Source organism: Chryseobacterium rhizoplanae, from assembly GCF_900182655.1.
GTDB classification, from domain to species: domain Bacteria; phylum Bacteroidota; class Bacteroidia; order Flavobacteriales; family Weeksellaceae; genus Chryseobacterium; species Chryseobacterium rhizoplanae.
Map to the genome: position 1 here is coordinate 1 of NZ_FXTC01000009.1, position 115,343 is coordinate 115,343.

General features: G+C 35.4%; 106 protein-coding genes and 1 tRNA gene (1 of these 107 running past the window's edge). 46 read left to right on the forward strand and 61 right to left on the reverse strand.

What is annotated here, in order from left to right; translation table 11 throughout:
* Positions 1–90 precede the first annotated feature (90 nt).
* From FN817_RS17665 to FN817_RS17675, 3 genes are all read right to left on the reverse strand, one after another.
* Complete coding sequence (locus tag FN817_RS17665) at positions 91–804, reverse strand: ATP-binding protein (RefSeq protein WP_142719091.1); 714 nt, start codon at positions 802–804, stop codon at positions 91–93.
* Positions 805–808: 4 nt separating this feature from the next.
* Complete coding sequence (locus FN817_RS17670; protein ID WP_142719092.1) at positions 809–2,038, reverse strand: DUF4297 family anti-phage-associated protein; 1,230 nt, start codon at positions 2,036–2,038, stop codon at positions 809–811.
* A gap of 255 nt (positions 2,039–2,293) precedes the next feature.
* A complete protein-coding gene (locus FN817_RS17675; protein ID WP_080780217.1) occupies positions 2,294–2,575 on the reverse strand; it encodes a helix-turn-helix domain-containing protein in 282 nt (93 codons plus the stop codon).
* 382 nt (positions 2,576–2,957) lie between these two features.
* Between FN817_RS17675 and FN817_RS17680 the strand changes: the two genes are divergently transcribed.
* Both FN817_RS17680 and FN817_RS17685 read left to right on the forward strand, forming a co-directional pair.
* Positions 2,958–3,773, forward strand: a complete 816-nt coding sequence (locus FN817_RS17680) for an RNA polymerase sigma factor (RefSeq protein WP_142719093.1) — start codon at positions 2,958–2,960, stop codon at positions 3,771–3,773.
* A 1-nt stretch (position 3,774) separates the two neighbouring features.
* Complete coding sequence (locus FN817_RS17685) at positions 3,775–4,869, forward strand: transposase (protein WP_142719094.1); 1,095 nt, start codon at positions 3,775–3,777, stop codon at positions 4,867–4,869.
* A gap of 165 nt (positions 4,870–5,034) precedes the next feature.
* On the opposite strand, the gene FN817_RS17690 is transcribed toward FN817_RS17685, so the two are convergent.
* The 10 genes from FN817_RS17690 to FN817_RS17735 all read right to left on the reverse strand — a co-directional run bounded on the left by FN817_RS17690 (position 5,035) and on the right by FN817_RS17735 (position 15,984).
* Positions 5,035–6,168, reverse strand: a complete 1,134-nt coding sequence (locus FN817_RS17690; protein ID WP_142719095.1) for a restriction endonuclease — start codon at positions 6,166–6,168, stop codon at positions 5,035–5,037.
* Between the two features lie 139 nt (positions 6,169–6,307).
* Complete coding sequence (locus tag FN817_RS17695) at positions 6,308–7,312, reverse strand: DUF262 domain-containing protein (RefSeq protein ID WP_142719096.1); 1,005 nt, start codon at positions 7,310–7,312, stop codon at positions 6,308–6,310.
* A 2-nt stretch (positions 7,313–7,314) separates the two neighbouring features.
* On the reverse strand, positions 7,315–7,920 hold the full coding sequence (locus tag FN817_RS17700) for a hypothetical protein (protein WP_089756268.1): 606 nt from the start codon (positions 7,918–7,920) through the stop codon (positions 7,315–7,317).
* A 258-nt stretch (positions 7,921–8,178) separates the two neighbouring features.
* Entirely contained in the window at positions 8,179–9,339 is a 1,161-nt protein-coding gene (locus FN817_RS17705; RefSeq protein WP_142719097.1) for a hypothetical protein, read from the reverse strand.
* A 276-nt stretch (positions 9,340–9,615) separates the two neighbouring features.
* Positions 9,616–10,599, reverse strand: a complete 984-nt coding sequence (locus FN817_RS17710) for a toprim domain-containing protein (RefSeq protein WP_142719098.1) — start codon at positions 10,597–10,599, stop codon at positions 9,616–9,618.
* 267 nt (positions 10,600–10,866) lie between these two features.
* Positions 10,867–12,105: a primase-helicase family protein gene (locus tag FN817_RS17715; RefSeq protein ID WP_142719099.1), complete on the reverse strand. Its 1,239-nt coding sequence runs from the start codon at positions 12,103–12,105 to the stop codon at positions 10,867–10,869.
* Positions 12,106–12,177: 72 nt separating this feature from the next.
* Positions 12,178–12,456 (reverse strand): helix-turn-helix domain-containing protein, encoded by a 279-nt coding sequence (locus tag FN817_RS17720; protein WP_142719100.1) that lies wholly within the window; start codon positions 12,454–12,456, stop codon positions 12,178–12,180.
* Between the two features lie 198 nt (positions 12,457–12,654).
* Positions 12,655–13,908 carry a hypothetical protein gene (locus FN817_RS17725; RefSeq protein WP_142719101.1) on the reverse strand — a complete coding sequence of 418 codons (1,254 nt, stop codon included), beginning with the start codon at positions 13,906–13,908 and terminating at the stop codon, positions 12,655–12,657.
* Positions 13,909–13,992: 84 nt separating this feature from the next.
* Positions 13,993–14,727: a hypothetical protein gene (locus FN817_RS17730; protein ID WP_142719102.1), complete on the reverse strand. Its 735-nt coding sequence runs from the start codon at positions 14,725–14,727 to the stop codon at positions 13,993–13,995.
* Between the two features lie 15 nt (positions 14,728–14,742).
* On the reverse strand, positions 14,743–15,984 hold the full coding sequence (locus tag FN817_RS17735; RefSeq protein WP_142719103.1) for a tyrosine-type recombinase/integrase: 1,242 nt from the start codon (positions 15,982–15,984) through the stop codon (positions 14,743–14,745).
* A 633-nt stretch (positions 15,985–16,617) separates the two neighbouring features.
* Between FN817_RS17735 and FN817_RS17740 the strand changes: the two genes are divergently transcribed.
* Genes FN817_RS17740 through pyk form a run of 5 tightly spaced genes read left to right on the forward strand, consistent with a single transcriptional unit; the run spans position 16,618 to position 20,799 of the window.
* Positions 16,618–16,857 carry an acyl carrier protein gene (locus tag FN817_RS17740; protein ID WP_002976354.1) on the forward strand — a complete coding sequence of 80 codons (240 nt, stop codon included), beginning with the start codon at positions 16,618–16,620 and terminating at the stop codon, positions 16,855–16,857.
* Between the two features lie 34 nt (positions 16,858–16,891).
* On the forward strand, positions 16,892–18,136 hold the full coding sequence (gene fabF, locus FN817_RS17745) for a beta-ketoacyl-ACP synthase II (protein WP_047379275.1): 1,245 nt from the start codon (positions 16,892–16,894) through the stop codon (positions 18,134–18,136).
* A 9-nt stretch (positions 18,137–18,145) separates the two neighbouring features.
* Complete coding sequence (gene rnc, locus FN817_RS17750) at positions 18,146–18,910, forward strand: ribonuclease III (protein WP_047425149.1); 765 nt, start codon at positions 18,146–18,148, stop codon at positions 18,908–18,910.
* Positions 18,888–19,361, forward strand: coding sequence for an IPExxxVDY family protein (locus FN817_RS17755; protein WP_142719104.1), 474 nt, complete (start codon positions 18,888–18,890; stop codon positions 19,359–19,361). Before rnc ends, FN817_RS17755 begins: the two co-directional genes overlap by 23 nt.
* The gene (gene pyk, locus FN817_RS17760; protein WP_142719105.1) at positions 19,354–20,799 is read left to right on the forward strand and encodes a pyruvate kinase; all 1,446 of its coding nucleotides are present in this window, start codon (positions 19,354–19,356) and stop codon (positions 20,797–20,799) included. The genes FN817_RS17755 and pyk overlap by 8 nt, the downstream gene beginning before the upstream one ends.
* Positions 20,800–20,965: 166 nt before the next feature.
* Here pyk and FN817_RS17765 read toward each other — a convergent pair whose 3' ends face one another.
* The 3 genes from FN817_RS17765 to hutI form a co-directional block, all read right to left on the reverse strand.
* On the reverse strand, positions 20,966–22,258 hold the full coding sequence (locus FN817_RS17765; RefSeq protein WP_142719106.1) for an aldehyde dehydrogenase family protein: 1,293 nt from the start codon (positions 22,256–22,258) through the stop codon (positions 20,966–20,968).
* Positions 22,259–22,394: 136 nt separating this feature from the next.
* Positions 22,395–23,315 (reverse strand): formimidoylglutamase, encoded by a 921-nt coding sequence (gene hutG, locus FN817_RS17770; protein WP_142719107.1) that lies wholly within the window; start codon positions 23,313–23,315, stop codon positions 22,395–22,397.
* An 85-nt stretch (positions 23,316–23,400) separates the two neighbouring features.
* Positions 23,401–24,624, reverse strand: a complete 1,224-nt coding sequence (gene hutI / locus FN817_RS17775) for an imidazolonepropionase (protein ID WP_142719108.1) — start codon at positions 24,622–24,624, stop codon at positions 23,401–23,403.
* Between the two features lie 259 nt (positions 24,625–24,883).
* Here hutI and ruvB point away from each other — a divergent pair, with 259 nt between their 5' ends.
* Genes ruvB through coaE form a run of 4 tightly spaced genes read left to right on the forward strand, consistent with a single transcriptional unit; the run spans position 24,884 to position 28,084 of the window.
* Positions 24,884–25,906: a Holliday junction branch migration DNA helicase RuvB gene (gene ruvB / locus FN817_RS17780; protein ID WP_142719109.1), complete on the forward strand. Its 1,023-nt coding sequence runs from the start codon at positions 24,884–24,886 to the stop codon at positions 25,904–25,906.
* A 47-nt stretch (positions 25,907–25,953) separates the two neighbouring features.
* Positions 25,954–26,565, forward strand: a complete 612-nt coding sequence (locus FN817_RS17785) for an FMN-binding negative transcriptional regulator (protein ID WP_142719110.1) — start codon at positions 25,954–25,956, stop codon at positions 26,563–26,565.
* Between the two features lie 13 nt (positions 26,566–26,578).
* On the forward strand, positions 26,579–27,445 hold the full coding sequence (locus FN817_RS17790) for an MBL fold metallo-hydrolase (RefSeq protein WP_142719111.1): 867 nt from the start codon (positions 26,579–26,581) through the stop codon (positions 27,443–27,445).
* A gap of 9 nt (positions 27,446–27,454) precedes the next feature.
* Complete coding sequence (coaE, locus tag FN817_RS17795) at positions 27,455–28,084, forward strand: dephospho-CoA kinase (RefSeq protein WP_142719112.1); 630 nt, start codon at positions 27,455–27,457, stop codon at positions 28,082–28,084.
* Positions 28,085–28,221: 137 nt separating this feature from the next.
* Here the strand turns inward: coaE and FN817_RS17800 are convergent, their stop codons facing one another.
* The 12 genes from FN817_RS17800 to lpxB form a co-directional block, all read right to left on the reverse strand.
* The gene (locus FN817_RS17800) at positions 28,222–32,652 is read right to left on the reverse strand and encodes a GEVED domain-containing protein (RefSeq protein WP_142719113.1); all 4,431 of its coding nucleotides are present in this window, start codon (positions 32,650–32,652) and stop codon (positions 28,222–28,224) included.
* A gap of 167 nt (positions 32,653–32,819) precedes the next feature.
* Complete coding sequence (locus FN817_RS17805) at positions 32,820–35,852, reverse strand: reprolysin-like metallopeptidase (protein ID WP_142719114.1); 3,033 nt, start codon at positions 35,850–35,852, stop codon at positions 32,820–32,822.
* A gap of 180 nt (positions 35,853–36,032) precedes the next feature.
* On the reverse strand, positions 36,033–36,698 hold the full coding sequence (locus FN817_RS17810) for a DUF6048 family protein (protein ID WP_142719115.1): 666 nt from the start codon (positions 36,696–36,698) through the stop codon (positions 36,033–36,035).
* The gene (locus tag FN817_RS17815; RefSeq protein ID WP_142719116.1) at positions 36,664–37,140 is read right to left on the reverse strand and encodes a DUF6452 family protein; all 477 of its coding nucleotides are present in this window, start codon (positions 37,138–37,140) and stop codon (positions 36,664–36,666) included. Before FN817_RS17815 ends, FN817_RS17810 begins: the two co-directional genes overlap by 35 nt.
* 30 nt (positions 37,141–37,170) lie before the next feature.
* Positions 37,171–38,583, reverse strand: a complete 1,413-nt coding sequence (gene rlmD, locus FN817_RS17820) for a 23S rRNA (uracil(1939)-C(5))-methyltransferase RlmD (RefSeq protein ID WP_142719117.1) — start codon at positions 38,581–38,583, stop codon at positions 37,171–37,173.
* Between the two features lie 107 nt (positions 38,584–38,690).
* Positions 38,691–40,223, reverse strand: coding sequence for a TlpA family protein disulfide reductase (locus FN817_RS17825; protein ID WP_142719118.1), 1,533 nt, complete (start codon positions 40,221–40,223; stop codon positions 38,691–38,693).
* Positions 40,224–40,529: 306 nt separating this feature from the next.
* Positions 40,530–41,297 carry a succinate dehydrogenase/fumarate reductase iron-sulfur subunit gene (locus FN817_RS17830; RefSeq protein ID WP_002976316.1) on the reverse strand — a complete coding sequence of 256 codons (768 nt, stop codon included), beginning with the start codon at positions 41,295–41,297 and terminating at the stop codon, positions 40,530–40,532.
* A gap of 23 nt (positions 41,298–41,320) precedes the next feature.
* On the reverse strand, positions 41,321–43,333 hold the full coding sequence (locus FN817_RS17835) for a fumarate reductase/succinate dehydrogenase flavoprotein subunit (RefSeq protein WP_142719119.1): 2,013 nt from the start codon (positions 43,331–43,333) through the stop codon (positions 41,321–41,323).
* Between the two features lie 15 nt (positions 43,334–43,348).
* Positions 43,349–44,011, reverse strand: coding sequence for a succinate dehydrogenase cytochrome b subunit (locus tag FN817_RS17840; protein ID WP_047425117.1), 663 nt, complete (start codon positions 44,009–44,011; stop codon positions 43,349–43,351).
* A 144-nt stretch (positions 44,012–44,155) separates the two neighbouring features.
* The gene (locus FN817_RS17845) at positions 44,156–45,925 is read right to left on the reverse strand and encodes a ComEC/Rec2 family competence protein (RefSeq protein ID WP_228451595.1); all 1,770 of its coding nucleotides are present in this window, start codon (positions 45,923–45,925) and stop codon (positions 44,156–44,158) included.
* Positions 45,926–46,067: 142 nt separating this feature from the next.
* Positions 46,068–47,159, reverse strand: coding sequence for a glycoside hydrolase family 99 protein (locus FN817_RS17850; RefSeq protein WP_142719121.1), 1,092 nt, complete (start codon positions 47,157–47,159; stop codon positions 46,068–46,070).
* 39 nt (positions 47,160–47,198) lie between these two features.
* Positions 47,199–48,302 (reverse strand): lipid-A-disaccharide synthase, encoded by a 1,104-nt coding sequence (gene lpxB, locus FN817_RS17855; protein ID WP_142719122.1) that lies wholly within the window; start codon positions 48,300–48,302, stop codon positions 47,199–47,201.
* A gap of 78 nt (positions 48,303–48,380) precedes the next feature.
* Between lpxB and FN817_RS17860 the strand changes: the two genes are divergently transcribed.
* From FN817_RS17860 to FN817_RS17870, 3 genes are all read left to right on the forward strand, one after another.
* Positions 48,381–48,890 carry a DUF2480 family protein gene (locus tag FN817_RS17860; RefSeq protein WP_142719123.1) on the forward strand — a complete coding sequence of 170 codons (510 nt, stop codon included), beginning with the start codon at positions 48,381–48,383 and terminating at the stop codon, positions 48,888–48,890.
* A gap of 1 nt (position 48,891) precedes the next feature.
* Entirely contained in the window at positions 48,892–50,151 is a 1,260-nt protein-coding gene (locus tag FN817_RS17865) for a protein O-mannosyl-transferase family (protein ID WP_142719124.1), read from the forward strand.
* 80 nt (positions 50,152–50,231) lie between these two features.
* Positions 50,232–50,891, forward strand: coding sequence for a DUF937 domain-containing protein (locus tag FN817_RS17870; protein ID WP_142719125.1), 660 nt, complete (start codon positions 50,232–50,234; stop codon positions 50,889–50,891).
* A gap of 59 nt (positions 50,892–50,950) precedes the next feature.
* Here the strand turns inward: FN817_RS17870 and FN817_RS17875 are convergent, their stop codons facing one another.
* A complete protein-coding gene (locus FN817_RS17875; protein WP_081983639.1) occupies positions 50,951–51,070 on the reverse strand; it encodes a 30S ribosomal protein THX in 120 nt (39 codons plus the stop codon).
* A gap of 240 nt (positions 51,071–51,310) precedes the next feature.
* On the reverse strand, positions 51,311–52,705 hold the full coding sequence (locus tag FN817_RS17880; protein ID WP_142719126.1) for an MATE family efflux transporter: 1,395 nt from the start codon (positions 52,703–52,705) through the stop codon (positions 51,311–51,313).
* A gap of 373 nt (positions 52,706–53,078) precedes the next feature.
* Here FN817_RS17880 and FN817_RS17885 point away from each other — a divergent pair, with 373 nt between their 5' ends.
* The 3 genes from FN817_RS17885 (at position 53,079) to FN817_RS17895 (ending at position 57,063) form a co-directional block, all read left to right on the forward strand.
* The gene (locus FN817_RS17885; RefSeq protein ID WP_142719127.1) at positions 53,079–53,441 is read left to right on the forward strand and encodes an ankyrin repeat domain-containing protein; all 363 of its coding nucleotides are present in this window, start codon (positions 53,079–53,081) and stop codon (positions 53,439–53,441) included.
* Positions 53,442–53,578: 137 nt separating this feature from the next.
* Positions 53,579–55,333, forward strand: coding sequence for an aspartate--tRNA ligase (gene aspS / locus FN817_RS17890; RefSeq protein ID WP_142719128.1), 1,755 nt, complete (start codon positions 53,579–53,581; stop codon positions 55,331–55,333).
* A 398-nt stretch (positions 55,334–55,731) separates the two neighbouring features.
* A complete protein-coding gene (locus FN817_RS17895; protein WP_142719129.1) occupies positions 55,732–57,063 on the forward strand; it encodes a M12 family metallopeptidase in 1,332 nt (443 codons plus the stop codon).
* 69 nt (positions 57,064–57,132) lie between these two features.
* Here the strand turns inward: FN817_RS17895 and FN817_RS17900 are convergent, their stop codons facing one another.
* Complete coding sequence (locus FN817_RS17900) at positions 57,133–58,401, reverse strand: adenylosuccinate synthase (protein ID WP_142719130.1); 1,269 nt, start codon at positions 58,399–58,401, stop codon at positions 57,133–57,135.
* Positions 58,402–58,596: 195 nt separating this feature from the next.
* Positions 58,597–59,166, reverse strand: a complete 570-nt coding sequence (locus FN817_RS17905) for a Crp/Fnr family transcriptional regulator (protein WP_142719131.1) — start codon at positions 59,164–59,166, stop codon at positions 58,597–58,599.
* Between the two features lie 144 nt (positions 59,167–59,310).
* On the opposite strand from FN817_RS17905, the gene ku reads away from it, so the two are divergent.
* The 3 genes from ku to ligD all read left to right on the forward strand — a co-directional run bounded on the left by ku (position 59,311) and on the right by ligD (position 62,644).
* Positions 59,311–60,096 carry a non-homologous end joining protein Ku gene (gene ku, locus FN817_RS17910; protein ID WP_047425099.1) on the forward strand — a complete coding sequence of 262 codons (786 nt, stop codon included), beginning with the start codon at positions 59,311–59,313 and terminating at the stop codon, positions 60,094–60,096.
* On the forward strand, positions 60,096–60,701 hold the full coding sequence (locus tag FN817_RS17915; RefSeq protein WP_142719132.1) for a DNA polymerase ligase N-terminal domain-containing protein: 606 nt from the start codon (positions 60,096–60,098) through the stop codon (positions 60,699–60,701). The genes ku and FN817_RS17915 overlap by 1 nt, the downstream gene beginning before the upstream one ends.
* Positions 60,702–60,772: 71 nt before the next feature.
* Positions 60,773–62,644 carry a DNA ligase D gene (gene ligD, locus FN817_RS17920; RefSeq protein WP_142719133.1) on the forward strand — a complete coding sequence of 624 codons (1,872 nt, stop codon included), beginning with the start codon at positions 60,773–60,775 and terminating at the stop codon, positions 62,642–62,644.
* 55 nt (positions 62,645–62,699) lie between these two features.
* Here the strand turns inward: ligD and FN817_RS17925 are convergent, their stop codons facing one another.
* The 5 genes from FN817_RS17925 to FN817_RS17945 form a co-directional block, all read right to left on the reverse strand.
* Entirely contained in the window at positions 62,700–63,545 is an 846-nt protein-coding gene (locus FN817_RS17925) for a mechanosensitive ion channel family protein (RefSeq protein ID WP_142719134.1), read from the reverse strand.
* A gap of 323 nt (positions 63,546–63,868) precedes the next feature.
* Positions 63,869–64,603: an SDR family NAD(P)-dependent oxidoreductase gene (locus tag FN817_RS17930; RefSeq protein WP_142719135.1), complete on the reverse strand. Its 735-nt coding sequence runs from the start codon at positions 64,601–64,603 to the stop codon at positions 63,869–63,871.
* A gap of 142 nt (positions 64,604–64,745) precedes the next feature.
* Positions 64,746–65,108: a preprotein translocase subunit YajC gene (gene yajC, locus FN817_RS17935; RefSeq protein ID WP_142719136.1), complete on the reverse strand. Its 363-nt coding sequence runs from the start codon at positions 65,106–65,108 to the stop codon at positions 64,746–64,748.
* A 10-nt stretch (positions 65,109–65,118) separates the two neighbouring features.
* Positions 65,119–65,625: a DUF1573 domain-containing protein gene (locus FN817_RS17940; RefSeq protein ID WP_142719137.1), complete on the reverse strand. Its 507-nt coding sequence runs from the start codon at positions 65,623–65,625 to the stop codon at positions 65,119–65,121.
* Position 65,626: 1 nt separating this feature from the next.
* Positions 65,627–66,532, reverse strand: a complete 906-nt coding sequence (locus FN817_RS17945; RefSeq protein ID WP_142719138.1) for a transcription antitermination protein NusB — start codon at positions 66,530–66,532, stop codon at positions 65,627–65,629.
* A gap of 91 nt (positions 66,533–66,623) precedes the next feature.
* Between FN817_RS17945 and FN817_RS17950 the strand changes: the two genes are divergently transcribed.
* The gene (locus FN817_RS17950) at positions 66,624–68,285 is read left to right on the forward strand and encodes an ABC transporter ATP-binding protein (RefSeq protein ID WP_142719139.1); all 1,662 of its coding nucleotides are present in this window, start codon (positions 66,624–66,626) and stop codon (positions 68,283–68,285) included.
* A 99-nt stretch (positions 68,286–68,384) separates the two neighbouring features.
* On the forward strand, positions 68,385–68,720 hold the full coding sequence (locus tag FN817_RS17955) for a DUF3276 family protein (RefSeq protein ID WP_034701927.1): 336 nt from the start codon (positions 68,385–68,387) through the stop codon (positions 68,718–68,720).
* A 151-nt stretch (positions 68,721–68,871) separates the two neighbouring features.
* On the opposite strand, the gene FN817_RS17960 is transcribed toward FN817_RS17955, so the two are convergent.
* The 13 genes from FN817_RS17960 to FN817_RS18020 form a co-directional block, all read right to left on the reverse strand.
* Positions 68,872–71,169: a hypothetical protein gene (locus FN817_RS17960; RefSeq protein ID WP_142719140.1), complete on the reverse strand. Its 2,298-nt coding sequence runs from the start codon at positions 71,167–71,169 to the stop codon at positions 68,872–68,874.
* 42 nt (positions 71,170–71,211) lie between these two features.
* Positions 71,212–73,524, reverse strand: a complete 2,313-nt coding sequence (locus FN817_RS17965; RefSeq protein ID WP_142719141.1) for a hypothetical protein — start codon at positions 73,522–73,524, stop codon at positions 71,212–71,214.
* Positions 73,525–73,780: 256 nt separating this feature from the next.
* A tRNA-His gene (locus tag FN817_RS17970) sits at positions 73,781–73,856 on the reverse strand.
* Between the two features lie 35 nt (positions 73,857–73,891).
* On the reverse strand, positions 73,892–74,611 hold the full coding sequence (gene bshB1, locus FN817_RS17975; protein WP_142719142.1) for a bacillithiol biosynthesis deacetylase BshB1: 720 nt from the start codon (positions 74,609–74,611) through the stop codon (positions 73,892–73,894).
* Between the two features lie 83 nt (positions 74,612–74,694).
* Positions 74,695–76,347 (reverse strand): tetratricopeptide repeat protein, encoded by a 1,653-nt coding sequence (locus FN817_RS17980; protein ID WP_047425072.1) that lies wholly within the window; start codon positions 76,345–76,347, stop codon positions 74,695–74,697.
* A 91-nt stretch (positions 76,348–76,438) separates the two neighbouring features.
* Positions 76,439–77,311: a PstS family phosphate ABC transporter substrate-binding protein gene (locus FN817_RS17985; RefSeq protein ID WP_142719143.1), complete on the reverse strand. Its 873-nt coding sequence runs from the start codon at positions 77,309–77,311 to the stop codon at positions 76,439–76,441.
* Positions 77,301–77,498, reverse strand: coding sequence for a DUF308 domain-containing protein (locus FN817_RS17990; protein WP_172617109.1), 198 nt, complete (start codon positions 77,496–77,498; stop codon positions 77,301–77,303). The genes FN817_RS17985 and FN817_RS17990 overlap by 11 nt, the downstream gene beginning before the upstream one ends.
* 75 nt (positions 77,499–77,573) lie before the next feature.
* Positions 77,574–78,413 carry an energy transducer TonB gene (locus FN817_RS17995; protein WP_047425068.1) on the reverse strand — a complete coding sequence of 280 codons (840 nt, stop codon included), beginning with the start codon at positions 78,411–78,413 and terminating at the stop codon, positions 77,574–77,576.
* Positions 78,414–78,442: 29 nt separating this feature from the next.
* Positions 78,443–79,012 carry an ExbD/TolR family protein gene (locus FN817_RS18000; protein ID WP_142719144.1) on the reverse strand — a complete coding sequence of 190 codons (570 nt, stop codon included), beginning with the start codon at positions 79,010–79,012 and terminating at the stop codon, positions 78,443–78,445.
* Between the two features lie 11 nt (positions 79,013–79,023).
* The gene (locus FN817_RS18005; RefSeq protein WP_047425065.1) at positions 79,024–79,632 is read right to left on the reverse strand and encodes an ExbD/TolR family protein; all 609 of its coding nucleotides are present in this window, start codon (positions 79,630–79,632) and stop codon (positions 79,024–79,026) included.
* Positions 79,633–79,693: 61 nt separating this feature from the next.
* Positions 79,694–80,557: a MotA/TolQ/ExbB proton channel family protein gene (locus tag FN817_RS18010; RefSeq protein WP_047373530.1), complete on the reverse strand. Its 864-nt coding sequence runs from the start codon at positions 80,555–80,557 to the stop codon at positions 79,694–79,696.
* A 240-nt stretch (positions 80,558–80,797) separates the two neighbouring features.
* Positions 80,798–83,806, reverse strand: a complete 3,009-nt coding sequence (locus FN817_RS18015) for a leucine--tRNA ligase (RefSeq protein ID WP_142719145.1) — start codon at positions 83,804–83,806, stop codon at positions 80,798–80,800.
* A gap of 183 nt (positions 83,807–83,989) precedes the next feature.
* Entirely contained in the window at positions 83,990–84,463 is a 474-nt protein-coding gene (locus FN817_RS18020) for a lipocalin-like domain-containing protein (protein ID WP_047425062.1), read from the reverse strand.
* A gap of 198 nt (positions 84,464–84,661) precedes the next feature.
* On the opposite strand from FN817_RS18020, the gene FN817_RS18025 reads away from it, so the two are divergent.
* The 3 genes from FN817_RS18025 to FN817_RS18035 are packed head-to-tail and all read left to right on the forward strand — an operon-like array spanning position 84,662 to position 87,044.
* Positions 84,662–85,639: an acyltransferase family protein gene (locus FN817_RS18025; protein WP_142719146.1), complete on the forward strand. Its 978-nt coding sequence runs from the start codon at positions 84,662–84,664 to the stop codon at positions 85,637–85,639.
* Positions 85,640–85,662: 23 nt separating this feature from the next.
* Complete coding sequence (locus FN817_RS18030) at positions 85,663–86,418, forward strand: glycosyltransferase family 2 protein (RefSeq protein WP_047425060.1); 756 nt, start codon at positions 85,663–85,665, stop codon at positions 86,416–86,418.
* Positions 86,418–87,044 carry a deoxyuridine 5'-triphosphate nucleotidohydrolase gene (locus FN817_RS18035; RefSeq protein ID WP_142719147.1) on the forward strand — a complete coding sequence of 209 codons (627 nt, stop codon included), beginning with the start codon at positions 86,418–86,420 and terminating at the stop codon, positions 87,042–87,044. The genes FN817_RS18030 and FN817_RS18035 overlap by 1 nt, the downstream gene beginning before the upstream one ends.
* Here FN817_RS18035 and FN817_RS18040 read toward each other — a convergent pair.
* The 6 genes from FN817_RS18040 to FN817_RS23645 form a co-directional block, all read right to left on the reverse strand.
* Positions 87,036–88,274, reverse strand: coding sequence for a 3-deoxy-D-manno-octulosonic acid transferase (locus FN817_RS18040; RefSeq protein WP_142719148.1), 1,239 nt, complete (start codon positions 88,272–88,274; stop codon positions 87,036–87,038). The two genes, FN817_RS18035 and FN817_RS18040, sit on opposite strands and share 9 nt — an antisense overlap.
* 5 nt (positions 88,275–88,279) lie before the next feature.
* The gene (locus FN817_RS18045; protein ID WP_142719149.1) at positions 88,280–88,624 is read right to left on the reverse strand and encodes a cupin domain-containing protein; all 345 of its coding nucleotides are present in this window, start codon (positions 88,622–88,624) and stop codon (positions 88,280–88,282) included.
* Positions 88,621–89,088, reverse strand: coding sequence for a DUF1648 domain-containing protein (locus tag FN817_RS18050; RefSeq protein WP_142719150.1), 468 nt, complete (start codon positions 89,086–89,088; stop codon positions 88,621–88,623). Before FN817_RS18050 ends, FN817_RS18045 begins: the two co-directional genes overlap by 4 nt.
* A gap of 22 nt (positions 89,089–89,110) precedes the next feature.
* Positions 89,111–89,827, reverse strand: coding sequence for a C40 family peptidase (locus FN817_RS18055; protein WP_047425050.1), 717 nt, complete (start codon positions 89,825–89,827; stop codon positions 89,111–89,113).
* An 85-nt stretch (positions 89,828–89,912) separates the two neighbouring features.
* Positions 89,913–90,560: an O-methyltransferase gene (locus FN817_RS18060; RefSeq protein WP_142719151.1), complete on the reverse strand. Its 648-nt coding sequence runs from the start codon at positions 90,558–90,560 to the stop codon at positions 89,913–89,915.
* A gap of 130 nt (positions 90,561–90,690) precedes the next feature.
* Positions 90,691–90,846: a CCPGW family putative bacteriocin gene (locus tag FN817_RS23645; RefSeq protein ID WP_410493605.1), complete on the reverse strand. Its 156-nt coding sequence runs from the start codon at positions 90,844–90,846 to the stop codon at positions 90,691–90,693.
* Positions 90,847–91,640: 794 nt separating this feature from the next.
* Here FN817_RS23645 and FN817_RS18065 point away from each other — a divergent pair.
* The 3 genes from FN817_RS18065 to FN817_RS18075 are packed head-to-tail and all read left to right on the forward strand — an operon-like array spanning position 91,641 to position 93,825.
* Positions 91,641–92,234, forward strand: coding sequence for a hypothetical protein (locus tag FN817_RS18065; protein WP_142719152.1), 594 nt, complete (start codon positions 91,641–91,643; stop codon positions 92,232–92,234).
* Positions 92,235–92,285: 51 nt separating this feature from the next.
* Positions 92,286–92,858: a hypothetical protein gene (locus tag FN817_RS18070; RefSeq protein WP_142719153.1), complete on the forward strand. Its 573-nt coding sequence runs from the start codon at positions 92,286–92,288 to the stop codon at positions 92,856–92,858.
* Complete coding sequence (locus tag FN817_RS18075; RefSeq protein WP_228451596.1) at positions 92,842–93,825, forward strand: HTTM domain-containing protein; 984 nt, start codon at positions 92,842–92,844, stop codon at positions 93,823–93,825. The genes FN817_RS18070 and FN817_RS18075 overlap by 17 nt, the downstream gene beginning before the upstream one ends.
* 52 nt (positions 93,826–93,877) lie before the next feature.
* Here FN817_RS18075 and FN817_RS18080 read toward each other — a convergent pair whose 3' ends face one another.
* Positions 93,878–94,711, reverse strand: coding sequence for an OmpA family protein (locus FN817_RS18080; RefSeq protein WP_047425041.1), 834 nt, complete (start codon positions 94,709–94,711; stop codon positions 93,878–93,880).
* 87 nt (positions 94,712–94,798) lie between these two features.
* Here FN817_RS18080 and tilS point away from each other — a divergent pair, with 87 nt between their 5' ends.
* The 7 genes from tilS (at position 94,799) to FN817_RS18115 (ending at position 102,649) form a co-directional block, all read left to right on the forward strand.
* Entirely contained in the window at positions 94,799–96,151 is a 1,353-nt protein-coding gene (tilS, locus tag FN817_RS18085) for a tRNA lysidine(34) synthetase TilS (RefSeq protein WP_142719155.1), read from the forward strand.
* A complete protein-coding gene (locus tag FN817_RS18090; protein WP_142719156.1) occupies positions 96,124–96,684 on the forward strand; it encodes an RNA polymerase sigma factor in 561 nt (186 codons plus the stop codon). Before tilS ends, FN817_RS18090 begins: the two co-directional genes overlap by 28 nt.
* Positions 96,685–96,782: 98 nt before the next feature.
* Entirely contained in the window at positions 96,783–97,724 is a 942-nt protein-coding gene (locus tag FN817_RS18095) for a redoxin domain-containing protein (protein WP_167498895.1), read from the forward strand.
* Between the two features lie 298 nt (positions 97,725–98,022).
* On the forward strand, positions 98,023–100,092 hold the full coding sequence (locus tag FN817_RS18100) for a protein-disulfide reductase DsbD family protein (RefSeq protein WP_142719158.1): 2,070 nt from the start codon (positions 98,023–98,025) through the stop codon (positions 100,090–100,092).
* 258 nt (positions 100,093–100,350) lie between these two features.
* A complete protein-coding gene (locus tag FN817_RS18105; protein WP_142719159.1) occupies positions 100,351–100,875 on the forward strand; it encodes a biopolymer transporter ExbD in 525 nt (174 codons plus the stop codon).
* 112 nt (positions 100,876–100,987) lie between these two features.
* On the forward strand, positions 100,988–101,770 hold the full coding sequence (locus FN817_RS18110) for an alpha/beta fold hydrolase (protein WP_142719160.1): 783 nt from the start codon (positions 100,988–100,990) through the stop codon (positions 101,768–101,770).
* Positions 101,771–101,842: 72 nt separating this feature from the next.
* Entirely contained in the window at positions 101,843–102,649 is an 807-nt protein-coding gene (locus tag FN817_RS18115; RefSeq protein WP_047425032.1) for a patatin-like phospholipase family protein, read from the forward strand.
* A 37-nt stretch (positions 102,650–102,686) separates the two neighbouring features.
* Here FN817_RS18115 and FN817_RS18120 read toward each other — a convergent pair whose 3' ends face one another.
* Positions 102,687–103,691, reverse strand: coding sequence for a DHH family phosphoesterase (locus FN817_RS18120; RefSeq protein WP_142719161.1), 1,005 nt, complete (start codon positions 103,689–103,691; stop codon positions 102,687–102,689).
* A 235-nt stretch (positions 103,692–103,926) separates the two neighbouring features.
* Here FN817_RS18120 and rpmH point away from each other — a divergent pair, with 235 nt between their 5' ends.
* On the forward strand, positions 103,927–104,085 hold the full coding sequence (rpmH, locus tag FN817_RS18125) for a 50S ribosomal protein L34 (RefSeq protein WP_039365072.1): 159 nt from the start codon (positions 103,927–103,929) through the stop codon (positions 104,083–104,085).
* A 153-nt stretch (positions 104,086–104,238) separates the two neighbouring features.
* Positions 104,239–104,949: a cell division ATP-binding protein FtsE gene (locus FN817_RS18130; RefSeq protein WP_047373550.1), complete on the forward strand. Its 711-nt coding sequence runs from the start codon at positions 104,239–104,241 to the stop codon at positions 104,947–104,949.
* Between the two features lie 53 nt (positions 104,950–105,002).
* Here the strand turns inward: FN817_RS18130 and FN817_RS18135 are convergent, their stop codons facing one another.
* The 3 genes from FN817_RS18135 to FN817_RS18145 are packed head-to-tail and all read right to left on the reverse strand — an operon-like array spanning position 105,003 to position 107,735.
* Positions 105,003–105,695: a tRNA1(Val) (adenine(37)-N6)-methyltransferase gene (locus tag FN817_RS18135; RefSeq protein ID WP_142719162.1), complete on the reverse strand. Its 693-nt coding sequence runs from the start codon at positions 105,693–105,695 to the stop codon at positions 105,003–105,005.
* A complete protein-coding gene (locus tag FN817_RS18140) occupies positions 105,695–107,149 on the reverse strand; it encodes a sensor histidine kinase (protein WP_142719163.1) in 1,455 nt (484 codons plus the stop codon). The genes FN817_RS18135 and FN817_RS18140 overlap by 1 nt, the downstream gene beginning before the upstream one ends.
* Before the next feature lies 1 nt (position 107,150).
* Positions 107,151–107,735, reverse strand: a complete 585-nt coding sequence (locus tag FN817_RS18145) for a riboflavin synthase (protein WP_047425023.1) — start codon at positions 107,733–107,735, stop codon at positions 107,151–107,153.
* Between the two features lie 48 nt (positions 107,736–107,783).
* Here FN817_RS18145 and pdxA point away from each other — a divergent pair, with 48 nt between their 5' ends.
* The 9 genes from pdxA to FN817_RS18190 form a co-directional block, all read left to right on the forward strand.
* Positions 107,784–108,875: a 4-hydroxythreonine-4-phosphate dehydrogenase PdxA gene (gene pdxA, locus FN817_RS18150; RefSeq protein ID WP_142719164.1), complete on the forward strand. Its 1,092-nt coding sequence runs from the start codon at positions 107,784–107,786 to the stop codon at positions 108,873–108,875.
* Between the two features lie 84 nt (positions 108,876–108,959).
* Positions 108,960–109,490, forward strand: a complete 531-nt coding sequence (locus FN817_RS18155; RefSeq protein WP_142719165.1) for a YceD family protein — start codon at positions 108,960–108,962, stop codon at positions 109,488–109,490.
* 67 nt (positions 109,491–109,557) lie between these two features.
* Positions 109,558–109,761 carry a 50S ribosomal protein L32 gene (gene rpmF, locus FN817_RS18160; RefSeq protein WP_002976251.1) on the forward strand — a complete coding sequence of 68 codons (204 nt, stop codon included), beginning with the start codon at positions 109,558–109,560 and terminating at the stop codon, positions 109,759–109,761.
* 127 nt (positions 109,762–109,888) lie between these two features.
* On the forward strand, positions 109,889–110,371 hold the full coding sequence (gene accB, locus FN817_RS18165; protein WP_047385964.1) for an acetyl-CoA carboxylase biotin carboxyl carrier protein: 483 nt from the start codon (positions 109,889–109,891) through the stop codon (positions 110,369–110,371).
* Positions 110,372–110,469: 98 nt separating this feature from the next.
* Entirely contained in the window at positions 110,470–111,825 is a 1,356-nt protein-coding gene (gene accC / locus FN817_RS18170) for an acetyl-CoA carboxylase biotin carboxylase subunit (protein WP_047425017.1), read from the forward strand.
* 126 nt (positions 111,826–111,951) lie between these two features.
* Positions 111,952–112,524 carry a Crp/Fnr family transcriptional regulator gene (locus FN817_RS18175; protein ID WP_142719166.1) on the forward strand — a complete coding sequence of 191 codons (573 nt, stop codon included), beginning with the start codon at positions 111,952–111,954 and terminating at the stop codon, positions 112,522–112,524.
* Between the two features lie 78 nt (positions 112,525–112,602).
* A complete protein-coding gene (locus FN817_RS18180) occupies positions 112,603–113,736 on the forward strand; it encodes an FAD-dependent monooxygenase (RefSeq protein ID WP_142719167.1) in 1,134 nt (377 codons plus the stop codon).
* Between the two features lie 300 nt (positions 113,737–114,036).
* Positions 114,037–115,284: an ornithine--oxo-acid transaminase gene (rocD, locus tag FN817_RS18185; protein ID WP_142719168.1), complete on the forward strand. Its 1,248-nt coding sequence runs from the start codon at positions 114,037–114,039 to the stop codon at positions 115,282–115,284.
* A protein-coding gene (locus tag FN817_RS18190; protein ID WP_142719169.1) for a glycosyltransferase family 2 protein crosses the window boundary here: on the forward strand, positions 115,285–115,343 show its beginning. The gene runs 730 nt beyond the window's last position; only the first 59 of its 789 coding nucleotides appear in the window; the start codon lies at positions 115,285–115,287; its stop codon lies off the right edge, out of view.

Genomic DNA, 115,343 nt, shown 5'->3' on the forward strand with positions numbered 1-115,343 from the left:
ACAATTGTATTTTCAACAGAAATTAATAAATTTATAAACCTAAATACTCCTTAAGGACTTATTACAAAATGTCCAATTTAGTTTGAAGACTTACACATTGCTTTCAATAAACATCTCTTCCAATTCTTCCGAATTCATTAGCCAATACGGAAGTACCAAACTGTTTACGTCAAGTTTCTTCGATTTTGGAAATGCTGTTTTATACTCACCATGCAAATCAAAAAGCAAAATGTGAGTATTGTTTAAAACACCTCGTTCTGTTTGGTCGGCTGTTGGATTTATTCCTTCTTGTAAAATTCTTGCAACTGTTCCTGATTTTCCAGAACCAGTTGAACCAACTACTGCAATATGTTTGCTGAAAAATTTATCTCCATCAACTGCAATTTCAACACTTGGTTTCTGAGCCAAGTTTGCAAAGCAGAATTTTTTATCCTCATCAACTGACTCATAAATTCCTTTTAGTATGGTATCGTCTGCAATTGAAACATTGTTTGGAGGAATTGCGATTTGCTGACCTCCTCTTTTAAACTTGCCATCATCGTCCAAAAAGCCAATTGGCTGTGCATCCAAAATAAAAGATGGATTTGTGCTATCTGCTGTTCCACCTGAAGAAGTTTCCTTTATTTTAAAACTCTGTACTAAAGCAATGATTGAAGTATTTGAATCATCTGAGATTTTCAAATAACTACCAATTGTAAAATCATTGGCATCTTGTTTAAATTGGTCAGCATCCATAACTTCGATCTGAATAAGATTTGGTGCAACTGTAAGGATTCTAAATATTTCTGTAGAGTTCGCTGGCATATAATTATGGTGCTAATAGTTTATAAATATCTTTTAAGTTTTCACAGTATTTAAAATCAAAATATTGTCCGTTTAATAATGAGCTTGGTAAGTCTTCTTTAGAGAAGTTGAGTAAAACACTCCACTGTTGAATTGTCGAAACGTTTGAAATCAAACAGGCTCTGGAAATCAACTTCACAGAGTATGACGATTTTAAAATTTTCGCTGCGTTCGCAGTTGTATTTATTATTGGTTCTTTATTAAAAAAATGACTGGAGAAATGAATTCCTTCGTAACCATCATTGAAAGAAAGTTCGTTACTTATTAAAACTCTCTTTATATTGGTCAATAATGCTAAATCGCAATCAAGCACTATAGTAATAGGTTTTGCATCTCGCAAAGCCGAATTTAATTTATAATATCTAAAAACTAAATTCTCAATGAATGATTCAATTGGTAGTTCCGAATTGTCTGCCATGAGGATTTCTTTACCAATTACAATTGCTTTGGTTCTGATTGGGTCAAGTGCTCTTGTGGATTTAAGTGCTTGTGCGGCTAATTTTAGATATTCTTTTTTTGAACGAAGTTTTATAAACCACTCATTGAATAATTTCTTGCTACAATCAATTCCTTTGATAAACTCTACTTTACTGATCAGTCGTTGGCTTGCCGTTCTCTTAATAGCTTTGTCAATTACAATTCTTAGTGCATTGTTATAATATAAAGTGTCAGCTTCAAACTCGGAGCAATTAAATTTAGTTATTAACTTTTGAATTACTTCTTGTTGTTGTATTTCGAATTTCTTTCCAAAAACAAATTTGAATTGAGCGATAAAAGAACTAAGTTTGGCATCTGTGATTCCGTTGTCAATATGATGCTGCTTCTCAACCTTGCTTTCAGTATATGTTAAAATCGCTTTAAGTTTTGCAATATCTATTACTGGTTCATTACCTGGAGTTTCGTTTTCAAAGTGAGCATATAAAACATAATTATAATTGTCCGGAGTAGACGGATTCACAAAGTGATCTAACATAAGAGTTATTGGTTCTCTTACTGCTGAATTAATAAATCGTGGTTTTGAAAGGTACTTGCATTGAATTGTAGTAGCATCCGTTGCTGTAGTAATGTCAATATCTTCAATCCCTTCAATTGTGATAGTGTCTGTATCTGTCCCCAATTCCAGAAGTTTCAAGATAGAAGTGTCAAATTGATAGTAGTAACCTTTAATGGTTGCATCTGCAGCTCTTGTTGCCATAGTATATGTCTTTGAAAATTGCCTGTAACTTATTATGTAATCTACATCATTGAAAATAAATTATTTAAACTTACGAAAGTATATTATTTACAATTTACTAATACACAATTTATTATCAAATTTATTAAATACTATATTTATACATTTACGGAAATCCGTAAATGCATAAATTTAAAAATAACTTCAAAATGAGAACTCAGTATTTTCACTTAATTTTCAAAGAATTATCTTTAAAAAAGAAAATCCCAACTATCGTCAGGATTTTTTACTTTTAATTGCTTTAATATCGTATTTATTATCTCGGATCGGTTCATCAGGAAGAAAATCCTTAATGGAACATCCTAAAGCTATTGCAATTAAATTTAGGTGGATTAAATTATATTTTGCTTTTTTAGATGGAGCTTCTATTTGTGAAATAAATCCAATATTCTTCCCAATAGAAAGAGAAAGCTCCTCTTGGGTAATACTCTTTGATTCTCGTATTTCTTTAACACGTTTTATAACATATCTTTCTATTTCGTCTAATGATTCATTCATAAATCAAAGTGAATGAAAAACAGCAAAAAATATTATGTACTATAGTACATAATTTGAAAAATATTTTTATATTTGTAAAATAAGTTATTGAAATGTAACTTTGCGATACTTCAAAGAAATATAGAAGCTATTGCTTAGAATCTCGAACTGAAAACTGGTAATTTTTAATATGCGAGAGGATAAGTAAAGTAGCTCACGACCTAGGCGTGAGCTCACTTATCTGCATATAAGGTATACCAGTGCCCCAGTTCGGATATGTTGAGTTTCACGCCATTTATTTGCAGGCAAGAGGTAGTGACATAGTGCATAAAGTGGTACAGATAGTTCATTTGGTTATCTAAGCAGTTTCTTTTAGCAATCATTAAGCTGAAAAATACCGCTTATGAAAAGTACAAACTCACGGCACCGAAAGCTAACTGATTTTCAATTATATGAACTACTGAAAAAAGGTGATCCAACTTCATTAGAACATATTTATTTACGTTACAAAAGACTCCTTTTCTGGCTTGGAAAACAAATGCTCGATGATGATTTTGTGGTGGAAACCCTTGTGCAGGATACATTTCTTAAGCTCTGGCAACACCGTGACTCCATTGAAACTCCAAATCATATTTTTGGCTTTTTGCGGTTTGTATTGAAAAGAGACTGTATATCATATTTTACTGCTCCAAAAAATAAATTCGCACGCTTAACGGCTTCACTTGAAAGTTTCGAGAACTATCAGGATTATCTTATAGGTTTTGATCCCCAGAACGATAAAGAGAATCTCCTCAATCAGGAATCTGAACAAAAGAAATTTGATGAAGTCAATAAGGTTTTAAGGGTAATAAATCCCAAAAGAAAGCATCTGATTGAGCTATGCCTTCAATATGGCTTCCGATACAAACCTATTGCAGAAGCAATGGGAAGTAGTGTTAAGGACATTAGCAATGAGGTGAGCAAAGCTATAAATGATCTTCGGAAAATCCTTAATAGAAATTCTTTAGAACAGCCACAGGAAAAGAATTTCGGCAACAAAGAGCAAACTGAAAAACTCAGTGGTCAGCAACTCGACATTATAAAAAGAAGATTTGAACAGAAATCTTCTTTTGCAGTCATTGCACGAGAACTCAAACTTTCAGAAAAGGAAGTCCATCAAGAGTTTCTTTATGCTTATCAGTATTTGCAGAATCGAAATAACTCTGAAATAGTTACTTGATATGGAAAAATCTACGATGTCACTGACCCGAAAAATTCAGTTGCTGATTGATGTTCCATCAGATCAAAAAAATGAAATGTGGGAAAAACTTTATCGGTATCAGAACCGCTGTTTCCGAGCGGCAAACTTAATAGCTTCCCATCTGTATGTTCAGGAAATGATCAAGGATTTCTTTTACCTTACAGAAGAAATCCAATATAAGTTGGCTGATGAAAAAAAAGATCAGATGGGAATGTTTAATCGCTCGAAAACTGGCACTACGGCACGAATGGTATTTGACCGATTCAAAGGGGAAATCCCGACAGATATTCTGGGAAGCCTTAACAATACAATTCAATCAACTTTTTCTAAAAACAAAGCCGATTATTGGCAGGGAACAAAATCACTGAGAAATTTTAAAAGAGACATACCGATACCGCTGCCGGTTAAATGCATCAGCAAAATGAGATATGACGAAGAAACGAAAGCGTTTTGTTTCAATATGTTTGCGATACCTGTCAAAACATATTTAGGAAAAGACTATACTGATAAGCGACTGATTATGGAACGCCTGCTAAAAGATGAGATAAAACTTTGCACCTCTAAGATCCAACTGAAAGACAGAAAAATCTTCTGGCTTGCAGTTTTTGAATTTGAAAAGGAAGAGCATATTTTAAAACCTGAAATCATTGCTGAAGCTTCCCTGTCTTTGGAACATCCAATAGTTGTAAAAGTCAATAATGTCCGAATTAATATAGGATCAAAGGAGGAGTTTTTATATCGTCGATTGGCAATTCAGGCAAGTCAAAAAAGGATTCAAGACGGTATAGTCTATGCCCGTTCGGGAAATGGGGCTAAACGGAAACAGAAGGCATTGTATAAAACAGAGAATCTGGAAAGCAGATATGTAAGTCATCGGCTTCATCTATACAGCCGGAAACTTATCGATTTCTGTATCAGACAAAAGGCTGGTACACTTGTTCTCAAAAATCAAGAGGACAAAATTGGAATTGCAAAGGAACAAGAATTCGTGCTTCGTAATTGGAGTTATTATGAGTTGCAGACCAAAATAAAATACAAAGCTGAAAAAGCTGGAATTGAGTTGATCATTGGATAAAAAAAAACGAGGGTGCTTGTACACCCGTAGGGTGAGGTATTGAACGCTCACTAAATACTTAATTGTATATACAACGGCGTGGGTTCTTTTTTCAGAAAAAATATGAACTTAAATCTTCTTGAAATCAGCCGCTACCGCTAAACCCCGCATTTTGCAAAACCTATGTTATGTGCAGTTTTTATATAAATTTAATTTTTTACTAAAATCAGCTTCAATGACTTTGTTTTGAGTGTTATTGAATGGCTCAAGAATGCTAACCGTTCTATTTTCGAACGGCGAATCATTTATGTAATCAACAATTAAATGAGGAGTAGTACTATTATATCGATCTCCAATTTCGTCTACTTGTAATATTCTGTCAAAATGAATTGATTTTAATTCTATATAAAAGCCTTTGTTTTTATCTTCCAATTTGTTCCAAATTTCCCAAGCTTTATTATGATTTAATTGATTTTCATCTTTCTCATAATTAAAATCAAAAATTTCTGGATAGCGTAAAAATGCACTGTCATAAATATCAATATAATCCCATTCCTCAGTTTCCCAATTTATATAAGCGTAATGTTTTACAGCAATTACAGAGATACAATTAAATGGCATATATTCATATGCTTCGTAATATCTCCATAATGGTTTTTCTCCATTCAATTTTGGGTAGTTTAAAACATTAGCAGGGCGAATAAAAATTATTTTATGTTTAATACTTGATAAATCTGAAATATGTTTTATCAGTTTCCTTTTAGTGGCTAATTGGGAAGATAAATTTGACTTGATAGAACTTCTTTTTTTCTGTAAAGAAATACCAAAATACGCGAATAATAAATGGTCATATTTTGGTAGAAAAAGTAAGTCTTCTATTTCTGATTTCCCAAATATGTAAAACTCTTTTATTCCAAGTTCATTTAGTTTGTACTTAAAAGTATCACGTGCTTTTTTTGAAAAATTAGTTGAGGCTGCTAAGATATAACCATACGGAGGTAATGCTTGCTTTATTATATCATTTTCAATTATACCTTCAACTTTTTTTGGGGAAATAGCTTTCTCACGCTTACATTGAATTATCCAGACTCTTTCCTTAAGTATAAATTTATCATCATAATTATCATCATCATAATTATCTGCTTCCTCAAAATTATTTTCTATTGCTAATATATCGATACCATCATCGGAACCAAGTTTACCAGTTGCTTCGATTGATTTCCAATCTTTAAAATCATACATTAGTTGCCGAATTAGATCCTCAAATCGATGTGGTTCTAAATCTTCAAAATGTATTGGATTAATTGTTCTTGTAACCATATTGGAATAAAATTGCAAATAACGTTTCGGGGCTTTGCGATGGTGGGGCAAAAGCACAAATCTTCAATTTTGCACAAAAGCTGAATCGAACAAATATCGTTGAAATTTCTAGTTTCGTCCCACTATTTCAAAACCGTTGTTAGCTGCTGGCAATATTTGTGTTTGCTTTTAATATTTCACTCCGTGTTACTCTTGCGTTTCTACTATTCGTACCTGCATACATATTAGCATAATAGATTGCAAATTCATTTGTACTTCTATCAGATGATTTATTCTCTAAAACATTTATCTCGAATGCATTTAAGTCTTCAATCAAGTCCTCTATTTGTTTGCCACTCCAAAGTAATTCACAAACCAACGTAAAGTAATTTGATTTTCTATACCATATCGAGTCAGGAGCTAGGTCGCTTTGATTTATTGATAATATAGTTCTTATTAAGTTATCTCTCATTTCGATGAATCTTGGATATTCATCATTGAATTGTGCTATATACTTTTCAACCTCATTGTCAGCTGGGAAATATCCACCTTCTTCAATTGTAGCCATAATAAGAAGTAAAAAGTGAAGATCAGCCATTCTTGTCAGTTCGCTTTCACTGAATATTGGCACTTTAAACTCAACATTTTTGAAATGCTCTAATACATCTTTCGCACATTTAATGAATTGACCATCATAGATAGCATTATTAATCTCAATTGCATTTAATGTAAATTTGGTTGAGTTAATCCTTTGAAATATCTCAATCATTATTTCTGGACTTACGTCTTTCAAATCTCGAACTGTAACATCATAATTTAAAAAATCCGTCTTATCCTGGCCGGATAGATCAGCGAACTTTGGAATTCGTCTTTCAAAGTTATGTGTACCTTCAATATATCTTTTAATTGTAGTTAACCTTTGCTGACCATCTACAACAACATTTTGTGTAGAAAGTGTTTCTAAGTCAATTCCTTTTTGCGATATATATATTTCAGGAAACGGATAACCTTCTAAGATTGTCTTAATAAAATTCTCCATATGTTCTGGTGTCCAAACAAATCCTCTTTGAAACTCCGGTTGCAGAATTAATTCATTTCTTTGAATTTTTCCAATTAGGTCGGAAATTGTCTTTTTATCTGGTTGTGCTTGTATTTGCCTTGCCATATTTATTGTTTTATTTCTTTTTGCAATTGAGCTATACTGCTCTGATAGTATTTTTCTGCGTATGCTTGATTTTTAAATAAACCAGCTTTTACCTTATAGTTTCCAACTTCTGATTTTCCGTACGAAATTGTTTTAAAAAAATTATCCCATCGTTCTCTTATTTCAATGAATTCAACAGTGTTTGAAGGTAATAAATCAGGTCTCATCCAACCGGTGCTAAAGTATTTTAAGAACTTAATGTATTGATTGTACTGATCCTTCCTTAAAAATATTTCACGGTATCTTAACTTATATGTATAATCAGAAATTAGCTCAAAGTACTGCTCAAATAGTGTCTCATTACATATCGTAACATCAATATCAGATTCAAATGAAAACTCTGTAAATCTATATGGACTAAATCCGAATCTAGATGACCCAACTATATTTATATCTGTATATCTAATATTAAATTGGTCGGCTATTCTTTTAGAGAAATTGTAATAGTCACCATCTCTTTCACGAAACACAAAAGGTGTACCGTTGAAAAAATTCCTTTGAACAAAAGTTGTCCTTTCAATTTCAGTAGAAATTGCATTAAGTTCTGCTTTAAATTCTTCTAAGGTCATTTTATCGTTATTGTGTTATTTTGCTTGCAGCTAACTATTGGATTTACAAATTGCGTAAATCTGATTTATATGACCTGCGTGAAGCCATATTTACTGCTAATATAAAATTAATTTTGAAGACTTTATTATCAATTATTTATAAATATTTTAATTTGGCGAATGTTTTATTTCGAAAATTTATCGCAGATAAATAACACTTTTGTCGATGAAAAATAAAAATTTAATACTGTCAAACCTCATTACTTATTAATACCGCATTTACATCCTCCTTCCATTTCTTGTTTTCTGAATTGGAATGTCTTCATTATTATAATTCAGATTTTCATTTCCAAATCGCAATAGGGATAAAAATCTAACACTATTTTCTGGATCTTTTAAAATTTCATTAAAAGCTGAAAAAGGAATATTATTTTCTTCACTTACTTTTTCCGCGATCTCACCCATTTCAGAAATTAAAGTTTGTCTATCAGATCTATAAACTCTAGGAAATTTATACCGGCTAAATTTGATTTCCTTTTCAAGAATATTTGTAACAGAATCTAAATATTTTTTCTTTTCTGAAGCAAAAACATTTGGCTCAGTTAATAGCGTAGAATATTTATTTTTGAATGATTGAACTTCTTTATTTAAGCTATTAACTTTTGTACTGAGTTCTGTAATCTGCTTGGATTTAGATTCTAATTCTGCTTTATTTTTTAAAATTGTACTTCTGTATATTCGAAATACTTTTTCATAATTCGCAACTGTTTTTTCAGTATTGAGCCTCTTAAAACCCAGAAAATCATTTTCCTTCACAACCAGCTCCTCCGATTTCTTCGAGATCATTCCAGATTTCATCACATCATACCTTTCTTCCAAAACTTTGAGATCTTCTTCTTTCTGCTGAATCTTAAACTCAATTGCTTCCAATCTTCCTCTAGATCCAGAAATCCCTCGGTCCATATTCAGGCATTCAGCTGTCAGATCTTGCATTTTTGAATAATGGAAGGATTGGTGTTTAAGCGTTTTACCAGTATCCAAATCTTGCCAGTCAGCTACTAAATGAGCGTGGTAATTTGGTTTCCATTCTTTCGTGTCTTTATCAGTATGACCTTCGTCTTTATGAATGGCGATCTGAAAAACTCGAATTTTCAATTCTTCTTCTAGTCTCGTTGCCAAGTTTTGAAGTTCCAACATCGTTGTACTTTCTTTGATAACAACAACTGCTTCCCGAACTGGCATTGCATTCTTCTGCAATTTCCTTCGGGACTTTTCTTTGCAATACGCTTCGATCTTCTGGATTCGGTCAGATATTTTCTGTTCCATCCAATATTCATTCTTTGGCGTCAGATCTTTACGGATGTAGTCAAAAGTTTTCTTCCTGAAATTATGAGTTTCGGAATCCGATTTGACTGCTTTGAAATTAATTGAAGTCTTCATTAGTTTTCATCTTTTAAATTCGCTCTATGTATTTCTGATCAAAATTGTTATAGAAAAATTGTACAGCATTCCATTTTACCTGTACATATTTTACGCACCTTCGATAATAGACCTGAGTATTTTTTACACAGGTTGGTACCGGTCAACCCTATCCTATTTTACTCAGGTTAAAGCCTCGCAGAGCGTATTTGAAACTTTGTTGGGAGAAACGACCTTCAAAGTTGCGAATGCGCTCCTAACTTCTGCGAGTAGTGGTAAAAAATACAGCACGCCTTATCAGCGTTTTCTCTTAAAACCATTTGAATTTTTGATTATCGGGTCTTGATCTCTTTCTTGTTGTTTTTCCTGTTCTGGAGATTTTTCAGATTGTTTTCCTGCTTTATTTGATACATTATTTTTCATTCTGTGTATCAAATATTCGTTGAGATCTTTATGGTTGGAATAAATTCCGGAATGATCTTTTGCTTCCGGAAATGATTTTATGATCTGAGATTTACATTTTATTCCCGCAGTATCATTGTCGAGAAACAGATTGATATCAGAGTAGTTTTTCAAATGTTCTATCGACTTATTTAAAAGAGCAATGGAATTCATTACGAGAATATCTCCTGCGAAAGATCTCTGCATTTCGACAAAAGACAAGGAATCCATAAAGCCTTCAAAAACTGCTACACTTTTGATATTTTTAACTTCAACACTTGATATGTCCTGTAAACCACAATTGAGATTAATTATTGAAATATCCTTTTTCAACAATGACCCTTTATAAAAAGAATTACGAAGCTCAAAGCCTCCGGATAAATTTTCAAAGCCAATTGCATAGAGTTTCTTTTCTCCAACTGTAAATCGCACCTCCTTTATGTAATCATAGATTTTAGGACTTAATCCACGTTCCTGCAAATAATTTTTCAGGTTGGGATTCTGGATATCCATTATTTCATCAATTCTATAATTAGGTTTCGATTTTTTAATATGTTCTTGCTTATGAAAAGAAGAAAAATTTTGTTTTTGCGCCCAGTACAGAACTTCATTGACCGATGTTTTCAAATACCTTTTCATAAAATCGGTATTGTTCCCGCCGACACCTTCTGAATGAAGATACCAGGCATTAATTCTTTTATCTAATTTCAAAGATGCTTGGGATTCGGCGGCAAAGGGATTGAGATACCAAGCTTCTTTTTCATTTTGTTTCGTTGGAATGTGTCCGAGAGAAAGGAGGACTTCTTCCAGCGATATGCTGTTGAATTGTTTGCAGTTCATTTTTGTAATTTTTGAGTGTTTTTAGTAATAAATAGTTTGTGTGTTCTCGGCGAAAGTGGCTGAGTTTAGTTTTGACTAATTTTTGATGAATTGATGAGAAAGCCTTATAAAAAACTTATTGACAATACCTTACACTCTCATCAAAGTCTCATCATCTCATCAAAATGGAAATATTAATCTCATCATCCTCTCATCAAAAATGAAGGCTGAAAAGTTTGATGAGGCTTTTGATGAGATGTAACTAATTGATTTTACTTTCATTATCAATCAATTCATCATTTCATCAAATCTTTGAAGAATAAAATTCCTTTCTATTGTAAAATACCGTCCTGTTTTGTTCTGTTGAAAAAAGCTTAAACCATAATCTAGGTCGTATTTGATATAGGACAAAGAATTACTTTGAGGTTCAAGTTTCCAGTTTTCTTTCAGTATTTTCCTGACATCATTAACTGTCCAATATTGCTTGTTGAACATCTTACCAAGCATGTTGAAAATATCCTGAGGAATGCAATGGAGCTTGCTGTACTCTGTACTTTCAAAAAACTCATATAAAAGCTCGATGATTTTCGATTCAAGTTTGTTATTATTTTTCCAAACCAGTTTCTGAAGAGCTTTTGTTCTTATCTGTGATTCTGTGAACCACATCCTTGTCTCCTTACGACTGTGGAAGGGTCTTTGAATTAAGTATCGAAGAAAATATGGGATCTCTTTGTTGAGATTTTTTAAAAATTCGGTGTTTTCGCTTTTGATTGATTTTACTTTGATAATCCAAAATCTGATCTCATTCTCATCGATCTGAATAAAGTTATCTTCATTATTGGAACAGAGAATGAATTTGCCAAAGAATTCGACTTCTTCACGGTCTTTTCCCTTTGCCTCCTTTTTGTCTTTGTCCGTCGTCGAAAGATACTTTAAGCGTTCCGTGATCTCTTTTTTATCAAAGAATACTTCGTCGATAGCCACTATCAACATCGAAGTCCAATCTGAATTAAATTGACTGCTGAATGAATCTCCCTTGATGTATGTCATATTTAATCCGAAAATGGATTTAAGCCATTTGATAAAAGTAGATTTTCCGGTCGATCTTTCTTTACTTACCAAACAGAGAATAGGAAGAATCTGCGTTGGATATTCAAGCAATATCTTTATGTAATCTAAACCTAACTCCAATTGTTCTCTGAAAATATGTTCCATAAATTTTAGTGAGAATGGAATTTTGTTTTCTAAAGTTTCAGGACTTATACTTTCATTAATTGGTTGATAAGGAATTTCATTGTACATATTGTAAAATCCGTCTATGATCTGCTTATAGTCCAAATGAGAAGGAATACAGCAGAAGCCATCATACTTTGAAACTTTTGAAACGTAGATTTTTCCGTGGTCACTAATAATTGTTTCACGGTTCCATCGTACCAAAATTGATATCTTGTCTCCGGAGATCAATGGTTTCTCGATAGTTTTATAATAGGTTGTGCCTACCCTAAGGTATGGAATTTTTTCGCTCATATTTTAAAGGTTTGGTTTCGTACAGGAAATACGGAAGGGTTAATTAGAATATTTGATAAATAAAATATCTATCTATCTTTTATACTTAAGCGATTTGACCTCGTTTAAAGCATCCATCAGATCAAAATGATTGACTCTGTAGAATCTTCCTATTTGTTCTGCTTTGATGTTGCCTTTTAAAATGTGTGAGCGTACGGTCTGGTAATCGAGTTTAAGAATTTCTGAACACTCTTTGATAGAGTATAGTTTCTTTTTCAACTCGATTTCAGGTTCTTTTTTGAGAGAATAGAGTAAGTCTTTTACTTCCCCTAATTCGTCGAGGATGGTTTGGAATGGATTTGTTGTCTGCATAATCTGTGATATTTATTTGCAGACAAAATTGTAAGATTGGAATAACTAATGATGCAATTCTAATCAATTGCGTGAAGTTTAATAATTGATATATTGTTAATTACGTAAATTATTGGAGTAAACATATCATTCATCAGTAATTTAAAGATCAAAAAGATTGTTCCAATTTTTTAGAATTAATATAAGCCGATGTGTTATTTATTGAGTATGATAAAGTTGAATAGCTAATCTAATCTCTCTATTTTTATCACCATTTATATGAAATCTATAATTAAACCAATTTTCATCACTTTTTGAAACAAATCCTATATAATTAGGATGTTTAGGAGTAATAGTCTCTATTTTTGTCAAAATAGTTGTAAAATCTTTTTGCTTAACAAAGATAATTACTGAACCTTTTGTATCTCTCCAAGTTAAGTAATTGATTAATTGTGTTATTGTATTAAGATAACCTTTTTCACCTGTCCAAAATTTACATTCTGCAATAAAGATTACAGAACTGTCATATCTAAGTTGAATATCAGTTTTTCCCGTTTTATTAAATGTTTCACCAGAAGCAGAACCAAATTCAAAGTTTGGATCTAATGTCATAAGTATATGATCTCTTAAATCCTCTTCACCTTTGCCTTTATAAACACTTGGCATTCTTTCAAAGTTTTTTCCTACATCATTGATGAGTTTTAAAATTTGATTATAAATATCTAAATCTATAGTCGGTTCTGGTTTAAAAGGTTGGGTACTTGCTTCAGGCTTACTCACTTTTATTTTAGTTCGTAATGTGGGTCTTGGAACAGAAAATGTTTCAGGTGTATTTTTACTTTTTTTCATTGGAACACCTAAAGAATTCATAAATTCATTTTGTGATAAAAACTTATTTTTTCTTTTTCTTATTTCTCCAATAATCCAGCTTTTGAGAGAATTATTAAATTCATCAATATTCTGATGTAATTCACTTAATTTGCGTTGTGTAATTACAACATTTTCATCGTATTTTGATCTAATAATTTTTGCATCATTGTAAAAATCAATTATCTCAAGTTTCAATTTATCGAATTCAACTTCGAAATCAGAGCTTCCTCCACCTATTGTTATCCTGTTAATTCCAGGCGTATATTTTAATAATTCAGAATTTCCTGTGATTGGTACAAAGAATTGAATTACTTGTCTTGGATAAGACTCTCGATCCCCTATGTGGAATGACATTGGAAAATATTCTGCAGGAATGTCCTTTTCAAAATTATCAGCATAAACATCTTCAAATTGAATAATCGGTTTTTCAATTTGGTACTTTTCTAATAAATAGTCTGTAAATTGTTCTTCACTTACATTCAGAATGTAAGATTCACTAGTGGAGTTAATTTCAGTTTCTAAACTATTTGTATGAGTTTTAAAATATTCTACAATTGAACCTTTTCCTCCAAATATTCTACTTGACGAATTTCTGTACATCATGTTGGTATAATATTTCTGCTAACGTCCAAATATACGCAATTATTGGTAGTGAAAATTGATTCAGTTCTACCAATCACATAAAAGTCAATACTTTATATCAAGCAACTTAGATAATTCTTGGTAGATATTTTCTTCAAAGTCATTAGGTTTGACTGTGATTGCTCTAGAAAATGTTCCTTTATCAAAATTTGTATTATATTCATTTTCCATAGCCTCAATTATTGTGGTATCTTGAAAATCTGGGTTGATAATATGATTATCTTTTAGAAAACGGTGAATTCTTATAAATGAAGATTTCTGATCCACAAGCAAATTCTGATTTTCATCAATGAATTTTTTTTCTTTTAAAAATGCGATGAAAATTTTAGAACTATCATCACCAATCATAATATCTGATAAGCGAATTTCTCTACTTGTTTTGCCTTCTAATGCGAAATATAGAAAAAGTGTAGTTTCGGCACCATTTAAAAAATTGCCCTGCAACTTCATCAGATTACTTGAACTTAACAGGCTGTTTGATTCTTTTTTATATTGATCCAAACAGTATTGGATTTTTTCTTCAAAGTTGTGATTTCTTGATTCAGCAATATCTTTGAAATGAAAACTGAAGAAGTTGTCTAACTTTTCATATCTAATCAAAAATTCATTTCTCAACTTTTCGTCGAGAATGATTTTAGAGGATTTTTGTTGCGCTTTTTCAATTCTACTTCGCAAACGTTCGTGAATTTTTTGCCTTCCAATCCAGAAATAAATCATCATTGGATAGCCTACAAATTCTTCCCAAAAGTTCCAACGTCCGTAAAGTCTTTTTTTCTCCATAATGTAAAGTAATGATTATTTGAAAACTTCATTCATATAGTTGATCTTATCATCTTCACTTGGTCTGTAATAAGCATTAAAGACCTCCAAGCTAGTATGACCAGTATAACTCATAATTACTTTATCCGGAACTCGTTTGTTCTTCATTATAGTTATGAAACTTCTTCTAGCAGTATGAGAGGAAATTCTTGTCCAAAACTCAGCTTTTTGGTCTACCAACTCATCCCCATACTTCATAGTCTTCTTTATTTCATCAGTAAATTCTAACTTTTTAAAAACCTCCTTAATATATTCATTCATTTTCTGATTTGTAATACTAGGAAGATTATAATCATACTTTTCCAGAATTGATTTAGAAATACTATTTAAAGGAATTGCCAAGTTTTTAGATTTACTTTTTAAATCGATAACCCGGATAAAATTACCGTCAACATCACTTCTTGAAATTGTGCTGTAATTGCCAAACCTCATCCCTGTAGTGCATCCAAAAACAAAAAGGTCACGTACCCTTTCTAACCTTTTATTATCACTAAGGTCATAATTATAGATAAGCTCAACTTGTTCATAATTTAAAGCTATTTCATCAGTTGTGAATTTTGCAGGTTTTTTGAAAGTAATAAAATTGTTATTGTAAGTATATTTTTTGTTAAGAGCCCACAGGAGAAAAGTCTTTAGCAGACCGACATTTCTGTGTAATGTATTTGCAGAATGCTTTTTTTCTTCAATACAATACTTTAAAAACTTATTATAAAGTTTATCATCAAATTTTCCAAGAGTGATCTTAACTTTACAATTTCTTTCAAAATCTTCCAGTAGATTCTTATTGCATTTGTAACGCTTTAGCGTTGAGTTTGAAATTGAATTACCAGTATAGTCATTTTCCTTTTCATCTAAAAACTCCTGATAAATTCGAAAGAAATCACTTTTAACAGTAATTTTTTTGAACTTTTCATCAAATCTTTGTTTAAGAATATCGACGGTAAGTTCTTCATTTATGTTCTTATACCTATTAACGATCTCTGTAAAGAAACTGCTGTATCGATCTAATTGCATTTTGACGCTTCGATGAATTTCTGCCTTTTTAGTCCTTCCGTTTAGGTCATTTGGTTGTCTGCCTTCAAAATCCCATTCGCTTGGTTTTATTTTCTCACCCGTAGAATAGATGAAATTCTTATTTTCATTGTTGAAAAAAGAACGGAAATAAATCAAAGATTCCTTTGTACCATTGGGTTGCTTAAGTTTAAAAGTGTAGTTCATCAGGTGCCAGTTTAGGTGCTACTTCTTCTATATTTAGACATAAAAACTAAGTATATTAGCTTATACAAATATAGTTAAAATACTGATAAATAGATATATTACATATTTTGGGTTATGTTAAAATATAATAGGTTCAAAAACCTCCAACTCCACTAAAAACCGTTTAGTTCATCTGAGCGGTTTTTTATTTTCAAACGCCTTTATATCATTATCACCTCTTCTTCTTTCTAATTTCAGAATACTCATAATTGATATCAACCTATACAATAATAATATAGTATTCTTGAAAAGAAGATTCTGAATTATTCAAGAACTTAGATTTCAAAATCTCTTTCTTTTACCCCTAATTAAAGAAAGAGAAAAGACAAATTGATTTTTACAAGATTTAATTTCACAAAACAGAAATACATTAAGAAAAGATCCAGGAATCATATCTATTAAGTTTTTTTTAGCTTTTCAGGATTACTTTCATATTTACGCTCAGACCCTAAATATAACCTCCTGAAAACTAAAAGACTAAAGCAACACAATTTAAAATGAAAGCTTCTGGTCCACAAAAAAGGCTAAAAAAATGTTTTATCGTAAAGAATTTTATATATTTGCACCATCTAACAATTAAAAAAATAATTTACTATGTCAGACATTGCATCAAGAGTAAAAGCTATCATCGCTGATAAGCTTGACGTTGAAGAAACAGAAGTAACTCCTGAAGCTAGCTTCACTAACGATTTAGGAGCTGATTCACTAGATACAGTCGAGTTAATCATGGAATTTGAAAAAGAATTTAACATTCAGATCCCTGATGACCAAGCTGAAAAAATTACTACTGTAGGACACGCTATCGCTTACATCGAAGAAGTAGTAAATAAATAATATTCTTCAACAAAAAAGAAATTAAACAAAGTTTATGGAATTAAAAAGAGTAGTTGTAACCGGATTTGGAGCAATAACGCCAATAGGAAATAATGCAAAAGAATACTGGGAAAATCTTGTAAAAGGTGAGAGCGGTGCCGCTCCGATTACTCTTTTTGATGCCACAAACTTTAAAACAAAGTTCGCTTGCGAAGTGAAAAATTTCGATCCGTTACAGCATTTCGACAAGAAAGAAGCTAAAAAAATGGACCGAAACACTCAATTGGGGCTTGTTGCTGCCAGAGAAGCAGTAGCACATTCTGGAATTATTGAAGACAATGTAGATAAAAACAGAGTTGGAGTAATCTGGGGTTCCGGTATCGGAGGATTAGAGACTTTTGAAACGGAAGTGTTAGGATGGGCCAATACGGAAATTCCGAGATTCAACCCGTTCTTTATCCCAAAAATGATTGCGGATATCACTCCAGGACATATTTCTATTGAGTACGGTTTCCATGGACCTAACTACACAACTGTATCTGCATGTGCATCTTCAGCAAATGCTATAATTGATTCCAAAATGCTGATCCAGTTAGGAAAAGCAGACGTGATTGTGTGCGGAGGCTCTGAAGCAGCCGTTACAGCAAGTGGTGTCGGTGGATTTAATGCAATGATGGCCCTTTCTACAAGAAATGATGATCCTAAAACAGCTTCAAGACCTTTCGACAAAGACAGAGATGGATTTGTATTAGGTGAAGGAGCAGGATGTATTATTCTTGAAGAATACGAGCACGCTGTAAAACGCGGTGCTACAATTTATGCAGAATTATTAGGAGGAGGTTTAAGTGCTGATGCACATCATATGACCGCTCCACACCCTGAAGGCCTTGGTGCTTATCTGGTAATGAAGAGTTGCCTGGAAGATGCAGGTTTAACTGCTGATGAAGTAGATCATATCAACATGCATGGTACTTCTACTCCATTAGGAGACATCGCAGAATCCAATGCTATCTCAAGATTATTAGGCGAGCATGCTTATGACATTCAGATTAATTCTACAAAATCAATGACAGGCCACCTTCTTGGTGCTGCAGGTGTTATTGAAGCTATCGCTGCATTGGGAACTATTATTCATGGTACTGTTCCTCCTACCATCAACCATTTTACTGATGATGAAAATATTGACAGCAGACTAAACTTTACGTTTAATACAGCTGTAAAGAAAGATGTAAAAGTAGCCATGAGCAATACTTTTGGTTTTGGCGGGCATAACGCTTGCGTTCTATTTAAGAAAATCTAAATTCAATGAATGGAGTTACAGAAATACTTTTCTAAATTCCTTCTCAAAAAAAGAAAAAGACAATTAACGGAGAGAGAATATTTTCTCAGTACCGAGCTTAAAAAAGTTTTAGGTACAGAGGTACAGAATATAGCTCTTTACCGCGAGGCTTTTTCTTTAAAAAATTCTTCTAAAAATCAAGACAGCAACTACGAAAGGCTTGAATTTTTGGGAGATTCTGTTTTGGGTACAATTATTTCTTGTCATTTGTTCCAGACCTATCCTCAAGCTAATGAGGGCTATCTGACACAGATGAAATCTAAGATTGTTAATAGGAAAAACCTCAATAAATTAGGCGAAGACCTCAAGCTTACCAACCTTTTGCAAAAGCAAAACAGTTCTTCTGCTTTGGGCGAGAATATCTCCGGAAATTTATTCGAAGCTCTAATTGGTGCCGTTTATTTAGACTTCCATTATGATACCTGTAAAAGGATTATTCTGGAAAAATTGCTGACCCCTTCTGAAATCAACAAACTTGAAAATAAGATTGTAAGCTATAAAGGCCTCCTGCTCGAATGGAGCCAAAAGAAGAAGGTCAATATAAAGTACGAAACCTGTGAAGAAATACAGGCTAATAAATCTGTGGTATTCCGATGTCATGTATGGCTGGGTGATGGAAAAATTGCCAATGCAACGGAGACATCTAAGAAAAAAGCAGAGGAAAAAGCAGCACAAAGGGCGTTTTATATTTTAAATAAAAAAGAAAATATACTTGGAAATTCAAAAACTTTATGATCTTGATGATATAGAATTTGAAGATATTGCCATAGGATTGGTAAGATTAGCAAAAGATGTACCTGCTCATGAGTTTTTTTACAAAATAAATCAAGCCAACAACCTCAGTTTTTCAAGAAAAAAAGATCTTGTCTTTCATGGAGGGTATTATGATTATTTTTTTCCAAGATTTGAGGCCTACCACAAGTTTTCCAGGACCTGTTTTACCTTTATTTCCAATAAATCTTCTGAAAGTAAGCAAAAAAAAGTTCAGACAGAACTCTTTACAGAAGAAGAAAACATTAAATTTTTATTAAATAATCAGGTAGATGTAGAATATATTTTGCATAGTTCGGAACAGTTTCCTGATTTTTCCGTAATTTTGCTCCCTGAAAATCTTGTGTTTCCAATTCAAGATTATACACTGAGTTCTGATGAAGAACTTTATCAAATTATCCAGTATTATGAATAAGTATTTAAAGAAGACAAAAATTATCGCAACACTAGGGCCAGCTTCATCATCGAAGGAGGTAATGTTAGATTTAATGAAAGCGGGTGTTGATATTTTCAGAATAAATTTTTCCCATGCAGATTACGACTTAGTTCGAAAGAATATTGAAATAATTAGAGAGCTCAACAGCGAGTATGGTTATTCAGTGGGAATCCTGGGAGACCTTCAGGGTCCTAAACTGAGAGTAGGGGTAGTAAAGGAAGGTTCTTACCTGAATCCTGGTGATATTCTTACCTTCACCAATGAAAAAATAGAGGGAGATTCCACTAAGGTATACATGACTTACCAACAGTTTCCACAAGACGTAAAGGTAGGGGAAAGAATCCTTATTGATGATGGAAAACTAATGTTGGAAGTTATTGAAACCAATGAAAAGGATACTGTAAAAGCAAAAACCATTCAAGGAGGTCCGTTAAGCTCTAAAAAAGGAGTTAATCTGCCTAATACAAATGTTTCTCTTCCAGCTTTGACAGAAAAGGATATTCAGGATGCTAATTTCATGCTTGACATGGAAGTTGACTGGATTGCTTTATCATTTGTTCGTCATGCTCAGGATATTATTGACTTGAAAGAGCTTATCAAAGCACATCCGAATGGTAAATTCAAGACTCCTATTATTGCGAAGATTGAAAAGCCTGAAGGGGTAAAAAATATTGAAGAAATCCTTGTTGAATGTGACGGATTAATGGTTGCCCGTGGAGACCTTGGAGTGGAAGTTCCAATGGAAGAAGTTCCTGCGATCCAGAAAAATCTGGTAGAAAAAGCAAGATTCTATTCTAAACCAGTAATCATTGCTACCCAAATGATGGAAACGATGATCAACAGCTTAACGCCAACAAGAGCGGAAGTAAATGACGTAGCCAACTCAGTACTGGATGGAGCTGATGCCGTAATGCTTTCAGGAGAAACTTCTGTAGGTAGATATCCGGTACAGGTTGTAGAAAACATGGCAAAAATTGTAAAGAATATCGAAACCACTCATTTCTATCAACACAAGAATGAGCCTATCGAAAAAGATTACAACTGTATAGACGAAAGATTCATTACAAACAGGGTTTGTCTTGCCGCGGTAAGAATCGCTAAAACAACAAACGTTTCTGCTATTGTAACGCTTACCCACTCTGGTTATACTGCTTTCCAGCTTGCAGCACACAGACCAAATTCTCATATCATTGTATACAGTGGTAACAGAAGAGTAATAACAATGCTGAACCTTCTTTGGGGTGTTCACGCCTATTACTATGATATGAAGAAATCTACTGATGAAACAATCATCCAGGTAAATATGTTAACGCATAACTATGGGTATATTGAATCAGGAGACTTTGTTATCAATATCAATGCTACTCCATCATATGAAGGTGGAAAAACAAATACACTGAGATTGACGACAGTATAAGCAATAAGCAAAATTACTTTTTGCAAAAGCATATAAAAAATTCCCGGAAATTAATTTCCGGGAATTTTTATTTTTATAAGTGGTAATGTTGTCATTCTGAGCGAAACGGAGTGAAGTGAAGAATCTCTGAGATTCCTCGATTCCTCGGAATGATATCAATACATATTTAATTGCCTACAATTGTCTTTGCCGTTACGAACTCTTTTAAAGCTAATAGAGACAACTCTGTTCCATATCCTGAAGCTTTTGATCCTCCGAACGGAAAACGCGGATCAGAACTCGTCATTCTGTTGATATTGACAGTTCCGGATTCAAGGTTTTCAATGAAGAATAGCTGACGGTCTTTATCTTGAGTCCATACGGAATTGGAAAGCCCGAAAGGAATATCATTCGCCATCTGTAAAGCTTCTTCATCATTTTTCGCAATCATCACCATACCCAGGGGTCCGAAAAGTTCTTCTTTTAAAATAGGATTTCCTTCCTGAACTCTGATTAAACCTGGTTTAAATTCATTATCTGAAATTCTTTCCAAAGGAATAATAATTTCTGCACCATTTTCCAATGCCCTGTTGAATTGAGCTTCCAGCTCATCAGCCAGGTCAGGTCTTGCCATTCCTGCCAGTTTGGTTTCTTTATCTAAAGGATCTCCAATTTCATATTTTTTATATTCTTCAATGAATACAGGGAGAAATTCATTTTCAATTTTTTCGTCAATGATAAATCTTTTGGCCGCAGTACAGGTTTGTCCACAGTTTTGAAGTCTGGATTTTACTCCAGCTTTTGCTGCTGCTACAAGATCCGCATCATCAAAAATGATAAAGGCATCACTTCCCCCTAATTCAAGCAAAGATTTTTTGATATTTAAACCAGCTATTGATGCTACTTCTCCTCCAGCTTTTCCGCTTCCCGTAAGGCTTACCCCTCTTACGGCATCATGTTCAAGAATTTCCTTTACTGCTTTATGTCCCACTTCAAGATTCTGGAAAACACCTTCCGGAAAACCTGCTTCCAAAAGAACTTCTTCAATGGCATTTCCGCTACCAAAGCAAATTGAAGCATGCTTTAAAACTATTGTATTTCCGGCTAAAATTGCAGGAGTAGCAAATCTCAATACCTGCCAGAAAGGAAAATTCCACGGCATTACTCCCAAAATAACTCCTTTCGGGGCATAATGAACTTCGGAATAAGCAAATTCAGATTCTACTTTTTCAGGCTTTAAAATATTATCAGCAGCGGCATAATAATTCATCATTAAGGCACACTTTTCCACTTCAGCTATTGATTCTGAAATGGGCTTATTCATTTCTGTAGTAATTATTTTACCAAATCTCTCTGAATTATTCTTTAAAATTTCTGCTGCTTTTGCAATTAACTTCTGCCTTTCCTCAAACGGCACTTTTCTCCACACTGAAAACGCTTTATTTGCTTTAATAAGCTTGCTTTCAATTAATTGTTCCATAATATAAATCTGTTTTAAATTCAGCTAATGAATTTATGAGCGCTTTTGTTTTAAAAGCACGGTGAAATTAGCAAATTCCATTCCTTAAGGGTCAATAAAATAATGATTTTCTCTATCGGAAGAATATAACTTTATCTTAAATCATTAGCCATTCATTTACAAGACATGCTGCCAGTCTTGCTGTTCGGTCCTGGATATCAAAAGAAGGATTAACTTCCGCCACATCCATTGCAACCAATTTTTTATTTTTTAAGATATGCCTGTAAAAATGCATAAACGTATGATCCGCAAAGATTCCATTGTACGCTGCAGCCGAAACTCCGGGAGCGACTGATGCATTAAAGACGTCCATACAAATCGTAAGATAGGCATAATCTACAGTGTCCAATAATTCATCAATACGCTGATAGATGGATGGAAGATTTTCAAAAAACAATTCATCTGCCAGAATATACTTCATTCCGTGCTGATGAGCGGTATCAAAAAGCTTCAACGTATTGGAATTTCTTTGAATCCCAATATGCAAAGAGTTGATAGGACCTTCCTGGGCAATCTGCCAGAATCCGGTACCAGAGCTCGCCCCTACTCCTTTTTCCGGCTGTCTGTTATCAAAATGGGCATCAAGATTAATAATCCCTATTTTCTGCTCCGGAAAAGCGGTTTTAATTCCTAAATAATGGGCATATGTAACTTCATGGCCTCCACCCAGCACAAGGGATTTCCCACCTTTTAAAAGTACTTTTGAAACATTTTTGGCAAGACTGTTCTGTGTATTTTCCAGATTACCATCATCACAGGTGATATTCCCAAAATCCAGCATTGAAAAGTCAGGAAGAATCACCGGAAAATTGGACATGTTTTTTCTGATCACATCAGGGGCATCCTTAGCTCCCTGACGGCCTTTGTTTCGCCTTACCCCTTCATCTACAGCAAAACCATGCAGTACAAAGTCATCTGTTGCTATATTATCGTAATTGCGTTCTTCCTTTACTCTTTGAAATATTCTGTGATGGAGAAGTTCTTCTCCGTCCAATCTGCCTTGCCAAATATTACTCATTATTCAGTCATTTGCCTATTGTATGTATTCAATTAGCTGATATTAAATCTACTCGTTGAATGACAAAGTATGGTTAATTTATAATTTAATTCTTATTCCCATCAATATAAACAAGTTCAGCCTTTAAGCTTCCCTGATTATAGAGCACATTCTGGAAGTTATTGGTTTTGAAAGTAACAAAATCTGCTTTTTTCCCTGTTTCCAGTTGTCCTCTATCTTCCAGATTAAGCGCGTAAGCTGCACGGAAAGTCATTCCTGCCAGCACTTCAGCAGTTGTTAGTTTCTGGAATGTTGCTAAGATAGAAGCCTGGGTAATTAAATTTCCCATTGGTGCTGATCCAGGATTCCAATCACTTGCAATGGCAACAATAGCTCCTGCATCTAATAGTTTTCTTGCGGGTGTAAATTTTTCTCCTAACCCTAAGCTTGCTCCGGGAAGTGCTGTTGCTACGGTATCAGACTTAGCTAAAAACTCGATATCCTCATCAATAGTTGCTTCTAAATGGTCTGCAGATGCTGCACCCACCTCTACTGCAATTCTTGAGCTCCCTGGGGTAAACTGATCTGCATGAACGGTAATTTCAAAACCTAATGCTTTTGCTTTAAGTAAGAAATCTTTACTCTCTTCAGGCTGGAATGCAGATTTTTCTATGAAAATATCTACTCTATTTGCCAATTCCTCTTCTTTTACTTTTGGTAAAATTTCGGTAATGATATAGTTAAGATATTCAGGATTGCTTCCTTCAAAGTCTCTGGGCTTTAAATGAGCCGAAAGACAGGTAGGAACCAAAGTAGCTTTTGTTTCACTCTGTGCTTTTTTAATGATTCTAAGCATCTTCAGCTCGTTTACTACATCCAGTCCGTATCCGCTCTTGACTTCAATAGTAGTAATTCCTAAATCAACCAAAAAGTTGATTCTTTCTACTAAAGTTTTCAGCAATTCTTCTTCAGATGCATTTCTTGTATGTTGTACAGAACTCCAGATTCCACCGCCGCTTTCTGCGATTTCCAGATAGGTTTTCCCTGCATTACGCATGGCAAAATCATTAGCCCTGTTTCCACCGAAACAGATATGGGTGTGTGAATCTACAAAAGCAGGAAGAACAATCTGTTCTCCCTCGATCTGTTCAATTTGTATGGTAGGATTTTCTGTTTTTAATGTTTCAAAATTTCCAACTTTCTGAATGGTATTCTGATCTACTACAATTCCCCCGTCTACAATAATTTCAAGTTGTTCATCGGAAATTTTTCCTCTTATTGGTAAGTCAGCAAGCGTTACCACCTGCTTAAATGGTCCTATTAATTTCATTAGTTTAAAGTTAATGCTAATGTTCAGATTGAGGCCGATTCATTTATCATCGATATTTGCCTTCTAAACAATCAAAATTTCAATAATTTTTATCAATAATTTCTCCTCTCAAAAATACTTAAAATATCCCAATTATTTAAATCTTAGCTGTTCTCATTTTTCACCTTAGCCTAAACCAGGTGTCAATCTTAACCTTTTCTCAATCTGCCCTTCAACCTTAGTCTAAATTTGCTATCTTTGAGGTAAATGAAATGAATTAATGCCAGATTTTTTACATCCAGATAAGGAAAACTACTCACGCGAGGAGCTGATGCAGGAAGAACAGATCCGTCCCCAGAGCTTTAAAGATTTTGCGGGGCAGAGAAAAACGCTGGAGAACCTTGAAGTTTTTGTTACCGCTGCAAAAAGACGTGGCGGAGCATTAGATCATGTTTTATTGCATGGTCCGCCAGGACTTGGTAAAACTACTTTAGCCAATATTATTGCCAATGAACTTGGAGTAAACTGTAAGATTACTTCAGGGCCTGTATTGGATAAACCTGGAAGTTTAGCCGGTTTATTGACCAATCTGGAAGAAAATGATGTTCTTTTCATTGATGAAATTCACCGTCTTTCTCCTGTTGTAGAGGAATATCTGTATTCTGCAATGGAAGATTATAAGATTGACATCATGCTGGAAACAGGTCCTAATGCCAGAAGTGTGCAGATCGGGCTGAATCCTTTTACTTTAGTAGGAGCCACAACACGAAGTGGAATGCTTACCAAACCTATGCTTGCCCGATTCGGGATTCAAAGCAGGCTGGAATATTATTCTATTGAACTTTTGTCAATGATTATTCAGAGAAGTGCAAGAGTTTTGGGAGTTGTTATTTACGAAGATGCAGCGATAGAAATTGCAAGAAGAAGCCGTGGAACACCAAGGATTGCCAATGCATTATTGAGAAGGGTACGTGATTTCGCGGAGATCAAAGGGAATGGTGAAATTGAGATCAATATTACAAAATATGCGCTGAACTCTTTGAATGTAGATGAATTTGGATTGGATGAAATGGATAATAAGATCATGCGCGTTATGATTGAAAATTTTAAAGGAAAACCTGTTGGTATTTCTGCTTTGGCCACATCTATTGCTGAAAATCCTGAAACACTGGAAGAAGTTTATGAACCGTTTTTGATCCAGGAAGGATTTATTATCAGAACCCCGAGAGGAAGAGAAGTTACTGACAAAGCTTACAAACATTTAAATATTACAAGACCTAAAAATCCGGGAGAGTTATTTTAAGTTCAAAGTTTTGAGTTTAAAGTTTAAGGTTAATGAGAGTTTAGTTTATGTTTATACCAAAATTATACAGGAGTGAAGATTACCATTTGATGAGGGAGATCATCAAAGAAAATTCTTTTGCTTTACTGATTTCTTCTGTTGACAAAATCCGGGCAACCCATGCTATGATGATGTTAAATGAAGATGATCCTGAAAATGCTTATATTGAAACTCATATTTCGAGAGCTAATCCACAAGCGAAAACCTTGAAAAACGGAGATGAAGTTCTTTGTGATTTTTTAGGAGCTCACACTTATATTTCCAGCAGCTGGTATGATCATATTAATGTTTCTACCTGGAATTATGAAGCAGTGCAGATTTACGGAAAAATTGAACTGATGAATGATGACGAGCTTTACGCTCATTTGGACAAATTAACGTCCAAATATGAAAAATTTCAGCAATGTCCGATGATGGTGAAGGATATGGGAAAAGAGTTTGTGGAAAAGGAAATGAAAGGTGCTTTTGGCATTAAAATAATTCCTGACGAAATATTTATCAAGCAAAAACTTTCCCAGAACAGAAAAGAAGCTGATTATGATAATATTATCACTCATCTTGAGGGTTCTGATGATAACGCAAGAAAGATTGCGGAGAAAATGAAAGCAATAAAAAAATAATCAAAATATACATATGAAGTTATATCCAATACAATGTGGAAAATTTAAACTGGACGGCGGTGCTATGTTCGGAGTCGTCCCGAAGAGTCTGTGGGAAAAGACAAACCCGGCAGACGAAAAAAACTTAATCGAACTGGGAACACGTTCCCTGCTTATTGAAGACGGAAAAAAACTAATCCTGGTAGACTGCGGTCTCGGTAACAAACAGGATGATAAATTTTTCGGGCACTATTCTCTTTGGGGAGATGATACTCTTGATAAAAATCTAAAGAAATACGGTTTTATAAAGGAAGATATTACAGATGTATTCCTTACCCACCTTCACTTCGACCACTGTGGTGGTGCAATAGAGTGGAATGATGACAGAACCGGATACAGACCGGCTTTCAAAAATGCCAACTTCTGGACTAATGAAAATCACTGGCAATGGGCAACAGAACCTAATGCAAGAGAAAAAGCAAGCTTCCTGAAGGAAAATATTATGCCGATACAGGAAAGCGGCCAGCTTAATTTTTTACCGCTTCCTACTACCGGAAATTACGGTTTTGCTCCGGATCTGAAGATGGATGTCATCTTTGTAGACGGACATACGGAAAAGCAGATGCTTCCTGTAATTCAGTATCAGGAAAAAACAGTTGTTTTTGCGGCAGATCTTATTCCAACAGCAGGACATATCAACCAGGTATATGTAATGGGCTATGATACCAGACCTCTTTTAACATTGGAAGAGAAAGGTAAATTCCTAAAGCAGTGTGTAGATAACGAATATCTATTATTCTTTGAACATGATGCTCATAATGAGCTGGCAAGTCTTAAAATGACCGACAAGGGAGTAAGACTTGATGAGACTTTCACCTTTAATGATGTTTTTGGATATTAATTTTAAATCATGGAAGAACTACATTCAGAAACACAACAGGCGGAACCGGAACCAGCACCTAAGATCATAGGTTTAACAGGCGGAATCGGTTCTGGAAAAACTACAGTAGCACACTTTATAGAGGAATTCGGCTTTCCGGTTTATTATTCCGATGACAGGGCAAAAGCAATTGTCAATGAGAGTGAAGATCTGAAAATAAAGATCAAGGAACTTCTTGGTGAAGACTCTTATGATGAGCAAGGATTATATGACAGAAAATTTGTTGCCAGTAAAGTTTTTAATAATAATGATCTGCTTCAGCAATTGAATGAAATTATACACCCGGCTGTACGAATTGATTTTGAAAACTGGGTAAAGAAGCAAAGTAAATATTTGGTCTTCAAAGAAACTGCATTATTGTTTGAACTAAAACTGAACAGGCAATGTTATAAATCTCTTTTGGTAACGGCTGAGGATAATATCAGAGCTAAAAGAGTAATGGACAGAGATAACAAAACATACCGTGAGGTAGAGGCTGTCATGGAAAAGCAGATGCCTGAAAGGGATAAAATTAAAATGGCAGATTGTATTATCTACAACAATACCAATCTGGAAGAATTAAAAGAACAGACTGAAAAAGTAATTTTCAGTATTGAATAAATAAGAACTCGTTAGGAACTTTTCTAACGAGTTTTTTTATGCAAACAAAATTTCTTAGGAATTATTTCCATTAAGATGTTTTTATAAAAAATAAGCCCCCATTTCTGGAGGCTTATTCTATTTGAAATTTAGCTTATTTATTCTTTGATAAATTTCTTCTGAACAGTTTTACCGTTATCATCGATATCAATTACATAAACACCGTTAATCAATCTGCTTACGTTGATTTGGTTGTTTAGTAAGATACCATCTCCGATTACCTGTCCGGCAGCATTGTAGATCTTATATTTAGCTCTCTTGCTGATATTTTTCACAAACAATATTGAGCTTACCGGGTTAGGATAAATCATAATACTTGTCTGATCAATTGGATTAGCAACAATCGGTTTAGAGATTCTTACTGTGTAATCCTCTACTTCTCCGTCTTTGAAGCTTGCACAGTTTACAGGAATACCATCTCTTGACATTGCTACTCTCATTACAACATATTTGTAATCTGTCATACTTACAAACGCATCTGCCGGTACATTGAATTTACCTGAGATAGGACTGTCTGTATTTGGTGGAGAGCTTAACACTCTTTCATTGATGTCAAATTCACCATTTCTGTTGAAGTCGATCCAAACCGCGATTCCTTCGTTATAAGTATTTCCAGTCCATTTTTTCTCAATGATGATCTCATTGTCTGTTGACCCCTGGATCATTTCGATGAATGTTTTAGGAACTCCTGTATAATCTGTATACGTTGATGCTCCTGATTCATTCTCCATTGTTTTCTTACCGGTAGGCTTCACAGTAACTTTAGAAATATGCTCACCTACAGAACTTCCTGAATGCATCTGACAGTAAATTACTGTAGGAGTTGTGAAGTAATATGGAGGAGTATAATTTCCTGGTGTACCGTTACAGATATTGACAACCTGCATTTCATATTTTGTTAATTCTGTAAGACCTGTTAATACAAGGTTGTTAACTAATGATGGCACTTCTGTCCAGCTTGGAATACCTACTTTTCTATATCTAAGAACATATGTTGCTCCCGGGAAAGGATCCCACTGGATTGCTGCCGATGTAGGAAGCAATTGAGTGATTGTTAATCCCGGAGGCGGAATTTCACAGATTCTTTCTGTTGTAAATACTTTAGGGTTAGAATATGGATTCAGAGTTGTTTCACCGTTACACATATTAGCAATCTGTACTTCGTAAGTAGTGAATGGCTCTAATGGAGTTACACTTCCTAAAACATAAGTATTTGCAGGAGCAGCCGGTAAACTGATAATATTCCATGTAGTAGTACCTACTTTTCTCCATCTCATTGTATACGTAGAGCTTGCTGCAAGTGGAGCCCAAGTAATCAATGCTGTTGTTGGAGTAATGTTAGTTACCGTCACATTCGGAGGAGTAGGATCACATCTTGTTGTGAACGTCTTGATTGGAGTAGCTGTACCAACAACATCTCCACAAATTGCTGCAACTTCAACTTCGTAAGTAGTAGCAGGAGTTAACCCACTAATTAACAATGGAAGGTTTCCTAATTGTGTGGAAGCATATACTGATGTCCATGCTGTTGTTCCCTGAGCTCTGTATCTTACTACATAACTTACTCCTGCTCCTGTAATTGTAACAGTAGCTGTTGTATGAGTAGTAGTAAATGTAGGTGAGTTTGGAGTTGCATTGCTACAAGGTCTGATTCTTACTCTGTAGTCTTCCACTTCTCCATCTACAGCATTCTGACACATTACAGGAGCACTTGTACGTTTTAGTACAACTCTCATTGTAGTCGTCAGTGGACCTGTATAAGATGTTGAAGGAACGGTAAACGTAGCAGTAACAGGAGTAGTTGTATTAGCCGGAGAAATTAAAATTCTCTCAGCATCTGTAAACAGTCCGTCTCTGTCAAAATCAATCCATGCTGTTACAGCATCGTTTCCTGTTGCTCCAGTCCAACCTTTAGCTACAGAGATTTTATTATTTTGAGAGTTAACATCTAAAGTAATAAGAGTCTCAGGTGTTGTGTAGCTTGTATAATTAGTCTGTACTGAAGTATTGTTCATTGGAGGAACTCCAAGGTTCGAAGAGGTAACTGTTACATTCGAAATATGGTCATTCGTTCCGGTACCTGTCATCTGGCAGTAAGACAACGGTGGAGTTGTAAACGTAACTGATGATGAGTAAGCTCCTGTAGAACCTCCACATGTTGTAGAAACCTGAACTTCATAATTCGTCTGCTCACTAAGACCAGTAATTCCATAGAAGTTTTGACCCGCTGGCACAGTAGCCGTCTGCCAAACACCTCCAGGAGTAGTTCTCCATCTGATATTATAAGTAGCTCCTACAGTTGCAACCCATGATACTGTTGCAGTAGTTGCACCAATATTGTTTACTGTAATATTCGTTGGAGGAGCTGTTGAACATGGTTGAGAATCTACAAATTTCACTGCATAATCTTCTACTTCTCCCTGACTAAATGTTCCACAAGGGGTAGCATTATCAAAATATCTCATTACAACACGCATACGGGTAGGAAGATTTCCTGTATATACATTTCCACTCGCTACTGTAGGTACAGCAAAAGTTGCCGTTACCGGAGTAGTAGTATTATAAGTTGTATTGAGAATTCTCTCACTTGTTTCAAATGTTCCGTTTCTGTTAAAGTCAACCCAAGCTGAAACTCCATAAGATGTAGGAGAACCCGGCCAGTATTTATTCACAGAAATTTTATTATTTGCAGAACCTCTTTCAAAAATAATAACTCTTGTAGGGTCTGGTGTATAATCTTTATAGTTATCTGATCCTGAATTACTCACCATAATAGGAGTATTCGTAGGAGTAACAGTTACATTGTTAATATATCCACTAGTAGCAGTGTTACTTGTAGGACCTGCTGTACAATAAGTAAGTGCTGGAGTAGTAAAGTTTACACTCGGAGAGAATGCACCTGTAGTACCTCCACAGATAGTAGCTACCTGAACTTCATATGCTGTTTGTTCTAACAGGCCTGTAAGCATTTGGTTACTCACCAAAGGTGTATTTACAGGAATCTGCTGCCATGCACCGGAAGGAGAAACTCTGTATCTTACGATATAAGTAGCACCTGTAGTTGATGTCCAAGTAACGTTAGCTGAAGAAGGTGTTACATTGTTTACCTGAATATCAGAAGGTGGAGCTGTAGTACATGCTGATAAATCGATAAGTTTAACGGCATAATCTTCAGTCTCACCATAAGAATATGTTCCACAAGCATTAATAGGACTATACTCATTCATTACAACACGCATTCTGGTAGTAAGGTTTCCGGTATATGCACCCCCTGCTGCATTTGGTATATTGAATGTGGCTGTAACCGGCGTTGTTGTATTACTTGGAGAAGTCAATACTCTTTCAGATGCTTCAAAAACACCATTACGGTTAAAGTCAATCCAAACTCCTGTTAAGAAGCTATATTGATAACCCGGCCATGTTTTTGCTACAGAAACAGTAGCAGTACCACCTCTTACCAAAGTAACTAATCTTGTAGGATCTGTACTGTAATCTGTATAACCACTTTGATTAGAATTACTTGTCATTGAAGGAGCTCCTTGCGCATTAACTGAAACCTGGCTTATATATCCATCAATAAAAGTACTTGTAGCAGCTGAATTACAATAACTAAGTGCCGGAGTTGTAAAGTTTACGCTGGAAGAAAATGCTCCCTGAGTCCCCCCACATATAGTAGCTACCTGAACTTCATACTGGGTTTGTTCTGTTAATCCGGTAATGATCTGATTTCCTACCATAGGTGTTGTTACGTTAATTGTCACCCAAGGTCCTCCTGCTACAGGTCTGTATCGTACAACGTACGTAGCTCCTGCGGAAAGGTACCAGCCTACATTAGCTGTAGCTGTTGTCAGGTTTGAAACTGTAATATTGGTAGGAGGAGCTGTTGAACAAGCTGGCAGCGGATGGCTTTCCAACTGTATTCTAGGGATATCTGCAAGCCTGTCTTTTGCAGCAGGAGGTGCTGCAGGATCTGGGTTTGTAGAATCTTCATAATAGATCATCCCTCTGTTTGCTCCTGCATTATAAGATCCCCAAGCTGTACCTGGCGAAGACGAATAACCTGGAGTTTTTTCATTTACAGCAATCACAAGATTGTCTGTTCCGTTCCACAAAAACGGAGTAGCCAATTGAAGAGTTACCCAGTTCCCATTTGTTAGGTTAGGTAAAGTTCCGGCGAAAACCTGGGTTAAAGAATTTAATGGAACCCAGCTTGTAGTGGTTGCAAAGTTATTCTGGGTTGTGTTTCCCATATATACCACCCAGTCCTTATATACATCCTGAGATGTTGAAACTGTGGTGGAATAAAACTTTACAGCCGTGATATAGTTCGACGTACCTATGGCAGTCGTAAGCTCCGCAGCAGTATAAATCTGCTGGGAATAACTATACCCATAATAGGAACGTATGGGGAGATACACTGAGGTACCCGTTCCTGTCCCGATCTGTCCTGCCTGAGCCGAGACTTTGGATACAAAGCCTGTACAAATCAAACAGAGAAACAGAATTAAAGAGGTAAAGAATTTCTTCATAATGTTTTCATTATAATATTAATCATACAAATCTAATCATTTTTTGTTATTAATTTATAGGTGCATTTAGGTTTTTTTTGTAAAAACATAATAATATATCCACTTATGCTTTAAATAAAGAAATCCCCGGGACAGCCCGGGGATTTACTAATATTTAAAGGTTATCTTTATTTTTTGATGAATTTAGATTTGAATTGCTCAATTCCTTTATCATCTATTGTAATTATATAACCACCTTTAACTAAAGCTGAAACATTCACTTTTCCATTATTGATATTTCCTCTATCTACTAATTGTCCAGCAGCACTATAGATTTTATAAGTAGCTTTATCTGAAACTTTAGTAACATTTAGAACATCACTTACCGGGTTTGGATAAATCTGAATACCATTATTTTTAACAGCAGTTTCAGAAGTAGCAAGGGTTCCAGTAATAACTACGTTGTAATCTTCAACTTCACCATCAAAAAGTTCTCCACAAACATAATCTGAAGGTAATGATAAACCAATGTTACCTCCTCCAGTTCCAGCACCTACATAGAATGCTACAACTCTCATTCTTAATGGCTGTCCTTCTACTGCATTCGCTGGAATTGTAACGTTTCCGCTTACTACAGTTGATGGCTGCGTTAATGTTACAGGATAATTCAATACTCTTTCTGAATCACTGAAAACTCCATCCTTATTAAAGTCTATAAATGCAGCTACCGTATCATAATCAGCACTACCGGAGTTCCCTACGGTAACAGACATAGGGTAAACATTCCCTTTTGTTAGGTTAATCTGAAGTGCTGTATTTGTTGTATAGTTTGTATATGTACTATTTACAGAAGTGTTATTTACATTCGCAAGTGTCACATTGGCAATATACTCATAGTCTGAACTTGTTGAAGCAGCAGCACAGTAAGCAAGTGCAGGTGTACTGAAGTTTACGGATGCAGAATATGTTCCTACTGTAGTACCACAAACTAAAGCTACCTGAACTTCATACGTTGTACCATCAATTAAGTTACTTAAGTTGATTGAAGGAACTGCTGTATCAGCTTCAGTCCATACAGTTGTACCTACTTTTCTGTAACGTACTTTATAAGTTGCACCAGTATAAGACATCCAGGATACACTCCCTGAAGACACTGTAATGTTGCTTACAACAACATTAGTTGGAGCAGCACTGCTACAAGCAGATAGAGGTGCAATACTTACAGGTCCTACCGCATAGAAAACATTTCCTATTGAAGAAACTCTTACTTTAATTGTCTGACCGTTCAATGAAGAAGGGAAAGTGAAGTTTTCAGATCCGTCATTAGGTGTTGATGCTGATAATACCGTCCAGGTTGTTCCGTTATCTGTAGTGTAATCAATTTTTACATTAGCAACATTATAGGGAGCTGCATTGGTATTGGCAACAATCCATTGAACTGGAGTTGGAGTATTCACATCGGCATATTGGTTAGCTAATCTGAAAGGGCCATTATCTCCTACAACAATAGTCTGAACTTTAAAAGCAGATTGCTGTTGAGCTACATTGGAATTATTATCTCTTACCGTTAATGCAAAATTTGTAGTTCTTGCCGTAGTAGATACTGCCTCCCAAGTATTGTTTGCATTATTTAATACTCCGTTCATTACAGACGTAAATTTCGGGAAATATCTTGTTGGGCTTGCGTTTGGAGCAGCAGATCTGAATGAAGCTCCTGATGTTGTGTTTCCTAAGTTATATTTATCAATAGAAACTAAGGCATCATCTACCTCTTCCCAAGAATAAGTCATTGGGTCATTTTCAGGATCTGTAGCACTACCCGTCAAGGCAAAAGCAGTCCCTTTTGGTATAGTATATGTTGGCAGATCAGCAATTACCGGTGGGTTATTGGTAATTGTAGTTTCTACGTCACAAGTTTTTGCAATTAAGTTCGCTTGTACCTGACCGATACTTGCTTTATGGAAATAAGGATCAGAATTAGCCTGAACATCTGTATCAGGACCAGTAATACCGGCATATCCCATAATAGTAGTTCCAGAACCAGGTTCCATATTTACTCCACTTCCTTCAAGATTATGAGAGAAAGTATGATTAGCTCCTAACTGGTGACCCATCTCATGGGCTACATAGTCGATATCAAAACTATCTCCTGATGGAATTCCATTCGCTGGAGAAGTAAATCCTGAACCTTTTCCTTTAGGAACTGTAGTGGTAGGATTGATACATACACATCCGATACATCCTGCATTTCCTCCACCTCCTGATTTACCGAACAAGTGTCCGATATCATAGTTGGCATTTCCTACATTAGCTGTCAAAGCTGTTTGTAACTGTGTGTTCCAAGCTCCACCTGCTCCCGTTGCAGCAGCAGAATATGGATCTGTAGCCGGATCAATATAAATTACAGCTGGAAAATTCTGCAAATTCAAATGCAATGCAAAATCTTTCTCAAAAACTCCGTTTACTCTTGTTAAAGTATTATTGATTGCAACAAGTGCCGGAGCTCTTTTCTGATCATCCGTAGCTGTAGCAGGTACACCAGCAAGTCCCATAAAGTATTGCGTATACTCACCGGTAACAGACATAGCCAATCTCATTGTTCTGTATTTCTTATCAGAACTCTTGTTGAAAGTTGTAGTCTGATTTGAGAATGATTGCCCGTTTTTTAATAATTCATCTATTTCCTTTTTAGCAACAGGAGATTCTTCTGTAGAACATAAGAATCCATTTTTATCCTTTTTAGTTTTAGGATGAACGGCATACACTGTTTTATCTGCAGAAGCCGGGTCAATAAATTCATATTTATCTCCATGGATGATCATCGACTGAAAATCATTAGGAGCAATACTGAATCTTAAATACTTGGTAGGGTCTTCTACACTTGTTCCAACATAAGATCCTAATTCATACTTGTCCGCCAGTTCCTTTACAACTACTGGAAAACTGTATACATTAAATCTTTCAATCTTCCCGCTCATAGTGGGAAGAGAAATTACTACAGGAGTGGCATTTGTACCCATTTCCTGTGCATTCTTCAGCTGAGATCTCAGTAAGTTCAGGTCTAATTTATAGTACCCGTTACCTCTTACATTGGATTGATCTACTCTAAATCCTGTACTTCTTTTGTTATCGTCTCCTTTTTTAAAGGAAGTTGGCGTCCATTGACCGAACACGGCTCCTCCTATAAAAGTAAACATTAAAGCAGTAAATACTCTTTTCATAAATTAAAACACAATTATAATTTCCGCCAAATATAGCTATTTTATAAATCTTATGGATAAAATAAGTTAATATTTTTCAACATAATACATTCATCATCCATATCTATTAAAAAAAATACAAACTTTAGACTCAACTAAAGTTTGTATTTTATATATTTTAAATGCTAAGAAATACTATTTCTAAAACTTATAGGCAATATTCCATGCAAATCCCATATTAAATTTTGAAGAACTTCTTCCGAAGCCCGGAACAATCATTGGAGAAATATCATCCTGCTTGGAAGTATACACCATATATCTTGGCTGAAGATTCACATCGATATAGAAATTGGAATTAAATAATTGCACCCTGCCCCCTAGTGTTCCTTCCAGCCAAAAAGATGACTGTGATGAAGAAGGAAAGGCTTCAGAAGAATTGCTTCCTCCAAATCCACGAACAGGAATTGCCATATATTCCTGATTATAAAATGATCCGGCAGCTTTTCCCCCGGCATAAAATCCGTTGAATTCATTCTCTGCATCTTTTGCCAGCATATAGAATGCGCCCAACTTCACGAAAGGACCGCTTGCTTTTGCATCATAACCATTCTTCTGGTACACATTCTTTTCAAAACCTGCTTCAGCAATAGCATGGAGATTTCCTTTTATCTTTGACGAAATAAATCCCTGATACAGTTTTCTGTCAGAAAAGAATCCGGCTCCGGTATTCAATACATCAAGGCCAACCATAAAATTGGGTTCATATTTCTCCTGAACCTTCTTTTCTTCTTCCTTTTTTTTGTCCTGTGCCCAGCTTATTACTCCAAATAAACTAAAAAGAAAGGTAAAGATTAGTCTTGTCTTCATTCTCTATTTGATTTTGCCCGATTTCCACCTTTTGAACAGGATTCGGTGTTACTAATTCTGAACTTAAATTCTCGTAAGATTTTTTGATTCCGCATCCGGGAGAAACATACGTTGATCTTGTACTGTAATTAATCCTTACTTTAGATTCCGCCCCCTTAGATGTAAGTTTAAAATAAACGTCAGTATAAGGTGAGTTGTCTACCCGTAGAGGAATTAATCTGGAATCAATTTTTGCAACTTTCCCCAGATCTACTTTTCCGGCTCCGTAATCTACCGCTACATAGAGTGTATCAAGTGTCGTCTCTTTTCCGGTAGAAAGTGATCTGAAAGCTACCTTCATTCTGGGAGTTCCTTCTCCGCTTTCACAAATATCATCATCTCCCCCGCAGGAAAAAAGCATCCCTAAAAAGCAGATCGCTATGAGAAATTTAAAGTATTTCATATTAAGATTTGAAATTCAAATTTAAATAAATTATTTTTTAATCAACAGCGCGATGTTCTCAACATGGTGTGTTTGCGGGAACATATCTACCGGTAAAATCTTCACTAAAGTATAATGCTCTTTCATCAAAGCAAGGTCTCTTGCCTGTGTTGCTGAGTTACAACTTACATAAACTACTTTTTCAGGTGAAAGTTTTAAGATCTGTTCTACAACCTTCTGGTGCATTCCGTCTCTTGGTGGGTCTGTAATCAAAACATCTGCTTTTGGATGATTTTCTAAAAACTCGTCATTAAAGACATTTTTCATATCTCCACAATAGAAAGTTGTATTCGTTAAACCATTCAATTCAGCATGTTCTATAGCTGCGTCTATGGCTTCCTGCACAGATTCTATTCCGATTACCTGCTTTGCATTTCTCGCTACATACTGTGCAATTGTTCCTGTTCCTGTATAAAGGTCATACACTACTTCATCCCCTTTCAGATCAGCAAATTCTAATGTTTTTCTGTATAACTCTAATGCTTGTTTGTAGTTGGTCTGGAAGAATGATTTTGGTCCGATTTTAAATTTCAATCCATCCATTTCTTCCATCAGATAACCTTCTCCAAAATATACGTTGATATTTAAATCATAGATAGAATCATTCTGCTTAGGATTAATAGCATATACCAATGTTTTAATCTGAGGGAATTTTTCTAATAAGAATTCAAAAAGTTTCTCTCTGTTTTCTTTTTCTTCTCTGTAAAGCTGGAAAAGAACCATCCATTCTCCTCTGGAGTTTTGTCTCATCATTAAGGTTCTTAAAAAACCTTCCTGGTTTCTTACATCAAAGAAATCCAACCCGGTATTTACTCCATATTCTTTTACAGCGAGTCTGATTGCATTGGAAGGATCTTCCTGAAGGAAACATTCTTTCAAATCAAGAATTTTGCTCCACATTCCAGGAATATGAAATCCTAAAGCATCCTTACTTCCGAAGTTCTCTTCTGAGCTGATTTCATATTGAGTAAGCCATCTCGCATTGGAGAAAGAAAACTCCATTTTATTTCTATAAAAATACTGTTCTTCAGCACCCAGAATTGGCATTGTCTCAAAGTCATCAATTCCGCCGATTCTTTTAATATTATTATATACTTCTTCCTGTTTAAAATCAAGCTGTTTTTCATAGCTCATGTTCTGCCACTTGCAACCTCCACAAGTCCCGAAATGAATACATTTAGGATCAACTCTGTAAGGTGATTTTTCAAGTACTTCAACTGCTTCCCCTTCATAATATTTTGACTTTGCCTTTTTCACTCTTACATTGACAATATCACCGGGAATGGCGCCTGTTACCATCACAGCCTTTCCTTCTTCTGTCTTTCCTATTGCAACGCCTTTTGCTCCGGCAGTCAATAGCTTTATATTTTCAAGAATCAGATCTCTTTTTTTCTTCCTACTCATTCTAAAATTTTCTATTTTCCTAATTGAAACTATACGTTTCAGTTTGCAAAAATACAATAAAAAAAACCTTATCCGAAGATAAGGTTTCTATACTGTGTTAAAGTTTATTATTTTGTTGGAGCCGGCTGTGGATTTGCTGGCTGTTGAGCTGCAGAAGGATCAAGCTGTAATTGTGGCTGCATCTGCATATTTGGTTCTGCCTTTGGAGCTGAAAGACCAGTCTGCTTATCCAGAATAGTTACCAATTCCTGCTCACCAAGATTTACAAATGATCTGCTGGCAATTTTACCATCTTTATCAATGATCACAAAGCAAGGTAATTTGAATCCGTATACTCCATATTTCTTGGCAATATCAGAGTTCAGACCTCCTTCTCCATACACATTTACTCCCTGAACTCCTTTTAAAAGAGAATTACTGGTTTTAATAAACTGATCGTTTGTATCATCTACGTTTACGAATACAAAATTCATTTTAGATTTATAGAAGTTTACCACTTCTTTTAATACAGGTACCGTAGCTTCACTGATATAAGGGTTCCATGAAGCATAGAAAAATAACATATAAGGTTTTCCTTTGTTTTCAGAAAGTTTATAAGCTTTTCCATCTTGTTTTGCTAAAGCTGCGTCCGGAGCGGCATCTCCTATTTTAAGTCCTGTAATAGCTACCTGCATTTTTAACAGGTCACTTTTAATGGTAGCATCTTTAATATCTGAATCAATGATCTTTTTGATTTTGTCAATGTTTGCAGCCGGAGTTGTAGGATGAATATCCGCCTGAGCCATTACAAATGCCAAAAGGTAGTCTTTTGCAGTCTGAGATAAATCTTTCTTCGTTTTTAGGTACTGAGCAAACATCTCAGAAGTTGTAATTCCTGTTTTTCCTTTGCTGTTTGCTTCTGCATACTTCTGGAAATCAGGCGTCATTTTTACAAGAAGATATTGTCTGTAAAGAGGGATTGTTTTCACCATCACATCTTTATCTGTTTCCAGCTGAGTTTCGTAATCCTTTAATGCTTTAGAAGCTTTGTAAGATGGATTTCCGGACATTGGCCCGTGAGACATTTCGTAGTTGGCAAGCAAATTAAGAATGGTAACTTTTACGTCATTTTTCTTCCAATCCAAAAGTGCTTTACTAGGATTGTTTTTCTTAGCAAGATCATCTACATTTTTATTAATATCCGCTTCAATTTTATGCATCCCTTTCAAGAATGCAGCTTCATCTCCACCCATCAAAGCACCTATATTAACTTTAGTACCGTACTCAGCTAAGAACTTTTGACTTGCTGTAAGAAAATCATTATTCTTCTTGGCATCTCCGGTAACCACAAATTCATTTGGGAAAGTAGCTCCGTTTCCTGAAATATTCACTTTTTGTCCTCCTTCAAGATAGATTAGGCTTTGTCTGCCCGCATAGTTGATGACGTACATACCGTCCTTAGGAGCATCAAAACTTCCTGAAAAGTTTCCGTCTTTATCTAAACCAATATTAATCAAAGGCAGGGTTCCTACTCCTGAAGCTTCCACAAATTCGATTCTTTCTAGCGGTGAGCTTCCAGTAATTTTTCCTTTTACTTCTACTTTTTTTGAACAAGACATCACAAAAGCTGTGATGATAAACAATAAAAGATATTTTTTCATTTCAATTTTTAATATTACACAAAAATACGCTTTTTAGGGCTTGCTAATTCACACTAATTATTTTTTTTGAAAATTTTATTCCTGCTGTTCAAAAGGGACATTTCTGGTTATTTTATCCATCTCTTTTGGAATAGCAAACTGTATTTGAAAGTTAAAAAAAAGATTCAAATACCCTCCAAATATATACTTATTAAATAAAGAATGACTAAAATCCATCAATAAGTTAACAAACTTTAACAGGGTAATGCTATTCATAAAAAAATCGCCTCCAAAAATGAAGGCGATTTTTATGTATTTGAATCAATTCTATCCTTGATCTACAAGAGCAGCCATGTATTCTCTGTTCATTCTTGCGATGTTTTCAAGAGAAATACCTTTAGGACATTCTACTTCACATGCGCCGGTGTTTGAACAGTTACCGAATCCTTCTTCGTCCATAGCTTTCACCATGTTCAGAACTCTTCTCTTAGCTTCTACTCTACCTTGAGGAAGTAATGCATACTGAGAAACTTTCGCTCCTACAAACAGCATAGCAGATCCGTTTTTACATGTCGCCACACAAGCTCCACATCCAATACAAGCAGCGGCATCCATTGCTCTGTCTGCATCTTCTTTCGGAACCGGAATTGCGTTAGCATCCAATGTATTTCCAGAAGTATTCACAGAAATGAAACCTCCTGCTGCCATTACTCTGTCAAATGCGCTTCTGTCTACCATCAAGTCTTTGATAACAGGGAAAGCGGCACTTCTCCAAGGTTCAATAACGATAGTCTCTCCATCTTTGAACATTCTCATGTGAAGCTGGCAGGTAGTGATACCTGTATCCGGCCCGTGAGCTCTACCATTGATGTAAAGGGAACACATTCCGCAGATTCCTTCACGACAGTCGTGGTCAAAAGCGATAGGTTCTTTTCCTTCGTTAATTAAATTTTCGTTCAGGATATCCAGCATCTCCAAAAATGAAGAATCTGTAGATACATCTGATATTTTGTAGGTCTCAAACTGACCTTTAGTTTTACTATTTTTTTGTCTCCAAATTTTCAGCGTAAGATGTAAGCCTTTTTTTGCACTCATAATGTTATATTTTAGGTTGGAGATTATTTATAACTTCTAGTTTTAACCTCGATGTTGTCATATATCAGCTCTTCTTTATGCAACACTTCAGCGTTGATATCGTTACCCTGATATTCCCAAGCTCCGACGTATTTGTAGTTTACGTCATCTCTTTCCGCTTCTCCGTCCGGAGTTGAATGGTCTTCACGGAAATGTCCACCACAAGATTCGTTTCTGTGCAGTGCATCGATAGCCATTAATTGTCCAAGTTCAAGGAAGTCTGCTACTCTGAATGCTTTTTCAAGCTCAGTGTTCATCCCTTCTCCTTCTCCCGGTACTTTTACATTTTTCCAGAAATCGTTTCTTACTTCTTCAATTTCCTTAATTGCTTCTCTCAGTCCTTCTGGAGTTCTTCCCATTCCTACTTTATTCCACATGATGTTTCCTAATTGCTTATGGAAGTGGTCTACAGAATGAGTTCCTTTATTGTTTAAGAAGAAATCAATTTTTTCTTTAATTCCTTTTTCAGCCTCGTCAAACGCTCCTGTATTGGTAGGAATAGTTCCTGTTCTGATGTCTGCAGAAAGGTAATCTGCAATCGTGTAAGGAAGCACGAAATATCCGTCAGCTAACCCCTGCATCAATGCAGAAGCACCAAGTCTGTTGGCACCGTGATCTGAGAAGTTAGCCTCACCAATTACGAAACATCCAGGGATTGTAGACTGAAGGTTATAATCAACCCATACACCACCCATTGTGTAGTGAACTGCAGGATAGATTTTCATTGGAGTTTTATAAGGATCATCAGCTGTAATTTTTTCGTACATGACGAATAAGTTACCATATTTCTCCTCTACCCAGCTCTTACCTAAATCATAGATCTGCTGATCTGTTGGATTATGAATATGTTTTTCGATAGCGGATTCTTTACCTTTTTTCATGATCTCTGTAGAGAAATCCAGGTAAACCCCTTCCTGAGTATCATTATTTTCGATTCCGAATCCAGCGTCACATCTTTCCTTAGCTGCTCTTGAAGCAACGTCTCTAGGTACAAGGTTACCGAACGCAGGGTATCTTCTTTCTAAATAGTAATCTCTATCTTCTTCTTTAATATTTTCAGGTCTTAATTTCCCTTCTCTGATTGCTACTGAATCTTCAATCTTTTTAGGAACCCAGATTCTTCCGGAATTTCTTAATGATTCAGACATCAAAGTCAGTTTAGACTGCTGTGTCCCGTGAACAGGAATACAAGTAGGGTGAATCTGTACGTAGCAAGGGTTTGCAAAGTAAGCTCCTTTCTTGTGAATTTTCCACGCTGCAGAAACGTTTGATCCCATTGCATTGGTAGAAAGGAAATATACGTTTCCGTATCCTCCTGATGCAATTACTACCGCGTGAGCAGAATGTCTCTCGATCTCACCTGTTACGAGGTTTCTTGCGATAATTCCTCTTGCTTTCCCGTCAACAATTACAAGATCAAGCATTTCATGACGGTTGTACATTTTGATTCTTCCTTTACCGATCTGACGGCTCATTGCAGAATATGCTCCTAATAATAACTGCTGTCCTGTTTGCCCTTTTGCGTAGAAAGTTCTTTTTACCTGAACCCCACCAAATGAACGGTTATCTAACTGACCGCCGTAATCTCTCCCGAAAGGCACCCCCTGGGAAACACACTGGTCAATAATATTTGCAGAAACTTCAGCTAATCTGTAAACGTTGGCCTCTCTTGCTCTATAGTCACCACCTTTAATGGTATCATAGAATAATCTGTAAGTAGAGTCACCGTCTCCCTGGTAATTCTTAGCTGCATTAATTCCCCCCTGAGCGGCAATAGAGTGCGCTCTTCTTGGAGAATCCTGATAGCAGAATGCTTTTACATTGTATCCCTGCTCAGCTAATGTAGCTGCAGCAGAACCTCCTGCCAAACCTGTACCTACAACAATAATATCAATCTTATCTCTGTTGTTTGGTGCAACAAGGTTCATATGGTCTTTATGATTTTTCCACTTGTCTTTAAGAGGACCCGCTGGAATTCTTGAATCTAATTTACTCATACTAGTATATTGATATTATTGAGTTATAAAATGAAAAACTGCAACGATGATAAATCCTGCAGGAATAAGGATTGAATACCATTTCCCGAAAGCTTTGATCACCGGTGTATATTTTGGATGTCTTGCTCCGATAGACTGGAATGAAGACTGGAATCCGTGAGCCAGGTGTAATCCTAATAAAACAAAAGAGATTACATACAAAGCCACTCTCCAAAGATCAGCAAACTTCTCATGAAGTTCCGGCCAGAAACGTTCTGCATCCGGGGTTAATCCTTCTACATACTTGTAATTGATTTCATGCAACCAGAAATCATATAAGTGAAGCGCTAAGAAAGCTAAAATAACAGCTCCTGAAATAATCATATTTCTGGACATCCATGAGGAATTCACTGCTGCATTGTTTGCTGCATACTTTACCGGACGCGCTTTATTATTCTTGATCTCAAGCACAAATCCCATAATGAAATGGAAAATTACTGCAAAACCAAGAATAGGCTGCATTAAGAACTGCACAAAAGGATTATAGCCCATGAAGTCTGATGCAGTATTGAATGCATCCTTGTTCAGAACTGATAACAAATTGGTCGTCAAATGCAGTATAAGAAAAATCAGCAAAAATAGAGCTGATAATGCCATAGCATATTTTCTACCTATCGTAGAACTCGTTAAACCTGCCATATAAGTTTAAATTTGAATTTCTACAAAATTAAGAAAGTTTAACAATATCGAAAAGTGAGAAATCTCACAAATAGACAGTTTGTAATCTTTCTAAATAAGAATTCTATACATTATAAATACAGGAAAACACATAAATTACAACCGTTATTTCAAATCATAAATCCTATTCCTGAAAGCTACTTTTTGAACTGAACTTGAAAAGGTTTTAAGCTCAAAATCATGTATTCTCCGTGAAGAGCAGTAAGGCTTTACAACAAATTGTAAAACCTTATCTTTATTTTCCATATTTGAAATCCAGAAACAGGCCTTATCTCCGCTTTTTATTGAAATAAAATTGTTTTTGCCGAATGTATGAATCAGCACCTCTTCTTTTTGATTTTCAACGATATTACTCCCCGTTCTTATGATCAGAAATGCAATGACAGCCATCAACAATACTGAAGAGTTTCTAGCATTGAAATTTAAGACAGCTGACCTTAATAAATAAACAATTACAAACAATGAAAGCACCTCTAATCCGTTCATTGGAATATTTTCAAAAAACAACACCTCAACCTCAGCAAACCAATGGATCATTTTCAACAAAACCTGAATAATAAAATCATATATCACATTCATCAATTCAAAGTCAATCCCAAAAGAAATTAGGGCAGTCATCAAAAATGAAAAAACGATGATCATTTCTGAAAAAGGAACTATGACAATATTTGCAATGATTGAAATGAGTGAAAACTGATGAAAATAATACAATACCAAAGGAAGTGTGGCTAATTGAGCTGATAAAGATATCGTAATGGTATTGAACAGGAGTTTTTTAAGATAATTATCCTGTTTTGGAAAATACATCAGGAGAGGCTGATTCAGCCAAAAAATCCCCAAAACAGCAAGAAAACTAAGCTGAAATCCTACATCAAAAAACTGCTGTGTATCTCCAATCAAAATAAAAAAAGCAGATAAAGACAATGAGTGAAGCAGGTCAGGTTTCCGCTGAAGCAATACAAAAATAAAATAAACACTCAGCATGATACAGGACCGCAGCACAGAATTTCCAAATCCAATAAAAACAGCAAACAGCCAAATAAAAAACAAGCTTAGAATGACTGCATATTTTCTGAATTTCAAAGGAATAAAACGAATCAGCAAAAAGTAAAACATCCCGAAAATAACAACAATATGAGTTCCGGAAATAGCGAGAAAGTGAACCATTCCGGATTTATTAAAGTCCTGCACAGTGCCTGCATCAATCTCTGTACGATCCGCCAGAATAATTCCTTTTAAAAATTCTTTGGTCTTCCCTGACATTCTGGTTTTATCGATATTTTTGAGAACCCTAAATCTATATTGGTGTAACTTATCTGTTGGCGTTAAGTCATCCCGTTCTGTAGATTGAATTTCTTTTGAAACATAAGCCTGATATTCAATATGTTTTCGCTTCAGATACTTTTTATATTCAAACTGAAAATCATACTGAGGCGCTTTAGGTTGTGTTATATAAGCATCAGCCCTGTAGTAGTGAACAAAATCCAGCTCTTTACTATCCTTGGGAACATAAAAAACTGAATTAAAGTTTATATTTCCAACCTGTCCTGTTCCTTCATATTTCTTATATTTCTCAGTGGTATTTAATTTTTGAGAGATTGTAAAAATAACCGTTTCTTTTTTATTTACAAATAAAGAAGCATCTGAAAAAGTATTGTGAAAATGAAGAATAATTCCTGCTCCAAAAAACAGAAACCCCAGCAAAAAAGTTTTGATTTTATGTAAGAAATAAGAATGCAAACATATTGCAGCCAGTATAATCAGACATATTACAATAACCAGATAAAATGTAGTACCTGCTAATGCCATTTTCTCCTGAAAAAGAATTCCAAGAATAAAACAGATCACCAGAATAAGTAGAGGCTGGTTGTGCAATTTCAATTAATTATCCCTGTAAAATAGATAATTAATCAATGAAGTATTATCTCATGAATAACTAAATAAGTGCTTTGCGACCTATCAAAGGTATCAACAGAACACTTGATTTTTTACTATGAAATTAAAGTTTGAAAGTATGTTATCTCTTTTTCAGAAATTTATCCGTTAAACGCTTCGTTTCTTTGATATAAAATAATGGATCTTTCCCATAATCTTCATATTTGAAATCTCCCCCTTTTTTAGGAATAGCAGGTTCTATCTGTGTTCCTTCATGCCATTCATTGAATGATGTGATTCCGATGAAGTCCGGATTTACTTTCATGGCAGCATCAAACATATTTTCATAATACTTTCCATGGTTTCTGCTTTTGAAGTTAGCTTCATTCCATGGACGTATTTTGGTATCTGAATAACCGGGCCCCACACAAGGAATAAAAATCATATGGTGATCTTTAGCATAGCTGGCCATAAAATCCCAGTTAGCAGTTGTACTTCCATATACAAATCCTTCGCTGGCAAAATAGGTGTAGAAACCATCAAAGCCGGATGAATCAAAAAATTTCGCATCATCTTTCTCTACCCATAATCCAATGTAAAATGCATCCAGTTCTGTATTTCTAACCGTTTTCCCTCCGTCTTTGGCTAACATTTTAGCCCACTCTTCTTTAGGAATTTTATAACTGTCGTAAACATAAAACAATGGCTTTCCTTCTTTTTTATAGAAAGCATGATGACCAGAATATGTTTTTACGAGATAAGAAAGCTGTTCTTTTAATTCTGAAGTATTTTTATAAAACGGCTCAATGTGAAATGCAATTTTTAAATCAAAATGATCGGCAATATCAAGGTATTTGATAAGACTTTTATCCGTGAATGAATCTTTCCCCAGCCAACTCACAACTACCACTCCCACTCCGGATTCTTTGATCATTTTCATATGTTTTTCAATGATCTTTGGGTCGTTGGAACTATAGTTTCCAAGCGCAGGATAAAAATTTGCTCCAATATCATCTCCACCTTTGTGATGTCCCAGATTGTTCCACTTCGGATTGCTCCAGTGAGGAAGGATTTCATGGTTCCAATGCTGATAACTTCCGTCCGTTTCAGGATTTCCATACCATCCATAATAGAATATCTGAACTTTATCTCTTGAGTCGCTCTGCTGAGCAGCACCTTTCGAGAAAAACAATGTAAACACTAATAATAATAGAAAACGGTTACAATAATTCATAGTTAAAAAGTAGATTAAAGTCTCAATACCCTTGATAAATTATACTTTCAATATTACCTCAGCAGCATGATCACTGGCACCTTTTCCACCAAGCTTTTCTCTCAAAAGTTCGTAATCATTCAGAACCTGTGTTCTTTTTTCACCGGATATAATTTTATTGAGTTCTTCTACCAGATTTTTGGTATTCAAATCATTTTGAATAAGTTCTTTCACCACCTCTCTGTCCATGATAAGATTAACCAGAGAAATATAATTGATGTTTTTCACTAATCTTTTCGCAATGGCATAAGAAATTTTACTTCCACGATAACAAACCACTTCAGGAATATTCAACAGTGCTGTTTCCAGGGTAGCTGTTCCGGAAGTCACAAGAGCGGCTTTGGAACACCTCAGCAGATCATAGGTTTTATTGGATACAAAATGGACGTTCTCATCCACATATTTCTGATAAAATTCTTTAGGAAGGCTCGGTGCTCCGGCAATTACAAACTGATAGTTTTTAAAATGCGGTCTTACGGAAAGCATTATTTCAAGCATCTTTTCCACTTCCTGCTCTCTGGAACCCGGCAAAAGCGCAATGATTTCTTTTTCGTTCAGCCCATTATCTGATTTGAATTTTTCAATATTGATTTCCTGCAGATCCGAAATAGCATCCAGCAAAGGATGTCCTACAAAATGGGAATGAACTCCATGTTTTCTGTAAAAATCTTCTTCAAAAGGAAGAATCACCATCATTTCATCCACATACTTTTTGATAATTTCTACACGCCCTTCCTTCCATGCCCAAAGCTGCGGCGAAATATAATAAACGACTTTGATTCCAAGCTCTTTGGCAAATCTGGCAATTCTCAGATTGAAACCAGGATAATCTACTAAAATCAAAACATCAGGCCTGTTCTTTTGGATATCCTCTTTACAGAATTTAATATTATTCAGAATGGTTCTGAGATTCATCACCACTTCCAGAAACCCCATAAAAGCAAGATCACGGTAATGTTTCACCATCGTCCCGCCCTGAGCTTTCATCAGATCACCACCCCAAAACCTGAACTCCGCATTCGGATCCTTTTGTTTTAAGGCTTTCATCAAATTGCTCCCGTGTAAATCACCGGAAGCTTCTCCTGCAATAATATAATACTTCATTTCTATAGTAAGGATAGAGAACAAATTAAAATAGATATAATCTTAATTCGTAAATTTGTTCAAAGATAATGATAAAAAATGTCAGAAGAATTTGAAATCCGTAATAAAGTTGCTGAAAGCGGCCTTATCAATTTTGACCTTGCCACTTTACTTCCAAAAGGAGAAAGAAAAGGTATTGACCTTAAAGATTTCCTTTTTCAGGAAATGATCCTGAAAGAAAAAGATTTTCGTGAAAAGGTAGAGGCTATAGATACAGAACTCTATAAAGACTCATATATATATATTTACAATTCCGTAGATACAATTATCCCACTTTGGGCTTATTTTGTATTGACCGCAAAACTTACGGATGCTGCAAAAAAAATAGTCTTCGGAAGCCGTGAGGATCTTGATGTTATTTTAATGCACAATGCTATCCAGACTCATGATTTTGAGGAAATGAGAGGCAAAAGAGTTCTGGTAAAAGGCTGTTCGGATAAAGATATTCCTGAAAATGCATATATAGAACTGGTAGAACAGTTAAAACCCATTGTAAAATCTCTGATGTTCGGAGAAGCATGTTCTAATGTGCCGATCATAAAGAACTAATATGAACAAATATTTATCAGCCTTATTTTTGTTTATTATTTTTCTTGGTATCTACTATTTCGGAAGTTTTTCAAAAATTCCTTTTGCAGACTGTGTAGGATTTGTGCTTGATGCAGAAAAAGGAATATGGGCAACAAATGCTACAGCAACGAGTCACTTTTTATATATTAATACCGTTATTTTTATTAAAAACCTGACAGGGATGAATGCCATTGAGGCAAGCCGGTTTTTGGTTGTTTCGTCAGGTGCTGCAACAGTTTCTATTATTTATCTCACGGTAAAAAACATTTCAAAGACGGAATGGGCCTCCCTTACGGCTGCTTTTGTTTTTGGCTTCAGTTTTTCGTTTTGGAGAAATGCAGAAATAGTAGAAGTATATACTTATAACTCACTGTGGGTAAGTCTTTTTTTCTTTTCGGTTATAAAAAGTTTTGTTGAAAATAAAAGAATTTATATCCTGTTAAGCAGCCTGTTTTTAGGGATCAGCTTATGGGTTCATATTCAAAACATACTGCTAATACCTTCTTTATTAGTCTTCTTATTTTATTTCAGAAATGAAAAGAAATATGCAGCGACTTCATTATTGATTTTTGCAGCATTCTTTAGCTTTTTATTTATTCTGAATATTTCCCAGGGGCTCCCCTTCAAATCACCTTATAGCTCTGATCAGGGAACGTGGGTGGAAGATTCTTTGAAAAAAAGTACAATTCAGTATGTGAAAGATTTTTTCCAATCTTTGGTATATCTTATTTATAATTTCAATGTATTTACGTTCTTCGGAGTCGCAGGCATTCTGCTTTTGTATAAAACTAACCAAAAAATGTTTTTTGTCTTTACTGTTGGTGCAGTATGTGTATATGGATTTTCTACGTTTTATGCGGTATCCGATAATTATGTCTTCTTTTTACCCTTCAATATTATTTTTGCTTTATCAATAGGCTACGGTCTTTCTTCTGCGAAGTATGCCTATTTAAGAAATTTCTCATGGACGTGCCTGCTGATTCCTGTAGGCTATCTTGTCTTCTATAAAGTTGCACTATTAACAGAGAAAGGAAAAGAATTTCATGCATTTAAGGAGTACAAAGGCGGTCTGGATTATTATGCTCTTCCATGGATGAATAATAACATTGGTATTTTGGAGTTCACCATTGATAAAAAGCAGGCACCAGAACCTATCGACTGGATGACCATAAGCGCTGTAGAATATATCAAGGTGCTAAAAAGCAAAGGTTATACAGAAGAACAGATCAGAAAACTTTAACAATAATTATGAAGGGCGGTCATTTTATGAGGCATATTTTTTGATAACTTTGGTTTACTTAATACTAACAAACACAAAAAATGAGTTTAATTGACCTACTTACAGGGAACACAAGCAACCAGGTTGCTGAACAGGCTGAAAACAAATTCGGAATCGGCAAAAACCAGGTAATCGCCCTATTAGCAGTAGCGACACCTCTTATTATTTCTTATCTTAGAAATAAATCTCAGGATGCTAAAGAAGCAGAGGCTTTAAATAATGCTTTAGATAAAGACCACAATGGAAGTATCTTAAATGACGCTTCTCAGATTGAAGCAAGACAGGCCGAAGGTGGATCTATTCTTGATCATATCTTTGGAGGACAAAAAAGTACTGTTGAAAACCAGCTGTCACAAAACACAGGAATTTCAATTGACAAAATAGGCCCTATCCTGGCGATGCTGGCACCTGTTGTAATGGGATATATTGGCCAGCAGAAACAGCAGAGTAATGTAGGCGCAGGAGGTCTTGGAGATCTTTTGGGAGGAATCCTTGGGAATGCTTCCAGCCAGGCTCAAGCTCAACAGTCTAATCCTTTGAATGACATTCTTGGAAGTGTTTTAGGAGGCGGAACACAATCTCAATCATCTGGAAATCCATTGAACGATATACTTGGAAGTGTATTGGGTGGCGGTGGAAACCAACAACAAGGAGGTGGTGGCCTAGGCAGCATCCTTGGTAATATTCTTGGAGGTAAATAATTAATTTAATTTTCATAAAAAAAGACCGGAGACATGATCTTCGGTCTTTTTTATTTTAATTATTTTTTTGATTTTTCTTCTGAAGCTGTAAAAGATTTCGAGGCTTTCTTAGGTCTTCTTTTACCATAACTTCCGGAATTGATTTTCCCTCTTCTTGATTTTTTGTCTCCTTTTCCCATAGTAATTATGTATTTGTTAATTACGAATTTAGAAAATACAACTCTAAAATCCAATTAATGAAGCTGTTAAAATTTTATAAAATAAAAAGGGAAGCTGGAAGAGGAAGGCTGGATGTTATTATTGATTACTATTTTCAATTCTCAGCCGCACATCAGTTCTCTCGATATTACTTATAAAAACTATTTTAGATAATTCACCCTTCATTACTTCTCTCTTCCAGCTCCCATCACCTATCCTCTCTAAACTTTTATTGTTTTCCACTTTCCTTTTTTGAATAAGATAAAAGCAACTATGGTAATCAGCGTTTCTGCGGCAGGAATTGAAATAAACACTCCTTTTGGACCCATTTCAAAATATTTTGACAGAAAATATGCCAGAGGAATCTGAAACAGCCAGAATCCAAAAAGATTAACCCAGGTAGGTGTCCAGGTATCTCCGGCTCCATTAAATGCATTAATCATAACCATCCCGATTCCGTAGAAAATAAATCCTGTGCTCATGATCTGAAGAGCATTTTTAGCAAAATCTTTAATAGCCGTTTCCTGGGTGAAGAAACCAACTAAAAAATTCCCCATAAAAATAAAAATCAGGCTTACAATCAGCATAAAGATGACATTATATTTCACGGTTTTCATTACGGACTGTTCTGCTCTCAGCATTTCATTGGCACCCATATTTTGTCCTACCAGTGTAGATGCCGCATTACTCAGTCCCCAGGCAGGAAGCATAAAGAACATCATCAGTCTTAAAGCTGTCTGATAGCCGGCGGATGCATTTTCGCCCCCTGTAGTTGCTACCAATTCTGCGAGGAAAATCCAGCTGCATGAAGCGATGACAAACTGAAAAATTCCGGGAGTTGCAATCTTTATAATAGATTTGATTAATTCATAATTTGGTTTAAAATAAGGAATCTTTATACGTATTTGGGTATCTGCTACTAAAAGATGATACAACTGGTAGATCACTCCGATACTTCGCCCTATTGTTGTTGCCAAAGCTGCGCCAGTTAATCCCAAAGCAGGAACAGGTCCTAATCCTTTTATCAATATTGGACACAGAATAATATTGGCAATATTCGCTATCCACAAACTTTTCATAGCAATCATTGCATTTCCAGCTCCCCTGAAAATCCCATTAATCAAAAATAACAGCATAATAATTGTGCTGCTGCTCATCATAATTCTGGTAAAATTCTTTCCATAGGCCGCAGCTTCAGGCTTTGAGCCCATCAGAATCAGAATTTCTTCAGCATAAATTACTCCCAGTAAACTTAAAACAAAAGTAATCACAAATGAGACCAATACTACCTGTGCAGCACTTCTGGAAGCCTGCTCCGGATTTTTCTCCCCTATTCGTCTTGCCACCAAAGCTGTTGCCGCCATACTCATACCGATCGCAATAGAATACATCACAGAAAGTACAGATTCAGTAAGTCCCACAGTCTGGATAGCAAAACCACTTTCTTTGAGGTGTCCGACAAAATAGAGATCAACCAGCGCGAATACAGATTCCATAGCCATTTCCAGCATCATGGGAATCGCTAAAAGCAACACAGCACTTCTGATATTCACTTTCGTAAAATCTGTTTCTTCGCCACTGAATGCTTTTTTCAAAAATTCAACATATTTTGTCATGATTTCTTTTAGTTTACTTAGCAAAAGTATTCATTCAAAAGCAATTAAAAATTGGCATATGGAAAGTTTTTAATAAGATTGCTCTTGTAAGAAAATCAAAATTATAATAAAAGTTTAGCGTGATATGGTAAGCTTTGAAAGAGTATCAGTCATCTATCAGTAGTACAACTGAGGACTATGCCCGGAAATATGAGAAACCTGAAGTTATTAGCTCCTGGAGTAATTCTAAATTTATGACAGTCAAAACAGCAGTTTTACAATTCTATAATTAATACGAGAATAATCTGATTAATAGAACGATAATTATTATCAAAACTTAGCAATTGGTAATAAAATTTAATTTAGATTTGTATATTCTTAAAAAAGTATCCTTATGAAAAAAATAATCTCTACTACCTTTCTATTTGGAATATTATTATCTGGTGGCATGCTTTCTGCCCAGAAGATGACTCAGGAAAAGATGAAAGCCATCTATTCTGATGATGTGGCAACATTTAAAAAACAGTTTGCCCCGGGAGATTACAACAAATGCTTCCTCGTTGGAAACATAGCTTATTCACCTCTTGGTTTTAGTGTAATGTCTGATAGAAAGAATATTATAAATTTCCTGTTGGACAATAAGGCTAATGTTAATAAAAAATGCCAGAACAAGACACCTCTTGAAGTAGCTGATGATACAAAAGGTACTGAAGAAATAAAGAAAATTCTGACCGAAAAAGGGGGTAATAGAAATTAAAAAACCTGAAAACAACATACGAAACTTCCGAAAGGAAGTTTTTTTTATTTATAAAACCTGCAAAAATCTTATCTTTGCCAACGAAAAATTCAAGGTTCGGAATTGAACCTTAAACATTGAACTTTAAACAAATAATTATGTTTCGATCACACACCAACGGAGAGCTATCTCTGAAAAATCTGAATGAAGAAGTTACACTATCAGGATGGGTACAAACTATCCGTGATAAAGGATTTATGATTTGGGTAGATCTTCGAGATCGTTACGGAATTACCCAGCTGGTTTTTGATCAGGACCGCTCTTCTGCGCAACTGATGGAAGAAGCTAAAAAACTGGGCCGTGAATTTGTGATTCAGGCTACCGGAAGAGTTATTGAAAGAGTAAGTAAAAACCCTAATATCCCAACAGGGGAAATTGAAATTCTGGTAGAAAAACTGACTATTCTGAACGATTCTCAGCTTCCTCCTTTCACTATTGAAGATGAAACAGACGGAGGTGAAGAATTAAGAATGAAATACCGTTACCTGGATATCAGAAGAAATCCGGTAAAAGATAAACTGATCTTCCGTCACAAGATGGCACAGAAAGTAAGAAATTATTTATCTGAGGAAGGTTTCATTGAAGTGGAAACACCTGTTCTGATCAAATCCACTCCGGAAGGGGCAAGAGATTTTGTTGTACCAAGCAGAATGAATCCGGGACAGTTTTACGCATTGCCACAGTCTCCTCAAACTTTCAAACAGCTATTGATGGTAGGTGGAATGGATAAGTATTTCCAGATTGTAAAATGTTTCCGTGATGAGGATTTAAGAGCGGACAGACAGCCGGAATTTACACAAATCGACTGTGAAATGGCGTTTGTAGAGCAGGAAGATGTCATGAACGTCTTTGAAGGAATGACTAAAACTCTTATAAAAGATATTACAGGTCAGGAATTCGGAGATTTCCCAAGAATGACTTTCGCAGATGCGATGAGAAAATACGGAAATGACAAACCGGATATCCGTTTCGGAATGGAGTTCGTAGAACTGAACGAGCTGGTAAAAGGAAAAGACTTTAAAATATTTGATGATGCAGAATTAGTAGTCGGAATCAATGTAGAAGGATGCGCAGAATATACAAGAAAACAGATTGACGAGCTGGTTGATTGGGTAAAACGCCCTCAGGTTGGAGCTTCTGGGATGGTTTGGGCTAAATTCCAGAATGATGGAGTAAAAACCTCATCAGTAAACAAATTCTACAACGAAGAAGATCTGGCGAAAATCATCGAAAAATTCGGAGCTAAAGAAGGAGACTTAATGTTGATTCTTTCCGGAAATGAAAACAAAGTAAGAGCCCAGCTTTCTGCTTTAAGAATGGAACTTGGGAACCGTTTGGGATTAAGAAAAGGAAACGTATTTGCACCGCTTTGGGTTGTTGACTTCCCGCTATTGGAATGGGATGAAGATACTGAAAGATTCCATGCAATGCACCACCCGTTTACTTCTCCAAAACCTGAAGATATCCACTTATTGGAAACAGATCCTGGAAAAGCAAGAGCCAACGCGTATGATATGGTTCTGAACGGAAATGAAATCGGAGGAGGATCTATCAGAATTTTTGACAGAGAACTGCAGTCCAGAATGTTTGATTTATTAGGATTTACAAGAGAAGAGGCAGAAGCTCAGTTTGGATTCCTGATGAATGCATTCAAATACGGAGCACCACCACATGGAGGTCTGGCATTCGGGTTTGACCGTTTGGTAGCAATCCTTGACGGAAACGAAGTCATCAGAGATTATATCGCATTCCCTAAGAACAATTCAGGACGAGATGTAATGATTGACGCACCGGCATCGATTGCTGATGCACAGCTCGATGAATTAGAATTACAATTGAATTTAAAAGCATAAATGTAAAGCGGGGTATTGGCCCCGCTTTTTTTATATACTAAATTTCAGCACTTCATTAATTTGTTAATAGAATAAACTTTATGCTAGTATAAGTAAAGTTTTGGCTACCATATCAATTATTGGTGAAATAACTTAATTTGAAATCTGATAGTAAAAATTAATACAAAAACAGGAAATTGTCGAAATTAATACACATTTAAAATAAAAACACAACAAAACAAACATTATATTATGTTATATACAAACATAATATTTTATTAATATATTTACGACATACAGCTGAATTATAATGAAGACTTAATCAAAACTCAGGGTTTGATTAATTTTATAATCTTTTGCGTAGGGTAATAATATAGCTGTTCATATTTAGCCTGATTACCAAACCAATATTAAATAATATGAAAAGTAAATTATTATTCTTATCAGTATGCCTTGTTCTGGCACTGAATTCATGTAGGTCGGATATTGAAAATGCACAAACAGATTCAATAGATCTTACAACCACGAAACTGGACAATGCAAAGATTCACAAATTATTAATTAACGGGAAATACACGTATGTGAATGAAGTAAATGGTGAATATTTTTATGCAGATGATATTACTATTAGTGCTGAGCAGTTTGATAAATTAAAGATGCAGGCCAATTCTGAAATGTCAACAGCTGAGAAAAGCACCATTGTAAGTTCTTTTATTAAGACTTGGCCGAATGCAACAGTTTATTATACATTACCCAGCCAGGGAAGTCTGAGCATTCAGAATTACAATACATTCCTTACCAATATCAACAAAGCGTTTGATATGATTTCTTCCCAAACCAGCATGCAGTTTGTTGAACGTACCAATCAAACAGAATATATCACCTTTACTTATACAACAAGCAACAGCTCACCACTTGGATGGCAGAAAAACAGAGTGAACGGGATTAAAATTTATAATATTACTTATCCAGCGATTATCGCCCACGAAATAATGCACTCAATGGGAATCATGCATGAACAGTGCCGTCCGGACAGAGATCAGTATATTATTGTAGATGTTAACAAAGCCGTGGAAAGCAGCCGTCATAACTTCAACCTTTATAATGATTACGCAGGACATGGTGCATTTGATTTCGGATCAGTGATGATGTATCAATCCACAGACTTTGCCATAGACTCAAGCCAGCCTGTAATGACTAAACTGGACGGATCTACCTTTACCAAGCAAAGAACAGGATTATCTGCCGGTGATTATGCCGGAATAAATCATTTGTATGGACCTGTGAATGCCACCTCTGCAATCAACGGAACTTATACAATGAGAACAGCTTTAGCGAATGACAAAAATGTAGATATTTCCGGAAGTTCCACTACAGACGGGACGAGTATCATTCTGTATTCAGCTTCTACAGGCAATAACCAGAGATTTACTTTCAGCAAATCAGATCATGGATATTATATTATCAAATCTACATTAGATCCTGCAAAGGTATTAACCGTAAAAGGTAACGGAACAACGAATGGAACAGCTGTTGAATTAAGAACCAATTCCAATACAGATTCTCAGAAATGGTTATTATTCAACCTGGGAAACAATGGTTTTGGATTTGCTCCCAAAAATGCTCCGGCATTGAGATTAGAGGTAAAGGATGGTTTAACAACCAATCTTACTCCTATTGTAATCGGCACTACGGATCAAACGGTTCAGCCTTTCATAAAACAACGCTTTATCCTTACAAAAGTTAACTAAACTTTTTTACATAAATAAAGAGGTTAGGAAATGTATTTCCTAACCTCTTTTGTTTTTATATAATTCCTGTTAAATCATTTTCAACATCTGCTCCCTTCCCGGCCCTGTCGAAAGATATGCCACCGGAATGCCTAATTCTGTTTCCAGAAATGATAGAAACTCAATGACTTCTTTTGGCAATTCTGAAGAACTTTTCATAGTAGAAAAATCAGCATTCCATCCATTCATCCATTTCAGTACAGGTTTTCCATTTTCAGGAAGTAAACCTGTTACATCTACCGTTTTTCCATCTTCCAGTTCATAATGAGTGCACACTGCTACTGATGGTAATCCGCTTAACACATCTGCTTTAGTCAGAACCAACTGAGTAACTCCATTGATCATTACAGCATATTTTAAAGCAGGTAAATCTAACCAGCCTGTTCTTCTCGGACGCCCTGTATTGGAACCAAATTCATTTCCCTTTGTTCTGATCACTTCACCCAACTCATCAAATAGTTCTGTTGGAAATACTCCGTTTCCCACCCTTGTACAATATGCTTTAGCGATTCCAAATACCTCACCGACCTTTTTCGGTGAAACACCTAACCCACTGCTCGCACCTGAAGCGGTAGTTGAAGAAGAGGTCACATAAGGATAGGTTCCGTGGTCAATATCCAGCATTGCAGCCTGAGATCCTTCAGCTAAAATTTTCTTTCCTTCTGCCAGCGCATTGTTTAAATATATTTCTGTTTCAGTACATCTGAATCTTTTCAGAAAATCTACAGCTTCAAAAAACTCGTTACTTATTTCCTCCAGAGAAGGAAGTTCCATACCTCCTGCGGTCAGTGTTTTATAATCTCTTTCTAAAATATGCTCTACTCTGCTTTTAAAGTCAGGAACAAACATATCTCCCACTCTCACATTCTGTCGTAAAATTTTATTTGAATACGCCTGTGCAATCCCGTTTTTCGTTGTCCCTATGGTTGTATAATCCATACTTTCCTCCATAAAAACATCGAGAAGCTTATGAGTAGGCAGTACAAAGTGAGCTTTCGATGAAATGATCACATTATTTTCCGGCTGAACAGTAGTATCAAATGTCTGAAGATTTGCAATTTCTTTTTTAAAGCTTACAGGATCCAGAACAGTTCCCGTTCCAATCACATTCTGCACTCCGTTCATAAAGATTCCCGAAGGAATCATTTTAAGCGTTATTCTGCGTCCGTTTCTTTCAATGCTGTGTCCAGCATTAGATCCGCCATTAAAACGAGCTGTAATGTCGTAATTTTCACTGATCAGATCAATAAACTTTCCTTTACCTTCATCTCCCCATTGTAACCCCAATACAATATCCATATTCGTACTTTAAATTTTATGGGACAAAGCTATGACAGTCAATGAGAAAGACCATTGTCATTTGGCAAAAAGAGATTTGAAAAGAAATGAAAAGTCAGATATTAAGATTAGAGATCATTCACAAACTCTAAAACATTCTTACTCTAAAACTCACAGTATTCATCATTAATCAATTACCATCTATCATTAATAATTCTAGACTATATTTCTTCTGATCCTGCTCAATGAAGAAGGCGTCACACCAAGATAAGATGCCAGCATAGATTGCGGAACCCTGTTGGCAAGACCGGGATAATGATTTAAAAAATGAATATAACGTGATTTTGCATCCTGGTTCAGCATGATGCTCGCTACCTTCAGTTTATTTTCCACAACAAAAGCATGGATTCTTGCAAATAAAACCGGCCACACTGTTATTTTCTCTTCCAGTATTTTAAAATGTTTAAGATCAATCGCCAGCAATACAGCATCGGTAATAGCTTCAATATCTTCGTGAGCAGGCAGCTGATCGGTAAACCCCTGAAAATCTCCGATAAATCTTCCTTCATAGATGAAATACCTGGTAAAATCATCACCCTGTTTATTATAATACAAAGACCGGAAGACCCCTTCTTTCACAAAAGCAATTCTTTGGCTCACCTTTCCTGCTTCTATAAAAGGTTCTCCTTTCTTCACAGTAATTTCCTGAATTCCTTCAGCAATTAAAAGTTCATCCTGAGGATTAAGTGTCCCGAATTTTTTGATATAATTAAAAAGTTCTTCCATATTTTTTGTAACCACAGATTACGGAAATATAAAGGTATAAAAGTCCGGGCTAAAAACAATTGTCATTTGACAAAAAGCCTGTTAAAGGTACCACACGAGTCTCCAACGGCATGTTAATTGCTTGATTTTTAAAAACGTAAGACAATGAAAGCAATTTGGAACGGCGCCATTGGCTTTGGATTAGTCAACATTCCTGTTAAAATTTATTCGGCAACGGAAACTACAAAACTGGATCTCGATATGCTCGACAAATCTGATTTTTCCAATATCCGGTTCAAAAGAGTAAATGAAAATACGGGAAAAGAAGTAAAATGGGAAAATATCGTCAAAGGTTATCTCATGGACGACAAATATATCGTTCTTGATGAGGAAGATTACGAAGCGGCAAGCCCCGAAAAGACAAAAATACTCTCTATTGACCAGTTTGTAAAAGAGGTGGAAGTAGACAGTATGTATTTTGAAAACCCTTACTATCTGGAACCTCAGAAAAATGGGGAAAATGCATACAGACTTTTACTGAAAGCTCTTGAAAAAACGGGTATGGTAGGAATAGGGACGTTTGTGCTCCGTGAAACAGAAGCTATTGGAATGATCCGTCCGTATAAAGATGACATCCTCGTGCTCAACCGTTTGAGGTTTGATCAGGAAATAAGGGATTATAAAGATCTAAAAATTCCCGCTCAAAAAGCTCCGAAGCCGGCAGAACTTAAAATGGCGGTTAATCTTATTGAACAGCTTTCCCAGGAATTTGATCCTGCGATGTACAAAGACACCTATTCTGATGAACTGATGAAAATCATTAAGCAGAAAGCAAAAGGTAAAAATATAAAAGCTAAAAAAGCACAGCCTGCAAAAGAAGGTAAAGTGATTGACCTCATGGCCCAGCTAAAAGCCAGTCTGAATACTTCTAAATCCAAATCCGCATCATAATGGCTCTCAAAGATTATAATAATAAAAGAAAGTTCGATGAAACCAGCGAACCAAAAGGAAAAACGAAGAAAAGCAAAGACAAACTTATTTTTGTTATTCAAAGGCATGCTGCAAGCAGACTTCATTATGATTTCCGGCTTGAAATGGAAGGTGTACTGAAAAGCTGGGCTGTTCCGAAAGGACCTTCTTTAGATCCAAAAGATAAGCGCCTCGCCATGATGGTAGAAGATCACCCTTATGATTATAAAGATTTTGAAGGAAATATTCCTGAAGGAAATTATGGTGCCGGACAGGTGGAAGTATGGGACAGCGGAACTTATGAGCCTTTGGAAGAAAACACTAAACTTTCTGATGAAAAAGAGCTGCTGAAAGAATTACATGCAGGATCTTTAAAATTCATTTTACACGGTAAGAAACTGAAAGGTGAGTTTGCTTTGGTTAAAATGAAAAATACGGATGACAACTCATGGCTGCTGATCAAACATAAAGATGATTTTGCAGAAAGCCCATATGATGCTGAAGAAAACACCTCGTCAAAATCATTGGTCACAAAATTTTTAGAGGAAAAAAAAAGTCTAAAAATAAAGGAAAAAAAGAAGTCATAACTTCCGAAAAAACTTTCAGAAATTTCAACTCTTTAACGAACGAAAAAAAATTAAAGTCTTACATCAAACCCATGCTGGCCAAGCTTTCCGAAGAAGCCTTCAATGATAAAGACTGGATTTTTGAAATAAAATGGGACGGCTACAGAGCCATTGCCGACTTAAGTCATGACGTCCCTCTCTTCTATTCCCGGAACGGAATTTCATTTTTATCCAAATTTGAAAAAATAGCGCTGGAGTTCGAAAAACAGAAACATCATATGATTCTGGATGGTGAAGTAGTAGCGTATGACGAACAGGGAAAGCCTAATTTTCAGTTTTTGCAGCAAATGGGGGATAATCCCGACGCCGCTCTTGTTTATCATGTTTTCGACCTTCTATGGCTGAATGGTCATTCTACCGAAGAGCTTCCCCTTATCCAACGAAAGGAACTTTTAAAAGAGGCTCTGACAGAAACTGATCGTATTAAATACTGTGATCATATTCAGGAAAAAGGTATTGAGTTTTTTGCACAGATGAGAAAAATGCAATTGGAAGGGATGATTGCAAAAAGGGCAGAAAGTGTATATATTGAAAATCACAGAACCAATGACTGGCTTAAAATCAAATTTTCCAACACCGAAGAGGTTATTATTTGTGGCTTCACAGAACCGAGAGGTTCAAGAAAGAGTTTCGGGGCTTTAATTTTAGGAAAATATCTGAATGGAAAGCTTACTTACTGCGGACACACAGGGACAGGTTTTAATAACGCTTCTTTAAAAGAGCTTTACCAGAAACTTCAGAAACTGGTTGTGAAAGCATCTCCATTCGAGACTATTCCAAAAACCAATATGCCGGTAACATGGACAAAGCCTGAACTGGTCTGTGAAATCAAATATTCTGAAATTACACGAGACGGAATCTTCAGACATCCTGTTTTTATAGGAATAAGAGAAGACAAAGACCTTAAAGAGATCAAAGATTCATCCTTCACCGAAAAACCTAAAGAAATGAAAACAAAAACATCGTCAAAAAAAACAGAAGTTTCCGAGAAAGAAAAAGAGATCACATTGGACAAACATTTGATAAAACTTACAAATCAGGATAAGATCTATTTCCCAAAAGATGGCATTACTAAGGGAAACGTTATAGATTACTATCAATCGGTAGCGACTTACATCCTGCCTCATTTAAAAAACCGGCCGCTTTCTCTGAACCGCTTTCCGAATGGAATTGAAGAACAGGGTTTTTATCAGAAAGATGCCGGAGATCATATTCCGGACTGGATAAAAACCACACAGGTATATTCTGAATCCAATGATAAATACATCGACTATATTTATTGTAATGACAAAGCAACTTTAGCTTACCTGAATAATTTAGGATGTATAGACCTAAACCCTTGGAACAGTTCTTTACCTGATCTTGAGCATCCTGATTACCTGGTATTAGATCTGGATCCATCTTCCAAAAATACATTTGATGAGGTGATTGAAACAGCACTTCAGGTGAATGAAGTTTTAGAAGCCATTAAAGTAAAAGGATATTGCAAAACTTCGGGAAGTACCGGAATTCACATTTATATTCCTATGGGTGGTAAATATGATTTTGACCAGGCAAAAGATTTTGCTCATATTCTTATGAAACAGGTCAATGAAAAACTTCCGAAACTCACAACTTTAGAACGAAGCCTTCAAAAAAGAGATAACAAAAAAATCTATCTCGATTATCTTCAAAACAGGACGGGACAAACTTTAGCAAGTGCCTACAGCCTGAGACCTAAACAGGGTGCATCAGTTTCAATGCCATTGGATTGGGATGAACTAAAGCCCGGAATGAGACCTACGGATTTTAATATTAATAATGCTCTGGACAGAATCAAAGAGAAAGGAGATTTGTTTAAGCCGGTTCTGGGTAAGGGAATTGATATGATGAAAGCTTTGGAATTGCTACAAAATATTGATTAAAAAAAACTCCTACATCATTGTAAATGCAGGAGTTTCTTAAAAAAATTAAATCTAATTATTGATTATAAACATGAATATCCCGCTGTGGAAATGGAATTCCGATTCCGGCTTTATCGAGAGCTTCTTTACAGCCTATAATAAGTTCTTCGTTCATCGCCCAGAAGTTCTCTGTAGAAGTGCTTACCCTTATGGATAAATTAACAGCGCTTTCTCCAAGTTCAGTCACTACAACTTGCGGTGCTGGTGTTTCAAGAGCGTATTGATTATTTTTAATAACATTCATTAAAATATCTTTGGTCTGCTTTAGATCTGCATCATAAGCAACTCCAATATCCAATGATGTTCTTCTTGTTCCCAGGTGGGTAAAATTGGTAATACTGTTATTTGAAACCACACCGTTAGGAATAACGATCAATTGGTTTTGTGGGGTAACCAGTTTCGTATGGAAAATATCTATTGCCTGCACGGTTCCTGAAACTCCGGAATTCGTAGAAATAAAGTCGCCAATTTTAAAAGGCTTTAATAATAAAATTAAAATTCCCCCTGCAAAATTCGTCAGAGAGCCTTGTAAAGCTAAACCTACCGCCAAACCTGCTGCACCAATCATGGCAACAAATGCCGAGGTCTGCACTCCCAGCTGAGTTACAACAACAATAAACAACAGAATATTAAGTCCCCAGTTGATAATATTCAGCAGAAAATGCTGCAGAGAAGCTTCCATATTACGTTTTTTGAAACCTTTCTCAACCAGTTTTTTAATCATTCTTATCATCCATGATCCAATCAGATAAATCAATAATGCAGAAATAACTGCGGTAAAAATTCTCGGTGCCCATGAAATTGCTGAAGAAATTAACGTGTCCCAGTGTTGTTGAATTTTGTTCAATTCTAAATCGTCCATTTTATACTATGTGTTTACTAATTATATCAATGAGATATTACGTTCTGCAGGATTTAAAAATGAATTGAATAGCATCTGTCTAAAAAGAAATTTTCCTTCCACTTTAAAAGTGAAAGTAAATGATATGATAGATTAAAATAGATTGGCAGCTGAACAGATTGTTTCAGCCTTACTCAATAATCATTCAGAAATTGAATCTTGCAGGAAGAAATAATTTTCGGGTCATAGAATTACAAAAACGATACCGAAGTACTGTAATTATCAAAATTAACTTCCTGTAAAATTAAAATTATAAATAAAACAGCGCCTGCTGATGAATATTTTTATGGTAGTTTTGCAGCCAGACTTTCCGGTAAAAGTCTAAGAATATGGTAAATAATTTGCCATTTGAAATTCGGAACAATGGTAAAGGAATTTCCGGCATTGACAATATATTTTGCCACATAATCAGGTTCCATAATCAAGGATTCATTCAATTCTAATCCTTCATTGATTTTCGTTCTGATATAGCCAATAACTAAAGCATTCACAATAATTTTCCGGGAAGCTAATTCCTGTCTCAACCCGGCCAGAAACTGAGTAAATGCAGCTTTTGTACTTCCGTAAACAAAATTACTTTTCCTTCCTCTCACTCCGGACAGTGAAGAAAGACCAATTATTCTTTCAAGGTTTTTGTTGCCTTTATCCATTGCAATGATACTCAGGATAGATACTCCACCCATATAATTCACTTCCATCATTTGCTTGGCACCTTTAAAATCAGTTAATGCTTTTTGATTATTAACTAAAAAACCTGCAGCATATACTACAATATGAGGTTTCATGGGAAGATCAGAATAAAATTTCTGATGCGAATCAAAATTTGCGGCATCAAAATATAAAACAGAAACTTTTGAAGAGCCCAGATTATTTGAATGAATAAAGTCATCCAAAGATGTTGTGTTTCTGGAAGCAGCAATCACTGCAAATCCTTTTTCAACATATTGCTTTATACATTGTTTTGCTACATCTGAATTCGCTCCCAGAATAAGAACCGTTTTATTTGTGTTTTGATTCATAGGACAAAGATAATTTTATTAAACACTAATGAACAAAAAAAATGACTTAATCATTTTCATATTTTCTGGTTGATAAGTGTATAAAAAGACTGCGGCGGGTGAACTTCGTTCACCCGCCGCAGCTAAATATTTTCAGACTGAATTATTTTTTTTCTTCAGTTGCTGTTTCTTTTTTGTCATCCGCCTTATCTACAGATTTTGCTTTATCTCCAAAACGAGATTCCGTCATTTCTCTGGAAACGGCTGCTTTTTCGAATTTCAGTTTTCCTGATAAAGTTTCAATAACAAAACCGTCATCCTGCACCTGAGCAATTCTTCCGTGAAGACCTGAGGTAAGAACTACTCTTGTTCCTACTTTAAGATTTTCCTGAAAGTTTTTCTCTTGCTTCTGCTTTCTCATCTGAGGTCTGATCATCAGGAAATAAAATCCTACAAACATCACTCCCATCATGATCAGCATCATAGGTGAAGATCCACCTGCTGCCTGTAAAAATAGTGTCAACATATTTTAAATATTATGGTTGAATGTTTGCTGTGAATGTTAATCTGATTGGCGCTTTTTCTACGTTTGCAAAAACATCTGCATATTTCTGAACGTTTCCGTCAAAACTTGAAGAATCAAAGTGCAATGTAACTTTTCCTTTTTTACCTGGCATAATCGGTTCTTTTGTAAAATCAGGAGCTGTACATCCGCATCCTGGTTTAACTTCAGAAATAATTAAAGGGTTTTTGCCTGTATTCGTAATTTCATATACGTGCTCTACTTTATCTCCTTTTTTGATTTTCCCAAAATCGAAGCTGTTTTCAGATAAAGCAACAGAAGTCGATGGTTCGTTAGAAACCGGAGCAGCTGCTTCACCAGTTACAGATGCTGCCGCAGAATCTGTGGTTACCGGAGCCGCAACAGCTGCAGAATCAGTAGTTGCAGTTTCAGTACTTTGAGTTTCTTTGTTTTCTTTTTTACATGAAACTAACCCAAAGCCTATAATAGACAAGGCGATAATTGATAACGTCTTTTTCATTTTATATTCTATTTTGATCTTTACAATATTTATCTAAAATACCATTGATGAAGATATTGGAACGGTCTGTAGCAAATACTTTTGCAATTTCAATATATTCATTAATAATAACTCTTGAAGGCGTGAAAGCAAAATTATCCAATTCTGCAATTGCTGTAGACAAAATTACTTTATCCATTAAAGAAACTCTTTCCAGATCCCAGTTCTCCAATCTTTCTCCCAGTTTCTTTTCATTGTTTTCCCAGTTGTTCAGAGTATCTCTCAACAATTTTGCAGCGAAAGTCTTATCCTCTTCATCTTTAATCATTTTAATTAAAGTTCTGCTTTCTTCATCTTCTCTCAGGAAACCAATTGTTTTTTGTACCATGGAATTGGCAATGTGAATATCATCATACCATGAAAGTTCCTTATCTCCCAGATAATCATGAAAATCTTCATTTTCAGCAATATATCTTAAAAATAATTTTCCGATAAACTTCTGATCTTCTTCAAAAGAGTATCCATCTTCTTTCATGAAATCCTGATAACGCTTTCCAGCAGTAATTCTTTGGAAAGTTTTTACCAATAGATCATCATGCATATCCCATTTCAACTGCTTGTGCTGACCTGTAAAAAACAATCTTTCAGGGTTTTCTTCCAGTTTAAGCAATACCTGGTTGTTGATGAATTTTTGGTTAGGATTAATGTCAGAATCAGTTTTAAGATATTTGTTCTTCCCAATTTCGATCTGGTGTTCTGCCAATTCTTTAAGAGCCACCAAAAAATTGAGCTGGTAAATGTATAGATAATAGATTTTCTCTATACCAGCAAACATGTTTTTCTCTAAAACATCAAACTTTACAGGATTTTGGTAGTATGAATACACTGTCTGTACTACTTTTTCACGGATTTGTCGTCTTCCTAACATTCAAAGAGCTTTTTTATGGGTGCAAAGATACAAAATTTAAAATTGATGAAATTCGTAGTGTGATGACATTTTTGTAATTTTGTACAACTATATGAAAGCGCTTAAAACCTTAAACCCCTATTTTTGGAAACACAAAATACTGCTGTTTTGGGGAGTACTATTTATTATTGCCAGTAATTTCTTCAATATATATAAGGTACAGTTTGTAGGAAAATCTGTGGATGAGCTTACAAAAAACGGAAACCTTGGCTTTAACAACCAGGTTTTGATCTATGTTGGAATTATTGTAGGCTGTTCACTTCTGACCGGATTCTTCACTTTCATGATGAGACAAACCATTATTGTAGCTTCCAGAAGAATAGAATATGAACTTAAAAATAAAATCTACAGACATTATCAGGATTTATCATTAACCGATTATAAACAGACAACCATTGGAGACTTAATGAACAGATTGAGTGAGGACGTTGTTGCTGTGAGAATGTATCTTGGCCCTGGCGTGATGTATGTTGCCAACCTGATCGTTCTGGTAGTGATCACGGCAATTTACATGGTAAAAACGGATGCATCCATGACGATGTGGACTTTGCTTCCACTTCCGATCTTGTCTTTTGCTATTTATAAGGTAAGCTCAATTATTAATAAAAAGTCGAAGATTATGCAGAAAAGCCAGTCTGCTATCTCAACTTTTGTTCAGGACAGTTTTTCAGGAATCCGCGTTGTAAAATTCTTCGCAAGAGAAAAGTATATTGAAAAAAACTACGGAATCAAGGTAACAGATTATCAGAATAAGGCATTGGATCTGGCAAAAACAGAAGCTTATTTTTTTACTATTATCCTCTTTGTAATAGGGTTGCTGAATGTGGCTATCATATGGATTGGAGGCACAAAATATATTGCCGGAGAATTAAGTATTGGTAAAATTGCGGATTTTTTCATGTATATCAATACCCTTATCTTCCCTTTCTCTATGGTTGGTTGGGTAACATCTGTGAATCAGAGAGCTGAAGCATCCATGCAAAGAATCAATGAATTCATGGATAAGAAATCTGAAATTATTAATACTAATTTTGAAAACTACCCTATCAAAGGAGATATTGAATTCAGGAATGTTTCTTATGTATATCCTAATACAGGAATTAAAGCATTAGATAACCTAAGCTTTAAAGTGAAAGCCGGAGAATCTTTGGCCATTATGGGTAAAACCGGAAGCGGAAAATCAACGATCGCTCTTCTTTTATGCCGATTGATAGATCCGAGTGAGGGAGAGATTCTGATTGATGGTAAAAACCTGAAAGATCATAATCTGAGCAACTACAGAAACTTCATTGGATATATTCCTCAGGAAAGCTATTTATTCTCTGATTCTATAGAAAATAATATAGGCTTTGCCATTGATCATCCTTCTCATGAGAAAGTCGTAGAATATTCAAATATTGCAGATGTTCACAAAAATATTGTAGAGTTTAAAGAGCAATATAAAACACTTGTAGGTGAACGTGGAGTCATGCTTTCGGGAGGGCAAAAGCAGCGAATTTGTATTGCAAGAGCCTTAATTAAAGACCCGAATATCATCATTTTTGATGATTCATTGTCTGCTTTAGATACCGAAACGGAACAGAACATTCTGGAAAATATCGATAAAAAAATAAGTAACGCTACTTCCATAATCATCACACACAGAGAGTCTAGCGCTCAAAAAGCCGATCAGATTATCAACCTTACGGAAATTGCCAATTCTGTAACTGCTTAGCCATTTCGTTCTCAATTGTTAAATAAATCATAAAAAAAATTTTGTGATTAAAAGAATTCTTTTATATTTGTTCTTAACAAGATTAAAAAATATCTAACAATGAGTGAATACAAGGAACGCCATGAAAATGAGATTTTCACGAAGGTGTTAAAAGCAGGGAGAAGAACTTATTTCTTTGATGTGCGTGAGACGAAAGCAGGAGATTATTATCTTACAATCACTGAGAGTAAGAAAAATTTCGGAGAGAATGGGGAAGCTACATTCGAGAAGCATAAAATTTACCTTTATAAGGAAGATTTTAAGAGTTTTCAGGAGATGTTTAATGAGTCCACAGATTTCATCATTAATGAAAAGGGTGAGGATGTAATTTCAGAAAAACATGATAAAGACTTCAAAAGCAAATCATTCACAATTGATTCTGACGACGAAGTTTAAAAAAGAATATCTAAAAACACAAGCATCTGAAAAAGATGCTTTTTTTGTACTATACAATCAAAATTCAACAAACACTTATTGCTATATAAAAAAACGGGCTAAAGCCCGTTTAATATTATATTGAATATTTAATCTATTGTAAGTGATCTTGCTATCTTACAGATACCATTTCTTTTGATTCCTCATTATTATAAGATGCTGATTTCAGAAAACTGAATAACACGTCTGGCACTTCATTCTGACATGGATCTGATTGTTTATTGAACTGAAGAGGGTTTTTAACAATTTGTGCTGCTGAAAACATAACTATGCCTCCATCTTTTCTAAGAGTAATCAATTCATCATTTTGTGAGCTTGAATCAAAATTCCCAAAACACATAATATTGTCTTCAGTTTGTAAGACAGGAAAACTTTCTGCGCCGAAAGTGCCTAAAATATTCCCATTTAATTTAAAAACTTTATAATCTCCATCGAAATTTCTGTGAGCAAGAATCTCATCCGCTCCATTACCATCAAGATTTCCAACAGCTAATCCTCTCCATTCTGAACCCGAACCCCAACCTGTAGACTGTGCTATTTTTGTCATAATCCCATTATCATCTATATTATAAACATATATACCATTTTGCATATTATCTTCAGCATCTACAAGCAGAACAATCTCATCTTTACCAACACCATCAAGGTTACCTGAAGCAACTGCCGTAATTTTCGAATTCACCGGTAGATTAAGAGCGTTAGTATGAACTAACTGAGGAGTCGCCCCATTAAAATTAAAAACAAGAACTTCTTTATTTAAATTTTTGACAGCAATAAAATCATCCTTTCCTCCTGTAATAAAGTTTCCTGCTGCAGCTCCCACCCAATCAGATTGCGCATCCCAACCTATAGATTTTGTATGTTCAACAATATTATTGTTTTCAATTTTTAAAATATAAGCCCCATTATTATTTGGATCGGAATGATTACTTAAAGCGATAATCTCACTTTTGCTATCTCCAAAAAAGTCACCGGCAGCTACACCTCTCCAATCGTACTGTCCACTATAATATTTATCATTGGTAACGGAATGAAATTTCTTCCCATAAGGTTCCATTGTACCTATCATTCCATCATAATTTCTGATGATAACAAATTCATTTGCATTATCTCCATCAAAATTACCACTTGCAGCACCTCTCCAATCGGAACCAGATCCCCATCCATGCTCCGTATTGACAGGCACAATTAAGTTTTCATAATAGGCCAAATAAGCCACTACCAAAGGAAAGTTTTCAGGTGTTAAAGGTGTATAATAATTTTCTGCAGTTTGCATTTCAGCAAGTAACTGATATATTTTTTTATCATATTCAGATAAAGAAGTCCATTGGAAGCAGGTATAGGTACTTACGTCTTCGCCAACAGGATGTGGATACTTAAGATTCCAGGGTGAATTAGGATAACTCACTCCATTATTTATATATAAGGGGGATTTATAGATATCTTTCGTTAGGGTATTAACATAGGCTTGCATATCAGAATCCGTATAAATAAGCGTTCCACCTCTGGAAATATTATATTTACGGCATTCATGAGGAAAAGATATGGTTAAACCACCGTGAGAAATATCTTCCCGCAAAGTACTTGTTTTCCAATACGTCCAGCTATTGGACCCCAGATTAGTATTAAAAGAGGTATTTGCCTTTAAAAAATTGGCAATTTGGTTAAGTTGTGTAAGATAATCCGGGTTATCTGTTGCCAGATACATCTGTACCAATACTCTTCCCATCGAACTTTGCATATTAAATGGTAAAATTTCACCAGCGTTATCTATTGGCGGATTATCATTTCGATCTTTATAATAACCTATAATATTATTTGCATTAGAATTAGGTTCAGTATACCATTGACCTGCATGATAATCAATAGTTTCTTTTACTTTTTGTTTAAGATCGTCAGAAATAGCTTTAAAAGTCATATCATTATAACGCCCCCCCAAAGTATATTTTAAATGATGAAGAGTAGGGTCTTTCTGAACTATTGCGGCAAACTTAGCCATAGGATAAGTTATGTTTGCACTGTGCACTACATGAGCATAAGCTTTTCCATCACCTGGGGTTGTATTATAATTATCTGTTGACCATGCAGGACCAATACTATCCCTATAATCAGAAATATTGCTTAAACCTAAACTTGGTGTCTGCTCTCTAAGATCATCTCTTCTGTCAATCACATTTCCGATAGTTCCTATTAAAACATTAGCGTATTTTACATCATGTGTTTTTTCATACATCAATGCTAATGCTTCCATATGAGCAGATACAATCCATGAAAATTCTAATTGGTTTGAACTGGTTGAATTAAGAGGTACTACAGCATATCCCTTACTATCAAATAGGTCTGTGTAGTAGGATTGAGCATAAGACTTTATTACAAATAACAGGGCAAGGATTGTAAAGAACTTTTTCATATTTTATTTTTGTGATTATTTAAAGTGTATTTTAAGACAACTTTAGTTATTAGAATAAGCCGGATTCAAAAAGCTGAACAACACTTCCGGCAATTCATTTTTACATGGATCTGATTGTTTATTAGCAGAAGGTGGACTTTTGACAACTTTTGCCGCAGAAAACATTACAATCCCTCCATCTTTTCTAAGGGTAATCAGTTCATCATTCTGTGAGCCTGAATCAAAGTTTCCAAAACACATTACATTATCTTTGGTTTGCAATACAGGAAAACTTTCAACACCAATGTTATCTAAAAATTTAACGCCATTTGATTCCTTCAGCTTAAAAACTTTATAGTCTCCATCAAAGTTTCTATGAGCAATAATTTCATCAGCTCCATCACCATCAAGGTTTCCAACAGCCAATCCTTTCCAATCCGAAGCTGAACCAAAGCCTATAGACCTATCAATCAGTGTCATCACCCCATTATCATCGATATCATAAGCATATACACCATTTTGCATATAATCTTCGGCATCGATCAACAATACAATTTCATCTTTTGGGTCATCATCAAGATTACCAACAGCAACCGCTTTAATTTTAGAATTTACAGGCAGATTGAGCTGATTAAAATATATCAATTCAGGGTCAGTACTATTAAATTTATATAGTCTTACTTCTTTGTTATAATTTCGGACAGCAATCAAATCGTCTTTGCCTCCACTGATAAAATTTCCAGTAGCTAATCCTACCCAATCTGACTCTGCTCCAAAACCTGTAAATTTTGAATGCTCAACGATCTGATTATTTTCAATTTTAAAGATATAAAAGCCATTTTTATTAAAATCAGCATGATTACTCAATGCAATAATTTCGCTTTTATTATCTCCAAAAAAATCACCTGCAGTTAATCCTTTCCAATTATAAGAGCCACCATAGGCTATACTGTTTGTAACAGGACGAAAACTCTTACCATAAGGCTCCAGAGTACCCATGAACCCATCATAGTTTCTAATTTTCACAAATTCATCATCATCATCGCCATCAAAATTACCCTTTGCTACCCCCCTCCAATCAGAATCCTCTCCCCATAAATGGTAGGTATTCACAGGGACAATAAAATTTTCATAGTATGCTAAAAGTGCCAATGTCAAAGATGAACCTTCTACATTGATACGATCATAATAATTTTTTGCAGCTTGTAAGTCCGCAATTATCTGATATATTTTTTTATCATATTCCGAGGACAGATATAACCACATGTAGGAAACATATGCATCATAATTGGTATTATTACCTGGAGGAAGATTATTTATAGTATGATATTTAATATTCCATTTCAACCCGTTGTAATTCACCGCATCATGTATAGATAGAGGCCCCTGATAAATATCTTTTGTAAAACTTTTAACATATCTCTCCATATCTAAAGATGTATAAAGAGAATCGTTGGCGTTGTTCTTTATATTATATTTAAAGCATTCATAGGGGAAACTCACCGTTAAGGCTGCGTGGGATATATCATCGCGTAAAACAAAATAATTCCAGTATTCCCAGGTATATGACCCTAGATTACTGTTAACAGAGGTATTTAATTTTAAGAAATTAGCAATTTTATTAAGCTGTTTAAGATAATTCTGGTCATTTGTTGCTCTATACATTTGTACCAAAACTCTTCCCATAGAGCTTTGCATATTAAAAGGAGCAATTACACCTTTATACTTTATTGGAGGGTTACTATTAACATTAACAGAGTCTCTTTCTTTATAATAACCTATGTTACCATTCGGATTAGGACTTGATTCCTCCTTCCATTGATCTTCATGATAGACAAGTGTTTCTTTTACCTTTTGTTTAAGATCATCAGCAATATTTTTAAAAGTCATATTATTATAACGACCACCTAATTGATACAATTTATTTTGAATAGTACTATCATTTTTAACGATAGCCGCGAACTTAGCCATTGGATAGGTTATATTAGCGCTATGGACAAAATGACTATAAGGATCTCCAGAATTTGCGTTCACATTATAATGATTAGTGGACCATGCAGCACCTGAAACATGACGATAATCAAAAATCTGACTTAGGCCCGGCACCTGACCTCTAAGGTCATCTCTCCTATCAATGGTATTTCCAATACACCTTATTAAGGCATCAGCATATTTTTTTTCTTTTGTTTTTTCATACATTAGTACTAATGCCTCCAAATGTGCAGGTACTCCCCAAGAAAACTCAGCCTGATCAGGACTGTCTGAATTACCTAATGATGTATCATAATGCTTCTCATCAAACAGATTTTTATAATAGGATTGTGCATAGGATTTTATCACAAATAGCAGGGTAAAGATTGTAAAGATTTTTTTCATGTTAAGAGTTTTGATTTGAAATAATTTAAAGAGAATTATTTCCCTTGATTTTGGCTAAACAAATATAAAAGTTTCAATCACCAAACCATGAATTTATTTTTAAGAACTTAAACAGAACCATTTTTGTCCATTAACATACAAATTATAAGCGTATGATGGAAAAAGCTTTTAGAAAGAATGTGAAAAAAGTAGTGTCCATTATTATTGAAACAGACATAAAATAAAAAAGTACACTTGTAAAAAGTGTACTTTCTTTGGGTGAATGAGGGGTCTCGAACCCCCGACCTTCGGAACCACAATCCGACGCTCTAACCAACTGAGCTACAATCACCGTTTTGTGAGTGCAAATATAGAACATTTTCCTCAACTACCAAACAATTCCATCAAAATTTTTCAAAGAAATTAACTTCTCAGACGTAAATCCCTCAGCATAAGCAACTCCCGATAAACGCCCTAAATCCTGTGCACGGTAAGTTAAGCTCTCATAAAAGTCTTTTGTTGTAATCGGAGTTTCTGGTTCTTTAGAAGCCGGATCATAAAACTGAGTTTTATAGGCCATGCAGGATGCAATCTTTGTCTCCAGAAATTCTGAAATATCAATAACAAATTCCGGTTTTATATCTTTCCATTGAATATAATGAAAAACATGCTTAGGTCTCCACACCTCCTGATTCTCGCCTTCTTCTACGGTCTCTATTTTTCTCAGTCCGGACAAAAAGCACGCATCTGATACTAATTTCGCTCCTTTTGCATGATCTGGATGTCTATCATCAATTGCATTGGCTAACACGATTTCCGGGCGGTATTTGCGAATCATTTTTACGATCCTCATTTGGTACTCTTCAGAGTTGACCAGAAAGCCATCTTTCATTCCAAGGTTCTCTCTTGCTGAAAGCCCCAAAATTTTAGCAGCATGCGCCGCTTCTGCCTTTCGTGTTTCATCTGTACCTCTAGTTCCGAGCTCACCTCTCGTAAGGTCTACCACTACACATTTTTTACCCTCTGAAACCATTTTAGCAATAGTTCCGCCACAACCCAGCTCTACATCGTCAGGATGTGCTCCAAAAGCAAGTATATCAGTTTTCATATAATTCAAAGATAAGGTTAAAAATAAAAACTTCCCAAACATTACGAATGGGAAGTTTTAATATCTATAATTTACATTTTAAATTACTTATTGATCTCTGCATTTAATTTTACAGCATCCTGGTAAGTAGGATCTAACTGTAAAGATTTAGCTACATAATCTTTAGCTTTTGCAAGATCAGTATCTTTATTCATATAAGCTACAGCAAAGTATGCATAAGCAAGAGTCTGCTTGTTTGCTTCCTGATCAGCAGGTTTTACTGTACTGATGAATTTTTCGTAAGCCATTTTTGCCGCATCATTGTTTCCTGCCTGTTGGTAAGAATACCCCTGGCTATAATAAGCAGGAGCCCAATCAGGAAGCAGAGCTGACATTTTTTGCCATGTAAGGATTGCTCCGTTCCAGTTTTTAATATCCTGGTAAGCTGTTGCTAACTTGAATAATGCATCAGAATCCTGATTATTCGCAGCAACCTGCTTTTTCAATGCTTCAATAGTTGGGTTAGTAGGTCCTTTGTCAACTTCTGACTGAGAAACACCTCCACCACCAGCGATGTTAGCTAATTCAAGATCCCACTTCATTGTTTCGTCTTTAGCAGCTTTTGCAATAGCAACTTTCTGCTGAGCCTCCGTCATTAAAGCCGTTTTTTTAGCAGCATCTTTTTCATCTTTTGCTAAACCTGCAGCAATAAGTCCTTGTAGACCTTGGTCAGCAGGCTGTACTCTTGTTTTCTCAGCTTGAGAAACGAAAGTATCCATGTTTTGCTTAGCATCCGCATAGTTTTTATCTGCGTATGCATTGTAAGCTCTTAATTTGAACTTGATAGGATCCTCAATTTTATCAAAAATCTTATCTAATACCATTTTAGAGTTTGCATAATCTTCGTTTGTGAAATATAGTTTTGCAATTTCTAATTGAGTATATGGATCTTCATCAGCATATTTTGTATAGTTGATAAGGTCTTGTGTAGCCTTTGCATTCTGTTGGTATCTGATATCATAACCAGCCAATGCTTTATATGCAGGAGCATAAGTAGCATCTACACCGATAGCTTTATCGATATTCTGCTTAGCTTGCTGCCATTGCTGTGCTGCCATCCATAAAGTTGCCATTCTTGTATAAACGGAAGCCTTATTTTTAGCAGTAGGTAATGCTTTATCATAAGCAGACATAGCCTCTCCCGGCATTCTTTTTAATCTGTAAGCATCTCCTAATGTATAATAATAATGTGCAGGAACACCTTTTTTCTCTGCTTTTTCAATAGCTTTAGTCAAAAACTGGATCGCAAGATCCGGTGAACTGTTCTTTTCAAATAAAGTTAAAGCTTCTGCAGCTCTGAACAGAACTTCAGCATCTTTTTCTCTTGAATCAGTTACTACTTTCTGAATTTCAGCAACAGCGTTTTTGTCACCTTTACCTAATTTAACAGCAGCTAAACCGATTTTGTTAAGATAGCTTTTTGAATCAGCAGCTAATCCTTTATTGAAGCTTTCAATTGCTTTAGCATAGTCTGGCTCTCCCTGTCTTAAGAAAGTATTTCCCAAATAGAAGTAGTTTTCAGCTGTAGGCTCTTTAGCGATCATTTCAGTGAAATTCGTTTTTGCCTGAGCAAATTTATCACTGTCTATACTGTTAATACCATCCTGCAGTGTCTGTGCAGAGGCAAAACCGGTAAAAAATACCACAGCTGCTCCAAAAGCAATCTTCTTTACATTCATATTCATTATATCTTTCATTTTATATTTTCTAATAATTGAGTTATATTCTACACAATTTTCAGACCAAATCAATATTTTTAACAAGGCTAAATTGTGAATTTAATATTTTTTAACGCATCTGAACTTCTCTCTTATAAATATTATAAGGCTGTAGACCTTCTTTCTGAACAATTTTCTGACCTAAATGGGTACATGAGAATCTAATAAATCCATTGGCAATATTAAAATTACCTTCGTTGATCAAGAAATAAAGAACTCTTGTAAACGGATATTCCATTGTGCTAAGCCCCTTAAAATCTGCATTGTAAAGTTTACCCTTTTCTACAACAGGAAGAACTTTCACCATTTCTCTCAGTTTCTCAGAAGTTTTATCATAAGGACGGCTAAAAGTGTTAAGCCCCACAACCCCTATTTTATTGGGATATTTCCCTAATTCTTCTATGATCTTCTGATTTCCCGGAATAATGGAAAATTGAAGGTCTTTCGGCTGTTTTTTAAATTTTTCAGCGACAAAATTCAGATTACTTGAGTTGGTTCCATCGAAAATGAATTCTTTTTTATCAGACATCAATCCGCTGTTGATTTCCTCCATTGAAATACTTTCTTTTGGAGAATCTTTAGGAACTACAAAGACTACTGCATCAGCAGCAAATTTAGCAGGAAGAAACTTTAAATCTGTTCTTTCTTCGTATGTTTTTATTTCTTCAGGGGTAAGATTTCTGGACATTACCACCACTTTAGCACTTCCTTTAAGAAGATCCAGAAGTCCTAAATCTTCTTTTTTAGTTTCTACTTTGATGTGGGTTTCAGGGTAATTGATCATATACCCCTCAGCTAATGCTTCTGTGACACTTTGAAAGGACTCGTCAGTAAAAATTGTAAGATCACCTTTGTGATAGGAAGGAGCATTTTTCTCCTTTTTGCAGCCTGCAAGCATCATGCTTAAAACAAAAATTACTGCAAGCTTAAAACTATTCTTCATTTCTCGATTTTTTAATTCTTGAGATTGCCCTGTAAATTCTGAAAATACCATAGATAACCAGTACTACACCTAATGCATAGGCAACAGCAGGTTCTAAAATAGTAAAGAAGAATTTGTAGACAATCACTACAATTCCTAAAACGATATAAAACAATCCCGTAACCAGGGATAACCAATTGAACATCATGTAACAAAAATACCAAAAAAAATAAAAAGAGAAGCATATGCTTCTCTTTTTATTTATATTTTGAATAAATAAGTCTTATTCAAAGTTCATAGTAAATGGTACACTATAGTAAGATCTAACACTCTCCCCGTTTCTTTTCGCAGGAGTCCATTTTTTAAGTTTCTTAACTACACGTACAGCTTCACTGTTGAAGTCGCTATTCGGAGATTTCTCTTCAATAGTAACTGCAGAAACAGTTCCGTCTTTTTCTACAACGAACTTAAGCTTAGCTTTAAGCGTTCCTTCACCTCCTTCCATTAAAGAAGTATCGAAATTATCTCCCAAGAACTTTCTTAATGCTCCCATACCTCCAGGATATTCTGCAGATTGGTCAACATCTTTATAGATCTCGTTAGGATTATTTGCTTTTACTTCTACAGTACTAGCTTTAGTACCTGTAGATGGTGGTGGTGGCGGTGGCGTATAAGCCGGAGCCTTTACCCCCTCCTGATTCTGTAAACCAGTTGTTGTTTCCAACTGTTTAGAGATTGGCGGCGGTGGCGTTTCAATTTTCGGAGCTTTTACAGGCTCAGGAACTACGTTCTGAATCACCTCAATTTTCTCTTCTTCTTTTGGAGGAGGAGGTGGCGGTGGTTCTTCTTCTTTAGGCTGCTCGATAATTGGTTCTTCTTCGATAATATCTACTAGATCTGCCTTTACTTCTTGCTTAGGCGGAGCTGTAAGATTTTTAATCGTAAGATAGATGAACGGAGACAAAGCTGCCAAAAGGAATAATGCTGTTCCGATAATAAAAGACTTGGTTAAAAGTCTCGGATACTGATGTCTAAGATCATAGGCACCATATTCCTTGTTTCTATTTTCAAATACGATCTCGTCTAAAGTAAGATTCTGACCGTATACATTTTCATCTGCCATAGATTAGATATAACAATTTTATGGTTAAATTACTTTGTAGCAGCAGCTGGTGCAGCAGCACCTCCTACTTTTTTCTCGTAAACAGCTTTTTCCCAAGGCTTCACATCGGTAACACCGTACTGCTCACTTTTGGTAATTGCCATTTCATCAAGAATATCAACAAAGTTCTTATATACAGCATCGTCAGTTGGCTTAATGATCACGGTAAATTTCGTTTGATCTGCAGCTCTAGATTTTGCCTGCTGAATTACTTTTCTAATTCCTTCTCTATCAAGAGTAGTTTCCATAAGAGTTTGGTCATTCAAGGATGTAGCATCCTGCTGGTGCCAGAAAACTCTATTATTTTTTCCTAATAAAATAGAAATTGAGTTAGAAAGTTTAATTTCTGTTGGAGGTGGTTTTTTTGTTTCATCTTTCGGTTTAGCCGGAAGACCCAAATCCATCACGTTCGGTTTACTGAACGTAGTTGTGAACATAAAGAAGGTAATCAATAGAAAACCCAAGTCCACCATCGGAGTCATATCGACTCTGGTACTTTGCTTCTTGGAACGGACCTTGCCGCCCTTGCCGCCTTTCTCTTGTACTTGTACTTCTGCCATTTCTATCGATATTATTCGTTAGGTTTACCTTCTTGTGATGTAATCAACCAAAATTTAAGAAAATCAATATCTCTTAAACCCTCAAATAGACTTTTAACTTTAGGATACTGAGTTGTAACGTCACCTTTAATCGCTAACTTGTAGTCGGGGTTAACGCTCAAACTTTCTTTTACCCAATCAATTAATTGCTTATTTGTACTGTCCATAGGAATACCTGTAGGACTCTTATAATTTTTCTGCTCATCTGCAGGCATATCCAAGTACCCTTTAAGTTGGTTCATTGGAACTCCAATTGCCTGAACTTTCTGGAAAGCTGCTTTCTGGTTGTTGTCAAAAGTAATACCATACTTTTGTCCCATTTTATCCAAAAGAGCAATTCTTTCTGATGCGTTTTCTACTGGCTGGAAATAGAATTTTCCGTCCGGAGTAGCGTTGATAGTCATTAAACTAGCATCAGGAAGCAATTTTTCCGAAATTGAAGATGGCGGTTTGATCTGCTCCACGTCAGGTTTTTTAAACTGAGTGGTCAATATAAAGAACGTAAGGAGTAGGAACGCAACGTCACACATTGCAGTCATGTCCGTAATTACTCCATGTCTTTTTGGTTTGACTCTCGCCATTATTATAAAATATTTTTAATTAAACTTCTTTTAATTGCTAATGCAAATATCTTGCTAATTCTTAGTTGAATTCAGCGAAAGATTGTTGGATACTCATAGAGATCTCATCGATCTTGTAAGTTAATCCGTCAATTTTAGAAGTAAAGAAGTTATAAAGGATAATAGCGATTGCTGAAGTACCAATACCTAATGCCGTGTTGATCAAGGCTTCAGAGATACCTGTAGATAGAGCAGCAGCATCCGGAGTACCACCTCCTGAACCTAATGCGAAGAACGCCTTGATCATCCCGATTACCGTTCCAAGTAGTGCTACTAACGTTGCAACAGTACCTAAAGTAGAAAGGATCATCATGTTTTTCTCAAGCATTGGCATCTCAAGAGTAGTAGCTTCTTCGATAGCTTTGTTAAGCGCTACCATTTTCTGCTCCTTATTTAATGTAGTATCGTGAGATAGTGCTTTGTAAGTAGTAAGACCTTCTTTTACTACGTTACCTACAGAACCTTGTTGTCTGTCACACTCTTCGATAGCTTCGTCAATTTTGTTTTGGTTTAGTAAGCTTCTTACTTGTACAACGAAGTTGTCTAAGTTTCCTTTTCCAGCAGCTTTACCAAGAACGAAATATCTTTCAAAAGAGAAAACGATTACAGTAATCATGAAAGTAATCAAGATTGGTACGATAACCCCTCCTTTGTAGATAATACCTAAAAACGATTCTGGGTGAATGTCTTTTCCTTCAACACTTGAAAAGGCTACAGATCCACTTCCTAGTTTATCTGCATCTTTAAAGTTTCCTGGGCTACCAAGAACGAATAAATAAATACATACTCCTATAATAAATAGAATAGGAATAATAACAGCTGGATTTAAACCTCCTGCCTTTCTAGCAACTACTTGCTCATCATTTTTTGAAACATTCATTTCCATATTTAACTAAATTATATTGTTTTAAAATTTTACAGGGTGTAAATTAAAGGCAAAATTAATTAAAATGCAAGAGTCTTAATTAAACATTTTGCTTTTTTTTGATAAAGAAATTTTAATACGATTTCGATATAATAATTATTTTTAATTATTTTATTTATTTTTTCCAAATTTAACATTTGAGTTAAAAAATCAAAAAAATAAGACACCCATTTTTTTTAATTTCCCAATGTTAAATTTTATTTAAATTACGATATTCACAATACGGTGAGGGACTACAATGATTTTTTTAGGGGTTTTACCCTCCAAAATCTGTTGCATTTTCTCACTCGAAATCACCAAATCTTCCACTTCTTTGGCAGATAATTGAGCTGAAAGTGAAATTTTGAACTTCATTTTACCGTTTACACTTACCGGATACTGAATTTCGTCTTCTACAAGATAATCTTCATTTAATACCGGGAAGTGTTCAAATTCAATAGACGTATCATGTCCTAACAAACTCCATAGTTCTTCACAGATGTGAGGAGCATATGGAGAAATGATAACGGCCAGCGGTTCTAAAATATTGCGCTTGTTGCATTTTATTTTCTGAAGCTCGTTTACTGCAATCATAAATGATGATACGGATGTATTGAAAGAGAAGTTTTCAATATCATATACCACCTTCTTTATTAAGGTATGTAAAACTTTGTATTCCGCTTTTGTAGGTTCTTCTTCTGAAACTTCAAATGAGTCTTCGTTGAAATACAGATTCCAGAATTTTTTAAGGAAGCCATATACTCCACTTAATCCCTGAGTATTCCAGGGCTTGGATTGTTCTAATGGCCCCAGGAACATTTCATACAGTCTTAAACCGTCAGCTCCGTACTCTTCACAGATGTCATCAGGGTTTACCACATTGTATTTTGACTTGGACATTTTCTCTACTTCACGGTCTGTGATGTATTTTCCGTCTTCCAGAATAAATTCTGCATTAGCATAATCCGGTCTCCAGGCTTTGAAAGCTTCGGTATCCAATTCATCAGAAGTTCCTTTTAATAAGGATACGTCGACGTGAATCTGTGAAAATATATTCTTACTTGGATCATAAACCTTTAGAATAACATCATCAATTTTGTAATCCCTATTAATTACATCATTTATCCTATCTAAAATTGTTTGTTTATTATCCGAAATAATATCATTCAGAATTGAGACTGTAGAATCATATGAAACATTCTTAGAAACATAGTAATTATTTAAAAATGATGGAGAGCTTCCCCACGCTAAAGACTCATTAGTTTTTGCATCGAAAACTTCTATACCAAAATGTAACCTCTTTACAAATGCGCTCATCCCTAAGATCATCCCCTGGTTGATCAATTTCTGGAATGGCTCATCATGATTGATATACCCTCTGTCTTTTAAGAACATATTCCAGAAACGGGAATATAATAAGTGGCCTGTTGCGTGTTCGCTGCCACCAATATATAAATCTACCTGTCCCCAATAATCTGAAAGGTCTTTTGCACAGAACTCTCCGTCATTCTTAGGATCCATATATCTAAGGAAATACCATGAGCTTCCTGCCCAGCCTGGCATAGTAGATAATTCTAATGGGAAAATAGTTTTATCATCAACAAGATCTGTAGCAACTACTTTCTGGTTAGCTTCATCCCATGCAAATTCTTTCGCATTTCCTAATGGCGGATCTCCGTCTTCTGTTGGCAAATATTTTTCAACTTCAGGAAGTTCCAATGGTAAAGCAGAGGTCGGCAATGTGTAAGGCATCCCATCCTTATAATATATAGGAACAGGTTCTCCCCAATAACGCTGTCTTGAGAAAATTGCATCACGCTGTCTGTAGTTTGTTGTTCCATGACCGATACCTTTAGTTTCGATTTCAGCAATGATTTTTGATTTCGCGTCATTATAACTCAATCCGTTTAAGAAATCAGAGTTTACGCAAACGGAGTCTTTGGAATCAAAAGATTTCTCCTGAACGTCTTCTTCAGTTTCTACAACTTTTTTAATTTCAAGGTTAAATTTCTTTGCAAATCTGTGGTCACGCTCATCATGTGCCGGAACAGCCATAACCGCTCCTGTTCCATATCCCATCAATACATAGTCTGAAATATAGATCGGCATTTTCTCATTGCTGAACGGATTGATTGCATAACTTCCTGTGAAAGCTCCACTCACGTTTTTCACATCAGACATTCTGTCTCTTTCTGTTTTTTTGGAAGTTTCTTCAATATAAGTATCTACTTCTACTTTCTGAGCATCGGTAGTAATAGTTTCTACTAATGGATTTTCCGGAGCCAATACCATAAAGGTTGCTCCAAAAATGGTATCAGGTCTAGTTGTAAATACCTCAACAATTTCATCGTGGCCTTCAACCTTAAACTGAACCTGTGCACCCTGAGATTTTCCAATCCAGTATTCCTGGGAATCTTTCAATGGCTGTGGCCAGTCCAAAGTATTTAATCCTTGTAATAATCTTTCAGAGTAAGCAGAAATTCTCATACTCCACTGCATCATTTTCTTTTGGAAAACAGGGAACCCTCCTCTTTCAGATTTACCGTCTTTCACTTCATCATTTGCCAATACAGTTCCTAATGCAGGACACCAGTTCACCGTAGTTTCAGCTCTGTAAGCAAGACGATAATTTAACAGGATATCTTCTTTATCAAGATCGGAAGCCAGCTTCCATTCCTCTGCTGTGAAATTTAATTCATCGTTTTGATTGGCATTTAATCCTTCGGTTCCTTTTTCTTCAAAATGTTGGATTAATGAATCAATAGATTCTGCCTTATCAGTATTTTTATTGTACCAAGAGTGGTACAGCTGGATAAAGATCCACTGTGTCCATTTATAGTAAGAGGCATCTGAAGTTCTTACTTCTCTGCTCCAGTCGAATGAAAATCCGATTTTTCTTAACTGCTCTTCGTATCTGTTGATGTTTTGTTCTGTAGTAATAGCCGGATGCTGTCCTGTCTGAATAGCATACTGCTCAGCAGGAAGTCCAAAGCTGTCATATCCTACCGGGTGAAGAACATTAAACCCCTGATGTCTTTTGTATCTTGCATAGATATCCGATGCTATATATCCCAGCGGATGACCTACGTGAAGACCTGCTCCGGATGGATACGGAAACATATCGAGTACATAAAATTTGGGTTTATCTGTATTATTAGAGGTTTTATAGGTTTGATTTTCCTCCCAGTATTTCTGCCACTTTTTTTCTATCTGCTGATGATCGTAAAACACTTTATATATATGTTATATGTTAGACTTTAAAATATTGAATTATTTTTTCTTTTTAACAAGATTCACAAAAATAATGATTTTAAAGTAAATGGAAATTTAATTTATGATGAATTGCAATTCTGTCTTCAACAAAAAAATCCCATCCGGAGATGAGATCTGTTTTATATCCTGAAGTATATACTATTATTGAATAACTCTTTTGAAGGTATATGTTCTTGTCTGGAATATTTTCGGATCCTGAGTTTCCTCTCTTACAGCAAGATTGAGCGTTGTATCATCCAAAGTAATAACCTTTGCATTCTGAGGCTCTACAATCCCCTGAATTTTCATTTGAACGTCTTTTCCTTCCTTATTATAGGTATAATTGAATTTTACATCAGAAAGAATAGCACACTGACCAGGCGTAGCCGTATCTCCCCAGTTTGTTTTTCCTCCTTTGGAGTCAGCGCTGAACCACCATCTTGTTTGTTTCTGACAATCTGTATAAGTAATCGTGTTAGAAACCGGGTCTTCACCCACCTCAACAGTAGTAACTACTTCTTTTAATGGTTGCCAAGTCCCAACTAGAGGAGCTTCCAGAACAGTATCATTATTATCACTACATCCTGTAGCTGCAAACAAAGACAAACCTGCAAATAGTAATGCTAATTTCTTCATAGATCAATTTTTTCAAGCGCTAAAATTATAATTTTTTTGATTTATATTACTATTTTTTATGAAAAATTATTTCATCGACCTTTATTTATATATATTTTAAAACCCTCAGACCTCATTTTCCCTTTATTTAACAAATAATGAATAGAGGCACCCATTCATTTTATTAAAAAAGTTATTTTTGCAAGAAAGAAAATACAAATGCAGGATATTACGAAAAACAATTTTGATTTCATACGTGTTCTCCTAGCCTTTATTGTCTTTCTTGGACATCTTGGCACCCTCAGCGCTTCTCCCGATCTTAAAATTTTTGAGCACAGCCCTATAGAAATTGCTGTTTTCGGTTTCTTTGCAGTGAGCGGATTTCTTATTGCAAGGAGCTATGACAGGTCTTCAAGCCTGAAAAGTTATTTAAAAAAGAGAATCAGAAGAATTGTTCCCGCTTATTTATTGGTTATTTTCTTATGTGCAATTTTATTAAGTTTGGTAAGTACGTATTCTCTCACCGAATATTTCAGCAATACACAAGTTTATAAATACCTTTTTTGGAATTCATTATTTTTAAATTTTAAAGCACCCTGGCTTCCCGGAGTTTTTGGAAATCAAGCAGTGAATGGTGCCTTATGGACACTGAAAATAGAAATGTGCTATTATTTCTCTGTACCGTTATTGTTTTTGCTTTTCGGAAAGAATAATAAATACAGGAATATAAGCTTAATTATTTTATACTTTTTATCACTTATTTATCTTAATTATTTTGAATCTTTACATAAAATTTCAGTTGCCAAGCAGCTTCCAGGAACACTATCCTATTTTATCCCCGGAATGCTGATTTACTTTAATTTTGATAAATTCATCAAGTATAAAAATATACTCTTCATCATTGCTCTTGCCACGGTGTGGATCGATTTATACTTAAACATTCAGCTTTTTTCCCCAATGATGATCGGTGTTATTGTAATGTACATTGCCTATTCATTCAAATTCTTAAACAATTTCGGAAAATATGGTGATTTCACATACGGAATTTACATCTTTCACTTCCCTATTATCAGAACTTTTCAGACTTTAGGGTTGTTTGAAGATTACAATCCATTTGTAATGGCTTTGGTATGTATGTTGGTGGTTATTGCGGTAGGGGTAAGCTCCTGGCATTTTTATGAAAAAAGATTTTTATAATTTTACAGTCTTAAAAAGCATAAATGAAAGATCTTGTCTCCATTATCACTCCCTGTTATAATTCTGCAGAATTTATCGAGGAAACCATACAGTCTGTTCTTAACCAAACCTATGAAAACTGGGAATGGCTGATTACTGATGACCTTTCCAAAGATAACACTGTTGAGATCATCAGAAAATACAATGATCCCAGAATAAAACTGCAGGTACTGGAGAAAAACGGAGGAGCAGGAAACGCCAGAAACAACAGCCTGGAAAGAGCCCAGGGCCGATATATTGCTTTTCTGGATTCTGATGATTACTGGTATCCTGAATATCTGGAAACAATGACGGATTACATGCAGGAACATAATGCAGAACTGGTCTATTGCAATTATTCCAGATGTGATGAGCAGCTTCAGCCTATTCTGAAAGATTTCATGGCTGATAAAGTCGTTACGTTTTCCAATCTGCTGAAGACATGCCGTCTTGCACCGGTTTCCACGATGTACGATACCAAAAGGGTTGGAAAGTTTTTGTTCCCTGTAAAAAGCAAGCGTGAAGATCATGTGATGTGGCTTAATCTTTTAAAAGTAATTCCTGAAGGAATCCCTGTAAAAAAGACACTCGCAAAATACAGAATGCGTGAAAACAGTGTTTCCAGAAAGAAAAAAAACATTATCAAAGATCAATATCTTGTTTATAAAGATTTCATGGGCTTTTCAACATTAAAATCATTGTACTATACGGCGAACTGGGCACTGAACGGATTCATGAAGTATTCGAAAATTTTCAATTAATGGAGTATTCAAAAGAGTTCAAAGCCGCTCTGAGCGCTTTTTCCGGTCCCGAAAAAGACAAACTTATTTTCAGACTTCTGAGAAAGGATAAATTATTGTCTAAAAAGTTGTATTTCGAGCTTATTGATCCTGAAACCACAGATGATAAGAGAAATACAATGGAGGAAATTGTAACGGAAAAGGTTCTTTTAGCCTCAAAATATACCGGAAATGTGCCCTATTTTCTGACCATTATCCGAAAGATAAGTGCAGAAATCACTGAACACATCAAAATTACCACTGATAAATTCGGGGAAGTTTCACTGAATCTTCTTCTCGTCAATAAAATCCTGGAAAACAACAGCGACCTCAGCAGACAAAGGTTTGACAATGTTTATAAGCTTTATATTTACATCATCAACAAAGTATTCAAATCCTTGACTCTTATTAAAAAACTGGATGAGGATTACTGGATGGAAATTGATGAATATCTGCGGGACACTCAAGAGAAAATATTGGCGAACCATTATCTTCAAAAACTATGCATTAACAACGGCCTTGATTTCAATTGGTTTGAATGCGAAAAAATACCTGACAATATTGATCAAATTATGAAGGAAATAAAAAGTCAGGGATTTTTAAGATAAAATTTTCTGCAGAATCATTTGAGTCGAATCTGGTTTTCCGTCTACGAATTTCCCTGCATTCTGAGACATTTCTGTAAGCTCTTCCTGATTATCTTCATTCATAAGAAATAAAACAAATTCTGCGGCTGTATATTCGTCTGGAAATGATTTTCCGCCATTCGCAGCAATCAGGTCATCGGCTTCCGGATTCTTTTTATAATGATTTCCAAAAACTACAGGAACGCCAAAAGTTGCCGCTTCCAGAATATTATGAAGTCCGGCATCATGAAATCCTCCTCCTACAACAGCTGCATCTGCATAAGAATATAATTTTGATAATAAACCGATGCTGTCTATAATCAGAAGTTGAACGTTGTTAGTTGATATTTGAGCGTCTTGTATTTGACTATATGATAAAGCATCCGGAAATATACTTTTCAAATGCTCTACTCTTTTCAGATCATGGGGTGCCATAATGAGTTTCACTGTATTATTTTTACGGGAAACTATTTCTGCTATTTTTTCTTCAGCCTGCCATGAACTCCCAAAGACCACAGCTTTATTTTCTCCTATAAAATCCGCAATAAAATCAACATGGTTGTTCCGTTCACGAAGTTGCTTTACTCTGTCAAACCTTGTATCTCCCGTTACAGAAGACTTCATCAAACCTACACTTTTAGCCAGGGCTAATGAAAATTGAGTCTGATGAAAAAACCAATCTACATCTTTCTGAAGCTGCTTCACAAACCATTTACCATAAGAGGTAAAGAAAGATTGTCTTTCATAAAACAGGGCGGAAATAACGTAGATTTTTGTGCCTTTATTTTTAAGTTCAGCAAGCAGATTATACCAATAATCATATTTAACCGTAAAAAATAGTTCTGTATTAAACTGTGATACAAATTCCTTCACAGTGTTTTTTTTATCAAATGGCAAGTAACAAATAACGTCTGCGATATGTTTCTTCTTAACGACATTTTCATATCCTGAAGGAGAAAAAAAAGTCACCAGAACTTTATGTTGGGGAAAATTCTCTTTAAGCTTTTCCAGGACAGGCAGTCCCTGCTCATATTCTCCCAGACTTGCAGCATGCATCCAGATTACTTTATCCGTTTTTGCAAATGCTGATTTTACTTTATCTAACGACTGCTTTCTCCCTTCAACGCCTTTTTTAGTTTTACCATTAATCAATGCGAAAACCTTCATTCCGAAGATAAGGAGACTGATAAATATATTGTATAGAAAAGCCATGTTTATTATTCTTTTATTTCAATTCTATCATGATCCGCAGGTGGATTGGATATGACTAAAAATTCGATTTCTTCCGTGGATTCATTAGAGATAAAATGTTTTGATTCCGGTGCTATAGAAATAGATTCTCCCTGTTTAACCGGATATTTCTCTTCATTGATATAGAATACAGCTTCTCCTTTCAGAATATAAAAAAACTGTTCTGCCACTTGATGATAATGCAGTTTTTCTGAAGTTCCTGCAGGCATCTTTTCCTGCTTTACAGATAAGCTTGGTGTATTTTTAAGGATCCAGCTGTCACAATGGTTTCCCCAGGTATAGTGTTCTGAATTATCTTTAGAATGTATCATTTGAATAGATGGGCAATAAAAAGTAATGCAGGAGTAAATAATACAACAGATAGAAATATAGTGGCAAATGAAATTCTAGGTTTTGCTTTCTCATCTGTAGCATATCTGAACATATAATCCTGAATATTTGTAAAAATGACTGCCAGTATCACAAAAAGAATTCTCAATCCAATTTTCATAATTAAAAACTGAGCATTCATATTCTGATCTGTAATTTCTACAGGGAAATTAGTATCTTCAGGATGTCTTAATCCATAAACAAACAAAGCATATAGACCAAGAGCTAATACAGGCATCAGAAATGCATATATTTTCCCACCAAATCCATCAGCCTTTCCCTGCATATCAAAATGTACAGGAATTCTCTCTGGCAATGCGCTATAGTTTTTCAGGGTAAATCCCCACAAGAAAACGACCCATCCAAAATTAAAAATATCAAAAATTGTAAAAAGAATATTTTCCATTTCAGATGAGAATTAATGAGAATTAAATTACACTTTTCAGCACTCTCAACTTGTGAGTATGTTTGTTCATTTCTTTATTGAAAATCCCTGTGGAATCCAATGTATCAATTCTTACTTTTCCGGAAGCATGAATAATTTTTTGATTATCCAGCATAATACCTACGTGAATAATTTTTCCTTCTGCATTTTCAAAGAAAGCAAGATCTCCTGGCTGTGTTTCTTCTACAAAGGTAAGTGGTTCTCCTACCTCAGCCTGTTGCGAAGCATCTCTTGGAATTTTAATATTGTGAATTTTATAGACCAGCTGGGTAAATCCGGAACAGTCTACTGCAAAAAAGCTTTTGCCTCCCCACAAATAAGGTACATTAAGGAATTCTTTTGCCGTAAGTGCGATACTTTCCCGTACATCATGACTTCTCCTTGAAGCAACCACCGGAAACTCCACTTCTGATCCCATAGACAATAATGTCTTCCCGTCATTCATTAATACAGAAGAAAAATCTTCAGTAACAACAGTCACTTTTCTTGCTGCCAGTTCTTCATCCGTTACCGGTTTCAGCTGTTTGGTATCCATCCATCCTTCATAGCCGTCGTAGTGCATTTTTATTTTGGTCCAGTTTTTATCTACTTCCAAAATATCAGCACTTTCTCCAAACAATATTTCCGTAACAATTTCAGCTCTGTCAGAATTCTCTGCACGAACCGGCGCTACTGTAACAATACAAATTCCTTTATTCATTAACTCTCAGTTTAAAGATTGAATAATTTAAAGATTAAAAATACGATAGGTACCTCTTTAAATGTTTAATCCTTGAATGTTTTAATTACTTTCTGCGAAGAAAGTTGACTCCATCACGCAAAGGTAAAATAAGATTTTCAAAATCTTCGTCTTTTGCCGCCAAATCATTCAATTCCTGGATAGACTGGGTAGACTTCAATTTTGGACTTTCTTCAAGCACTTTTCCATACCACAAAACATTATCAAACAGGATTACCGTTCCGGACTTGGTGTGTGGTTTTATCAGTCTAAAATATTCCGCATAATTTTCCTTATCAGCATCCACAAAAATCAGATCAAAAAACTCGTCTGTTTCTTGTAAGAATTCTTTAGCATCCTGAAGTTTAAAATCAATCTGACTGGCATATTCACTTGACTCAAAATATTTTTTTGGCAGATAAGCAAGATCTTCGTTCACATCCAGCGTCGTAATTTTCCCGTCTTTTGCCAATCCTGATGCAAGGCATAGGGTAGCATATCCTGTGAAGGTCCCTATTTCCAAAATACTTTTCGGCTGCAGCATCTGGGAAATAATAGTCAATAACCTTCCCTGCTGGTATCCGGAAATCATATGAGGCTGTGTCGTTTTCTGGTAAGTCTCTCTTCTCAGTTTTTTCAGCATTTCGGATTCCGAAGAAGCGTGTGCTTCCAAATATCTGTCCATTTCAGGATTCTTTTCTTCAAAAAAACTCATACCATTTTAATTTAAAACAAATTTAAGGATTTTAAAGCTAGTTTTTAAATTCAACAATAAGATACAAAAAAAGAGAGAAATTAATCCCTCTCTTTTTCTTAGCCAGATCTAAATTTTATGTAAAAAATCATTATACGGCTATACAATATTGTCTTATACCAGCACAAACCCATCCCGGGCAGCACTCTGTTTGAGGGCTAGTACAAAATATCTGTGGATTACACCCTCTAATAGCACCTTGTACAGTTTTCATTTCTACTCTTGAAAGTTTTTTTGAATTTTTCATAATTATTTTGTTTAGTATTAATTTCCTACTCTTTAGATTTTCGGACACCTCTTTAATTATTTCCTTTAATAGAGATTTAAATATACATATTCTTTTATTAATCAACTAATTAAATGTATAAAAATCCATATATCAGTGAAAACCCCATATAAAATACCGTAAAAACACGGATGATATTTTTGTGGTATTAGTTATAAGTTTGCAATGAGAATAAGGGGTAAAAACACTAAGAGAAACAAGATGATTGCAGGAGAGACACAAACTAACCATGGGAATCACAAAAAAGTTATGCTGAAAAGCACAACTGATTCTTCTGCAGCAAAAACTAAGAAAGAAATATCCACTTCATTTTTGCTACGAATTATTTCGCTCCTGAAAAAGGAAGAATTAATTTGATTAAAAATAAATCCCGGCCACCTTCGGGATTTGTTTTTTTTAAAGCCATCCTATTTCCATTCAAGCCAATTCAATTAATCTTATTCCAGGAACCATATTTTCACCAACTTCAATTCAAAGTAACTTTTCTGAGTTCATCCGATTTTTTTTATTCCAAGCACCAACAAAACATCCTGAATTATCATTAGACAGCCTGTTATTTCGGGATTTTCATCTTTACATTTATTTACATTCCCATCTTAACAGGGTAAAGTCCTTGTAAAAAAACAGGATAAACACTTATTCTTAAGCACTTACATAATCCTACATTTGATCTAAGTTTCTCGACCATGAAACACTCACACCAAGGAGGTATCCGAAAATCCTAAAACAGAGTAGGGATATTTTAAAACAACCACATGAAAACAAAGACTTTATTTTTAATTGGAGCAATAGTGGGAATTGTGATGATATTTTCCCAGCTAAAACCTCAGGAAATGTCTTTTTATAAAGAAAAAGGCAATTACATTGTAGACAACAATTACATCCTTAAAGATGTCAAAAAAATTTCTGATGAAGATATAAAGAGTTTATTAAAACTACAAAAACTCCATCAGAACAGTTTGGGTACCAATTTCATTATTTACAAAATCAACAGACAGTATATCATTCGCGGATGCTTAATGAAAGCGAATATCGATTGGAACAAATATGGAGATCTGAGAGCTAAAGTAGATGGCATCCTGAAAAAATACGGGGCCAAAGAACTTGGAACAGATTATTATGCTATTCAAAATAATCAGGTGGCAACTAATGCGGCATTGCTTACCCAGAAAGACATTGCTTCTTTAGGCAAACTTACCATAAGAGGAGCTGAAGAATACACGATCTGTCCGCCAACTATGGGAAGAAAAAATCTTACCAATGTGATCATTAAATCTTATAAAGTCAATACAGCTATTGATCCAAGAATCAATGTAAAGCTTAATAATGTATTGGTGAACTATAAATAACCGTTAAAGGCTGTTTTTGTTCTGAAGACAGCCTTTTTTAAATCTTTTGTCATGAAAAAAAAGCTTCAGTTATCGGGAATTTTTATTGTTCTTTTGATCGTATTCACCATAGGCATGAAGGGAACATTTGATGGTTACTACGGTTTTTATTATGAAAACAATAACTATGATAAGCCTCTGGCCTATGTGATATCAGAAAATTTTGCCCTATCAAAGCCTATCAATATGTTTACTTCTTATACCGGCTTTGATACAGGATATGGTTTTTATGCACCGAATGTTGCCAGTGACTTTGTGATGAGCTTTGAACTGAAAGATAAGAACGGAACTCTCCTGGAACAAAAGACGATGCCTTATTTCAAAAGTAAGGAGAGCAGAGTAAGATATACTACTGTTTTTAATATGTTTCTGGATAAAATTTCCGACAAAAACACTTATGACCGTAAATATTATCAATATCTGGACATTATCATCAGACAGATTGCAGAACACGTGATGAAAGAAAATCCAAAAGCATCAAGTGTTACTACCAAACTTTATCTGTCCGACTACCCTACTATTGCAGATTTTAAACAGGGAAGAACGAATGAAAATCTTATTCTTATTGATGAATTCAAACATTAAAGTGATGAAAAAGCTGAATGTACTTTATACCAAAATTGAAAATTTCTTTTTCAAACAGGATAATCAAACAGAATTCTTAAGCTTCTTCCGTGTTGCTATAGGAAGTGTTATCCTTTTACAATTTATCGCAGTGATACCGGATTTTGACAAATTATTTTCAAGCAGCAGTATTATTCCACAAGATATCATGAGTGTTTTCACACCTGAGTGGCTGATTACCTTCTCAAAAATTGTTACCTTTTTACAGGGCTTCGGTATTGAAGAGAGTACAACAGTTGTGATGACGAAAATATCATTTATTACATTGTGTATTTTGATCATTACCGGGTTTTATTCCAGAATTTCTGCACTTCTTTTACTTATACTGCAGATTGCATTACTCAAGGGAAGTTCTTTCTTTGCCTATGGTGCAGACTTTTTCACAAGTATGTCTTTATTTTATCTGGTACTTTTTCCTTCAGATCAATATTTTTCAGTCAGGAATTTTATTTTCAACAGAAAACCACGGGAAATAAATATCACACCGGTCAAAAGGTTATTTCAGATTCATATTTCTATTGCTTATTTCTTTTCCGGACTGGATAAAGCTTTAGGTTTTAACTGGTGGAATGGCGAATCTATCTGGAAAGCCATTCATCTGCCCTATTCCAACAGAGATCTGAATTTTGATTTCAGCTGGCTTATAGAACATTCTTATATCTTAAGTTTTATAGGATGGAGTACAATTATCATCGAAATGTGCTACCCGCTTTTCATCTGGTACAAACCGACTCAGAAGACATGGCTTTTCCTAACTGTTTCTATGCATCTGGGAATTGCACTCGTTCTTAATTTATATTACTTTTCAGCCATTATGATCGTATGGAATATCACCAATTTTTATTTTGAACAAACCGCTAAAAAAGCAGTTCCTTCATCAAAGAAGAAAATATCAGCTCAGTATATTCCGAAGCAGATTAACTCATAAACAAATAAATCCCGAATTGCTTCGGGATTTATTATTATGTATGGTTGAGTGATTATTTCTTAGGAGCGATATCCATCAGTTTCATAAACTCATCCAGCTTAGGCATGATGATGATTTCCGTTCTTCTGTTTTCTCCTCTACCTGAAACGCTCATGTTTGTCGCTTTAGGGTTGTATTCAGAACGACCTCCTGCTGTAATTCTTGCAGGATCTACTCCAAACTGAGTCTGAAGAACTTTAGCCACAGAAGTACCTCTTAATGCAGAAAGATCCCAGTTGTCTCTTGGAAGATTTGGAGAGTTCAACGGAGCGTTATCCGTATTACCTTCAATCAATACTGAATATTTATCATAATCATTGATTACTTTAGCTACTTTTCCTAACACTTCCTGAGCTGCAGGCAGGATATTGTAATCTCCTGTTTTGTATAACATATTATCTGAAAGAGAGATCATTACAACTCCTTTCAACACCTTCACCTGTACATCCTGATCTGATACATTATCCAATGATCTTTTCAGCTTGTTAGATAATGCCAGATTCAAGCTGTCATTCTTAGCATTGTTAGAAATCAGTTGCTTGATATAAGAATTGGAAGCATTAATTTCTCCTACCAATTTATCAATGTTAGCAGAGCTTTTCCCGGTATTGGAAAGACATGCATCAAGTGATGATTTTAAAGCATCATGCTGGCTTTTCAGCAAGTTATTTTCACCGGACAATGCAGAGTTCTGAGACTTCAAATCCTGAATTTCTCTCTGTCTTTCTCCAATATTTTCAATACACTGCTTATAGTTTGTGCTCAAAGCATCATACTGCTTTTTGCTGACACAAGATGTCATCCCCAGCGCCATTGCAGAAACTGCTACAATTTTTAAAATCTTCATAAATAATCATTTTTAGACTACTCAAAGTTAGGGAAATTCAATTGAATTATATCGGTTATCTTTGCATAAAAGAAATTCTCAACATCTATGTTGGAAAAATCAAGCTTTATCAACCAATTAAAAAATCTCGTTCACGACCCGGAAAATCACACGTATCTTCTGGCGGTAAGCGGAGGGGTAGACTCTATGGTTCTTGCCTCATTGTTCAGGGATTTAGGGCACGAAATCAAGGATTCAAAATTCCAGTTTCAGGTTGCCCATATCAATTATAAACTCCGGGGTCAGGATTCAGATCTGGATCAGAAAACGGTAAAGGATTTTTGTGAGAAAAATCATATAAAATTTCATTTGTATGAAGTTTCGGAAAAGGATCAAAAACCTGAGAATTCTATTCAGCTTTGGGCGAGGGAACTCCGGTATGCTTTTTTTAAAGAAATTCAGGAAAAGGAAAAACTGGAATTTCTGGTTACCGCTCATCATCTGAATGACCAGCTGGAAACTTTTATTATCAATCTTTCCAAGGCTGCAGGCATCAAAGGACTAAGTGGAATTCCATCCAATGACAATTATATTCTCAGACCGCTTTTAAATTTTTCAAAAAAAAATATTTATCAGTTTGCTGAGAAGAATACTATTGAATTCCGGGAAGATCTGTCGAATAAAAAAAATGATTACCTGAGGAATAAGATTAGAAATGAGATTGTTCCGATGCTGATGGAAACCAACGATCATTTTCTGGAAAACTTCAGAAAAAGTTCTCTGTATCTGAACCAAACTAAAGATTTTGTGCAAAAACAGATTCAGGAGATAGAAAATCGTCTGACAGTATTTAACAAAGACTATAAAATCTTATCAAAGGAAAAGCTGGATCAGGAAAGCGATTTCGTAAAATTTGAAATTTTAAAAAAATACGGATTCAACCAGGAGGAAGAAATCCCTAAAATTTTTACGGCCGAAAACAACAGTTCATTTTTCTCAAAAGAATATCAGTTGATTGTTAATCGTGATGAACTGATTTTCATTGACAAAAGCAACGAAAAGGAAACCGGAGAGGAAATTGTACTGATCGATCATTTTGATTTTTCAGAAAACCAAATCAACATCAATCTCGTAGATTACATTGAAAATATTGATGGGATCAATAAAGAGTTTGAATGGGATTTTGATGCAGACAAACTTCATTTCCCACTGCGTTTGAGAAAACAAAAAGAGGGTGACGAGTTGTATCCAACCGGTTTTTCCGGGAAAAAGAAAGTTTCTAAGTTTTTTAGGGACGAAAAATTATCTGCTCTGATCAAGGAAAAGACCTGGTTACTCTGTGATTCCAGAAACCATATTTTGGGGGTTATCCCTTTTAGACAGGACCGCAGATATCAGGCAGGCAGAACTACTCAAAAAAAGATAACTGTAAAGTGGACAGAAAAACAACTAACTCGTTAGCTGTTGATGATTTTAAAAAAGACAGCAATATAGCTTTTGGAATTTTATACCAACAGTATTTCGGTTATACTCAAAAATTTATTCTCAAGAATAAAGGCAATCCGGAAGATGCAGAAGATGTTTTTCAGGATGCATTACTCATTCTTTATCAAAAGCTGAATGCTGATGAATTTAAAGTTCAGACCTGTCTCGGAAATTATATTATTGGAATTGTTAAAAACCTGTGGTTTAAAAAATTAAAGCATAAGCATTTTTATATAGAATCTCCTGAAAACTATTTCATAGAACATCAGCAGGAAATAGCTGCTGCCATAGAGAATGAAAGATATTACTGGGAAAAGCTGCTGGGTTATATCAAGTCTATTTCTTCACACTGCCAGAATCTGATCCATGATATTTTTATTGAAAATAAAAGTATAGAAGAAATTCAGGATAAATATCAGTATTCCAGCAGGCATAATGCACAGAACCAAAAGTACAAATGTGTCGAACAAATCAAAAAAATTAAAAATAGCAGCATTTTTTCTACCTGATAATCAATACACTGCACAAAACAATCAACAGCATGGGTGATTTTTTCCTTACTAAAGGAACATAATAAGAAAAGAAATATATGTTCAAAAAAATAATATTGAGTTTTCTTATAGGAATAGGAATTTCAATGAATGCACAAAGCAAGGGTATCAATTTTCAAAAAATTGATCTGGAAGCCGCGAAAAAAATCGCAGCAAAAGAAAACAAACTGATCTTCATTGATCTGTACACCACCTGGTGCGGACCTTGTAAGCTCATGGCAAAAAACACTTTTACCGATCCTGGGATTGGAGACATGTTCAACAAAAATTTTGTGAATATTGCAATTGATGCAGAAAAAGAAGGACTGAGCCTGGCCAAAGAATTTAAAGTGGTGAACTACCCGTCCTTCTTATTCCTGGATCCAAAAGGAAAACTTGTTCAGTATGATTTCGGATATTATAATCCTGAACAGTTTTTAGGAGTAGGGGCATCTGTTCTGAAAAAAAAAGCACCTCAATCCGGCAAAACTTTAGATCAGGTAAAAGGTAAGATGATAGGAGATAAGATTGATAATTTCACAGCGAAAGATCACTTAGGCAACACATTTTCTTCATCAAAAGAAAATAAAAAGATGGTTATAGTTTTTATTCGCGGGCAATGGTGTCCTTACTGTAACAAATACATTGAAACCCTACAGAATCTGTCGCCCGAACTGAAATCAAAAAATGCACAGCTCGTAATTATTTCTCCTGAAAAACCGGAATTTATAGAAAAGACGATAAACAAAACAAAGACAGATTATACTGTTTTATATGATGAAGGCTATAAAATTGCTGAGGCATTCGATGTTCTTTATACGCCTGACAGTGAAACGCTTAATTTTTACAACTCAAAATTAAAGGAGGATTTCGCTGACAGCAGGTCAGATCATTCGGGAAGACTCCCTGTATCAGCCACTTACATCCTTAATGAGGATAAAGAGATTATATGGAGACATTTTGATACCGATTATAAAAAGAGAGCATCTGTAGAAGATATTATAAAAAACCTGAACTGATTGGATGAGAAATTGTTGTCTCGCTAAGACTGTAAGTCACTAAAATTGACAAAATAAATAATCATTTTTAATGATAGAATAGCTTATAATTATCTTGTTATGAAGGCAAAAGACGGAATATTTTAAATATAAGGCTTGAAAAAAGAAAGTTTCTAAGTTTTTTAGGGACGAAAAATTATCTATTTTAGCGAGGCAAAAATCTGGATACTGTCTGACAGCAATGATTCTTCAGGCAGAAGAGAAGATATACAAAGAATGAGAAGACAAAATGGAGTCTCAAAATTTAATGAAATGAACAATGAAATTTAGAAATTGGTTTTTATTAATTCTGTTATTTTTAGCAACAGGGATTAATGCGCAGATAAAAAATCCTGTAAAGTTTAAGTTCACCATCAATGACCTGGGAAACAATCAGTACGAAGCAGTATTGAATGCTACTATGGAAAGCGGATGGCACATTTACTCAAAAGATTTACCGGAAGATACCGGAATTCCTACTGAGTATAAGGTTACGGGAAAGAATATTGAGTTGATCGGGAAGTTTACTGAAGTAGGAAAAAAGCATGAAGAGTTTTCTGAAGCTTTTGGTGGAACAATTGTTTTTTACTCCAATTCAGCAGGATTTAAACAGAAATTTAAATTAAAAGATCCGACAAAACCTGCGGATGTCACTTCTGAAATTACGTATCAAACTTGTGACGACAGAGTTTGTCTGGCTCCCAATACATTAGAATTCAACCAAAAAGTTACCCCAAAAGGAGCAACGGAAGAAGCTGCAACTGAGGAAACCGCTGGCCCTGTGAAAGATTCAGTAAAAATAACGGAGACTGTTACCGAAAACCCTGCAAAAACAGAAGCTACGGTCACAGAAACGTCAAAACTGGATCCTAAGCAGCTGAAAATTGCAACAATCGATTTCAAAAAACCATTGACAGATTGTGGTACGGCATCTACTAAAGTGGATGAAAACTACTGGACTTATTTATTTTTAGGATTTATCGGAGGATTAATCGCATTGCTTACTCCTTGCGTTTTCCCGATGATTCCACTTACTGTTTCATTCTTTACGAAAGGCAGCAAGAATAAGGCTAAAGGAAAAAGAGATGCTCTTATTTATGGGTTTTTCATTCTTCTTATTTTTGTTTTATTAAGTATTCCTTTCCATATTATTGACGGAATTGCAGGAAATATCTTCAATGAGATTTCTACCAGCGTATGGCTGAACATCGCGTTCTTCATCATATTTATCTTCTTTGCCGGAAGTTTCTTCGGGTATTATGATATCACGTTACCAAGTTCAATTGCCAATAAATCTTCTAAAGCGGAAGAAGCAGGAGGTATTATCGGAATTTTCTTCATGGCATTGACATTGGTTATTGTTTCTTTTTCCTGTACAGGACCTATATTAGGAAGTTTACTGGGAAGCGCAGTAACCGGTTCTACCAATGTTCCGATGTTATTGACATTTGCATTGGCTGGATTCGGTCTTGCTTGGGCAATCGTTTTCGGATTATTGGCTTTATTCCCGCAAGCATTACAAAGTCTTCCGAAATCCGGAGGATGGATGAATACGGTAAAAGTAGTTTTAGGTTTCGTAGAATTGGCTTTAGCCTTGAAATTCTTATCTAAGGCAGATCTTGTTTCTAAGACATTCTTCTTAAAAAGAGAACTTTTCATCGCCATCTGGATTATCGTTGCATTAGGATTAGCATTATATTTATTAGGATTCATCAGATTCCCGCATGATGATAAAAAGCCTAAAATATCCATTACAAGAAAGGTATTAGGGGTATTGGGAATTGGTTTTGTAATCTATTTAATCCAGGGTTTAATACCGTCTGACCGTCCGAAACTTCAGCTGTTAAGCGGAATTTTACCTCCGTTAAATGTAAGCTACTTCCATGATGAGAAGGACGGGATTTTAGGAATGCATCCGGAGCACGACTTCTTCCAAGCAATAGAGCTTGCCAAAAAAGAGGATAAACCAATCCTTATTGACTTCACAGGATACGGTTGTGAAAACTGTAGAAAAATGGAAGAGTTTGTATGGAGCGAGCCGGACATTTTACCTATCCTTCAGAATGATGTAGTATTAGCATCTCTGTATGTGGATGACAAGGAAGAGCTTCCTGAAGATCAAAAAACAAAAATTGACCTGGGAGAAGGACAAATTAAAAAAGTGAAAACAATCGGTGACAGATGGAGTTTATTCCAACAGGTTAACTTCAACAATAACTCACAGCCTCACTATGTTTTGATCACTCCGGACGGTAAGGTAATCAACACGCCGGTTTCAGGATATATGCCAAAAGAGGATTTCAAGAAATTCTTAGAATGCGGAGTTAATTACTATAAAAAGAGTAAATAAACATTTACATAATATTTAAAAACTCACACCTTACCGTGTGAGTTTTTTATTTATCATGATAATTTTAAAATCAGTAAAGCAAAAATATCATAAACATTCCCTTTCTTCAGGAAGCTTATGAAAACAAACAGAAATATTTAAAATTCACCTGAAAACCATCAATAGATTCATGAATTTATAAAGTTTTTAATAATCAAGGCATATGTTTTGTATGAATTCTTCAAAAAAAATACCGTTTAACATTTAAAAACTTTAATCATGGCAGAAGTAATTGCACAAGAAAAACAGGGCAGCAAGCAAAAGAAAAAAATGATCAGAGTAGATATGACTCCTATGGTAGATCTGGGATTCCTATTGATCACTTTCTTTATGTTTACCACCAATTTTACAAAACCTAATGTAATGGATTTAGGGCTACCCGCAAAAGATCCAAACCCTGATCCGAAAAACATTAAAGTAATTGGAGATAAAAACCAGATTACATTTATCCTCGGAAAGGACAACCGCGTGTTTTATCATCAAAGCAATGCTACGGATTTAAATTCCGCTAATCTTAAAGAAACCGATTTCAGTGGAATAAAAATTTCAAAAATCATTGCAGAGGCTTATAAAAACGCTCCGGCACCTAACAAATTCACAGTGATTGTAAAACCAACGGATGACGCGAATTATAAGAATTTTGTGGATATGCTGGACAACCTTGCGATTTCCAAAAAGGAACGATATGGCGTAACAGATATCAAGCCCTGGGAAACAAAGATTTACAAGGAATTAACTCAATAAAAACACAAAGGGCATTTTTAAAGTGCTCTTTTTTGTTTACTTTTGAAAGAAGAAATAGATCTGCAGTGTGTAACCGGCTGTATTATTTTTAACCTTCTATAATTTTGGAATTATGCTGAACTTTGAAAGAACAGGAAACGGAAAAGAAACATTGGTACTTCTTCACGGATTTATGGAAAACATATCCATCTGGAGCGATATGGAGCACCATCTTTCCAAAGATTTTTCATTGCTTAAAATTGACCTTCCCGGGCATGGACAGTCTGAAATTTTAGCAGAAGTTCACACCATGGAACTAATGGCTGAGGAAGTAAAAAAAGTTTTAGATCAGCAAAATTTAGAAAAAGTACATCTTCTGGGACATTCCATGGGAGGATATACTGCACTTGCCTTTGCTGAAAAATATCCCAATTCTTTAAAAAGTCTCACATTATTTTTCTCTACTTATTTTCCTGACGATGAAGAGAAAAAACAGCAGCGCATCAAAAGCTATAGAATCATAAAAGATGCATTCGCCCATTATGCAAGAGCCGGAGTTCCAAATTTATTCAATCCGAATGAAAGAGATATTCTGGAAGGGAAAATAGAAACAGCTCTTGAAACCGCACTATCTACAAATAACCTTGGGGCTCTTGCCTGTGTGAAAGGCATGGTAGAAAGAACCGACAAAAAGCACATTATTGACACTCTGGAAGCTAAAATATTAGTATTGGCAGGAAAACATGATAACGCTGTAAAAACCGATATGATGATCAAACACCTTCCGGACAGAACCAATATCAAATCTTATATCCTGGACTGCGGACACAACGGTCACTGGGAAAAACCCGGTATCTGTGCCGAAATCATCAATACAGAACTTCTTCACAACCTTCCTAAAAAATTGGTTTTATAAAATAGATTACCTCACAAATTAAAACCGCCCTTAATGAAAAATCCTGTATATTAGTAGAGGATAATTTTGGTAATGGCTTTATTTTCATTCAAAAAAAAGAAACCACCGGCACCACCGGTTATCGGGCTTACACTTTCAGGCGGAGGAATGCGTGGAATTGCGCATATTGCTGTATTGAAAGCGCTGGAAGAATATAATCTGAAACCGCATATTATCTCCGGAACCAGTGCTGGTTCTATCATTGGTGCTTTTTATTCTTTTGGAAAAACGCCGGATGAAATGATGGAAATTGTAAGACAGACTTCTTTTTTTTCCCGATCCGCTTTAAAATTATCAAAAAACGGAATTTTCAGCTCCAATTTCATTTTAAAACTGCTTAAAGACTATTTACCGGAAGACAATTTCAATATTTTGGAAATCCCTGTATATGTTGCTGCAACAGAGATGACTCATGGTATTGTGGACTTCTTTTCTGAAGGTGAACTTTTCGGACCATTGCTGGCCTCTTCCAGCGTTCCTTTTATTCTTCCACCAGTAAGGATAGGTGAGAAAATCTATGTGGATGGCGGTGTCCTGGATAATCTTCCCATTGAACCTATCATGGATAAATGCAATTTTCTTATTGCCTCCCATGTGAACTCCATCAGTTATGATCAATTAAACAAAATGAGCCTGATGAAAGAATTCGACAGAATCCTTCACTTAGCCATTGCAAAATCCGTGTATTCCAAAGCGAAATACTGCAATATATTTTTAGATCCGCCTAAGATGACGAAATACAGCCTTTTCAACAAACGATATATGGATGAAATGTTTCAGCAGGTGTATGAATATACCTGTCAGGAACTTGAAGAAAAAGGATTTCGTAAAAGTATTTAGAATTTGAGATGCCGAGAATATACGGATACTCCCTCTTCTACAAGCCTTCCTCTTTTACTTTCTCTTTAAAGTTGGCGATAGTTCCGGATAAAGAGTCTAAAGATTTTCCTCCGGCTGCATTGATGTGTCCTCCACCGTTAAAGTACTTTCTTGAGAATTGGTTTACATCAACATCATCTTTACTTCTGAACGAAATTTTAACAAAATCCTCATACAAATCTTCCATGAAGAAGGCAGACATTTTTACGCCTCCGATACTTAAACCATAGTTTACAAAACCTTCCGTATCTCCTTTCTGGAAACCAAATTCTTTCAATTCGTTTCTTGTAAGGCTTAAGACAGCTACCGTTCCGTCATTCACCACTTCTATTCTTCCCAGAACCAAAGCAAGCAAATGAAGGCGGGAAACCGTATTGGTATCCCAGGTATTGGATGTGATCATTGCCGGATCTGCACCATTTTCAATCAGATTAGCAATAATTCTGTGGGTAGTGGCACTGGTAGAACGAAAACGGAAACCTCCTGTATCGGTCATAATTCCGGTATAAAGACATTCTGCCATATCCTGATTCACCAGTTTTTCATCATCCATTGCTTCAATGAAATGATAGATCATCTGTGAAGTTGCCGGAATTACGGTATCAGAATAAACAAAATCAAATTTTTCCGGCTGCTGGTGGTGGTCAATAAGAATTTTCTTTCCCTGAGCTTTCACCAGCCAATCTCCTAATAATCCAATTCGTGACGGAGAATTAAAATCCAGACAGAAAATAACATCTGCTCCTGCAATCATATCAGATGCCAGCTTTCTTTTATATTCTGCAATAATCACTTTCTTAGACTCCGGCATCCATTTCAGAAATTTAGGAAAATCATTAGGCACAATCACTTCTGCATGAATTCCTTTTGCTTTCAGATAATGCTTCAATCCCAGACTTGAACCAATAGCATCTCCATCCGGATTGTAGTGGGTAAGGATAACTATTTTGCTTTCTTGAGTAAGTAATGTATTGATATCTAAAAGTTCTGCTGGTGTAAACATCTGGTGTTTATTTTCGTTAAAATTAAAGTTTTCAAAGATAGAGCTTTTATATAAATCATTTAAATATTATTTTTGCACACAGAAATGGTATTCTTATCAGGGGTTTACCATTGTCGGGTAAAAAAACATTGCATTTAATTTCAAAAAAAAATAATTAAAGTTTGTAACTTATAAAAATTTATATATCTTTGCAACCTGAAAATTAATAGATTAATTACGATTTAAACATATAGTAATGAGTAAAAGAACATTCCAGCCATCAGAAAGAAAAAGAAGAAACAAACACGGTTTCAGAGAAAGAATGTCTACGCCAAATGGAAGAAGAGTTTTGGCTGCGAGAAGAGCTAAAGGCAGAAAGAGTTTAACTGTAAGTGCTGCACGCGCTAAGAGATAATCTTTTTATTATCATATACAAAACATGCTTGAGAAGTTCCTTTTCAGGCATTTTTTGTTGTTAAAATTTACTAAAATTTAGGCTGAATCAACATCTTTTTCTATTTTTAAAAGTTGAAATATTTTTGTTAGAAACAGTCTTTAAAATTAAATTATGCCACATACAAATATCTCCGGAGACAATATTATAAGTTTACAAAACGCAAAGATTGCGCAAAAAAACTTCACTGTACTTTCTGATGTAAATCTTAACATTAAAAAAGGTAGATTCTGCTATCTTATCGGAAAAACAGGTTCCGGAAAAAGTTCCCTTCTGAAAACGCTTTACGGACATATTCCATTGGCATCAGGACATGGAGCTGTTGTAGGATTTGATCTGGCAAAGCTAAAACCTTCTGATATTCCTAACTTAAGAAGAAAATTAGGAATCGTATTCCAGGATTTCCAGTTACTTTCTGACAGAACAGTTGAAAAAAACCTGAAATTTGTTCTTGAAGCCACAGGCTGGAATGATAAAGTAAAAATAGAAGACCGTATCAATGAAGTTTTGGGAAGCGTGAACATGAAAAGCAAAAAGCACAAAATGCCACACGAACTTTCCGGAGGTGAGCAGCAGCGTATTGCCATCGCAAGAGCCCTTCTTAACCACCCGGATCTTATCTTGGCGGATGAGCCGACAGGAAACCTGGATCCTGAAACTTCCAACGAAATCATGACGCTTCTGAAACAGGTTGCCCTTGAAAATGGCGCTGCAGTAGTAATGGCAACACACGATTATCACATGATTCAAAACTTCCCTGGTGAAGCCATCAGATGCGAAGATGGAAAAGTATCTGTACTGGATACGGCAGAATTGTTTGAATAACAATTAAGCAAGTCGGAAATTACTATTTTTCTAAAATCCAATTTCTAACTTCTCTACTTAAAAACATGAAACTCCTTGGTGAGTTCAAGATATTGGTCCGAGTATTGTCTCGGACTTTTTTCTATAATAAAATCAGATTCACGGATTTCTTTTTCTTGTGATGAGAATTCCAGAATAAGCCTTTTAGTTTTTGAATTTTCAATTCCTTTGATATTAATCCTTCTGTTTACAAACAGATGATTCTCTTTACCTATTGAAATAAAAACTTCTCCAGCTTCAACAGGAATAATTACGGAAAGAATCCCGTTTACAGATAATAATCGTACTGCATTGATAATTAACTGCCTGAAATTTAATTCTACAGTCTGGCGTGCAATCTTGTCTTTTTCAGATCCTGATTCTTCAAAATAGGGAGGATTGGAAACAATGAGATCAAACCGCTCCTCTGTTTCGAAAGTTTTAAAATCCTGATGTCTGTTTTTCAGCCTTGCATGAAAAGGAGAATTTTCAAAATTAAGCTTAGTAAGTACTGCGGCATCTTCATTAATATCCAGTCCTAAAAAATAGGCCTGCGGATTTCTTTGGGCAAGCATTAAAGAGATCAAACCTGTTCCAGTTCCCACTTCCAAAACATTGGAAGCACCATCAACATTTGCCAAAGCACCAAGCAAAACTCCGTCTGTTCCTACACGGAAGACGTCTTTGGACTGTTCTATCTTAAATTGTTTAAATGTAAAAGGTTTCACTATAAATTGGTAGGCAGAGTAATGATGAATGTAGATCCTTTTCCTAGCTCAGATTTCACAGAGATCTCACCTTTATAATCTTCAATCATCTTTCTTACCATAGATAAGCCCAGACCCATTCCGCTGCTTTTAGACGTAAAATTCGGCTCAAAGATCCTTTCGTACATATTTTCAGGAATTCCTATTCCGTTATCCTGAACAGAAATAATCACTCTCCTCTGATGCTGTTCCACATCTACATTGATGATCAGTTTTCTTTCATCACTTTCGGCCTGTTTTGCATTGGTAACCAAATTCGTTATAATTCTGGAAAGATAAATTCTATCCATATTAATCATAATATTGCTCTTATTGGCATGCATAAAGATACTGTCATCATTGAAAACACGGAGAATATCCTCAACCTCTGTATTCAGATTGATCACCTCGTTGTTTTTTTCAGGAAGTTTCGCAAATTCTGAAAAGGCTGAAGCTACCGTTGCAATCAGATCTATCTGATCTACAATTGTTTTACTCATCTGTTTTACCCTTTCTCTGATATTCGGATCTTCCGGATCAAATTTTCTTTCAAAATTCTGAATGGTCAGTTTCATCGGAGTCAGAGGATTTTTCACCTCATGAGCTACCTGTTTGGCCATTTCTCTCCAGGCTTCTTCAGACGCCTTGAACCTAAGTCTTTCTTTCTGGTCCTGGATCTGCAGAATCATTCTGTTATAAGCTCTTGCCAAGGCATTAAGCTCATCATTTTTATAATATCTGATAGGCCGCATTTCATTTTCAAATAATGTAATACGGGTAATCATATCAGAAAATTTCGTAATTGTTTTTGCCAGACTGTTGGAAGTCACCCAGCTGATCCAGATACTGAACAGAATAAGAAATATATCGACTAAAAGAATATACTTTACATATTGATGAAGAACCTCCAGATAAGCAGATTCATTATGATATAAAGGAATATAGACAATTCCGATGGGTTCCAGCTCATTATTTTTCAACAAAAGATAGGAAGAAGTAAGTTTTGCATCTTTTGCAGCATCATAATTGACCATATCCACCCTTGCATCGGTAGACAGAATCTTGTTGATGATTTCGATAGGAATCGTTTTCTGCTCAACCAAGGCTTCATCCTTATTGGAAAGCAAATAATTTCCTTTCAGATCGTAAATAAAAATGTCGTGCTGATTGATATCCGCTATTTCGAAGATTTTATTCCCCAAAACCTCCGGAAGATCTTTTGTTTCAATAAGTTTCTGACTTACCGCATAGTCCAGATATCGCATTACAGCATTGGTTTTATCCTGCATATCGATATTACTTTGCTGCAGAGAGTGATTTCTCAGCACAAAATAAGGGACAAGCGACGTAGCGACAACACTTAAAAAACATACCAGCAGGAAACCGAAAAACACACGGTTCCTTAAGCTATATCCTTTATACTTATTAATTGACATTCTACTTTTTAATTAACCTAGCAATATACTTACCAATGATGTCAAATTCCAGGTTTACTTTATCACCGATTTTTAAATGTTTCATATTGGTAAATTCCCAGGTATAAGGAATAATAGCTACAGAAAACTGAGCATCTTCACTTTTTGCAACAGTAAGACTGATTCCGTTTACTGTGATTGATCCCTGAGGTACAGTCACAAAACTTCCGTCATTATCATATTTCATGGTAATAAAATAACTTCCGTCTTTGTTTTCAATCCCCACAACCTCACCAGTTTTATCAACGTGTCCCTGAACGATATGTCCATCCAGTCTTCCGTCCATCTTCATGCAGCGCTCCAGATTCACAACGGTCCCCAATTCCCATTTGCCAAGATTGGTTTTTTCCAGGGTTTCGTTAATAGCTGTTACTACATATTGATTGTCTTTTATTTCAACAACTGTAAGGCAGCAGCCATTATGCGCAAGACTCTGGTCTATTTTTAATTCGTTTGTAAAGGGGCATGTCAAGGTAAAATCTATATTGCTTCCTTTTTCTTCAATCTTCTCAATAACGCCAACTGCTTCAATAATTCCTGTGAACATATTATTTTTTGCTAAATTTGTAAATTATAATCTTCAAAGATAATCAAAATGAGCCCAAAAAACCATAAAGTACGAGTAGGAATTTCAATCGGTGATTTCAACGGCATCGGCCCGGAGATCATAATGAAGTCTCTGAAAGACAAAACTATTACGGATTTTTTCACTCCTGTAATTTTTGGTTCGGGAAAATTATTCACTTATCAGAAAAACATTTTTAAGCTGAATCTTAATTTCAACTATATTAATGAGGCTTCGCAGGCTCAGGCAGGGAAACTTAATATGCTTAACCTGACAAAGGAAAACGTGAATGTAGAATTGGGAGTTCCTACGGAAGAGTCTACCAAAATGGCTATTGACTCTCTGGAAGCAGCAACTGAAGCTCTGATCAGAGGAGAGATTGATGTTCTGGTAACCGCTCCTATCAACAAAGATGAAATGGTGAAAATGGGCTTTAAACATGCCGGACACACAGGATACTTCGAAGAAAAATTCAGTAAAAAGGGATTGATGTTCCTGGTAACTGAAGATCTTAAAGTAGCCGTATCTACGCATCATATTCCAATTTCGCAGGTAGCTGAAAATATTTCCAAAGAAAAAATAAAGAAACAGATCCGAGTTCTGAACCAAACCCTTATAGAAGATTTCTGTATCCAGAAGCCTAAAATTGCCGTATTAGGATTAAATCCTCATGCCGGAGATGGCGGTGTTATCGGAAATGAAGAAATTGAAATCATCAGCCCGGCCATCAAGGAACTTTCTGACAACGGAACATTGGCATTTGGTCCTTTCCCGGCAGACAGTTTTTTCCAGCCAAACAAATACAAAAATTTCGATGCGGTTTTAGCAATGTATCATGACCAGGGATTAGCTCCTTTCAAAACATTAGCCTATGAAGAAGGGGTGAACTATACAGCAGGACTTCCTTTTATCAGAACTTCTCCGGATCACGGTGTAGCTTATGATATTGCAGGGAAAAATATTGCTGATGAGCAGAGTTTTACAGAAGCAATATTCACAGCTATTAAGATTTTCAAGAACAGAAGTGAATACAGCGAACTCATGAATGACCGCATGCAGCCTAGAAAAATGGTTGTAGACAACGGAATAGATGAGGATCTACCGGAGGAAACTGAAGGATAAATCTTTAAAACAAATTTTAAATTAATTTGTTTCAGATTTTATTTGTTATTATAAAAAAAATGCATATTTTTGCACACTCATTTTATGGACAAGTTAAGAAACTATGACGTAAGCTTTTCTGGGTTAAAAAACGGAAAACACGAGTTCAAGTTTGAGATAGATAAAACGTTCTTTCAATTATTTGACACTGAGCAGGAATTTACAAATCCTAGAATAGAAGTGAATGTATCGCTTGATAAACACACTACTTTTTTAGAATTTGAGATTAAAATTAATGGATTGGTTGAGTTGGTTTGTGATATTACAAACGAAAATTTTGACTATCCAATTGAGAATGAAATCAAGATTTTGGTGAATTTCGGGGAAGAATATGATGACAGCAATGAAGATGTTATTACCATTCCTACTGCAGAGCATGCTTTCAATGTAGCACATTTAATTTATGAAAATGTAATGCTTTCTATCCCTATGAAAAAGATTTCACCCAATGTAAATGATGAAGATCTTAAAATTCTTGACCAGTTCAGTCCGAAAGATATTGAGGAAACAGAAGAGGAAGAACATGAAAACGATCCCAGATGGGATGCTTTAAGAAAGTTAAGAGACAATAATTAAATAGAATAATTTAAATATGATGAGATGATGAATCTCATCGCTCATCAATTAAAAAAGTTATTAGAAAATGGCACATCCAAAGAGAAGACAGTCGTCGACAAGAAGAGATAAGAGAAGAACTCACTACAAAGCTGTAGTTCCTCAATTAGCTAAAGATGCAACAACAGGAGAGCTTCACCTATACCACAGAGCTCACTGGCATGAAGGAAAACTTTACTACAGAGGTAAAGTAGTATTGGAAAAAGAAGTAGCTGCTACTGAAGAAAACTAAGAGTCGCTTTTCATTGAAAAAGCCTCGTTTTAATACAAAAACCGCCCAATTTTGATAAAATTTGGCGGTTTTTTGTTGTTTTTTGCGTTTTTTTGGTATCTTTGACCCAAAATCAAATATCAAATTTATGGACATTAAAGACATACAAAATCTTATTAAGTTTGTATCTAAAGCTGAAGTTTCAGAAGTAAAATACAAGACTAAAGATTTCGAAATCACTATTAAAACTCCATTAGCCGGGAGCGATGCTGTATATGCACAGCCAGCAGTATACCACACTGCACCACAAGCTGTAGCGGCTCCGGCACCTGTTGCAACTCCTGCTGCTCCTGCTGCTGAAAAAGCTGAAGCGGCATCTGATGACAGCAAATATGTAACAATCAAGTCTCCTATGATTGGTACTTTCTATAGAAAACCATCTCCTGATAAAGATGTATTTGTAAATGTAGGTGACGAAGTTTCTGTTGGTAAAGTAGTTTGCGTTATTGAAGCAATGAAGCTATTCAACCAGATTGAATCTGAAATTAGCGGAAAAATCGTTAAAATCTTAGTTGACGATGCTACTCCGGTAGAATATGACCAACCTTTATTCTTAGTAGATCCATCTTAATTTAGAAGTTAGATGTTAGACATTAGATGTTAGATTAAATTCTACATTAAAATAACATTATCTAATTTTCAAATTATCTAATTTTCAAATTGAAGAAGATGTTCAAAAAAATATTAATAGCCAATCGTGGCGAAATTGCAATGCGTATTTTACGTACTTGTAAAGAAATGGGGATCAAAACCGTTGCAGTATACTCTACTGCTGATAAAGACAGTCTTCACGTAAGATTTGCTGATGAAGCGGTATGTATTGGCCCTGCAATGAGTAAAGACTCCTATCTTAAAATCCCTAACATTATTGCGGCTGCGGAAATTACCAACGCTGACGCCATTCACCCAGGGTATGGATTCTTATCTGAAAATGCTAACTTCTCAAGAATCTGTCAAAAGAATGGTATCAAATTTATTGGTGCTTCTCCAGAGCAGATTGAAAAAATGGGGGATAAAGCTAACGCTAAGGCTACCATGAAAGCGGCAGGTGTACCATGTGTACCAGGTTCTGACGGATTGATTGAATCTTACGAACACGCTGTAAAAGTGGCTGAAGAAACAGGATATCCGGTAATGATCAAAGCAACTGCCGGTGGTGGTGGAAAAGGAATGAGAGCCGTTTGGAAAGCTGAAGACCTTAAAGATCACTGGGAATCTGCAATTCAGGAAGCTGTAGCTGCCTTTGGAAACGGAGGTATGTATATGGAAAAACTGATTGAAGAGCCTAGACACATCGAAATCCAGGTTGCCGGTGACCAATTCGGTAAAGCCTGCCACCTTTCTGAAAGAGATTGTTCTGTACAGAGAAGAAATCAGAAATTAACTGAAGAAACACCTTCTCCTTTCATGACAGATGAACTTCGTGAAAAAATGGGTGCTGCTGCTGTAAAAGCTGCTGAATTTATTGGATACGAAGGGGTAGGAACTATCGAATTCCTTGTAGACAAGCACAGAAATTTCTATTTCATGGAAATGAATACAAGAATCCAGGTAGAACACCCTATTACTGAACAGGTAATTGATTATGACCTGATCAGAGAACAAATTCTTCTTGCGGCAGGAACTCCTATTTCAGGAATCAACTATTATCCTAAATTACATTCCATCGAGTGTAGAATCAACGCAGAAGATCCTTACGCAGACTTCAGACCGTCTCCGGGAAAAATCACAGGATTAAATATCCCTGGCGGACACGGAATCAGAGTAGATACTCACGTATATTCCGGATACAGTATTCCTTCTAATTATGACTCAATGATTGCTAAGCTTATCACGACGGCTCAAACCCGTGAGGAGGCTATTGCTAAAATGAAACGTGCTCTTGAGGAGTTCTATATTGAAGGCGTAAAAACAACAATTCCTTTCCACAGACAACTGATGGATAATGAAGATTATCTTGCAGGAAACTATACTACAAAATTCATGGAAGATTTTGTAATGGATAGAAAATACGATAATCACTAAAAGAATTATCATTCATATAAAAAGAAGGCGTCTGAAAAGACGCCTTCTTCAGTTTTATACTCTATCTCCTTCTAATAAAGCAGGAAAAGTTATTTTTGTAACATCAATTAAAATCAACATAGAGCGATGGCATCAGCAATACAAGAGAAATTAGCAGAGACACTTCAAATTTCTATGGAGCGTGCAAGGGAATTTCTGGACATTTGCTACATCGTAACTTATGATAAAAACAAAATGATAGAACCTCAAAATGGAGTTTTTGATCGTTTAGGTTTCATTTTAAATGGTGCTGTCCGGATATATTACATCAACGAAAAAGGCGAGGATATCAGCTATCTTTTGCAAGTGAACAATGATGTCATTGGCGATTATGCAAGCTATATCACCGGAAAAAAATCAATGGCAGTTATACAAGCTCTTCTAAAAACTGAAATTTTATATTTTGATAAAAAAGATGTCGAGATTTTAATTCAGAAAGATATTTACTGGCTTGGGCTGGCAAAACGCATATCCGATTTAGCTTTTCTGGATGCCAAACAAAGGCTGGATGATTTGTTTTTTTATACCCCGGAAGAACGTTATCTCAATCTCCTGAAAAAGTCACCCGAAATTCTGAACAAAATTCCACAGAAATATATTTCGTCATATTTAGGAATTACACCACAATCGTTGAGCAGAATCCGGAAAAGAATTTACTGATTCCAGAAAATTAACTTAAGTGAACGTTTTTGATTTTTCCGACCTTTAATTTTGTCTCATAATATAAATGTAATCACAATGAAAATAGCAATTATCGGTGGCGGAATTGGTGGTTTGACAACAGCTTTAGCCTTGCAAAAAAATAATCTGGACGTTACCATTTACGAAAGCGCACCCGAAATAAAACCTGTAGGTGCCGGAATCATCATGGCTAATAATGCAATGCAGATTTTTGACAAACTTGGCATTCGCCACAAAATCGAAAAAGCAGGTCATAAAATTTCAACTATTAAAATTACTGATCCACAGCTCAAAACCTTATCAGATGTACAGCTGAATACATTCGAAAGTAAATATGGAGTAAGCAATATTGCCATTCATCGCGGCAACTTGCAGATGATTCTGGCTGAAGAAATTGGTTTTGAAAACATTAAACTTTCTAAACGCTTATCCAAAATCGAACAGGGGAATGGTTATCAGCTCACTTTTGAAGACGGGACTATTGCTAATGCAGACGCTGTTATTGGTGCAGATGGAATTAAATCAGTAGTGCGTCATCAAATTTTAAACATTGGAAAACTGAGATCTTCCGGACAAAAATGCTGGCGTGGCGTTATTGAATCTGATTGGACAGAAAAATATAATCACCATGCTTATGAAGCCTGGGGAAAAGGCAGACGCTTCGGCTTCGTGAAAATTAGTGATCACAAAGTTTATTGGTACGCTGTGGTTAACGAGAACCTGGTTAAAAATCCCAATAATCTTGCTGAGCTTTTTGCTGAATTTAATCCCGAAATTCACAGAATGATTTCCATAACACCCAAAGAAAAAATATTTGTCAGTGACATTATTGATTTGAAACCGATGTATCAATGGCAAAAAGACCGCGTTTGCCTGATAGGTGATGCAGCCCATGCAACGACTCCTAATATGGGGCAAGGTGCCTGCCAGGCCATTGAAGATGCATATATCCTCGGAAAACTTTTTGGTGAAGGGAAAAACCTGGATGAAGTCTTCACTCAATACGAAAAACTGCGTATGCAAAAAGCGCATTACATCGTCAATACAAGCTCAGTCATCGGTAAAATTTCTCATTATGAAAACGGTCTGGCGGTTTGGCTCCGCAATACTTTACTAAGAGCAACACCTGGCTCTATTAACGAAAAACAAATGGAAAAAGTTTTTGATATTTCGTACCGGAGCAATTTATAAGATAAATCCCGAATCAAAAGCTGTTTAGGAAACAGCTTTTAAAAATATTATAGTCCTGACGGAACAGCAAATCAATATGGGAATGATCCGGTATTTTTAAAAAATGTAGAATTCCCTTCTCGGTATAAATTTCTTATTCTTAAAGATAGAATACCTGCAACTGTTTATCCGTTAAGAAAATATTTTCCATTAAGGATTCATTTTCCCTTAAAATACACTCTAATCACAGCCATATACTCTACTCTATTTTTGTTTATGGGTATCATTAATATTGTGTAAATTTGTTGAAAACCAAAATTTATGTCAACAGCAGAACAAACAAAAAACTCACAGTATTTTATTGACCTTGAAGACAAACATGGAGCACATAATTATCACCCGCTTCCGGTAGTGCTAGACCGCGGAGAAGGCGTTTTTGTTTGGGATGTGGAGGGCAACAGATACTATGATTTTCTTTCAGCATATTCCGCTGTGAACCAAGGACATTCCCATCCTAAAATTGTAGGAGCCTTAGTAGAACAGGCACAAAAACTGGCTTTAACTTCAAGAGCATTCTACAACTCCAAATTGGGAGAATACGAACAAAAAATCACGACTCTTTTCGGGTTTGATAAAGTTTTACCAATGAACTCCGGAGCTGAAGCTGTGGAAACCGCAGTAAAACTAGCCAGAAAATGGAGCTATGAAGTAAAAGGAATTTCAGAAAACGCAGCAAAAATTGTTGTTTGCGAAAATAATTTCCACGGAAGAACAACCACTATTGTTTCTTTCTCTAATGATCCTGATGCCAACCAGAACTACGGACCTTTTACTCCAGGATTTATCAAAATCCCTTACAATGATATTTCTGCCTTAGAAGAAGTTCTGAGCAGAGAAGCAGATACTATTGCTGCATTCCTTGTAGAACCTATTCAGGGAGAAGCCGGAGTATATGTTCCGGATGAAAACTTCCTTAAAAATGCTTCTGAACTATGTAAAAAACATAACGTTCTTTTTATTGCTGATGAAGTTCAGACTGGTATTGCAAGAACAGGCAGACTGATTGCATGCCACCACGAAGATGTACAACCAGATATTTTAATTTTAGGAAAAGCCCTTTCCGGAGGAATGTATCCGGTATCAGCAGTTTTAGCTAACGACAGCATTATGAATGTTATCAAGCCGGGGCAGCACGGTTCTACATTCGGAGGTAATCCTATTGCCTGTGCAGTAGCAGTAGCAGCTTTGGACGTTGTAGCTGAAGAAAAACTATCTGAAAGAGCTGAAAAACTTGGACAGTTATTCAGAGCTGAAATCAATAAGCTGATCGAAAAAACAGACCTTATTACCAAAGTAAGAGGAAAAGGACTTTTAAATGCCATCCTGATCAATGATACTCCTGAAAGTTCCACTGCATGGAACCTTTGCTTACAGTTGAAAGAAAACGGATTACTGGCAAAACCTACTCATGGTAACATCATCAGACTGGCGCCGCCATTGGTAATTACTGAAGAGCAATTACTGGATTGTGTGAAAATTATTGAAAAGACTATTCTTGAGTATAAATAAATGGCTCTTTCCCTTGCAATCATTACTTATAATGAAGAAGAGAACATCGTAAGACTTTT

What these genes read in the sequence shown, in the direction of transcription:
- FN817_RS17665 (WP_142719091.1), bottom strand. Translation starts at nt 804, where the DNA reads ATGCCAGCGAACTCTACAGAAATATTTAGAATCCTTACAGTTGCACCA.
- FN817_RS17670 (WP_142719092.1), bottom strand. Translation starts at nt 2,038, where the DNA reads ATGGCAACAAGAGCTGCAGATGCAACCATTAAAGGTTACTACTATCAA.
- FN817_RS17675 (WP_080780217.1), bottom strand. Translation starts at nt 2,575, where the DNA reads ATGAATGAATCATTAGACGAAATAGAAAGATATGTTATAAAACGTGTT.
- FN817_RS17680 (WP_142719093.1), top strand. Translation starts at nt 2,958, where the DNA reads ATGAAAAGTACAAACTCACGGCACCGAAAGCTAACTGATTTTCAATTA.
- FN817_RS17685 (WP_142719094.1), top strand. Translation starts at nt 3,775, where the DNA reads ATGGAAAAATCTACGATGTCACTGACCCGAAAAATTCAGTTGCTGATT.
- FN817_RS17690 (WP_142719095.1), bottom strand. Translation starts at nt 6,168, where the DNA reads ATGGTTACAAGAACAATTAATCCAATACATTTTGAAGATTTAGAACCA.
- FN817_RS17695 (WP_142719096.1), bottom strand. Translation starts at nt 7,312, where the DNA reads ATGGCAAGGCAAATACAAGCACAACCAGATAAAAAGACAATTTCCGAC.
- FN817_RS17700 (WP_089756268.1), bottom strand. Translation starts at nt 7,920, where the DNA reads ATGACCTTAGAAGAATTTAAAGCAGAACTTAATGCAATTTCTACTGAA.
- FN817_RS17705 (WP_142719097.1), bottom strand. Translation starts at nt 9,339, where the DNA reads ATGAAGACTTCAATTAATTTCAAAGCAGTCAAATCGGATTCCGAAACT.
- FN817_RS17710 (WP_142719098.1), bottom strand. Translation starts at nt 10,599, where the DNA reads ATGAACTGCAAACAATTCAACAGCATATCGCTGGAAGAAGTCCTCCTT.
- FN817_RS17715 (WP_142719099.1), bottom strand. Translation starts at nt 12,105, where the DNA reads ATGAGCGAAAAAATTCCATACCTTAGGGTAGGCACAACCTATTATAAA.
- FN817_RS17720 (WP_142719100.1), bottom strand. Translation starts at nt 12,456, where the DNA reads ATGCAGACAACAAATCCATTCCAAACCATCCTCGACGAATTAGGGGAA.
- FN817_RS17725 (WP_142719101.1), bottom strand. Translation starts at nt 13,908, where the DNA reads ATGATGTACAGAAATTCGTCAAGTAGAATATTTGGAGGAAAAGGTTCA.
- FN817_RS17730 (WP_142719102.1), bottom strand. Translation starts at nt 14,727, where the DNA reads ATGGAGAAAAAAAGACTTTACGGACGTTGGAACTTTTGGGAAGAATTT.
- FN817_RS17735 (WP_142719103.1), bottom strand. Translation starts at nt 15,984, where the DNA reads ATGAACTACACTTTTAAACTTAAGCAACCCAATGGTACAAAGGAATCT.
- FN817_RS17740 (WP_002976354.1), top strand. Translation starts at nt 16,618, where the DNA reads ATGTCAGACATTGCATCAAGAGTAAAAGCTATCATCGCTGATAAGCTT.
- fabF (WP_047379275.1), top strand. Translation starts at nt 16,892, where the DNA reads ATGGAATTAAAAAGAGTAGTTGTAACCGGATTTGGAGCAATAACGCCA.
- rnc (WP_047425149.1), top strand. Translation starts at nt 18,146, where the DNA reads ATGGAGTTACAGAAATACTTTTCTAAATTCCTTCTCAAAAAAAGAAAA.
- pyk (WP_142719105.1), top strand. Translation starts at nt 19,354, where the DNA reads ATGAATAAGTATTTAAAGAAGACAAAAATTATCGCAACACTAGGGCCA.
- FN817_RS17765 (WP_142719106.1), bottom strand. Translation starts at nt 22,258, where the DNA reads ATGGAACAATTAATTGAAAGCAAGCTTATTAAAGCAAATAAAGCGTTT.
- hutG (WP_142719107.1), bottom strand. Translation starts at nt 23,315, where the DNA reads ATGAGTAATATTTGGCAAGGCAGATTGGACGGAGAAGAACTTCTCCAT.
- hutI (WP_142719108.1), bottom strand. Translation starts at nt 24,624, where the DNA reads ATGAAATTAATAGGACCATTTAAGCAGGTGGTAACGCTTGCTGACTTA.
- ruvB (WP_142719109.1), top strand. Translation starts at nt 24,884, where the DNA reads ATGCCAGATTTTTTACATCCAGATAAGGAAAACTACTCACGCGAGGAG.
- FN817_RS17785 (WP_142719110.1), top strand. Translation starts at nt 25,954, where the DNA reads ATGTTTATACCAAAATTATACAGGAGTGAAGATTACCATTTGATGAGG.
- FN817_RS17790 (WP_142719111.1), top strand. Translation starts at nt 26,579, where the DNA reads ATGAAGTTATATCCAATACAATGTGGAAAATTTAAACTGGACGGCGGT.
- coaE (WP_142719112.1), top strand. Translation starts at nt 27,455, where the DNA reads ATGGAAGAACTACATTCAGAAACACAACAGGCGGAACCGGAACCAGCA.
- FN817_RS17800 (WP_142719113.1), bottom strand. Translation starts at nt 32,652, where the DNA reads ATGAAGAAATTCTTTACCTCTTTAATTCTGTTTCTCTGTTTGATTTGT.
- FN817_RS17805 (WP_142719114.1), bottom strand. Translation starts at nt 35,852, where the DNA reads ATGAAAAGAGTATTTACTGCTTTAATGTTTACTTTTATAGGAGGAGCC.
- FN817_RS17810 (WP_142719115.1), bottom strand. Translation starts at nt 36,698, where the DNA reads ATGAAGACAAGACTAATCTTTACCTTTCTTTTTAGTTTATTTGGAGTA.
- FN817_RS17815 (WP_142719116.1), bottom strand. Translation starts at nt 37,140, where the DNA reads ATGAAATACTTTAAATTTCTCATAGCGATCTGCTTTTTAGGGATGCTT.
- rlmD (WP_142719117.1), bottom strand. Translation starts at nt 38,583, where the DNA reads ATGAGTAGGAAGAAAAAAAGAGATCTGATTCTTGAAAATATAAAGCTA.
- FN817_RS17825 (WP_142719118.1), bottom strand. Translation starts at nt 40,223, where the DNA reads ATGAAAAAATATCTTTTATTGTTTATCATCACAGCTTTTGTGATGTCT.
- FN817_RS17830 (WP_002976316.1), bottom strand. Translation starts at nt 41,297, where the DNA reads ATGAGTGCAAAAAAAGGCTTACATCTTACGCTGAAAATTTGGAGACAA.
- FN817_RS17835 (WP_142719119.1), bottom strand. Translation starts at nt 43,333, where the DNA reads ATGAGTAAATTAGATTCAAGAATTCCAGCGGGTCCTCTTAAAGACAAG.
- FN817_RS17840 (WP_047425117.1), bottom strand. Translation starts at nt 44,011, where the DNA reads ATGGCAGGTTTAACGAGTTCTACGATAGGTAGAAAATATGCTATGGCA.
- FN817_RS17850 (WP_142719121.1), bottom strand. Translation starts at nt 47,159, where the DNA reads ATGAATTATTGTAACCGTTTTCTATTATTATTAGTGTTTACATTGTTT.
- lpxB (WP_142719122.1), bottom strand. Translation starts at nt 48,302, where the DNA reads ATGAAGTATTATATTATTGCAGGAGAAGCTTCCGGTGATTTACACGGG.
- FN817_RS17860 (WP_142719123.1), top strand. Translation starts at nt 48,381, where the DNA reads ATGTCAGAAGAATTTGAAATCCGTAATAAAGTTGCTGAAAGCGGCCTT.
- FN817_RS17865 (WP_142719124.1), top strand. Translation starts at nt 48,892, where the DNA reads ATGAACAAATATTTATCAGCCTTATTTTTGTTTATTATTTTTCTTGGT.
- FN817_RS17870 (WP_142719125.1), top strand. Translation starts at nt 50,232, where the DNA reads ATGAGTTTAATTGACCTACTTACAGGGAACACAAGCAACCAGGTTGCT.
- FN817_RS17875 (WP_081983639.1), bottom strand. Translation starts at nt 51,070, where the DNA reads ATGGGAAAAGGAGACAAAAAATCAAGAAGAGGGAAAATCAATTCCGGA.
- FN817_RS17880 (WP_142719126.1), bottom strand. Translation starts at nt 52,705, where the DNA reads ATGACAAAATATGTTGAATTTTTGAAAAAAGCATTCAGTGGCGAAGAA.
- FN817_RS17885 (WP_142719127.1), top strand. Translation starts at nt 53,079, where the DNA reads ATGAAAAAAATAATCTCTACTACCTTTCTATTTGGAATATTATTATCT.
- aspS (WP_142719128.1), top strand. Translation starts at nt 53,579, where the DNA reads ATGTTTCGATCACACACCAACGGAGAGCTATCTCTGAAAAATCTGAAT.
- FN817_RS17895 (WP_142719129.1), top strand. Translation starts at nt 55,732, where the DNA reads ATGAAAAGTAAATTATTATTCTTATCAGTATGCCTTGTTCTGGCACTG.
- FN817_RS17900 (WP_142719130.1), bottom strand. Translation starts at nt 58,401, where the DNA reads ATGGATATTGTATTGGGGTTACAATGGGGAGATGAAGGTAAAGGAAAG.
- FN817_RS17905 (WP_142719131.1), bottom strand. Translation starts at nt 59,166, where the DNA reads ATGGAAGAACTTTTTAATTATATCAAAAAATTCGGGACACTTAATCCT.
- ku (WP_047425099.1), top strand. Translation starts at nt 59,311, where the DNA reads ATGAAAGCAATTTGGAACGGCGCCATTGGCTTTGGATTAGTCAACATT.
- FN817_RS17915 (WP_142719132.1), top strand. Translation starts at nt 60,096, where the DNA reads ATGGCTCTCAAAGATTATAATAATAAAAGAAAGTTCGATGAAACCAGC.
- ligD (WP_142719133.1), top strand. Translation starts at nt 60,773, where the DNA reads ATGCTGGCCAAGCTTTCCGAAGAAGCCTTCAATGATAAAGACTGGATT.
- FN817_RS17925 (WP_142719134.1), bottom strand. Translation starts at nt 63,545, where the DNA reads ATGGACGATTTAGAATTGAACAAAATTCAACAACACTGGGACACGTTA.
- FN817_RS17930 (WP_142719135.1), bottom strand. Translation starts at nt 64,603, where the DNA reads ATGAATCAAAACACAAATAAAACGGTTCTTATTCTGGGAGCGAATTCA.
- yajC (WP_142719136.1), bottom strand. Translation starts at nt 65,108, where the DNA reads ATGTTGACACTATTTTTACAGGCAGCAGGTGGATCTTCACCTATGATG.
- FN817_RS17940 (WP_142719137.1), bottom strand. Translation starts at nt 65,625, where the DNA reads ATGAAAAAGACGTTATCAATTATCGCCTTGTCTATTATAGGCTTTGGG.
- FN817_RS17945 (WP_142719138.1), bottom strand. Translation starts at nt 66,532, where the DNA reads ATGTTAGGAAGACGACAAATCCGTGAAAAAGTAGTACAGACAGTGTAT.
- FN817_RS17950 (WP_142719139.1), top strand. Translation starts at nt 66,624, where the DNA reads ATGAAAGCGCTTAAAACCTTAAACCCCTATTTTTGGAAACACAAAATA.
- FN817_RS17955 (WP_034701927.1), top strand. Translation starts at nt 68,385, where the DNA reads ATGAGTGAATACAAGGAACGCCATGAAAATGAGATTTTCACGAAGGTG.
- FN817_RS17960 (WP_142719140.1), bottom strand. Translation starts at nt 71,169, where the DNA reads ATGAAAAAGTTCTTTACAATCCTTGCCCTGTTATTTGTAATAAAGTCT.
- FN817_RS17965 (WP_142719141.1), bottom strand. Translation starts at nt 73,524, where the DNA reads ATGAAAAAAATCTTTACAATCTTTACCCTGCTATTTGTGATAAAATCC.
- bshB1 (WP_142719142.1), bottom strand. Translation starts at nt 74,611, where the DNA reads ATGAAAACTGATATACTTGCTTTTGGAGCACATCCTGACGATGTAGAG.
- FN817_RS17980 (WP_047425072.1), bottom strand. Translation starts at nt 76,347, where the DNA reads ATGAAAGATATAATGAATATGAATGTAAAGAAGATTGCTTTTGGAGCA.
- FN817_RS17985 (WP_142719143.1), bottom strand. Translation starts at nt 77,311, where the DNA reads ATGAAGAATAGTTTTAAGCTTGCAGTAATTTTTGTTTTAAGCATGATG.
- FN817_RS17990 (WP_172617109.1), bottom strand. Translation starts at nt 77,498, where the DNA reads ATGATGTTCAATTGGTTATCCCTGGTTACGGGATTGTTTTATATCGTT.
- FN817_RS17995 (WP_047425068.1), bottom strand. Translation starts at nt 78,413, where the DNA reads ATGGCAGATGAAAATGTATACGGTCAGAATCTTACTTTAGACGAGATC.
- FN817_RS18000 (WP_142719144.1), bottom strand. Translation starts at nt 79,012, where the DNA reads ATGGCAGAAGTACAAGTACAAGAGAAAGGCGGCAAGGGCGGCAAGGTC.
- FN817_RS18005 (WP_047425065.1), bottom strand. Translation starts at nt 79,632, where the DNA reads ATGGCGAGAGTCAAACCAAAAAGACATGGAGTAATTACGGACATGACT.
- FN817_RS18010 (WP_047373530.1), bottom strand. Translation starts at nt 80,557, where the DNA reads ATGGAAATGAATGTTTCAAAAAATGATGAGCAAGTAGTTGCTAGAAAG.
- FN817_RS18020 (WP_047425062.1), bottom strand. Translation starts at nt 84,463, where the DNA reads ATGAAGAAATTAGCATTACTATTTGCAGGTTTGTCTTTGTTTGCAGCT.
- FN817_RS18025 (WP_142719146.1), top strand. Translation starts at nt 84,662, where the DNA reads ATGCAGGATATTACGAAAAACAATTTTGATTTCATACGTGTTCTCCTA.
- FN817_RS18030 (WP_047425060.1), top strand. Translation starts at nt 85,663, where the DNA reads ATGAAAGATCTTGTCTCCATTATCACTCCCTGTTATAATTCTGCAGAA.
- FN817_RS18035 (WP_142719147.1), top strand. Translation starts at nt 86,418, where the DNA reads ATGGAGTATTCAAAAGAGTTCAAAGCCGCTCTGAGCGCTTTTTCCGGT.
- FN817_RS18040 (WP_142719148.1), bottom strand. Translation starts at nt 88,274, where the DNA reads ATGGCTTTTCTATACAATATATTTATCAGTCTCCTTATCTTCGGAATG.
- FN817_RS18045 (WP_142719149.1), bottom strand. Translation starts at nt 88,624, where the DNA reads ATGATACATTCTAAAGATAATTCAGAACACTATACCTGGGGAAACCAT.
- FN817_RS18050 (WP_142719150.1), bottom strand. Translation starts at nt 89,088, where the DNA reads ATGGAAAATATTCTTTTTACAATTTTTGATATTTTTAATTTTGGATGG.
- FN817_RS18055 (WP_047425050.1), bottom strand. Translation starts at nt 89,827, where the DNA reads ATGAATAAAGGAATTTGTATTGTTACAGTAGCGCCGGTTCGTGCAGAG.
- FN817_RS18060 (WP_142719151.1), bottom strand. Translation starts at nt 90,560, where the DNA reads ATGAGTTTTTTTGAAGAAAAGAATCCTGAAATGGACAGATATTTGGAA.
- FN817_RS23645 (WP_410493605.1), bottom strand. Translation starts at nt 90,846, where the DNA reads ATGAAAAATTCAAAAAAACTTTCAAGAGTAGAAATGAAAACTGTACAA.
- FN817_RS18065 (WP_142719152.1), top strand. Translation starts at nt 91,641, where the DNA reads ATGAAAACAAAGACTTTATTTTTAATTGGAGCAATAGTGGGAATTGTG.
- FN817_RS18070 (WP_142719153.1), top strand. Translation starts at nt 92,286, where the DNA reads ATGAAAAAAAAGCTTCAGTTATCGGGAATTTTTATTGTTCTTTTGATC.
- FN817_RS18075 (WP_228451596.1), top strand. Translation starts at nt 92,842, where the DNA reads ATGAATTCAAACATTAAAGTGATGAAAAAGCTGAATGTACTTTATACC.
- FN817_RS18080 (WP_047425041.1), bottom strand. Translation starts at nt 94,711, where the DNA reads ATGAAGATTTTAAAAATTGTAGCAGTTTCTGCAATGGCGCTGGGGATG.
- tilS (WP_142719155.1), top strand. Translation starts at nt 94,799, where the DNA reads ATGTTGGAAAAATCAAGCTTTATCAACCAATTAAAAAATCTCGTTCAC.
- FN817_RS18100 (WP_142719158.1), top strand. Translation starts at nt 98,023, where the DNA reads ATGAAATTTAGAAATTGGTTTTTATTAATTCTGTTATTTTTAGCAACA.
- FN817_RS18105 (WP_142719159.1), top strand. Translation starts at nt 100,351, where the DNA reads ATGGCAGAAGTAATTGCACAAGAAAAACAGGGCAGCAAGCAAAAGAAA.
- FN817_RS18110 (WP_142719160.1), top strand. Translation starts at nt 100,988, where the DNA reads ATGCTGAACTTTGAAAGAACAGGAAACGGAAAAGAAACATTGGTACTT.
- FN817_RS18115 (WP_047425032.1), top strand. Translation starts at nt 101,843, where the DNA reads ATGGCTTTATTTTCATTCAAAAAAAAGAAACCACCGGCACCACCGGTT.
- FN817_RS18120 (WP_142719161.1), bottom strand. Translation starts at nt 103,691, where the DNA reads ATGTTTACACCAGCAGAACTTTTAGATATCAATACATTACTTACTCAA.
- rpmH (WP_039365072.1), top strand. Translation starts at nt 103,927, where the DNA reads ATGAGTAAAAGAACATTCCAGCCATCAGAAAGAAAAAGAAGAAACAAA.
- FN817_RS18130 (WP_047373550.1), top strand. Translation starts at nt 104,239, where the DNA reads ATGCCACATACAAATATCTCCGGAGACAATATTATAAGTTTACAAAAC.
- FN817_RS18140 (WP_142719163.1), bottom strand. Translation starts at nt 107,149, where the DNA reads ATGTCAATTAATAAGTATAAAGGATATAGCTTAAGGAACCGTGTGTTT.
- FN817_RS18145 (WP_047425023.1), bottom strand. Translation starts at nt 107,735, where the DNA reads ATGTTCACAGGAATTATTGAAGCAGTTGGCGTTATTGAGAAGATTGAA.
- pdxA (WP_142719164.1), top strand. Translation starts at nt 107,784, where the DNA reads ATGAGCCCAAAAAACCATAAAGTACGAGTAGGAATTTCAATCGGTGAT.
- FN817_RS18155 (WP_142719165.1), top strand. Translation starts at nt 108,960, where the DNA reads ATGGACAAGTTAAGAAACTATGACGTAAGCTTTTCTGGGTTAAAAAAC.
- rpmF (WP_002976251.1), top strand. Translation starts at nt 109,558, where the DNA reads ATGGCACATCCAAAGAGAAGACAGTCGTCGACAAGAAGAGATAAGAGA.
- accB (WP_047385964.1), top strand. Translation starts at nt 109,889, where the DNA reads ATGGACATTAAAGACATACAAAATCTTATTAAGTTTGTATCTAAAGCT.
- accC (WP_047425017.1), top strand. Translation starts at nt 110,470, where the DNA reads ATGTTCAAAAAAATATTAATAGCCAATCGTGGCGAAATTGCAATGCGT.
- FN817_RS18175 (WP_142719166.1), top strand. Translation starts at nt 111,952, where the DNA reads ATGGCATCAGCAATACAAGAGAAATTAGCAGAGACACTTCAAATTTCT.
- FN817_RS18180 (WP_142719167.1), top strand. Translation starts at nt 112,603, where the DNA reads ATGAAAATAGCAATTATCGGTGGCGGAATTGGTGGTTTGACAACAGCT.
- rocD (WP_142719168.1), top strand. Translation starts at nt 114,037, where the DNA reads ATGTCAACAGCAGAACAAACAAAAAACTCACAGTATTTTATTGACCTT.